Consider the following 115,343-nt stretch of genomic DNA (forward strand, 5'->3'; position numbering starts at 1 on the left):
TAATGTTTTACCTGGCACAGGGCGACCCTCTTTTTTGGCTTTATCTCGCCAATGATACAGGGTTTGGTAGGAGATCCCCTCACTGCGAGCCACTTCCGTGACCGTCATATTGTGGGGAGGTAATAATTTCTTTAAGACAGCGTCTTTACGTTCAGGTGAATATCGTTCCATTGAGCTCTCATTGACCGCCCCCTTTATTTAATTATTGGATGATTTTAAGGGGTGACAACAATCCTGACACAGGGGGGAGTGCATGCTTGTAAGAAGGGGTTCAGATTACTGTAGGGGTTGGCAAGATTAAGCACTGTCATGGAAGTGACCGTTGACGGCATGGATGCCGTCGTCGAGCCTATAGGGATATATTTACGGCGAGTCACTGGAATGACAGTGCTTAATCGCTGAAACAGAATGATGAACACTCTTTCTATGAGCAATTAATACAGCCTTGCATTTGTTCAATTCCTACTCTAAAAACAAAGATCTGTTACCGAAAAGCTGGATTCCCGCCCACAAGTATTGCGGGAATGACAGTGCTTAATCAATGTCGTCATTACAATACAAGCGCAAAGCAAGATGGGGCAACATATCACTCACCTTATGGCTCTCGTCTTGTGGATCAAACGCGCAGGCGGGTTTTCTTCTGTTATAATGCCCCCTCGATTTTTTGGAGGCGAGAATGGACGTATCTTCTTTACTAGACGGCCTGAATGATAAGCAGCGCGAGGCTGTCGCGGCACCGCAATCTAGCATGTTAGTGTTGGCGGGCGCGGGCAGTGGTAAAACTCGGGTGTTGACCCACCGCATTGCGTGGCTGATGCAGGTTGAACAGCAGAGTCCTTACTCGATTCTTGCGGTGACGTTTACCAATAAAGCTGCGGCTGAGATGCGCGAGCGAGTTGAAAAAGTCGCTGGCACCAATATGGGCCGCATGTGGATTGGGACTTTCCACGGCTTGGCGCATCGCTTGTTGCGCACTCACTTCCAAGATGCGGGTTTACCGCAAAGCTTCCAAATTCTTGATTCTGACGATCAAGTGCGCTTGATCAAACGTATTCTTAAAAGCTTGAATTTGGATGAGAAACAATATCCTCCACGCCAAGCTCAGGGTTATATCAATGGTAAAAAAGACCAAGGATTACGCCCTAAACATATCGATGCGGGCGGTTTTCCGCTTGAGCAGAATCTGCTAAAAATCTATCAGGTCTACCAAGAGTCTTGCGACCGCGCGGGTTTAGTCGATTTTGCCGAAATCCTATTACGTGCCCATGAGTTATGGCTCAATAAGCCGCACTTGTTGGCCCATTATCAAGACAGATTTAAGCATATTTTGGTGGACGAGTTCCAAGATACCAACGCGATCCAATATGCGTGGATCCGCGTGCTTGCTGGTCAAACTGCCAATGTGATGATAGTCGGTGATGACGACCAATCGATTTACGGTTGGCGTGGTGCTCAGGTTGAAAACCTACACCGATTCTTAAAAGATTTCCCGAGTGCGACTACGATTCGCCTCGAGCAAAACTATCGCTCTAAGGGCAATATTCTTAAAGCGTCCAACGCCTTAATCGCCAATAACCCAGAACGTATGGGCAAAGAGCTGTGGACAGATGAAGCCGATGGCGATCCGATTTCGCTCTATTGTGCCTTTAATGAAATGGATGAGGCGCGCTTTATCGTCGGTCGAATTAATGATTGGCACGAAAAGGGCGGCAACCTCAGTGATTGTGCGATTTTATATCGTTCTAACGCTCAATCGCGGGTATTGGAAGAAGCCTTATTACACAAAGGCTTAGCCTATCGCATCTACGGCGGTTTACGCTTCTTCGAACGCCAAGAAATTAAAGATGCCATGGGTTACCTGCGGCTGATTAATAACAAAGACGACGATGCGGCGTTTGAGCGTGTAGTTAACACGCCGCCCCGTGGCATTGGCGATCGTACTTTAGATATTTTGCGCTCCACCGCGCGCCAGCATGAGTTAACCCTGTGGCAGGCGAGTGTGCGTTTACTCGACGAGAAAGTGCTCGCGGGCCGCGCAGCAAATTCTGTGCGTGGTTTCATGGACTTAATCATGACACTGCGTGAAGACACCCAAGATATGGTGCTGTATCGCATGGCCGATACAGTGATCCAAGCGTCGGGCCTTAAGGCCATGTATGAAGCCGAAAAGGGCGAAAAAGCCCACGCTAGAATCGAAAACTTAGAAGAACTCGTCACTGCGGCGCGTACTTTCGAAATACCAGAAGAGCTGGAGGACATGGGCGAACTTAACGGTTTCCTATCCCACGCGGCGCTCGAAGCGGGCGAGGGCCAAGCCGATGCCTTTACCGATGCGGTGCAGCTAATGACGCTGCATTCTGCCAAAGGGTTAGAGTTCACTATGGTGTTTATGGCGGGTGTCGAAGAAGGGATTTTCCCGAGTAAAATGGCGCTCGAAGAGGGCGATAGACTCGATGAAGAACGCCGTCTCTGCTATGTGGGCATGACCCGCGCCATGGAAAAACTCTACATAACCTATGCCGAATCGCGGCGCATTTATGGCCGCGAAGATTACGCTCGGCCGTCGCGTTTTATCAAAGAGATCCCGCCGCAATATGTGGATGAAATCCGTCTTAAGGCGCAGGTTTCAACGCCGATGGCGAATAATCGTTTCAGCGCCCAAAAATCGGCTGCCACAAACGATACGGGTTTTAACGTCGGCCAACGAGTCAATCACCCTAAATTTGGTGAAGGTAAAGTGACCAACTTTGAGGGCAGCGGTGCCCAAGGGCGAGTACAAGTGAGCTTTACTGACTTTGGCAGCAAGTGGTTAGTGGTGGCTTACGCTCGGTTAGAGGCGCTTTAATACCAGCCCTGAACGCGATGAATGTCAGCTTTTTATGACACGCTTTCAGGGCGTAAATTCGCATCGGGAGAAGCATGGGTATATGATGCTAATCCTGAAACCGAGTGGAAACTTGAGGGTATTGGGAGTACCTAGTTAATGAATTTAAAGCAGAAGTGGGATGTGTATTCCCGTCTTACTCGAATCGACCGTCCCATAGGTACGCTATTGCTGATGTGGCCATGCTTGATGGCGCTGATGTTAGCGGCGGGTGGTATGCCCGATTTTAAGGTATTGATCATCTTTATTATTGGCGTGGTGATCATGCGTGCCTGTGGCTGCATTATTAACGACTATGCCGATCGCGATCTTGACTCTTTTGTGGAACGTACTAAATCTCGGCCGCTGGCCAGTGGTGAAATCAGCACTAAAGAAGCCTTGATATTGTTCGTCGTTTTAGGTTTATCTGCTTTTGGTTTAGTCTTATTACTCAATGGATTAGTGGTTAAATTATCCGTTGTTGGTATTATCCTCACGATCATTTATCCCTTCACTAAACGCATCACCAATATGCCGCAGATGTTTCTAGGCGTGGTGTGGAGTTGGTCTATCCCTATGGCTTACGCCGCGCAGACGGGTGAAGTACCCATCGAGGCTTGGTGGTTATTTGCGGCCAATTGGTTTTGGACTGTCGCCTACGATACCATGTATGCCATGGTCGATAGGGATGATGATTTAAAGGTGGGCATTAAATCCACTGCAATTTTGTTCGGTAAATATGACCGCCAAATCATAGGTTTATTTCAGCTTGCTGCGCTGGCTTGTTTTATCGCCGCCGGTTGGAGCGCCGATCGTGGTTTACTCTATGGCCTAGGTTTACTGACTTTTGTCGGCTTTAGTACTTACCAGCAAATGCTGATCTTTGATCGCGAACGAGCCCCTTGTTTTAAAGCGTTTCTCAATAACAATTGGGCTGGACTCGCATTATTTGTTGGGCTGGGCGCCGATTATTTAGTTTAGTGAGCATCATTTTTGTTGTGGAAGATCCTGATGGATCATCCACTGATTCTGTGGCGCTAATATTTGTTCTAAATCAATCTGGTGGATGTTGTCTTGGGAGATAACCTTGATAACTGGGCTCACTTTGTGGGGATAAGGCGCACCTTCGAGTGCGCGTATTGCGAGATCGATGGCAATCCGAGCCTGCAATACTGGTGAGTCGCTGACCGTCGCGAGTAACTGTTTTTTCTGCACTAATTCTATGGTCTGTGCATTCGAGTAGAACGCGATGACCTTTCCCGTTTTATTCCTACGCCCGTCTAAATAGCGCGCCGCGAAAGTGGCGGCAACTGCATTGGCGATCACATAATCTACACTTTGTTTAGTAAGCACTTTTCGCACTAAATCAGCTTGAATAAATAACTCCGTAGTGCCAAACCCTCCTTCAATTGTGTCGAACTCTTGTTTGGTTGCCGCCCGCCTAAATCCTTGTTCCGCCGCCATAACCCAAGAGGCGTCCTTAGGCCCTGGAAACCAAGCAACTTTAAGTTTCGCAGGCGCTTTATCGACAGGGTCTCGTTGCTGCGATGCAATATACTCAATCGCCGCCGCAGACATATCTTCAAAGCTGACTAAGGAGCGACTCGTGAGTTTGTCGGTCGCGATACCATTCACTAAATCAATAACAGGAATGCCCGCAGCAGAGAGTTGTTCGATATCCGCAATCAGTCCATCAGCCGTATTCGCAGCAATAATATAGGCTTGAGCTTTGAGGGCTTGGCAATCATAGAGTTGTTGTTTTTGTTGCTCAATATTGTCATATCCTCCAGCATCATAAATGCCGAGAGTTACACCTTGGCGTTCGGCTTCCTGCGATAACCCAAAGGCGACGCCCCACCAATATTGGTCTTTACCATGGGGAAGTAAGGCACAGATCCGCCATGGTTTATTGGCTTGAGTGAGTGGTGTGTATGCCGTTTTTTTGCCATCAGCAATCACATCGGCGGGATACCAAGTTGCCTGCACTGCAAAGGCGAAACTATAGAGGATTAAGGTGAGGCAAATCCTGAGGGAGTAAGCGAAGAATGCAGTAAAGTGCATAGGATCATCATGTTAAGTTAACAATAGATTAAGCATAGATGAATGATCCATAGTTGCTAAGTCGATGCTAAATAAAGCTGATTTATTCTTAATAACCAGTGCCATGAAGTGTTATGGCACTTTTATGATGGGCTGCAGAGTGGTTGAAATTGTAGGGTCGTCTTACATTAGCAGGCTTTACGCTTTGACTTGTTCACTGAATGCTTAAGTTTACATTTCACGCTTAAGGCTTAATTGCCACAGCTGGTTTTTGCCATAGTGCTTAGTCTATAGTCATTGGCTTATAGTGGTTTTTTATGATCAATTTCATGCTTAGGTAACAAGGAATCGTTATGTTTATTCCGTCAGGATTTGCACGGGTTAGCCCGTATATGATGATCGCTGATGCCGATAGTTTAGTGGTTTTTTTACAGCAAGCCTTTGATGCTAAAGCGCTACATATTTCCCGTCGGGCTGATGGCAAAATAGCTAATGCACAGATGCAAATCGGCGACTGTTTATTTATGTTGAGTGAGGCGAGTGAAGCTTTTACGCCTATGCCCGCATCCTATTATTTATATGTGGAAAATGCCGATAAAACGGTGGCTCAGGCACTCGCCGCTGCGGGTGAATTAGTGATGGAAGTGGCGAATATGCCCTATGGCGATCGCCAAGGTGGAGTGCGGGATCCCGTGGGCAATCTGTGGTGGATCTCCCAGCGTTTAGCCGCGGGGCCATATCAGGATTGAGCATCAAGTGAGAACAAGTCAAAGGAGGTGATGTATGCCGTGCCAGTTAACCCGATTATTTGGAATCGAATTACCAATTATTCAAGCGCCGATGGCGGGTGTTCAGGGCAGTGCCTTAGCGATTGCCGTGTCGCAAGCGGGGGCGTTGGGATCTTTGCCCTGCGCCATGTTATCCCTTGAAGCCTTAGATACCGCCTTGACACATATTCGCACCCAGACGGCTAAGCCCATCAATGTAAACTTCTTTTGTCATCACGAACCTGAACCGCAAGCAGCGAAACAAGCCGCATGGCTTAATCAACTCGCGCCTTATTTTTCTGAGTTGGGTGTCAATCCTGATAGCCAAACCGTGGGGGCACAACGCGCGCCATATACCAGCACCCAGGCTGAAGTGTTAGCTAAATTTAAACCTGAGGTGGTGAGTTTTCATTTTGGCTTACCGAATGAAGATTTGTTGCTGGAGATAAAGTCTTGGGGTTCAAAAATTATTTCGACAGCGACAACTGTAGAAGAAGCCCTATGGCTTGAAGCGCGTGGTGCGGATGCCATTATTGCGCAGGGTTTAGAGGCCGGAGGTCACAGGGGGCATTTTTTATCCGATGATTTAACCGAGCAATTAGGCACTTTTAGTCTATTGCCGCAAATCATTACCGCCGTTGATATTCCTGTTATTGCAGCGGGTGGCATAGTCGATGCCAAGACTGTGCGCGCCGCTATGGCGATGGGCGCTTCGGCGGTGCAAGTGGGGACGGCATATTTACTCTGTCCCGAATGCACCACCAGTGATATTCACCGCGCCGCCCTGCAAAGTGAGGCGGCGCAACATACGGCTCTGACTAACTTATTCACTGGTCGACCCGCCCGTGGAATTATGAATCGTTTTATGGCAGAGCTTGGCCCCATCAATAATGCCGCACCGGATTTTCCGCTCGCCTCAAGTGCCGTCGCAGTATTGCGAAGCGCCGCTGAACAACAAGGATTTGGTGATTTTAGCCCACTTTGGTGTGGCCAAAATGCAACCGGCTGTCAGGCGATTCCCGCCGCAGAGCTGACGAGGCAATTGGCGTTAGGTTTGATGGTCTAAGATATTGTTGAATAGGTTATTAATACTCATTGGTATGCTCATCAAGGCTTACATTTAATATGGCTAAATTAGCGGCTTGTTAGTTTATACTCGTCGTTTAAAGGTTGGTTGTTGGTGAGACTGCCGCTTCTTTTAAATTATGTTTTTCTGTACAAATGGCTGCAAATCACTCGCCCCATAGTCGTGGGTGCGAGTGTTCTATAGATTTAAGGAAAGCAATATGTTGTTACGTAAAATCATTGTTATGTGCCTTGCCGTTATGAGTTTTGCTACGTTTGCGGGCAATAAAGCCTATCAAGATATCGCACTTAAAACCTATCCAGATCAGCAGCAAGTGACTTTAGCCAGTGTTGCGGGTGACAAGCCGATATACCTAAAGTTTTGGGCAACCTGGTGCCAACCTTGTATGGAGCAAATGCCGCATTTTGAAGCCCTGCAGAAGAAATATCAGGACAAGATTAATATCGTCGCGGTGAACATCAATATTAATGAAGAGCAACCTAAGATTGCTGACGTTATCGCGCGTTTCGGGCTCACTATGCCCGTGTGGTTGGATAATGAAGGCGAGCTGGGTGTGGCTTTAGGTTTGGTCGGTACACCCTATAGTGTATTAATCAATCGTGCTGGTGATGTGGTTTACACTAGCCATGAGTCTGATGCCAATTTAGATAAATTTATCGATATGTTGGCGAATGGCCAAGAGTTGACTGCACAGATAACGGAGGCACCCAGTGCTGAACAAACAGCTAAGTTACTGAAACCTTGGGAACAAGGTGAGCATTTACTTTTTTTCACCGCAACATGGTGTGATTGGTATTTGGCTGATAGCCGCCCAGAAATGTCTAAAGAGTGTATTGCCGTTCAAAAAGGTTTAAATAATCTCGCGCAAAAAGTGCCTAATAAATCGTGGCACGGTGTGGTCAATCACTTGTGGACAGACAATAAAGCGCTCGAAGATTTTAAGCAGCTTTATCAAACTCAAGTCGATTTTAGTATCGATGAATTAGGTGTGTTATTTAATCATTTTAAAATCCGCAATATTCCTACTTTACTGTGGGTTAAGGATGGTAAAGTTATTCAGCGTATTACCGATTTTAGCCAGCCAGAGAAAGTAGTTGAGCAGCTTTCGGCTCAATAAGCTCATTCCAAATGTTAGGCCTTTGATAGATATCCAAAGGCTTTTTGTCTTCAAAGATTGAATAGATACACAGCTCAATATTCGGTGTTAAAGTCATTGCCCATGGGAAGCACTGCGCAATAAACTGATTCGTAGAACGAGTTGGTTAAGCGTTAACCTTGTTTGGTGTAATGCAGAGTGTTTTCCATTTTATCGTTGAATTTTATTGTGGGGGGTTTTAGCACTATGACGCCGATTTTCAGTAATGCCGCTATTGGTCGTAGTTTGTTGGTTTTGCTCTTGTGTGCTGGCGTATTCTTTTTTATCGATTTTTTAGTGCCCGCCTTAGCTGCATTGATTGTGTGTTTTTCAAGTTGGCCTCTCTATCAAAAACTATTGGCAAAATGCGGTGGTCGCTCGGCGTTGGCGGCAACCATTGCCCTATGTTGTATTGTGCTCGGGCTGATTATTCCGCTTGTGTTTGTATTTTCCTATGCGTTACAAGAGATTAGAACTTGGGTTGATTGGTTGGTGTTTACTAACCAACACGGTTCGCCCGTGCCCTTGTGGATCAAAGATTTACCTTGGATGGGTGAATGGTTAACCCTGCAATGGCAGCAGTTTATTGGTGAACCCCATGAATTAGGCCAAATTATCAGTGCCATTAGTGGCCAGAATTTGAGTGGCATTTCCCGTTGGGTGCTGCAATTGGGTTGGAATACTTTAGGGTTGTTATTGACCTTACTTTTTATGCTGATCACTTTGTTTTTCCTCTATAAAGATGGTCCGCAAGTGGCTAAACAGTTGGATATCGTGGGTGAGCGAGTGTTGCCTGCTCGCTGGCATAGTTTTTCCCGTGTGGTGCCTGCAACAGTCAGTTCTACCGTGATAGGTATGACGCTTATCGCAATTGGTGAGGGCATAGTGCTGGGGATTGCCTATTGGATTGCGGGAGTACCTTCGGCCGTGGCTTTTGGGGTGTTAACCGCCTTTATGGCCTTGGTTCCCGGCGGCGCGCCAACCATGTTTACCTTGATTTCACTCTATCTTGTCGGCACTGGCGATATGACGGCGGGTGTCGGCTTGTTTCTTTGGGGCAGCATAGAGCTGTTTATTGTCGATAAAACCTTAAGGCCTAATCTTGTCGGTGGGCCGATTAAATTGCCTTTCTTACCGACTTTTTTCGGTCTGATCGGCGGCGTAAAAACCATGGGTTTTGTCGGTTTGTTTGTTGGTCCTGTATTGATGGCCCTGCTGGTGGCCATTTGGCGTGAGTGGTTAAGGGAAGAGCCCGAAACGATACCATTGGATAAACAGGCGGATAGATAGTCGCTAAAGCATCATTTCTCTAAGGTATTTTTGCGCTCATCGGTGTAAAACCACCAAGGTTTAGGATCTTCACCTGCCATAAAACGGGTGATGGAGATAAACACATCGAGCATACAGGGGTCGTGTCTTTTGCCCGTTTTGTTACACAGGGTTCGATACAAGTCGTAGGGATTTTGCCCCAGCAGTTGCTCAGGCTTATCTATGCCAAGCAAACGTAAATCCGCCGCACAAGCTTTGCCAATATTTGGTAAATCAGTCAATTGCTTAACCTCAGCACGCACGACTTTTGCTGGATTCATACGGATTGCCTCGTTAAAACACACGCTGAAAAGTCATTACTGCTGGATAATCGCTTAGGCGAGATAATTGCCTTGGCGAAATAAGAGCCTGCAAATAACAGGCTCTTAAAAAAGCTATAAAATCTAGGCTTTAACCAGTGTTGTCAGATCCGCTGGGCGGTAGTAAACCGATTTTAGTACCTTACCTTGGCGAACCACTTTACCTGCCATTTCCACATCTTTAGCGCATTTCGCTATGATGAAATCACCTTGCTGACTACCGACAATTTCAACACCTTGCTTGGCATAGAAGGCTATGGTCTCGGCAAGTTCTTGCTCGTTACGGCACACTTTACTCATATTGCTCGAGTGGACTTCATCCCAGCAGCTAATAAAGTCGATTTCACGGTTTTGAGCCACGCAAAGCAACAAGTCAATCAGGTAACTGATTTCGAGTCTGTCGGTCATGGCCTGTGCGCCTAAATGCACCAAACGCCCCATTAACACGTATACAGAATCGACTATGGCATCGGCCTGTTCGATACGGCTATCGGCTTCTGCAAGTTCAGTTAACTCCTCAATAATCAGTGAAGTATGTAAGGTGTCGGCCTTGTCATCTAAAGAATCAACATCATTAACGGGCAAGTCGAAGGTGCTACGAAACTCACTGATATCACGATATAAGTGGTCATAAATAGGTTGAGTTAAGCGGGTGAGTTTCATCTGATTTGCCTTGAAATAAAGAGTTTGGCGGCAATTTTAAAGAAATGCGTCGCAGAATACAAAGATGGGGCAGAGATAAAAATACCCGCAGCCAAATAGGCGGCAGCGGGTTTCGGTAAATTTTGGCGGATGACCGAATGGAGAAATATATTGTGAGCCTGTGTTACTTGGTGATTATTGGCCGTATTTTGCAATCAGTTGATCAAGATAAGGGCCAACGTCTTTATCAGCCCAATCGAGATATCCCCGCACAAAACCGACAAGATTACCTTTAGCATCAAAAATATAACTGGCGGGTACGACATTCGCGGGAATGATTTGTTCTATGTTTTGCTCCGGGTCAAGCCAAGTGGCATAGCCGCTAAAGCCATGTTGGTTAAGAAAAGGGCGTACATCTTTAGATTCTTCATCGATAGAGATTGGAATGATGGCGATATTCTTCCCTTGATACTGCTGCTTAAGTTTTTGGAGTTCTGGAATTTCCCTTAAACAGGGGGCGCACCAGGTTGCCCAAAGATTAACTAAAACCAATTTTCCTTGGTGCTGTTTTAGGGTTTGGGTTTGTCCTGATTCATCAATAAAGGGAACTTCTGGTACGCCGCGTGCGTGCTGCATTTCTATAAAACCAGTCATCACAAGGGGCTTAGGGAGGGGCTCTCCCGTACTGTAGAGTTTATTGTCTAGTGAGTGGGCTGAGCTGCTATTAGAAAACAGACCCAAACACGCCAGTAGAACAAAGGGAAAATATTGTAATTTCATCTGGTTATCCTTTACTTCAAATAGTCGTTTGTGTTTTTCTACGGGTTACCAATGCGAGACACAACCCAACACCAAGCACTAATAACAGCAGTGGCCCAAACCAAAGTGCGAAGGTGGAGGCCTTAAATTCAGGTTGATAACGGATTTTTTGACCATAGCGTTGCACCATAAAATCGATAATCTCATCTTGGCTTTGCCCCTGTTCCAGCATCGAGAATATTTGTGCTTTGAGCTCGTGGGCGATTGGCGCCTGTGATTCAAATAGGCTTTGATTCGTCGCCATAGGGCAACGCAGCACTTTACTGATATCTATTGCCTGTTGCTGGTAGGAAAGGCTTGATATGGGCTGAGTTTGCGCTACGGATAAGCATGGGATACCTATCCCACATAAGGAGATAGGGAGCAGTAAGACTAAAAAGCGCAATATTGGATTCATTAGGCAAGTGTCTCCTGTGGTTTGTGATGGGATAGGTTAACTAAGGTTGTTAAATCAGCTTGATAGCTAAAATGGCGAGTAGGCCAAGCGGCAATCGCCCCACCTAGCATCATTAATATGGCGCCCAGCCAGATCCAACTCGCAAGGGGTTTATAGCTGATGCGGATAAGATATTCGCTGTCACTTAATTGCAGCCCCATGGACACATAAATATCCCGCCATAAACCGTGGTCGATACCCGCGTGGGACATTTCCATCCCATTGCTTTTAAAGGTTTGGCGTTGTGGTGTGATATAGCCTAAAACCCGTTCATCATTCGCGGCATCGCGGATACAGATATTGGCCTGAATGGCGGTAAAGCTGTTGGTTTCAACATTCTCAGTGCTTTCATACACTAAGATATAACTCGCCAAAGGCTTACCTTGACCAGGCCCCATTCGCAGTAGGGCTTCCTGTTCAAAAAAAGAGACGGATGTTGCACCAATAATAGTGATAGCCACCCCAAAGTGGGCGAATAGCATGGCGACAAACCCTTGTTTTGATGACTTAACGGGAGGATTTAAGCCGTGCTCACTGCGGTTTTGGGTTAATTGATGGGCATATACTCGTCTACCCAATCCCGAGGCTACCAATATCGTGAGCAATAAACACACCAGCAACCAAAGTGCTGCGGCAGTGCCAAGGAGTAAAAATAAGCTACTGCCCGAGGCGGCTTGTAAGCTTACCCAGCCTGCGACGGCTAATATCACTAGGCTAGGAATGAGCAGGGAAGTAATACGAGTCTTTGAGGCATTTTGCCATTGCGCTATTTGCCATTGCACTAAGGGCGCAATGCCCATTAACAGGACAAGCAAGAAAGTGAGGGGGACAAATATAGCGTTGAAATAAGGGGCCCCCACTGAAAGTGTACCTAAATCGAGCAGCTCATAGATCAAAGGGTAAAATGTACCGAGTAATACGGAAAACGCTGCTACGACTAAGATAACGATCCCGAGCAGTAACAGCGTTTCCTTACTGAAAAGCGCGAAAGTCACATCCTGTTTTAAATGATGGGCTTTGAGTGCAAAAATGAGTAACGCAGCCCCAACAAAAATCACTAATAAGCAGAGGATTGACATGCCACGGGTCGGATCGGCGGCAAAGGCATGTACTGATTGCACTATGCCGGAACGCACCAAAAAGCTGCCGAGTAAACTGAGTGAAAATGCCAATAAGCACAGCAGTAAAGTCGTCAGTTTAAAGCCATGAGTACGTTGAGTGAGAATGAGGGAATGCACTAATGCTGTTGCCACAAGCCAAGGAATAAAGGAGGCATTTTCGACAGGATCCCAAAACCACCAACCACCCCAACCCAGTTCGTTATAGGCCCACCAAGATCCAAAGGCATTGCCGCCCGTTAGAAACACCCACGCTAATAATACCCAAGGTCGTAAATAGCTAATTTGGCGAGTATTAAAACCACCACCGAGCAGTGATGCTAACGCTGCGGCAAAGCAAACCGTAAGGCCTACATAGCCAAGAAAGAGCATGGGGGGGTGCAGTATGAGTCCTATGTCTTGCAAAATGGGGTTAAGATCTCGCCCTTCAATCGGAATGTTAGGTAATAAGCGGGCAAAGGGATTAGAGGTAAAGAGTAAAAATAGGTTAAAACCAAGGATCACTAATGCCAAAATGGCCAACAGCCTCGCAAAATACAGGGCGTCTTGGTATTTATCGCTGGCCTTATCTTGAGTGCAATCCGCCATCTTTATGCGATAACTGATGATCGCGCCCCAAAGGGCAATCGCAAATATCCAAAACAGCATTGACCCTTCGTGGCTGCCCCAAACGGCGGCCACTTTATAACCCAAGGCTAATTGGCTATTCGAGTGGTTTGCGACATAAGCAACAGAAAAATCATCAGTCATAAAGCAATAAATTAAGCAAAGAAGTGAAGTAAATACTGAGGTAAATATGGCTCTAAAGAGTGTCGGGCTTAATCCCACCAGATAGGCATTATTCTGCTTAACACCAATTAAGGTCAGTGTTGCAGAAAATAATGCCAATACGCTACTGATGATCAGTAATATATGTCCAATTTCTGGAAGCATAGTTGTCATTTATTATGCCTTAGAATAATGTGGTCGCGGTAATATAGTGTTTACAGTTGGCTATTTTACCCGTGTGATTTTCACATGCTGATTTTTATTAAGTTCGCTCATCAACTTGAGTTGTTTTCTTGTAATTTTAAATTTACATATAAGACCTTGTTGGAAAAAGTCAGTTTAATCACGAGGTTTAATCACTGTTGATTTTAAGATTAGTCGAGTTTTGCATTTAATAATGTGATCTTATCCGTTATTAAATCATTCCTTTTTACGCTTGATATTTTTTTTGAAAAATCAAATGCATTTTTAGTTTTTTTTATAACTGAAATGTGCTTTTTAACTTCTAAAAAATAAATGACATTAAATTTGTAAGTTATTGTATTTAATTTATTTTAATTGATTTTATTCATCTTGATTTATCAGCGGGAATTTAGTGTGCTCTAGCTCTGATTTTTAATGGTTTTTTGCCTCCACCATGCTGTAACTGGTCAATTGTTTATGTCGTTCAGTGAGCAGTTAGGTTCAGTAGAAAATAAAAAACTAATGATAATTAGGAGTGAATGATGAAACGATGGAAATCCAAAATAGCACTCAGCGTGCTGTTTTGTTTAGGTACTATCGTCAGTGTGGCCGGAATAGCATCCGATGCTAAACCGGGCGAGGTAAAGCCTGGCTATGGTAATAAACAAATGAGTGCGGAAGCTCAGGGAATTATGGCTAATCCCGATCTAACACTAGAATCCCGTGGTGTAAGAACACTGCAGGATTATATTGTTCAGGAAAAAGAGTTGTTTGATTTTCTTTTTGAAAATCATCCGGTATTTAAATATGCCGAGCAAGGTCGTTTAAAAGGAACCTATAAGGTCAGTGACCGTGGTGAAGAATACTTACACGGTGGTGATAGCCAAAAATATAGCCAACATCAAGAGGGCAATCGCCCTATGGCATTGCAATATCGCCTCGGTGCCAAGTCGATTTTGGATTTCCCAAATAAGTTTGTTGGTCCTGAAAAATGTGGTGAGTGCCACGGTCCACAATATGAAAAGTGGAAACGTTCACGTCATTCAAAAACCTTACGTTTTCCGGGGAGTCATCCCGAAGTCGATAACGATTTAAACAAAACCATGTATGGCACTAAGGATACTTCTATCCTGCCAGACGGCATTACCCCTGATGCAATTTATGCGACGGTGGGAACACCAAGAACCAAATACGGCTTTATCGATAGCTACTTAGTACGCGGTACTTTCCATGTGAAAGACGGTTTACTCAAAGATGGTACTGGCACTATGGTCGCCGGTGGTAACCAATTCTCCCGTGGTTGGGCTGAATGGTTAACCCCTGAAATGGCGAAGAAAATTCAGAAAGTTATTCCTGAATTTCCAACTAAAATGGAAGATTTTGGCGCGAGTGGTTCACACCAATGGGGTATGAGCTCCTATGGTGCTAAATACGAGAAGGAATTCTTATTCCAACCTGCGAGTTCCTATTGCGAAATGTGCCACACCTTTAAGTTTGATTTTAAAACTAAAGATGAGTTTTTTGCAGCCCTTGGTAATCCTAAAGAGCTCCAAAAACATACAGTGTCACTCGGTATTACCTGTGAAGAGTGTCATGGCGCAGGTGGTCATTTAGACGGCGGTATCGGTGGTGGTATGCCTTCTAACTGTGAGCGTTGTCACCAGCGTTTTAACTTCGTAGAAGAACTTGCGCAAACCCCACAGGGTAAAGAAAAACTGGAATATGCCTTTAACGTGAAGATGAAATCTTCGTGCCCATCTTGTGGTACAGAAGGTTCGCAAATGTTTGCCTCGTCTCACTACGATAAGGGTATGCGTTGTTCTACCTGTCATGATCCACACGAAGTGACTGATGGTGATTGGAAATCCGGTATTACTAAACCAAAACTCATCAAAGAATGTACCGATTGCCATACGGCACAGGCTGAAATTGCGAGTAATACCAAAACCCACAGTAAACAAACTTGTCAAAGCTGTCATATGCCAAACATGGGTAGTTGTGAAAACTTCACCGCGATCCAGTTCCCTGATATGGCCGGTTTCGACAACGTTCGTAAGTCGCACATGTGGAAAATCGATGTTGATCCATTGCGTAAGACACTTAACCCACCTGAAGGTAAGTCTCGCGACTCATCCACTAAGGGCTGGACTGTGGCGAAGGACGAAAATGGCCATAACTACCTCGATCTCATGTGGACCTGTGCTCGTACTTCCGCTTCTGATCACGATGTAGTGGATAACAAAGGTTGCCATAGCCAATTCCAATCTAAGTTGGGTGAGGGTCTGCACTTTAAAGATCAACAGCAAATCTACGGCAAAGTTCAGAAGTGGCAAAAACCAGTGAAAGAAACCTATGCCAAAGTAGAAAAAGCCCTTATTAGCATCGATAAGTCGCCCAATATGGCGAAGTTATCGGTAGAAGATAAGACGCAAGTGCTGTTGTTGACCGATAAAGCTCAAGATGTCCTCAAGCTGATTAAAGCCGATGGTTCATGGGGTGTTCATGGTGCGCGTTACTCACAAAAACGCTTAGATGCCGCCTTGACCTATGTGACCCAAGCCCAAGCAATCATTGATGGTAATGCGCTGAGTGCGAAGAAAATATAGTTTAACTTGAGTCCTAGTTATCCCCGACACCTTTGGGTGTCGGGGAATATGAGAGCCTAATTATGCATAACATGCTTCGTCAAAGTGTAAGCCGAATATTGATGGTGTTGGCCTTAGGCGTGACTGCGATGCCAGTCATCGCCGGTGGTGGTTCAGAAATGTCTGAAGTGCCCTATAACGAAATCCAATTAAATCCCATTTCGATGATGGAAGCGGAAACCTTAGTCGGCAAACAAGGCGTTTATTTTTTCGACGTAAATACACTGGAGATATGGGCAGAAGGTTTTATCCCCGGAGCAGTTTTTTTCAATGTTCAGAATTGGAGAGAGTTACTTCCAAAGAATAAAGATGCAGTCATGGTGTTTTACTGCGCTAACCGCCTTTGCACCAGCAGCAATATGGCGGCGAGAGAAACCATGAAGCTAGGTTACACAGGTGTGCGTCATATGGCCGATGGTATTTATGGCTGGCGTATGTCAGGTCGAGTAACAGAAAAACCTTAGTAACACACAGGACCGATGTTTTATCGGTTTGGTTTGCAGGGCCAAAAGGCGAAACCCACAGGGTTAACATTGTAGAGAACATAAAATGAAAACACGTATGCCAACTTCTTTTATCCCCAAAAGCATCACAGTGGCGACCTGCGCCGCATTATTTGTTTCGGTAGCCAGTTTTGCCGGCACAAGTCTGAAAACCGATGCAGATAAAACCTCTTACAGCATTGGCGCTTCTATTGGTAATTACATTTCTGGTCAAGTCTACAACCAAGTTGAATTAGGCTCAGAGGTGAATGTCGACTTAGTCGTGCAAGGTTTTGTGGATGCGCTTAAAGATAAACAGCAATTAACCGACGAAGAAGTGCTGACCTACCTGAACCAAAGAGCAGAACAACTCAATGCCGCAAGAACTGTCGTTGCTGAAAAACAAATGGCAGAAACTAAAAAGGCAAGTGCGGCATATCTTGCTGAAAATCAAAAAAAGTCTGGCGTTAAAGTTACCGCCTCTGGTCTTCAATACGAAGTCTTAACCCAAGGTAAAGGTCATAAACCCAATCCAGAAGATGTGGTCACAGTGGACTATGTTGGCACTCTTATCGATGGGACTGAGTTTGAAAATACGGTTGGACGTAAAGAGCCCACTCGGTTTGCATTAATGTCGGTGATCCCCGCTTGGGAAGAGGGATTAAAGTTGATGCCTGTGGGGTCTAAATACCGTTTTGTGGTACCAGCAAGCCTTGCCTATGGCACTGAAGCCGTAGGTATTATCCCTCCTGAATCAGCACTTATCTTTGAAATTGAACTGAAAAATATTGAGAAACCCAGCGAAATGAAAGAGATGAAAAATAAAAAGATGATGCCTGCACACGGTTAATCTGGCTCCTAAAACGAGTTGTTTGGAGAGTGAAATGGAGACTGGAATGGTGAGCTTAGGACTAGGCACTGGCATCAGTTTACTGTTGTTTGTTGCTTATATTTACTGGCAGCACATGCGTCTAAACCTAGTAATGGGAATCGCACAGTTGCCAAACATGTCGAGCAAGGTGCCCTTTGCGATGGGAATCGTCCTAGTGCTGCTTACCCTTGCTATCTACAGTCAAACAGGCCGTTTTAGGGATTGGGATCAAGGTCGGATTGATGAAAATATTGATTATTTAGTGGCGGCCGAGATTACCAAAGCCAGTCGTTGGGCTCAGAGTGAGCCGCAAAACACCTTGGCACTTATGTCATTAGCTCAGGCTTACAATGCGGGAGGTTTGTACTCAGATGCGGTGCTGACCTTAGATAAATTACTCGAAATAGGGGGAGAAGATGCCGAAGTGTTAGGGGCAAAAGCTAACGCGCTTTATTACCGTGAGCTTCGGCAAATGACACCTGAAACCCAAGAGGTGATTGCCAAAGCATTAGCACTCTCTCCCTTTGAGCCTCAAACCCATATGTTACTCGCGGCAGATGCTTACTTGCATGCTCGTAACCAAGAGGCCATTGACCATTGGCAGCTCCTGCTCAAACACAATGGGGACAGTATCAACCGTGAAGCAATCGATAATGCGATTGCAAATGCACAAAGCAAAATGAATGAAAGATGAAACCCGTTTCTATCAACCCTCGCCGTAAAGATCTGTCCCTGCAAGGAATCTGGCGAGGCGTTGATATTTTAATAAAAGGATAAATAGGATGAAGAAATACTATGCATTGTTGCTGTTAGTGCCCTTGCTATTTGGCTGTAATAAAAGCGAGGCCACAGACCATGTTCATAAAGCCGAGATGATCCACGAGCATGACCGTTGCCATTTATGCGGCATGGTGATCACTAAATATCCCGGACCTAAAGGGCAAGTGCATCTCAAGGCTGAGAAAACGGTACCTAAGTTTTGTTCTAGCCGCGATATGTTTAACTTTGCATTACAGCCTGAAAATAAAAGACAAATTGATTACATGATGGTGCATGACGCGGGCACGACCGATTGGGATCAACCTGACGATGGCGCCTTTATTGATGCTCAAAATGCCTTCTATGTTTACGGTACGACTAAGAAAGCTGTGATGGGACCTGCCGTTGCCCCTTTTAGTACCAAAGCTGCCGCCGAAGCCTTTGCTAAGGAATACGGCGGCCGAGTGCTGAGATTTGATGACATTACCTTAGAACTGCTCGCGGGTGATAAATAAGGTTGTGATGATGAAGCCGCATCTATTGCTGATTGGGCTGCTGTGTTTTGCCTCTTTTGCTAGTTGGGCAGCACTCATTCGGGTAACAGATACAGATTCACTCACCCTTGCCCTTAACAAAGCCCAAGCAGGTGACACCTTAGCGCTAGCCACTGGGGTGTATGAAGGCTCCTTTAAGGTGACGAAATCCATTTCGCTAAAGGGGGAAATAGGCGCGACATTAGATGCACTGCGCCAAGGCAGTGCATTGGTCATTGAGGCACCTCAGGTAAGTATTGAAGGGCTAAATATCCGCCACTGGGGACGGGATCTGTATTACCGTGATGCCGCCATTTTACTCAAAAAAGGGGCGGATCATGTGCAGATTAAGGGAAACCGCTTGGTGGGTGATGGTTTTGGTATTTATGGCGAACAGCTAAACTCGCCCATCATCACGGACAATAGTATTAGTGGCAACGGTGCCATTCATGTGCTTGATCGGGGTGATGGCATTTATCTTAAGCATGTTAATTCGCCACAAATTGACCGAAATCAGCTGATTTTTGTCCGTGATGGTGTGTATTTAGAGTCCGTTACCCACAGCCGCATTTATGAAAATCAATTCACTAAGCTGCAATATGGTATTCACTATATGTATACCCAAGCCGACGAAGCGTGGCAAAACCAAGCGATTGCCGTCGATGGCGGTTATGCCCTAATGAATTCAACCCATATTTACCTGCACCACAACCGTGTGACTCAGGCGCGGGACTTTGGCATTTTGCTCAACATTACTGAGGCATCCCATGTGCAAGCCAATGTTGCGAGTCAAATCCATAACCCTAAGGGCACTGTGGAGCTTGGCAATGAAGGGAAAGGTATTTTTATTTACGCCGCTCAACATAACCGTATTCAAGATAACGAGTTTAGCCACAGCGATACTGGGATCAGTATGGCCATGGGCGGAGAGGAAAATCGCCTTTGGCATAATCGTATTATGGCCAATCAAACCCAAGTCAAATATGTCGGAGAAACTCAACTTGAATGGAGTTATCAGGGGCAGGGGAATTACTGGTCGGAATATCAAGGTTGGGATCTGAATGGCGATGGATTAGGGGATATTGTCCATAGGCCGAATGATAGTTTAGATAAACTGTTTTGGCTTTATCCTGAAGCCAAACTGTTGATGGAAAGCCCCGTTGTGTTGTTACTGCGCTGGGTGGAACGCCAATTTAAACCCCAAGTGACGAGCGGTATAAGTGATAGTTTTCCCCTAATGCAAAGTGGCGCGCACGTACTGATTGATGGAGGTTCGCGATGAATCATCAAACTTTGACCTGCTCAGCAAATAAGCCTATAGCGAGTGCTGATGTGGTTGTTAAAGCGACAAATATCAGTAAATGCTATGGCAAGTTTAAGGCTCTGGATGATGTGAGTTTTGAGGTGTTAGCGGGTCAAGTGATCGCACTCCTTGGGCATAATGGTGCGGGTAAATCTACATTACTCAAGCTTATTTTGGGATTACTTACCCCCACAAGTGGCCTGCTCCAAGTTCAAGGTCATAGTGTGAGCTCCCAACAAGTGCGGCAGAGTTTGTCTTTAGGCTATTTACCTGAAAATGTGAGTTTTTATGACAATATGACCGCCAATGAGCTGCTGCGATATTTCGCTAAGCTTAAGGACGTTGCCTTGCCTAAAGTGCATGAATTACTTGCTGAATTTGGTTTAGAGGCCGCTAAAGATAAGCGCTTGAGTACTTTTTCTAAGGGGATGCGGCAGCGCCTTGGGCTCGCTCAGGCAATATTGGCAGATCCTCAGATATTGTTACTTGATGAGCCGACTGTCGGTCTAGATCCCTTAGCATCGGCTTTTCTGTATCAAAAAATAGCCCAACTTAAGGCGAAAGGCTGCGCGATTATCATCAGTACCCATGAGTTAGGATTAGTTCAAGATCAAATGGATCGGGCTTTGATTTTAGGCCGAGGACGAATGTTAGCTTCGGGAAGCTTAACCTCCCTGAGGGCGGCGACTCAGTTGCCAAATCATATCTTGTTGCATTTTCTATCTAATACTCAAAGGCAAGCATTGCTCGCGGATCCCATTTTAGCGGCATGTGTTAAGGCAAATGCGGGGCAGGGACTCACACTAGCCGTGCCACAGGAGCAAAAGTCAGCCGTGTTAAATCACTTATTACAAAAAGTGCCCGCGGGGGATTTTTCTATTGAACCTCCTAGTTTGCAGAGTGTGTTTCATCATTACATGGAAAGTCTTTGCCCCCTTCAGTCGTCAAAAATGCCCACAAAGACTATTAACATAACAGATATAAATCAGGCGATTAATTTGGAATCAGTCCTATGAACCGTTCCGAGGTTTTGCACCATCGTTTAAGTGCTCTGAGCATAGTGAGCACCATAGCCGCCAAAGAGTTTAAGGATAATTTGCGTAATCGTTGGTTATGGATGATGGCGGGAATCTTGTTGTTGCTATCTCTGTGTGTGAGTTTTATGGGCAGCGCTGTGTCCGGCAACTTAGTGGTATTTGAGCCTGCCCAAATCCTTTCTGGGTTAGTCACTTTATCGGTATTTATGCTCCCTTTAGGTGCGATTTTGTTGAGTTATGACAGCTTTGTTGGTGAAAAAGAATCCGGCACTCTGTTGTTACTGCTGACCTATCCATTAGCACGTTGGCATCTCGTGTGCGGCAAGTTTTTAGGCCATGCCTGCGTGATGACCATTGCCTGCATTTTGGGCTTTGGTTTAACAGGATTAATACTGATATCACTGGGCGATACTCAGGCCCAGTTATCCATAGCTATCGGGTTTATCCATTTGATTATGAGCAGTATTTTACTGTCATTAGTGTTCGTGCTCTTGGGTTATTGGGTTAGCTTGTGTGTGCGAGAAAAAGCCAAGGCACTGGGGATATTACTCATTTTATGGTTTGTGCTTGTGCTGGTTTATGATCTGATTTTACTCAGTGCAGTGGTTGGAATGAGTGAGATGTTTAATCGTACCGTATTCAACCTACTGATTTTGTTGAACCCTACTGATCTGTTCCGTGCTTTAAATTTACTCGCGACCCCCTCGGATACACTCGCGGCTAAAAGTAGTCTCACTCTGCTTGCTCAAACTGGGCTGGGCTTACCCTTAATGTATGGTTTGCTGGGTGGCTGGATTGGTGCATTACTTTTGTGTTGTTCTTGGATCTTTAAATACCAAGAAATCTAGTTTAGCGACCTCTGTATTAGTCTAACTTTGTACTTATTAAACAATGACTAAACTGAGTATAGAGTCACACTCTTATATGTTGTTAAAAGGTAAAATTAACCATCTTGACTTGGTGATTGCATATCATCGTTTTCTTGGAAAGAAACAATGTCACATGATGATTGCATGTTGTTAGTGTAATCAAACTTTATCAGTATTGGCTGATCTTTCAGGCGTTTAACATGCATAAAATCACATCTTATTTAATGTTAGATGAACAGGCTAAGGAATTAGTCGATCATGTGAATGGGACAACCATCAGCCTGACTTTTTCCGAAACGGCCTTATTAGTTCTGCTGTTATCATCCACGAATGCCATTTTTACTAAGGAAGAATTGCTGCAGGTCGGCTGGCCTGAAAGGGTGGTTGCTCCTACCTCTTTAACGCAATGCATCAGTACCTTACGTAAAAAGCTCGAACCCTATACCGAAGTGCAGCTTAAAACCGTGGCACGCCGCGGGTATCAATTGCATATCTCTGAACAATCCCATGTAAAGATGCTGGCGATCAATGATGCGAATGCAATTCGTGATGCCTTAGTGGGGGTGTCGGTTTGGACTAAAGTTGCTGGTATTGCCCTCTTGTGCGCTATCTTGGCAATCGTTTGGTATGTGAGCGACCATCATGCGGTGGTTAAACAGGTGGCTAAATGGCATGCCGATAAATATATCAGCCTCAATATTGGTGGCACGCTGGGGACGGCGCGAACCTTCTATATTGGTGATGAGGATCGTTTACATCCTTCATGGTGGCAAAAACATTTAGCGCCAGAGGGAAATCACATCAATAACCTTAATTACTTCAGTGCATTTACCTCAACAGATGGCAAAAATTATTCGATGGCGATTTGCCCTGAGCTGGACGCCGATGCCTGCAGTGGTCACGGCATCATCAATATCACGGCGATAGATGCAAAACCCGCAGGATTAAATATGGCGGAGTTTATTCCGCTGAGCCAAATAATGGAGCAGCGCATTCGCTATAACCGTATTGTCCTCCCTGCGGATGATAAAGGAATGGGTGAGCTACTTGAGCATAATTACCATGCGGATATTTATTTTCCCGTGGCGGGCGAACTCTTAGTTCGTAACGATCTCAGTATGTCTCTGGTCTATGAAGGGCAAAATAAGGGTAAGTTTTATTCGACCTCCTGTATTACAGATCAAGATTGTTTAACGACACCGATTAAATACACTATCCGCGGTGAGTTTGAGCAGTACCAGACCACAATTGATGACCTTAAAGTCGATGTTTTTCACGTTAAAGTGTTACAAAAGGAACTGACAAAACCGGATGAAGTCAGCCATTCTGCTATGCAGTTCTACCGTGAAATTCGTAAGCATGATATCCGTGATGAAGATTTATTTTATTATCGTGTTTATCAAAATGAGCACACGGCAGTATGGATCATTCCTCAGATGGGACAAGTGCTTGCGTGGACTCAGTACACTCAGATCAAATTATAAAGTAGTCGTTAGCCAAACTTGATTAAGCCGACATAGCGTCGGCTTTTTTGTGCCTGCAGTTGAGCGCGGTCGTGATGATGCTAAGCTGCGTGTTTAAGCGTCTGGCTCAAATTGTTTGCATTAACTTTCTATCATAAAAATTGGCTTTGTTTTACTTCTTCATTCAGTGCCAGTTACACTGCCAAACTTAGCAATCACACTATAAATACAATAATAAAAGAAAGAGGAGTCATTCATGTCGGACCGTCTAATTCCCGTGCTGTTACTGTCTACTTCAGTACTGACGGGGCTCACTGCTTGCAGTGATAACACCACAGAAAACACTGTAAAAACCAGCGAAAACGCGCCAAAAAGTCAAGACGTTGCGGCTCAAATGCCGATTGGCATTAATGTCGCGGCTATGACGCCAACGGTAAAACCAGGGGATGATTTTTATACCTACGCCAATGGCGAGTGGATGAAAACGACAATGATCCCAGCCGATCGCTCCAGCACTGGCGCTTTCCTCGTTGCCTTTGAAGCAACCGAAAAGCATAAAACCAGTTTGATTGCCGATCTGGTGAAAGCGCAACATGCGGCGGGGAGCGACGAAGCGCGTATCGCCGATTTCTACAAGGCTTACACAGATACTGCCGCTATTGATGCCGCAGGAATGAAGCCTGCCGAGGCGGATATTGCCCGTTATGAGGCCATTGCGAGCAAGCAGGATTTATCTGCGGCGTTAGGCGGAAATCTGCGCGCCGATGTCGATCCTCTCAACGCGACTGACTTTTATAGCGAAAACCTATTTGGGATCTTCGTAACCCAAGGTTTAGCAACGCCGGGCGAAGTCTTACCTTACTTTTTACAGGGTGGTTTAGGCTTACCTGAGCGCGAATATTACCTGTCTGCCGATCCTAAAATGGTCGACATTCGCACCGCTTACCGCGCTTACATTGAAACCTTGCTTAAAGATGCGGGTGTGAGCGAGGCCGCTGTCCGTGCCGATCGTATTTTTGCCCTTGAAAACAAGATTGCCGCGGCCCACGCCAGCCGTGAAGCAAGCGAGGATTTTACTCAGTCTTCGGGGGTATGGAGCCGTGCTGACTTTGATGCCAAAGCACCGGGCATCGATTGGACTGCCTTTTTAGCGGCGGCTCAACTGGGCAATCAGCCTAAATTTGCGGCCTACCATGCAACGGCGATTACGGGACTTTCTGCGCTTGTGGCCTCTGAGCCTTTAGAAGCATGGAAAGATTGGCTCGTGTTTCACCATATCAACAGCCATGCTGATGTGTTGCCATCGGCTATTGACAACGCTTCGTTTGCTTTTAATGGCACTAAGCTTTCTGGCACGCCAGAGCAGCGCAGCCGCGATAAACGTGCCTTAGCGGCACTCGACCAATATTTAGGTGATGCCGTAGGCCATGCCTATGCCGAGCAATATTTCCCCGCTTCGGCCAAAGCAGAAGTCAGCACTATGGTGGATAACATAGTGGCCGCCTTCGGTCAGCGAGTGGAAAAACTCGATTGGATGGACCCTTCAACCAAGAAAGAAGCCCTAGCAAAAGTGGCCACTATGGCGGTGGGCGTGGGTTATCCCGATAAATGGCGCAATTACGACAGCTATGCAGTGACTGCGACCAATGCCTACGCCAATGCCATCAATGGCGAAAAAGTAGAGTACAGCCACCAGTTAGCCAAGATTGGCAAACCAATGGATAAAGGCGAGTGGTGGATGACCCCGCAAGTGGTGAATGCGGTGAACTTGCCGGTGCAGAATGCGCTTAACTTCCCTGCGGGTATTTTGCAACCGCCATTCTTTGATGCTAAGGCCGATGCGGCCTACAACTATGGCGCGATTGGCGCTGTGATTGGTCATGAAATCAGCCATAGTTTTGATAACAATGGTGCGGCCTTTGACTCGACTGGCGCTATGCGTAACTGGTGGACGCCCGCTGACTTTGCTCAATTTGATAAGCAAGGCGATGCGTTAGCGCAGCAGTTTGATGCTTATGCGCCTTTCCCTGATTTACACGTGAATGGCAAGTTGACCTTAGGTGAAAACATTGCCGACGTAGCAGGTTTAGCCGCCGCTTATGATGCTTACCATGCCTCGCTTAAAGGCAAAGATGCGCCTGTGATTGGAGGCTTTACGGGTGATCAACGCTTCTTTATCGGCTTTGCGCAAACCTGGGCCACTAAGATGCGTGACGAAGCCCTGCGTGCTCGGGTGGCAACCGATGGACATGCCCCCGGCATGTATCGCGCGCTGACCGTGCGTAACTTAGATGCTTGGTATACTGCATTCGATGTTAAGCCTGGCGACAAGCTGTATTTGGCTCCAGAAGATCGCGTTAAGATCTGGTAAGTTTACTGCGTTGATTTGAAAGGAAGGGGAACACTAACGTTCCCCTTTTTATTAACGATTTTGCAGTCGGTTGTAATCCAGCCACCCACTTTCTATCGGATGATTGTCGAAAAAGATCTGATTGAGTTCGTCACTAAAGGCCCAAAACTTCGGATCGGTACGGCGTACACCCACCATATCTAACAGTGCCTCATAGTCTTTTTCAGTTTGCATTTTCTCTACTGTCGCCACGACGTTAGGCAAGTCTTGTTCTTTCACTCGCCAAAATGCCTCAGGATAACTGCCCAATAAGCCATGCACTAAAGTGACGTCATCTTTAGCGGGTTCGCGGTTACTCGCCTCATTAAACAGGCTCGAAATATTCCGATGGGCGCTATTGCGAACTAAGGTAAATATCTCAGCTTTACCCGCTTTTTCAGGTTCGACCATGATCATGGTTAGTTCAGGTAACAGGGTCGCTTGTGTGCCTTTTAATCGATCTAATGTGTGTAAAAGTGCTTTGCTATGTATTTGCAAGCTACTATTTTCTATGTGATATCGATTGGGTTGAACCTTAGCAACCTTCTGCCCGAGTTTTTGATACAGCTCGCCCTTTAGATCGTCACTAAAGTAGAGTACGCCCGTAGGCTGATGAAAGGTGTTGATATCCCCTGCGATAAAGGCCGTGAGCTGAGTACCAGCCCCTTGATACCAATCACTCAACTGCTTGCGCCTTTCCTCCTGCGGCAACAGGGTCAGGAAATTCGATTCCCCCTCCATGCGTAAAAAATCCATGTATAAGCGAGTTAATAGCTGATGGCCGTAGTTACCATAAACATCGAAACCCGCGACCAATAAATAGTGGATACGCTCCAGTAAGGCATAATCGATAATCCAAGCCGTTTTGGGCGGTTCGCCGACTAAGCCTTTGACCACAGTGGCATTGTCGAAGTGGCGCAGCACTGTCAGGCTGGCATTATCATTGGTGTCGTCGCCATCCCAGAGCCCGTCTATGGTGAGGTGCTGGCCGTTTTTGAATTTCTCGTTCAAGAACTGATTACGCGCCCGCATATATTTGCCTTGCTTGGCGGCATATTTCACCCAAGTTACTGCTAATGCAGTGCTTTCTTCCTCTGCAGGCATACGTAGATTTTCAAGTTGGGAATGGTAAAAGGCGCTAAAGTCAGTGTCGTCCATATAATCTGGAGTCACAAAGTACACCCAGAATCTATCGTTAATGACATTGAGCGCCACCTGACCACGGCACACTGGGCCTTTGATAAAGCCCATAATGGTATCTTGGGCGCGGGTCAGCATAAATCGATAGCGCGCACTGGCAGGAATTTGAATAAAGGCTTCAAAGGGATTGGCCGCAACGCTCGGCTTGTAGCTCGGCAGTTGTGTGACTGAGTAATCCGCATCGATAAACCATTGTTGCCAGTTATTGAGCAAGCCGGTATTCAAAGCGTAGGGGATGTGGGTTTTATCGACTATGGTTGCCCGATAAGGCCGAAAGCGGTAATAGACTCGCTCCACCTTAGGATCGTCGAAGGGACGACGGGAGGCGATAATATCCAGCGCTTGCCCCGGCGGCGTCCGAGAACGCACTAACTCGAAGAATAAAGGCTGGGAGTTCGGTTGATTTAAAGACTCAAAATATAAGTGGAAGGCAAACAAATGCTCATAAATGTAACGTGCACTTAATTGGCTTTTTAAACTGTCGCCGTTTAAAAACTCCTCCCAGTGGGTTATTTCTGCAATAAATTCAGGTGTAAGCGCCTGTGCAAATGGCAGTGGTGCACCTTGCTCAAGCCAGTGCATCAACACTTGATGCTCATTCGCATTCAGTGCTGGCAAGCCATAAGGCATACCTGCAAGGGGCTGGCTTTGCTCGTATTTGTCCATTTCCTCTAGGCTGGCGCATTGCTGAACTCTGTCTAGGCTGAAATCAAAACGCTTATCTAAAATCTTGTCTTCGGGCAGAGGATGCATTTGCTTAAGCGTGAGCATTCTGGCTAATACCGAGGCTTGGGTATTGGCTTCTGGGGTTTGATCGCGCTCGTTTAGCATGGGGTAAAATCCGCGTTGACGCCAAGCTTCTGGGGTAAAGGCATCGACAAATAAGCGATTAGGTGTGGCAGCGACTAAACGTGTGCCTTGGTAAACCTTTTCCTTACTTGCCCCACGCTCTATACCTTCGCTCGAGGTCATTTTTAACTGACAGGGGGCATCGTAACAGGCATGACATACCACGCAGCGGCTATTGAGAATAGGCTCGACTTCTTTGTGCACAAACTCGGCTTGTTGAATAAATTGGTCGTTCAGCTGTGCATTTTCGACGCGTTTTTGCGGTGAGCTAGTGCCAAACAGGCTATTGAAATCGATTTGCGCTACGCTGGCACAACCTGTCGCTAACAGCACTGCGACCAACAACAACCTCTTCCATCCCCCTTTTATCGCGTCCATTCACCGCTCCTTCATTTGCCACATGCTATTTAGCAGAGTTAGGCTTTTTAGCCCACTGATAAGTATCACTTTAGCAGAAGAGTGTGTTGGATTTAAAATTTGCAGCCAGATGTTGTTCAAGGAGCTGACTTAAGTAGCCCTACAGACTTTTGGTCGCTGCTCGAAACTTGGGTAAGATAGCGGCTATAAAAGCGTAACTGTGATGGCTGTATTAATTGCTCCAGTATTGTTGTGGCAATAACAAAAGGATGAAGTATGACTGCTGATAACCGCTATTTTTACGAACCGAGCAAAGGCCATGGCCTTGCACACGATCCTTTAAATGCGATTGTGGGGCCTCGACCGATCGGCTGGATTTCATCGCGGAATACTCAGGGGCAACGTAATCTCGCACCTTACAGCTTTTTCAATTGTTTCAACTACAAACCGCCCATCATCGGCTTTGCCAGCACAGGCTGGAAAGACAGTGTTGCTAATATCGTCGAAACAGGGGAGTTTGTGTGGAACCTCACCACTCGCGGTTTAGCCGAGCAGATGAATCAAACCTCCGCCATGCTGCCACGCGGTCAAGATGAGTTTAGCTTTGCCGGACTCACGGCTAAAGCTGGCACCATTGTTAAGGCCGATTTGGTGGCTGAAAGCCCAGTAAACTTCGAATGCAAATTGTCCCAATGTATCCAGTTAACCGCCGCTAATGGCGACAAGATCGATACTTGGTTAGTGTTAGGAGAAGTGGTGGCCGTGCATATTGCTAAGCATTTACTCAATGCCGAGGGGATTTATCAAACTGCCCTTGCCGAGCCCGTATTACGTGCCGGCGGCCCATCGGCCTATTATGGGATCTCCGAAGATCTGCGTTTTGATCTACATAGACCACAAGTGTAGGGGGGGGGCTCAGGTGCCGCAGGGCTGTGGGTTTTCAAACTTCGTTTGAGTTTTAGGCATTAGTTTAACTTTTAACTTTTTAAATCAAAATCTAAGTCAAAGTCGTGGGGCTTCACCCCACACCCGACCAAGGAGGACTGCTCGTCCTATCCTCCTTGGATTCTCCATGACGCCCCTAGCGAAGTTACATGCATTAGTTACCTGTCTCATACTCCAATAAAAATCGCCTAACGGCTCAGATGGGACATCCCTGTCCCCCCGAGCCTGTGCCATCATCCATGATGTCGCCACGGCATTTTTATCTGCGTATTTCGACAACTTCGCAGGGGAAGTGTATCCCTTAATTTTGGTGTTGTTCGTTAGTTATTAAAAGCAAAAAGAGTTGTGGGTGTTTTGACTTTCGAGACGTCAATTTGGATCTCATTTGGGCGCAACAGACGCCGACCTTTATTTTTAACATCAGGTCGCAAGACTGCGAGCCATTAACGGTTGATACCCCGTTGTGAAAGGTGAATTATCGATTATCGTAAATGTAGTTTGAATAACATAGGACATTGGCTTTGCTAAACTCGAGGAGACATATGTGTCCTCGCTTTTGCGCACTTTTCGCTCTTTCCCGCTCCTTCGAGCAAAGGGGTGCTTGACGGTATCGATTGACTTATTATTCAAGAATAATACATTAGTCATTATATTTTTTTACACTTGGTTTCTGTTTGCTTCCTATTTACTACGGAACAATTAGTTAAAGAAGTTGTTGCAAATTTAACCAGCACCACCTAGAATCCGCGCACTTAAATCAACCATATTGGTTGATTTTGGGAATTACTAATGCCACAGTATGATCTAGCTACAGTGAAAGCTTTGGTTCATAACCAACGTAATATAATCATGCTAGGTAATAGCAGGAGAGATAGGATTAATCTTGGTTACGAGATGAGTGATGTACAAGCATGTATTAACATGCTTCAAGAAGATGGATTCCATAGGACACATGAATACGGTGACCATACCGTAGATTCCTATAAAATCAGTTATTTACTGAGCGGCCAAGAAATGGCTGACAACCTCTACATTAAGTTCTACATTGATAGAGAGCAACAAATAGTCGTAAAAGTGTTGTCTTTTCACATGGATAGGTGATAGCGGAGCAATTATGAAGAACTGCATTACATGTGGCTCTACTGAGACGCATGAAGTACAAGAAGAGTTGTTAATGCGTTACAAGAAGGTGCAACTGAAGGTTTTCAGTAAGTTCACTATTTGTGGAGCATGTGGAGAAGAGTTTGAATCATCTGATCAAGCAGATGCTAATGACCTTGTCATGAGAGAGGCTAAGAAGAAGCATGATGGCCTTCTTGGTAGAGAAGAACTAAGAAAGATCAGGCTGTCATTTAAGTTGACTCAACAAGAAGCTGCTATCGTATTTGGGGGGGGGATCAATTCGTTTTCTAAATATGAGCGTGGCGAAATATCACAAAGTGAGAGTTTAGACAAGCTCATCAGGCTTTGTTACTCAGACAGCTTTATTCTTAGGAAGCACCTTCAATTAATTAACAGAGTTGACTTATTTAGAATAAAAAATCCAGTATGCAAGGTATTAGATTTTGTTTCTGATGTTGAAGATATGTCTCTTCATTACTCTAAAAGAAACGCTGTAAATAATGCAACTCATAAGATATTGAACTCGGGCATAAGCCACTACGGGACTTAAAAATGAATCAAGAAGCAATCAGAGAAGCAATCGATAATTTAGAGCTTCTGAACATAAAACTTCGTGGTTCTTCTTTTCAAGTAAATGAGGAAATTGAAGGTGTTATCAGAGCTGATATGCAACAGCAAAGCATGCTACATATTGAAGGAGAAGTTATTGATGATGCGTTAGAATCTTCTAATGCTCAAAAGACTGCAAATATGCTCCAAGTCAAAATTACACTTGGAACAAGGTATATATTGAAAATAGATAATAGTTTGAAAGATAAAGTAAAAAAAGGACACGTGGAGACTTCCTCAGAGCCAACAGAGCTTGCGAAAATAGAGGCTACTTTTCTCTTAGAGTATTTAATTAAGGGAGAAATCAATGACTCATCAATTAAGGAATTCTGCGAGTTTAACTCTGTTCATAATTGTTGGTCATTTTGGAGAGAGCATGTTTTTAGTGTATGTCAGAAAGCTCACATTCCAGTTTTTAGCATTCCTTTTTTTAAGAGCACTAATAATAAATAGTATTACTAGTAAACTAGTTTCAACCTAGGCTTAAATCAGATACTTGATCAATTCCTTATCATTATTATATTAATATCCCACGACTTTGATCCAAACGAAGTTTGGAAAGCTTTAAAGTCGATATTCCTAGCATTCGCTAAAACTATAGAAATAATAAACCCCAGTAAACAGGGGTTTATTATTTGAGCCTATACTGGTAAAAATTTAATGAGCCATCCATTCTTAAACTTTCAGCAAGCATGACAGTAAAAAGAAGACTTTCAGGTTTCTGAGGAGTTTAGGGAGATTAAGCACTGGCATGTAAGTGACCGTTGACGGCATGGATGCCGTCGTCGAGCCCTCATGGACGAGTTTATGGCGTGTCACTGGAATGACAATGCTTAATGGCTTAATTTGATGCTAAATCAGTTGGTCAAATTAATCAGCTATTTGGTTAAGTGATTAAGCAACAGCCAGTTAGTTCAAAGCTGGATTCCCGCTTAACAGCATTGCGGGAATGACGCTGATGAGTGGCTGGCTTTAGAGACTACAAATCCATGCGTTATTTGATAAACGCGAATGCATCACCGTAGAGATGCGCTTCTTCTACACCAATCTCGCGGAAGATTTCCCGTGCTGCACCCACCATGTCGAAACGGCCGGCGATATAGATGTCGTAGCCATTTAAGCTGACAAAATCTTGTTTGATTTGCGCTAACAGATTAGCGGTTTTGCCTTGCCAATTAGAGGGAGCTTCTTCGATAACTGGCACGAAGTGTAACCAAGGGTGAGCGTCGTGCCACTCGCGGGCGATGGTTTCAAAATACATGGCATCTTGGGTGCGACAACCCCAATACAGCATAGTTTCAACCTGTTGGCCGAGGGCGATTTGGTGCTCGATGATACTTTTAATGTAAGAGAAACCTGTGCCGCCGGCGATTAACAGGCGAGGACGAATGCTTTCGTGACGCAGGTGGGCTTCGCCGCCTGGGGCTTCGATGTCGATAGTGCTGCCGTCAATAGCGCAGGCTTTCAGGCGCTCGACCACTTGCATTGGGTAGCTTTCACTTACAGCGGCGCCAATGTGTAATTCGATCAGCTCGGCGTTTGGCGCTGATGCGATAGAGAAGGGGCGTTTATCTTTTTCACCCATGACAACACATAAGTATTGCCCCGCTTGGAAATCGAAGGCGGTTTCAGGCCTTAACAATACTTGATATACGGCATCGTTAAATGGGTTAACTTTCTCTATCTTACAACGTATGGTTTTCATCAAACTTCCTTTGCACCTTTCTTCAACAGTATGTGTCTAGGTGTCGCTTTAGAGGCCTGTTATTGGCCTATTCTCTTGGCTAAAGCCGATACTTGAGTAATGGCTTAAGCTGAATTATAGGGTTGGGCTGTCGTCTATGCCTAACTCATCCCAGATTGAGTCGATCTTTTGTTTTACTTTTGGATCCATCACGATTGGCGTACCCCATTCGCGGTTAGTTTCACCTTCCCACTTATTGGTGGCATCGAGTCCCATTTTTGAGCCTAAGCCCGCAACGGGTGAAGCAAAATCGAGGTAGTCGATAGGGGTGTTTTCGATCATCACAGTATCGCGTTTAGGGTCCATGCGGGTGGTGATCGCCCAGATCACATCCTGCCAGTCACGGCAGTTCACATCTTCATCCACTATGACAATAAACTTAGTGTACATAAATTGGCGCAGGAAAGACCAAGCGCCCATCATCACCCGTTTGGCATGTCCCGGATATTGTTTGCGAATGGAGATCACTGCCATGCGGTACGAACAGCCCTCAGGCGGCAGATAAAAATCAACGATCTCAGGATATTGCTTACGCAAAATCGGCACAAACACTTCGTTTAATGCAACCCCCAGCATGGCGGGTTCATCCGGTGGACGGCCAGTGTAAGTGCTGTGGTAGATGGCATCTTTACGGTGAGTGATGTGGGTAACGGTAAATACTGGAAACTTATCGGTCTCGTTGTAGTAACCCGTGTGATCGCCGTAGGGCCCTTCTTCCGCCAGTTCCTCAGGATCGATATAGCCTTCGAGGATGATTTCACTGGTGGCGGGCACTTCTAAGTCACAGCTTAATGCCTTACAGACTTCGGTACGTTCACCGCGCAGTAAACCGGCAAAAGCGTATTCGCTCATGGAATCGGGGACTGGGGTGACGGCGCCTAGAATGGTCACAGGATCGGCGCCGAGTGCGACCACAACCGGATAACGCTCACCGGGGAATTGTTGTTTAAAATCAGCAAAATCTAACGCGCCGCCACGGTGGGACAACCAGCGCATGATCAGCTTGTTTTTACCCAGTAATTGTTGGCGATAAATGCCTAAATTCTGACGACTCTTGCGCGGGCCTTTGGTGATGGTTAAGCCCCAGGTCACCAGTGGCGCGACATCGCCCGGCCAGCAATGCTGAATAGGCAATTGAGTTAAATCGACCTCATCGCCGGTTTTGATGATTTGTTGGCAAGGCGGATTACGCACTGTCTTTGGCGGCATATTCAAGGCTTGCTTGAACATAGGGATCTTAGCGATCGCGTCTTTAAAACCCCGAGGTGGCTCAGGTTCTTTTAAAAAGGCTAACAGTTCGCCTACTTCGCGCAGGGCTAATGGGTCGTCTTTGCCGAGTGCCATAGCCACACGTTTTGGCGTACCAAACAGGTTTACCAACACGGGCATGTGATGATTTTTGGGATTTTCAAATAATAGCGCAGGGCCTTGAGCGCGTAATACGCGATCGGCGATCTCTGTCATTTCTAAATGAGGATCAACTGGGTAGCTAATGCGTTTGAGTTCGCCATTGGCTTCTAAGTGATCAATAAAGCTGCGTAAATCCTTAAAACTCATGTGGAAATAGCCTCTGCGGTGAAAATCCGTGTGGCGCGCACTATAGCATTTTTCTGTTTTAGGGTTAACCAATTCAGTGATCTTCAAGCTTAGGAAGCGTAAAATGGTTACCAGTAAGTCGCGATAGATCTCGCTTACGCCCTTTATTTCGAGGTTTATATGAATATTCCTGTATGGTTTGCTCAAGAAAAGTGTGTTCAAAGTCAATCACATGGCGCGCATAAGCGGTCGCTAAAGTGCTTGGTTTTATCGCTTGCCGTGGGGATCTCACTTTTGGGGGCGCTCAGTGTGCCGACTGTGGCTGTGGCCGGAAATAGAGGCTATTCGGATCAAGACGAACGCCACGGTCATCGTGATAGCCACAGTCGTGGCGATAGTCATTACAACAATCGTTATGACAATTATTACGACAACCGCCATGTGCGCAAAGATAATCGCCATTATCGTCCCTATTATCGACCTTATTACCCTTGGGGTTTAGGACTGGGTTTAGGGCTCGCTACGGGGTGGGGATCGGGTTGGAATGTCGGTTATGGTGTGAACACCCATTGGAACAATGATTGGGGTTGGAATACATCGCGTGACGCCTACGCTCGAAATTACTGGAACTCGCCCTATTCGGGCATAGGTTTGTCGATTCCTATGCGCTACGACGATGAACCAGTGGCCATTTCTGCACCTGTACGGGTAACAACCAGTATGCAGTATTCTGCGAGTGAAGGCCGTATGGTGTCGAGTATGCCTGTAAATATGGCCGGACAATCGACTGGACAACTGGTGTCGAAAACTAGTAACGGCACAGGCAAAACAGCTGCGACTCCGCGTCCACGCGCACCGCACAGTGTGTCTAGCTTGCCGAGCAATGCTAGGGTTGTGCAGCAGGATGGTCGTACACTTTACGAGTGGCAAGGCACGCTTTACGCCTACGACTGGAACAGTCAAACCTATCAAGAACAGTTAGTCAGATAGATTTACATTAGGTAAATGACTGAGAAATTGGAGCCCCTTAGTGGGCTCCAATTTATTTATTAGCTAGTTGTCGTTTTATAGCATAGCGGAGAAAAAGTTTGAAAACCGTTCAAAATCCATCTGTCCAAAATCAGCATAAGGGCGCCAGTACATTATGGGTGTTACTTGCCTTAGCACTCGGCACATTCGCTTTAGGCACCACAGAATTTGCTTCCATGACCTTAGTGCCTTATATCGCGAGTGATTTAGGGGTAGAGGTTGCCCATGTGAGTTATGCCATCAGTGCCTATGCGCTGGGGGTTGTGGTCGGTTCGCCAATTATCATGGTGCTAGCCGTTAGGGTCAGACGGCGAACACTCTTGATTGCCTTAGCCGCGTTAATGGCGGTGGCCAATGGCTTAAGTGCGTTAGCGCCATCGTTGAATTGGTTAATCTTTTTTCGTTTTCTCAGCGGCTTGCCCCACGGCGCTTATTTCGGCGTGGCTATGTTGCTCGCCGCCTCTTTAGTGCCGCCAGAAATGAAGGCCCGCGCCGTATCGCGGGTGATTATTGGCCTTACGCTGGCGACGATTATCGGTGTGCCGTTTGCGACTTGGATGGGGCAAACTGTGGGCTGGCGCTCGGGCATTGGCATAGTGGCGATTCTGGCGACCATTACCGCGATAATGGTGTATTTTTTAGCACCTAATCAAGCCGTGCCCGCTGATGCGAGTCCCAAAAAAGAGCTACAAACCCTGAAGAATCGTGAAGTCTGGTTGACGCTTGGCATCGCGGCCATTGGCTTTGGCGGTATCTTCTGTGTGTATACCTATCTGGCTGAAACCTTAATCCAAGTGACGCAAGTCGAGCCGTTTAAGATCCCGATCATGATGGCGGTATTTGGTATTGGCGCAACATTGGGCACCTTAGTTTGCGGCTGGGCGGCGGATAAGTCGGCCTTAGCGGCGGCGTTTTGGTCGTTAGTGTTAAGCACTGTGGTGTTGGCGATTTACCCGAGTTTGACCGGACATTACTGGGCGCTGATGCCCGTGGTATTTTTTGTCGGTTGTGGGTTAGGGCTCGCCACTATTGTGCAAGCCAGATTGATGGATGTGGCACCCGATGGGCAAGCCATGACAGGCGCTTTAGTGCAATGCGCCTTTAATCTTGCCAATGCAATTGGCCCTTGGGTGGGCAGTTTAGTGATACTGTCTGGACAAGGCATTGCCGCGACAGGTTATGCGGCGTCTTTGTTGTCATTGGGGGGACTGCTGATGTGGTGGCTGACCCACAGAGAAAGCCGTCGCGTCGTTACCCTAAACACAGCGAACTGCGCCGACTAGCGAGTGCTAAGGAAGAGACGCAGTGGTCATATTCTGCGTCTCGAATCCGCACATTTAGCCCCTTTGTATGGTGATATCGGCGATATAACCATGCTCTGTGGCAACTAAGGCTTGTTTGAGCATGCCAGCCGCTTCATCGGCGGACATAAAGCTTGAGGTATCTAAAGCCTTACCGCTACTGGGCCAAAAGCCTGTGTCCATGCCGCCGGGATACACGGCAATCAACTTCATTGGGCTTTGTTTAAGCTCTAATCGCACCGACTCGATAAATCCCCGCACCGCCCATTTTGCCGCGCAGTAAGTGGATTCGCCCGCCTTGGCGGCCAGTGCTGCGGTGGACATGACCACAACCACAGTGACTGCTTGATCTTTATAGCGTTTCACTAATTCCCGCACTAACAGAATCGTCGAGGTGACATTGTTATTGAGCAGGCTTTGGATATCGTTCACCCCTTGGGTTTCAATCGCACCAAAGTAGCCGCTGCCCGCACAGTGGATCACGGTTTTAGGGGCTTGCGTTAGGCCATCGAACAGGGCTTCGAGACTCGATTCACTGGCGAGATCGGCGGTGATCGCGGCGATCGTTTTGTTGGAGAAGGGCGTTAATGCATTGGCGACGGTTTGCAGACGCTCGGCATGGCGGCCTGTGAGTGTCAGTGCTTCATTCTCTTTGGCGTAGAGCGATGCGAGTGCCGCGCCTAAACCACTGCTGGCGCCGGTAATTAATATCATAGTGACCTCGGTTAATGCTGTCTTGGCTTGAAAACCGCAGCTTAAACTCAAGTGCGCTTCAATTCATGGGAAGGCGAGCGGTTAGATTAAGGTAAATAGCGGTTGATCGAATGCCACTTCATCGCCGTCTTTGGCCCAAATAGCGCTGACCACGCCATCGCGCTCGGCTTGGATGGGATTCATCATTCTCATCGCTTCGATAATGCAGATCACTTCACCTTGGCTCACTCGTTGACCGACTTTAACCAGCGGCACCTCATCGAGTTCTGCCGACGCGTAAAAAGTGCCGACCATAGGTGAGACTTGTACAAAACCTTCTGTACTTGGCGTAATGCCTGTTTGCGAATGGCTTGTTTGCTTTGCCTGTTCACTCAAAGGCGCGACTCGTGCTATGGCTGGCGTTTGCGATGACTGCATATTGGCTGGCATAGGGCTGTAGCGGGTGATGCGAATTGATTCTTCACCTTCTGTGATCGCCAGTTCTGCTATGTCAGATTCTTGTACTAACTCAATGAGTTTTTTAATTTTACGAAGATCCATTGCCATTTATCTGCCCTTGCAAAGCACGCTATTGAATGGGATTACTGTGGCTGGTTGAGCCGCTTAATGGCCGCCGCCAGTGCAAACTCATAACCCTGTGAACCAAAACCGCAAATCACGCCTATCGCCTTATCGGAAAAATAGGAATGGTGGCGAAAGGCTTCACGGGCGTGCACATTGGATAAATGCACTTCAAAGAACGGAATTGCCACGCCAAGCAGGGCATCACGCAGGGCGACGCTGGTATGGGTAAAGGCGGCGGGATTGATAATAATCATCTGGGCATCGGTTGCATGAATCGCATTGATTAGCTCAAATTCGGCGTTGGACTGAATATGTTCGAGCTCAACTCCCGCCTGTTGTGCTTGCAGGTTTAACTCCGCCACTATGTCGGCTAAGGTCTGATGACCGTAAACGCTGGGCTCGCGGCGGCCTAAGAGGTTGAGATTGGGGCCATTGACGAGCAAAATTTTGTGACTCATTGCGCTTTCCTTTACGACATGCCTTGGGATTAATGCTGGGATTAAAGTTGGAATAAATTTAATTCAGTTTTCTACATAGGCCACTAACTTAACCTGTTCAAATCGATTTTGCATTATCCGTTAGTCGATTGTGTGCGAGCTGAGCATGTACGAGCCGATTATACCTTTGACATCTTGTGCCATTGTTGGTTGGGTTCAATTGCGGTTATTTCTCTGGTACTGAGTTAGCAATTGCCTAAGTTGGCTGTCAGTTGAGTTAATTGTCATCTAAGTTAACTGTCTCCTAAGTTAATAGTCACTCTTCTGTTGGCGCATGGCCTTAGTGGCACCTTTTTGTTTCTTGGTCTCTAATCGCCGCGTTTGGCTGCCTTTAGTGGCGCGGGTGGGGATGCGTTTTTTCTGCACTTCACCGACACTGGCAACCAAGGCGATAAATTGCTCCAACGCCGTTTGGCGGTTGGCATCTTGGCTGCGACTCGCTTGGCATTTGATAATGATTTTGCCGCTTTTAGTGATGCGGTGATCCGCCTTGTTGAGCAAGCGTTCTTGGTAAAACTCGGGTAATGATGAGCTTTTAATATCGAAAATCAGCTGCGCAGCGGTGGACACTTTATTTAAGTGCTGGCCGCCTGCACCACTCGAACGGATAAATTGCCACTCGATTTCATTTTCCTGAAGTTCCACACGGTTTGAGATTTTTATCATGGCAAACTTAGGCATTTTTCAGCATGGATTGAGAAGCCATCAATAATGACTTATGGCTTTCCAATAGATTTGTTATCATCGGGCGCATTCTTTGCCGCTGCATTGGCTAAAGCCATTGCCTGCAAAAGTGTTCTCGATTCGGAGTGCCTCTATGTTATGCCAAATCCCCGATATTGCTAAGGGTGTTATCAGTCTTTTTGCCAGTGGCCGACTATCCTCCACCGATTATCGGACCCGTTTACAGCCAGCGATTAAGAGTTATCGTAAGGATTGGGGCCAAGTTTGCCTGTATATTGAGGCGGATGTGTTACTCGAAGGCTGGGAATTTGAGTCGCTGACCGGTAGTGGTGAAGTCCAGTTACCGAATTTTGAAGCCTTAGTGTTTGTGGGCGGCCCTGATTGGGTGGGAAATGCGGTGCGCTTACTCGGGCCTTTTATGCAGGGCGAAGTGGCTTGGTTTCCACTCGAACAGAAAGCCAAAGCGATTGCTTGGATCACTAAGCGTTCGAATATTTAATGGTCTAATTTAGGCCATATTTACAAGGAATTAAGTATGTCATTATTGAAATCGCGCTCTTTTTCTTCACTGACAGTTTCTAAGGTCAGTGCGATTGCGTTAGTGTTGGCATTTACCGCTGGACTGAGTGCCTGCGCGCCAGAAGTGGGCAGTGATGCTTGGTGTAAACAGATGAAAAATAAGCCGTCTGGCGATTGGACTGCTAACGAAGCCGCTGATTATGCTAAGCACTGTGTATTTAAATAAGTGCTGTGCATTTAAATAAGCACTGAGTGTTTAAGTCAGCGTTAGCCTTTAGAGATCACAGCTTGAAAGACTTTGCTTGCGAGCTGTGAACTTATGTTTATCATACGGGTCAGATGTTCCGTTATCCTTTATTTGCTATAGGTGATATTTGAATTCTACCGCTAAGCCATTTTTTACTCGAATGGTGACCCTACTGATAGCCATTATCGTGCTGCAATTTGCTGGCGCGAATATGGGTGCGCATCAGTTACATGCGGGCAATGGTGCGGAAGAAGCTGAGAATCATCCCCATCTGCAATTTAGCGCTCAAGTGACCACTTTGGCCCAATGTGTCGATTGCGTTTGTCCAAGCGAGCAAGCCTTAGGCTTTGCGGACTCCACGGGTGTCACCAGTAATCACACGGGAGAAAACCAAAGCAGCGGATTTCATTCCCACTTAGTGAAAACCACTGAAATACAAGATTTTGACCTATGCCTCGACTGCCAATGCCATGGCGGTCATGTGGCGTTGTTATCTCAGGCAGTGAGTCAGCCTGTACAGGCGTTAGAAAGCGTCTATCTGCCTACCGATGTATCCTATTTTCCGCCTGAAAATTTACCTAAATACCGCCCTCCTATCGCTTAATTCTCTAATATTCGGCTTATTTCTCGGCCTAGGACGATTGATTCATCTGATTGGATCTCATTCTATTTTGCCGCGTGATAAGCCCGTTATGTTCATCCCCCAAAAGATACGCTTGAACTGATGCTCGCAGCGTTAACTGTTGGAGCCGTCATTGGCTTTTTAGCCGCGCACTGTATTGCTTGGCGGGATGATTCGATCGGCGCTTATTTGCCATGCCCAGAACGATATGATTGCTTTGCATTGAGCTATTTAAATGAAGCTCACATCTAGCCGTTTCGCTTTGGGCGCAAAAGTCAGCCGATCCACATTCGATATTGTTAGGATTTGCGATGAAAAAAACGATTCTCGCCCGTACGTTAGTTTGTCTGTTTAGATCGGGCTTGTTTAGCTGCGGATTAGTATTGGCCGCCGGATTGGTAGCCTTTGCCCTCGCGGCAGAAAATGACTCTCTTGAAGTCAATGTCCTTGAAGTCAAGGTCCTTGAAACCAAAGCCTCTGAAGCTAATGCCCCTGAAATCAAAGCCGCTGAAGTTGAGGCATTTAAGGCGCAATCACTGGGCTTACCCGCCAAAGAAACCGACACGGCACATGTCAACTTTGGCCTATGGTTGCCTGAGTTACTCACACAGTTCAATCAGTTACCTGAAGTTCAGGCACAGCTTGTAAGGCAGCAACAGGCCAAACTGGCCATTCAGGCGGCAGATCGCGCTGTGTATAACCCAGAACTTGGGCTTAATTATCAAAATGCTGATACAGATGCTTATAGCTTAGGGCTGAGCCAAACCCTCGATTGGGGCGACAAGCGCGGCGTGGCGACGCAGCGTGCCGAGCTTGAAGCGCAAATCCTTTTAGCGGACATAGGGTTAGAGCGTAGCCAAATGTTAGCCGAACGCTTGCTGGCCTTGGCAGAACAGGCGCAAAGCCGTAAGGCGCTGACCTTTGCCGAGCAGCAATTAAGGTTCACCAAGGCGCAGCTCAATATTGCTGAGCAGCGATTGGCGGCGGGGGACTTATCCAACGTCGAGCTGCAATTGATACAACTCGAAGCCGCCTCTAATACTGCCGACTACGCCTTAGCCGAGCAGGTGGCCTTAGTGGCCGATGGCAAAGTAATTGAATTACTTGGGGATAATAATTTCGCTTTTAGTGAATTTATCAAGGAGATCCATTTCTTTGTGACTCAGGCTAAGCAAGCGCCAGCGGCCGAGTTGGGCACTTCTAAATCAGCCTTGCCAGCCCTGGCGAGTGCTTATCAGCAAGTGCTGCTCGCCAGAGTTAATGTCATGCAAGTCAAAGCGGAAGCTTCAGCTGACCCGACTATTAGCCTAGGCGCTGAAAAGGAGGGCACGGACAATAAGCTCGGTGTCGGCGTGTCGATTCCTCTACAAGTTCGCAATAACTACAGTGAGTTACAAGCCGTAGCCGATAAGGGCATCGCTATCGCGGAGCAAGGCTATCTTGCCCGTGAGCGAGTGCTTACCGCTAAGCAGAAACAATTCCTCTATGCGTTACCGCGTTTACTTGAACGTTACCAAGACTGGCGTGAGTTAGTGCAAGTGTCAGGTGCTAAAGCCGCTAAATCCTTAAGCCAACAATGGCAGGCGGGGGATGTGAGTACGAGTGAGTACTTACAGAGCCGTCGTCAGTTAGCCGCCAGTTATTTGGTGGGCTTAAACCTAGAAACGGCTATCTATCAAAGTTGGTTAACTTGGATGGGCGAAAGCGGCCAGCTTATGCCTTTTATCGAAAAGCTCAACTCAGTCCCTTCGATAACATCTAATACCACCGCACGCACAGTAAACCCATGAGGTCACAATAATGAATTCAAATACTCACCACGAAAATATCCTTCAACTGGATGCTGTAACGACGCCTGAAAAGCGTCGGTTTAACCTATCAAAAATCGCGCTCGCATTATTCGTGCTGAGCACGCTGGCATTTCTCGCTCAGCCTGTATTGGCTGGCGGTGATCACGCACCCATCGCTAAGGCAAGCGGCGATTCGGTAACGCAAACGGCGCCGGCGGATGAACACGGCGAACAGGCGCTGAAATTGACCGAAGCGCAGCAAGCCTTGGCGGGGATTAGCTTGTTACCTTTGTCGAGCGATAGCTTGAACCTAGCCAATTTGAATCTCGATATTAGGGCGACGGCGACCTTAGTGGTGGATCGCGATCGAACCGCGACCCTTGCGCCGCAGCTCGATGTGCGTGTGTTGGCGCGCCATGTGGTGCCGGGACAAGAAGTGAAAAAAGGTGAGCCTTTACTTACCTTGGGTGGCTCAGCCGTTGCGCAGGCACAGGCGGACTACATTAATGCCGCTGCCGAATGGAGTCGAGTCAAACGCATGAGTGAAGGTGCGGTTAGCGTCAGTCGGCGGATGCAGGCGCAGGTGGATGCCGAACTTAAACGGGCGATTTTAGAGGCAATTAAGATGACGCCTGCGCAAATTCGTGCACTGGAATCGACGCCAGAAGCCATAGGCAGTTATCAACTCTTAGCGCCAATTGACGGCCGAGTGCAGCAGGATATCGCCATGCTAGGTCAAGTGTTTAGCGCGGGCACGCCCTTAATGCAACTGACCGATGAATCCTATTTATGGGTCGAGGCGCAGTTAACCCCAACTCAAACTACGCATATCCAGGTTGGCAGTTCAGCTTTAGTGCAAGTAGGGGATAAGACGTTGGCAGGTAAGATAATCGGTCGCTCCCATGAACTCGACAGCGTAACGCGCACCGAGCAAGTGCTGGTGAGTATGCCCAATCCTGATCATGTGTTGCATGCGGGGCAATTTGCTGAATTGTACTTTGCTGGCTCTACTACCGATCCAAACGGCAGTGGCATAGTGCTGCCCGATGCGGCGCTGACCCGTGGCGGCGATGGCGACTGGCAGATTTTTATTCAAGATGAGGATGGCTTCGAGTCCATTGAGGTAGAAGTGGTGCAGCGTCAACGTGGCCTGAGTCTAGTGCGTGGACCTGAGCTTGAAAAAGCCCAACAGGCACAGCTCAAGGTTGTGGTGGCTGGCGCGTTCTTCTTGGCATCCGAGCAGGCGAAAGCGGGCTTTGATATTCACGCCCACTAATATGAGCGCCCTCATTTTGGAGATTTTCTATGTTGCAAAAGTTAATCGAAGCCGCGATTAAAAATCGGCTGTTAGTGGTATTGGCTCTGCTCGCCGTGATTGTGGGCTGTGTGGCCATGCTGCCTAAGTTGAATCTCGATGCCTTTCCTGATGTGACTAACGTGCAAGTGACCATCAATACTGCGGCCGAAGGCTTAGCCGCTGAAGAGGTGGAAAAACTCATCAGTTATCCGGTGGAATCGGCCATGTACGCCTTGCCAGCGGTGACTGAGGTGCGCTCGTTATCGCGCACTGGCTTGTCGATTGTGACTGTGGTATTTGCCGAGGGGACGGATATTTACTTCGCCCGTCAGCAAGTGTTTGAACAGTTGCAGGCGGCGCGGGAGATGATCCCAAGCGGCGTCGGAGTGCCTGAAATCGGCCCCAATACTTCGGGATTAGGGCAGATTTATCAGTATATTCTGCGTGCAGAACCTGACTCTGGCATTAATGCCGCCGAATTGCGTAGCTTAAATGATTATCTGGTGAAGTTGATATTGATGCCCGTGGGCGGCGTGACTGAAGTCTTGTCTTTTGGTGGCGATGTGCGCCAATACCAAGTGCAGGTCGACCCGAATAAACTGCGTGCCTATGGCTTGTCTATGGCGCAGGTGACCGAAGCGCTAGAGAGCAATAACCGCAACGCTGGCGGTTGGTTTATGGACCAAGGCCAAGAGCAACTTGTGGTGCGCGGCTATGGCATGTTGCCCGCAGGAGACGCGGGATTAGCGGCGATCGCGCAGATCCCTCTGACCGAAGCCAGCGGTACGCCAGTGCGTATTGGCGATATCGCTCAGGTGGATTTCGGCAGCGAGATCCGTGTCGGGGCTGTGACTATGACGCGCCGCGATGAATCGGGCCAAGTGCAAAATCTCGGTGAAGTGGTGGCTGGTGTCGTGCTCAAACGCATGGGGGCAAACACTAAGGCGACGATTGACGATATTGGTGCGCGGGTGAGCCTTATCGAGCAGGCCTTGCCCGATGGCGTGTCCTTTGAGGTGTTTTACGACCAAGCGGATCTGGTCGATAAGGCTGTGACCACAGTGCGCGATGCGCTGCTAATGGCCTTTGTGTTTATCGTGGTGATCTTGGCGTTGTTCCTCGTCAATATCCGCGCGACCTTGCTGGTGCTGCTGTCGATTCCTGTGTCTATCGGGCTCGCACTTATGGTGATGTCCTATTATGGCTTGTCGGCAAACCTGATGTCGCTCGGCGGCTTAGCAGTTGCGATTGGTATGTTAGTCGATGGCTCTGTGGTGATGGTAGAGAATATTTTCAAACACTTAACCCAACCGGATCGCCGCCATTTACCTGAGGCGAGGGCGCGTGCCGATGGTGAGGACGATCCCTATCACAGTGAGGAGGATGGCGCTAAAGCCAGTGGGGATGTCAGCGAATCGAATATGGTTATTCGGATCATGCTCGCGGCAAAAGAGGTGTGTAGTCCAATCTTCTTCGCCACCGCCATTATTATCGTCGTATTTGCACCGTTATTTGCCCTCGAAGGGGTTGAAGGCAAGCTGTTCCAGCCGATGGCGGTCAGTATTATTTTGGCAATGATGTCGGCCTTGCTGGTGGCGCTGATTGCCGTGCCAGCCCTTGCCGTGTATCTGTTCAAGCGCGGTGTGCTGCTTAAACAAAGTGTGATTTTAGCGCCACTGGATGCTGCTTATCGCAAGTTACTGACGGCAACGCTTGCTAGGCCAAAGGTGGTGATGCTCAGCGCTTTGGTGATGTTCGGCTTGAGTCTATTATTGCTACCAAGGCTGGGTACCGAATTTGTGCCTGAACTGGAGGAAGGCACGATCAACTTGAGGGTGACGCTGGCACCGACGGCGAGTTTAGGCACTTCGCTCCAAGTCGCACCTAAGCTTGAGGCTATTTTGCTAGCATTTCCCGAGGTGGAATATGCCCTGAGCCGCATTGGTGCGCCTGAACTGGGCGGCGATCCCGAGCCTGTGAGTAATATTGAAGTCTATATTGGCTTAAAACCGATAGCAGAGTGGCAGTCGGCAAGCTCGCGCTTGGAACTGCAACGCTTGATGGAGGAAAAGCTCAGTGTGTTCCCCGGACTCTTGTTGACCTTTTCGCAGCCGATTGCGACTCGGGTAGATGAATTACTTTCGGGGGTAAAAGCCCAGCTAGCGATTAAAATCTTCGGCCCTGATTTAGCTGTATTATCACAGAAAGGCCAAGCACTTACCGATCTCGTTGCGAAAATCCCCGGCGCCGTGGATGTGTCGCTTGAGCAAGTGAGCGGTGAGGCACAATTAGTCGTGCGCCCCAAACGCGAGCTATTGGCGCGTTACGGCATCAGTGTCGATCAAGTGATGAGCCTCGTCAGCCAAGGCATTGGCGGCGCGAGTGCAGGGCAAGTGATCGATGGCAATGCCAGATACGACATCAATGTGCGACTCGCGGCCGAGTTTCGCCAAAGCCCTGATGCGATTAAAGACTTATTACTCAGTGGTACAAATGGCGCCACAGTGCGCTTAGGGGAAGTCGCCAGCGTCGAAGTGGAAATGGCGCCGCCGAATATTCGCCGTGACGATGTGCAGCGCCGTGTTGTGGTGCAGGCCAACGTGGCGGGACGCGATATGGGCTCGGTTGTAAAAGATATTTATGCCCTAGTGCCAAAGGCGGATTTGCCAGCGGGATATACAGTGATCATTGGCGGCCAGTATGAAAATCAGCAGCGAGCGCAGCAAAGGTTGATGCTAGTGGTACCGATTTCTATCGCTTTGATTGCCTTGTTGTTGTACTTCTCCTTTGGTTCATTCAAGCAAGTGTTGCTCATCATGGCGAACGTGCCCTTAGCTTTGATTGGCGGCATAGTGGCCCTGTATGTCAGTGGTACTTATTTATCTGTGCCTAGCTCTATTGGCTTTATCACTCTATTTGGGGTAGCGGTGCTCAACGGTGTGGTGCTGGTGGATTCGATTAATCAGCGCAGGCAAAGCGGCGAAGCACTCTATGATTGTGTTTATGAGGGCACAGTGGGGCGTTTGCGCCCGGTATTGATGACGGCACTGACCTCGGCCTTAGGTTTGATCCCGATTTTATTGTCATCGGGTGTTGGCAGTGAGATCCAAAAGCCCTTGGCAGTGGTGATTATCGGTGGCTTGTTTAGCTCGACGGCGCTGACCTTACTCGTCTTGCCGACCTTGTATCGCTGGTTATATCGCGGCGATAAGCGCATTGATGAGCTTGATTCGCTACAGATTAGCCACAGGTAAGCCGTCATCGTGGGCAATAACTTGTTATGTTTCGGGTTATTGCCTTCGTTGTAGACAGGGTTATCACATTGACTAAAACTCTAAAAATCAGTGAGCTAAAGAGTGATAGATGGGCTAGTCTTAGAGTCGACATTAAGGACATTCATTTCTGGAGAACATTATGATCGCGGTAATTTTTGAAGTCATCCCGACAAAGGAAGGGAAGGAAGAGTATCTGCACGTGGCGGCTGAAATGCGCCAATATTTAGAAGGTCGTACGGGGCTGATCTCGATCGAACGTTTTCAGAGCTTAACCGACGATGGCAAAGTACTGAGCCTGTCGTTCTGGGAGGACCAAGCCTCTATTACCCAATGGCGCAATCAGATGGCCCACAGTATTGCCGAGCAAACGGGTATAGTGCCTTGTTTGTTTAACTCTTATCGCATTCGGGTGGCAGAAGTCGTGCAAGATTACAGTGAAACTGTGCATGTTGAAGCTGAGTAATCACTTATCTCGCTGATGTAAAAACAAAACCCATCTCTAGAGATGGGTTTTTTATGCGTGACACTTAAGTTTGAGATTATTTTTCTTGTTGAGCTTTCAATAGATCGCGGATTTCAGACAGCAACTCTTCTTCTTTGGTCGGTGCTGGTGGCGCTTTAGGCGCATCTTCTTCCTTGCGTTTTAGGGTGTTAATGGCTTTTAAACCCATAAAAATGGCGAAGGCGATAATCGTAAAGTCGATAATAGTTTGAATGAATTTGCCATAGGCAATGACCACAGAAGGCGCATCGCCTTGAGCTGCTTGTAGCACTATGCTCAAATCACTAAAATTCACACCACCTAGGATGATACCAATCGGTGGCATGATGACATCGGCCACGAAGGACGAGACGATTTTGCCGAATGCGGCACCTATGATAATACCAACGGCCATGTCGATCACATTGCCACGGGACGCAAAAGCCTTGAACTCTTTAATTAAGCTCATTAGGTTTCCTCCAAAATTGAGATTAAATGTTAAATTTTATTGTGCAAACTGTATCAGGAAAACCTAAGGTCTTTTGCAGCCTGTTACCTTGCCAAGCTTATAGGGGCTTATGGATTAAGGCAATTCTGACATAGAGGATTTATCCTCAAGGCAATGATTTACACTTTACAAAGTAACAATTGTTACTGTTTTGGGTGTTCGATTTATTCATCTAGATCGGCATGGCCGATAAAATCAGGGACTTCTAAGACTTGCGATCCCCAACGTTTAAATAGGGAGCTATAGATGAATTCGATAAAGACGCGGTATTTTCGCGGTAGATACGCCCGCTGTGGATAGCTAAGCACTACCTTAGTTTGCACCATTGGATAGTCATCTAGTAGCGGGATTAAATCGCCTTTTTCTAATGCGACTTGGGCTATGATGGATGGCACTGCTGTGATCCCAAGCCCCGCTATGGCGGCCTCGCGAGCGAGGGTGACATTGTTTACCGTCAGTTGAGTCTTGGGCTCGGCGACAATCCAAGTTTTGCCATCGAATAATTTCCACGCACCTTCAATATGCGCCGACTGCAAGCGAATCGCTTTATGTTTGGCTAAGTCCTGTGGCACTTTGGGTGTTCCATGGGCAGCTAAATAAGCTGGGCTTGCCATAAGCGATTTATGGGCGTTGACTAAGGCATAGCTTTGCAAGCGAGTGTCGCCAGAATCGGCAATTTGAAATAACAGATCTATGCCTTCTTCTATCACATCAACCTTTCGATTGGTGAGTTCAGCCTCTATGGTGATTTCGGGATAAAGCGTTAAAAACTGCGCGAAAATCGGCCCTAAAAACAATTGGCCTAATTCAATTGGGCAGACAATTTTTAGATTGCCTTTAATCAATTGCTGTTGGGCGCTGAGCTGATTTTCGGCGCTCTGCAGATCGCTGAGGATCTTATTGATCCTGTTGTAATAACTCGATCCTGCTTCGGTGAGTTTTAGGGCTCTCGTGGTGCGAAAAAGTAGTTGTGTGCCGGTATCGGCTTCGAGCTCGGCTATCTTGCGACTGACGGTTGCCTTAGTGAGCCCAAGGGCTTTAGCTGCGCCAGTAAAGCTACCTTGCTCGACCACTTGAGCGAAAATTTGTACGCGATTGAGATCCATCATTGTTACACCTGTGAAACAGTGGATTGATTTTTTACTGACTAATAAATTTAGTGAGACAGTAGTACACTAGATAGCACTAATCAAGGAGTCATTCATGTCCAAAAGTAAACTCATTATCGCCGTTCCACTGTTACTCGCTGCAGTTGCGGGAGGCGGTTATTACTGGTGGACACAGGTACGTTTTATCGAAACCACGGATAACGCTTATGTTGAGGCCGATATTTCCCATATCAGCGTGAAAGTGCCCGGTTACGTTGTGTTAAGCGATGTAACCGATAACCAGCATGTGCAAAAGGGTGAGTTATTAGCTCAGCTAGAAGATAACCAATTTAGTGCCAAAGTGAGTCAAGCTGAAGCCTCACAGGCGAGTGCGAAGGCGGACTTGCAAACCTTAGCCGCAAAGGTGGAGTTGCAACGGGCGTTAATCACTCAAGCCAGCGCAGGCGTGGTAGCGGCAAAGGCCGATAAAATACGGGCACAACAACAATTGAGCCGTTCGAAAAAGCTCAAAGTCAGTAATTACAGCTCCCAAGATGATGTCGACCAACTACAGGCCGGATTTGATTCTGCCGCCGCCCGTCTCGATGAAGCTCAAGCCGTGCTAGTGGCAAAGCAACGGGAGTTAGCAGTTTTTAATGCCCAATTAGATCAGGCGGGCTCAGTAGTAGAGCAGGCCGATGCGACCTTAGAACTGGCGAAAATTCAATTAAATGATACCCGCGTGACCGCACCTTTTTCAGGGGTGATTGGTAAACGTGGCGCTATGGTGGGGCAGTATGTGCAACCCGGCCAAGCACTCTACAGTTTGGTTCCGGATGGGGCAGTGTGGATCACGGCGAACTTTAAAGAGACCCAGATCCAACATATGCAACCAGGACAGTCGGTGCAGGTCAGTCTCGATGCGTTTCCCGACAAAACCTTTATAGGTGTTATCGATAGTCTGTCACCGGCGTCCGGAGCCAAATTCAGTCTACTGCCTGCGGAAAACGCCACAGGTAACTTCACTAAAATCGTCCAGCGTATTCCCGTGCGTATTCGCTTAGATTTATCTGACGAAGAAGCACACATGCTACCGGGCTTAAGTGCAGTCGTGAAAGTGGATACGGCATCTGAGTCATCAACATCGGCAATCGCTGCAAATACAGGTCGTTAGTATGAGCGCAACTGGCTCTATCACTGCGTCTGCCGATATGGAGGCGCAGGGCATCAGTGTACCTAGAAAGCCTACTGATTATGAGCGTGGCAGTCGCCGTTCATGGATTGCGGTATTTGGTGGTTTGATCGGCGCCTTTATGGCGATCCTCGATATTCAAATCACCAATGCATCGATGAAGGAGATTCAAGGCAGTCTTGGGGCAACGCTCGAAGAAGGCAGCTGGATTTCAACTGCGTATCTGGTTGCTGAGATGATCGCGATCCCGCTCTCTGGCTGGCTCAGCACGGGATTGTCGGTCAGGCGTTATCTGTTATGGACCACGGCTGCTTTTATCTTTGCTTCTGTGCTTTGTTCAATCGCGTGGAACTTAGAGGCCATGATCGCCTTTCGGGCGCTACAGGGTTTCTTTGGTGGCGCACTAATTCCGCTGGCCTTTAGGCTTATCCTTGAGTTTTTACCCGATAACAAACGTGCCGTCGGCATGGCGTTATTTGGCGTGACGGCGACTTTTGCGCCTTCAATCGGCCCGACCTTAGGCGGTTGGTTGACCGAGCAATTTAGCTGGCATTATCTGTTTTATATCAATGTGCCACCGGGTTTGTTAGTCATGGCGATGTTGGCCTACGGTTTAGAGAAGCAGTCGGTCGTTTGGGATAAACTAAAGAATATCGATTTGGCGGGCATAGTCACTATGGCGCTGGGGATGGGTTGCCTTGAAGTGGTGCTCGAAGAAGGTAACCGCAAGGACTGGTTTGGTTCAGAACTCATTCGTAATCTGGCCATTATTGCCGTCGTGAATCTGGTGTTATTTGTTTGGATCCAGTTAAGGCGTAAAGAGCCGTTAGTGAATTTGCGCCTGCTCGGTAAGCGTGATTTTGTGCTCTCTACCGTGGCGTATTTTTTACTGGGCATGGCATTATTCGGTGCTATTTATTTGATCCCGCTTTATCTATCACAAGTCCATGATTACACACCGTTAGAAATTGGTGGTGTGATTATGTGGATGGGATTTCCGCAGCTATTGGTCTTGCCTTTAGTGCCGAAATTGATGGAGCGCTTCGATAGTCGTTATCTCGCTGCTTTTGGCTTTTTAATGTTCGCCATTAGTTATTACATGAATAGCCAGATGACCGCAGATTATGCCGGACCGCAGATGATCGCTTCGCAAGTAGTACGGGCATTAGGTCAGCCTTTTATTCTGGTGCCAATTGGAATGCTTGCGACCATGCATTTAAAACCCCATGAAAATGCCTCGGCATCGACGGTATTAAACGTGATGCGTAACTTAGGTGGTGCTTTTGGTATCGCGCTGGTGGCGACCCTGACTGACACTTTGTCGCGCGGGCATTTGGCTCAGATTAAGGAATCTTTACCCGCAGTGAGCACGCAAGCACAGGATTATTTAACCCAAAGCGCAAGTATGTTGCAGGCGGGAGGTTCTGATCCCTATACCGCCGCCGCGCAGGCGAAAGCCTTGCTGGGCAAAACCATGAGTCAGCAAGCTTATATTCAGGCCTATAACGATGTGTTTTACATCATGGGCGCTCTGCTACTCATCGCCGTATTCGCTGTGCTGCTGATCCGTAAACCGACAGGGCCTGTGGCCCACGATGCCATGGTTGAGTAATAACGTTTTTCGTTATCCTGTTGTCGCCATAGATTTCCCCAGATCTATTGGTTTGCGCAACAGCTTTGCGCCTTAGTCCTCGCGGATTAAGGCGCTTTTTTATGGTCTTTATGCTGTGGTAGACTCAAAGTTCTTTTTCGATGATTTGCAGAGGGATATCGTTTGCAGTGGCAAAATCTTACATTTAATCAATTAAATGCCAATAGGCTATATGACATATTGAAGCTAAGAGTCGATGTGTTTGTGGTAGAGCAGGCCTGTGCGTATCCAGAGCTTGACGATAAGGATAGGCATCCAGAAACCCAGCATTTGATCGGTTTATCGCCAGACGGGGAACTGCTTGCCTACGCGCGTATTTTGCCGCCGGGATTGAGTTATCCAGAGGCGAGTATCGGCCGTGTGGTGGTATCGCCAGCGGGTCGAGGCAAAGGGCTAGCCATGCCTTTAATGCAGCACGCCATTGAATCTGCACTGACGACTTGGCCCGATGCGGGGATCCAAATCGGTGCTCAAGATTACCTCAAAGCTTTCTATCAAAAACTCGGCTTTGTCGCCTGCTCTGAGATGTATTTAGAAGATGGTATTCCCCATTTAGATATGCGCTACCAATCAGCATAAGCGGCTATCAATATGAGTTATCTACATCAATTATCAACATAAGCGATCAACAAAAGCTAGGCACATAAACATTCAACATTAAGCCAATAAGGAACTGAGATGTCGACTTCAACGGACTATAAAATCAATCAACAGCAAATTGCCTGCGTGGCGAGTTTTCTGGCTAAAGAGGGCAAAACCGAAGCGTTGATCGCGGCGCTCGCGAGCCTTATTCCTGATACGCGCCGCGAAGCGGGTTGTATTCGTTACGAACTCAATGTGAGCCGTGATGAACCACGCCGTGTGACGTTTGTAGAGAAGTTTGTCGATATTGCCGCCTTTGATGAGCACTGCGCTAAAGATGCAATTCAACACTATTTCCACCAAGTTATGCCCGAATTAGTCGAGTCATACCATGTGGAAACCTATCATCAAGTGATTGTTTAAGTTTTTACCGTTATATCGCTTAATAAAGCTATATCGTCAGCAGAAGGTATTAATTTACATTGGTTTTGCAGTTTATAGCATTGTATCAGGAGATTTTATTGGTTAGCTTATTTCTTTACGCTGCAACAACAAATTGTCAAACAATAATTAACTCATGGATGTATACAATGCTAAAAAAATGGACAATGACACTTATCCCCCTTGCGCTTCTCGGTTTAAGCGGTTGTGCATCGACAAGTGATGCTGACTCTAACTCGACCGTGGTTAACACTTCCGAAAAGAAGGTCGCCAAGGAGTGTAACAAAGTCACATCTACTGGTTCCAATATAGGACGTTGCAAGAAATAACATCTCGCACCTTTAGTCTATAAGCATGCCTCTACTTTAGCTGCGCACAAAGCTAGCTTGTTTCGTGTAACTGGATAAGTCACTTCTAAGCGTCTTGTCCGATATCAGCTGAAGCTTATTTACTCCTAAAATGCCTGATGCACCCTATCGGGCGTTTTTTATTTTAAGGTCAAATACGGCGGCGCTACTTAAGCGCCGCGGGAATAAAGTCATCTGTGATGATCCTCGATTGCTTAGGCGGCATCGCGTTATCGCAGCAACATGCAGTTAATTCGGCTACGCTAATGAATGCTGCCCAGCCGGATTATCTTTCTACTTTAGTAGTGATTTTACCCTTAGGCACAGAGCGAATGGACGCGGTATTTGGCGGGCAATTTCAGTTGCCGGATCAAATGGTTTTTTTCCAAGAAATGCATACCTTATTGGATCATTTTGAATTAGAACAGACGATATTTAGATCAGACCATGCCTCTAATTACCTAGTGCTCAAGTGCATATTAGGTAAGGATAAGGCAAAGTTGCTGGCTTAAGTTGCATTTGTCATCAATGTACCGAGTAGTTATCTACGACAAGAATGACAACCTAGACTTTGATTGTATGACTTCACTGGGATTAATAAAGCTGCCTTGCTACTTTGCTTAATTGAACCCATTTTAACTTCATCGCAGAGTGAGTTTTATATCCATTTCGATCTAAAAAGCCGAGTGGTTTATCACTCGGCTTTTAATATATCTTAGATATCGCTTTATTTAGTGAAAAACACTAATGTCCAAGGGACTACGTATGCTTGGAGTACTGTGATCACGCCAATGAAAGTACAGAAAAATAGACTGTGCTTTAGCGTAAAGCGGAAAAGATCTGACTCTTTACCAGCCAATCCCGTTGCAGCGCAAGCAACGGCAATAGATTGTGGCGAAATCATTTTGCCCGTTACTCCTCCCGTAGTGTTTGCGGCGACTAATAACTCCGGTGTTACACCTATTTGGTTTGCTGTATTGGCTTGCAGCGCGCCAAATAGGGCATTTGATGAGGTGTCTGAACCTGTTAAAAACACACCTAACCAACCTAAGAATGGTGAGAAGAAGGGGAATGCTACGCCAGTACCTGCGAGCACGAGTGCTAAGGTTGAAGATAGACCTGAATAGTTAGCGACAAAGGCAAATGCTAATACTAATCCAATCGACAATATCGGGAATTTTAATTCAATTAAAGTGTCTTTAAAGGATGTCAGTGCATTACTTACTGACATTTTAAGGACCACAATTGAGATCATTGCTGCGATTAAAATGGCTGTTCCAACAGCGCCTAATAAATTAAGTTTATATATTGCTGCATAAGGGGTTTCCTTAGCGACAATAGGTGCACTTTTGATAACGAGATTATGTAAGTAAGGTACTTCAATACTGATAGTGGCAAAACTTAATGCCAGTTGTACATCTTTAAGACTCCACAGGGTTACAATCGCCGTTAGAATAATAAAGGGAGACCATGCTTTAAATATCTGGCTATTAGAAAAAGTAGATTTAGGGGTAGTAACTCTTTGTTTCATTCCTGAGAAAGTGAATATTTCTTTTGGTTGCCAGACTTTTAAAAATAACGTTAAACAAATTAGACTGACTAACGCCGAAGTAATATCGGGTAATTCGGGGCCGATAAAGTTTGAGGTCAAAAATTGGGTTATCGCAAATGAAACGCCTGCTACTAATGTTGCGGGCCAAGTTTGACGTATTCCCCTGATGCCATCCATCATGGCGATGAGCCAGAAGGGGACAATAATCGATAATATTGGCAACTGACGGCCAGCGAGTTGTCCAATATGGAATGGATCTAGTGATGAAACCTGACCCGCTACGATAATTGGGATACCCATAGCTCCAAAGGCGACGGGTGCCGTATTTGCGATTAAGCAAAGTCCTGCTGCATACAATGGATTGAATCCAAGCCCGACAAGTAACGCAGCTGTAATAGCAACAGGTGCACCAAAACCCGCAGCACCTTCGAGGAAGGCTCCAAATGAAAAGCCAACCAATAGCATTTGTAATCGTTGATCTTCCGTGACTGAGATGACTGACGAGCGAATAACCTCAAATTGACCTGTTTTAACGGTGATTTTATATAAAAATACTGCGGTAATAATAATCCAAGCAATTGGCCATAGCCCATAACTAAAACCATATATAGCAGAAGCAAGCGCGATACTAATAGGCATTTTGTAGGCGAGTATCGCGACTGCTAAGGCAATTAATAAGGTTAATGCCCCAGCGATATAGCCTTTAAGTTTTAACACAGTTAAGGCTAGGAAGAAAAACACAATAGGCAGTAAAGCAACCATTGCGGTTAGCCACAAGCTACCGAGTGGCGTGTATGTTTGGGTCCAGGTCATAGGGAGGTTTCCGCATTGTTATAATATGTTGATAAATCGTGTCGCAGCCGCAACATAGCAGATACTAGTGTTTAGTGATGTAGGATCAATCTTAAATGTTGTAATAAGTGATATGCGTCACGAGATGTGTGGATAAATGATGACGGGGAAATACCTAAATAATAATCAAGTAAAATATTGATTGTTTTAGCTATATTCACCAAACATCTAATTTAGGTTGTATTAATATTTGTTGTGTTATCAAGATTATTTTTTGTGAGTTGTGAAATTAACTAAAGTATTGTGATTTTATGAAAAACTAGGCTGTACTTTTTTAGTTTTTGGTAGTGTTTATAACAGATGGTTTATAAATATTTGTTTATATTTATATATAGAAATTAATAGCAATCAATGCAATGCAACTAATAATGCAGTTATCTTATTGTGGCCTGAATTGAGCTATAGATGTTGCCATACTCTTGTCTATGAGTTTGCTTGGCTGGAAATTTACCTTGCTATATGTGGCTGCGAGTATGACAGTAGGTTGAGATTTTTAATTTTGCAGCACAGTTCGTTGAGGAAGTAACATGAAACAAGTCAAAGTATTAGGCAGTGGTTGCGCTAAATGTAGCAAAACCGCTGAGATGATTGCGGACATATCAGAAGAAATGGGTGTGGATGTTATTGTAAAAAAGGACACAGATCCTCAAAGCCTATTGAAATTTAAAGTGATGAAAACTCCAGCGGTAGTGATCGATGGTGAGCTCGTACATAGCGGCTCAGTACCGACGCGCGATGAAGTTGAGGGGTGGTTAAGGGACTAGAGCTCGCTGAATAGTTGCACGGATTATGCTCGTTAGAAAGCGCTTAAGCTAAAAATGCACACCATTGTCATCCTGAATCCTTGGCAATGGTGGTGTAATATCATCAGTATACGATTAATGATCGTTAAATATAATGTGTTTAAAAACAATGCATTGATTCTTTGTGTAGTCATTTTATTATGGGGTTTTATTGGCTACGGTTTAGTCGGCATTGCATTATCTGGGCGAGTTTATTAAGTCTATGTCGTAGGAGATTGTTTGCAGATTTCGACTTCTTTTATCAGTATCACTGCTATGATTTTGATTCAGTGACCTCGTCAAGTTGCGGGATGAGTGCCAATGCAAAAGTGGCTTAGGGTATTAACACGTTTCTACAGTTGGTTATTTTTTACTGCACGTCTGTTTCGTTTAGGGCTTTTTCTAACGCTAAGTTTATTCGCTTTGCCTTTGTTTGCTGCTCAAACATCTCCCGAATTAACCCAAGTATTAACGCCCGCTACGGATTGGAAAAACTCCGCTTATATCACCCAAGCATTTAGTGAAGTCGCCCTACAAAATGAGTATGACCTTGCTAAACATAGCGTGCGTAAGTGGCGCATACCGGTACGAGTGTTTATTGAGCATCAAGTGGGTGATAAGGCGCTGCACACTCAATTAGTGTTGATGCACTTAACACACTTAGGCCAGATCACCGGCCTCGATATTCAACGGGTCGATACGCTCTCAGAGGCGAATCTGCACTTAGTGTTTACCCGTCAATCCCTATGGGCAAGTGAGGTGATGCGCTTAATGGGACCTAGCTCGGCGAAAAATGTCCATGGCTCTGTGTGTATGGCAAAGTTTGCTCTCAATTCACGGCAAGAGATTGAACGTGCTTGGATTATTATTCCTGTAGATCAAGCCAAAATGCACGGTAAGTTAGTGGCTTGCGTAGTGGAAGAGATTACCCAAGTGCTTGGTTTACCCAATGATTCAGAGAAAGTATTTCCCTCCATTTTTAACGACAAAACCCCGCAGGACTTACTTACCGGACTCGATTTCATTTTGCTTAAATTACTCTATAGCCCAAGTATTAGCGCTGGAATGACGGCGGCAGAAGTCAAACAGCCTTTGCAGATCTTGCTCGAACAATGGCTGCGCGATGGCACTATTGCTAACGCTGGCAAAACGGTACGTCAAGGTCAGTTGTACCCATTGTTAGGTTATTGATGACTAAGCATTACAGCTAAAGTTGACATTGCTCGCACGTGACTAATTAATCCTTTTTGTTTTAGGAATAAGGGCATAGTCTATCTTTATATGAGATAAACACCTTGGAGGGACACCATGCGAATGACATTGCAGTTTTTAGGGGCGACAGAGGAAGTGACAGGTTCGTGTCATTTACTCTCGGTTGATCATGAACACTTATTGCTCGACTGTGGTTTGATCCAAGGCGGTAAATCTGATGAGTTGCGTAATCATGATCCCTTCGCATTTGATCCTGAGTCTATTTCTGCTGTCGTGCTTAGCCATGCCCATATCGATCATTCTGGGCGTTTACCACTCTTAGTCAAAGCGGGTTTTGATGGGCCTATCTACACCCATAAAGCCACGGCAGAGCTGTGCGCTATCATGCTCAAAGATGCGGCTATGCTGCAGACCCGCGATACCGAAAGAGTCAATAAAAAGCGTGCTAAACATGATCTTGAACCCCTAGAACCGCTATTCACCGTTGAAGATGCTGAACTCGCGATAACTCAATTTGTACCATTGGAATATGGTCAAGTGACTCGCGTTATTCCCCATGTGGATATTTGCCTCTCAGATGCAGGGCATATTTTAGGTTCCGCCTTAGTCGAGTTGTGGTTAGGTGAGGGCAAATCCCAGAAGAAAATCGTCTTCAGTGGCGATCTTGGCCGTGCAGGTATGCCGATTTTACGTAATCCTACCTTAGTGGATACGGCAGATTTAGTCTTAATGGAAAGCACCTATGGCAATCGTTTTCACCGCAGTTGGACGGATACCTTAGCCGAATTGAAAGCCATTTTTGCTAAGACAGTCAACGAGAGCCAAGGCAATATATTGCTCCCTGCTTTTTCGGTTGGACGAGCACAGGAGTTATTATATCTATTTCATTTATATGCTAAAGAATGGGATCTCGGCCGTTGGAAAATCTGCCTAGATAGTCCGATGGCAATTGAGGCGACCCGCGTTTACGTTAATAATTATCCGCTGATGGATGAGGACTTTAAACGCTTTACCCGCCAACATCCTGGGCAGCATCCGCTGTTGTCAAATGTCGAATTTATCCAAACGACCGAAGAGTCGATAGCGCTGAACGACGTGCATAAGGGATTGATCATTATTGCGGGGAGTGGCATGTGTAACGGTGGTCGTATTCGTAGCCACTTAGAGCATAATCTATGGCGTCCAGAATGTGATGTGATTATTTGTGGTTATCAAGCGCTTGGAACACCAGGGCGCGCCCTCGTCGATGGCGCTGAAGAACTGTCTATTCATGGTAACAGCATTAAAGTCGCGGCTAAGTTACACACAGTGGGTGGACTTTCAGCCCATGCGGATCAAGCAGAGTTATTACGTTGGTATCACCATTTTGAAGGCCAGCCGCCGTTAATTTTAGTCCATGGAGAACCCGAGGCGCAGCATGGATTAGTCGATGTGATTAACCAAGATCCTCAGACTAAACCAAAGGCTATAGCAATCGCGACTCAGGGTGACCGATTGGATTTAAATGCGCTGCCGCAGTTAGTGTGGAAGCCTTAAAAGATTTGAAAGTGCAAGTTCAAAAGTTGGGTGGAAATGCCATTATCTTCTACACGTGTGGCAAAGCGAGCTCGCGATGAGTTGTATTTTGAATGTAATGGTGAAGGTTTTTCTATCGAAGATTAGCGTTTAGTTTTATAAAAAAGCTCACATAGTTGTGAGCTTTTTTATTTTAAATCAAGCAGGTTACTGTATTAGTCAGAGTTGTTGTCAAATTCAGTATCATCGAGTAACTCAAAGGTCGGGACGACATTCGGTACGTCTTTAAATAAGCGAGTGAAATGGCGCTGTACACCTTTCAAATCGATTCCTGCTAAACCTGATGCAAAACCAAACCAAGCATAAAGGCCACTAAAGTTATCAAACATAGGCGGTAGATATTTAGGCGTAGTCAGAATGCCCTCTTGGCAAGCTTGGTATAACACGGGGATATCTTCGATCGCCAATTTACCGAGGAATAGCATAGGGATGAGTTCAGGAAGGCCTGAGGTGATGGCGCTGCGGATAAAGTTAATGTTTTCCACATAACCACGCACATAGGAAATATCCTTAGTGAAGAAACTGCCGCCTTCCACCATGCCCCCACGGAAAACCCTTTGAGTGACACGGTAACTGTCTGTCGCACTTAGATTCAATCCTCTGAAATAATTGAATACCTCTATAAAGTCAGCACCATTTTCAGCCATATCGACCGCGGCAACACGGTCACTAATTCGCCGAGCCCGTCCTGGATTTGAGCTTAGCGTCAGCATTTCCAGTAAAACGGCTAGACCTTCTTGGGTTGCTGCTACGCGCGGAGAACCGACACTGAGCCAAGTGGCGTGGGGTTGAGCTCGGCCGTTTAGCGTTGTGCCGACATGCACCCAACCTTCGTGAACTTCATATACATTAAGATCCGATTCGCTGAACATTGCTTTGCTATTGAGCTTAACAGTGTCGCCACCGACTGCAGCGTCAGAGACGATACCGTCACTAAGGCGTACACGCATATCATCGCTATGAAAGTACTTTTCTAAACGTTGGCTGAGCACGTTAACCGCTTCTGGCGCGCTAATAATTTTAGGGTGGTGTTTATTCATGTGCCTCGCCGCGGGCAGCGAGAAAATGTAGCTGAGTTTATCGCCTAACTGGCGCAAGGTATGGCGATCGCCATGCAGTTTATGGCTAGCACTGCCGTACAATTCTTGGCTGAGCTTACCAAAGGTTGGCGTGCCTCTGTTCCCCAACATATCGATGACAAGGCGATACTGATCGACGTTTGCCACTAATATTTTGCCGAGTTTGTCTCGTTTACCCAAACGTCTATGGATGTCCTGCTTTAGGGAGGCTAGCTCAGCTTGGGTTTTAACAGGATCAAAAGGTAAAGCAATGTTTTGATAGAACTCTTGCTTGATAGCCGGAAGTACCGTGCCCTTATTGGATAGAAAACGCTCTTCCATTTCCCGCGGCCATTTAATGGCATCTAAGATTTTTATTGGCGTTTGAATGCGAATTAATTCATCGGAAAAACGGCGTAGATCTTGTTGATATTGGGCTAACGACTCAGACATTCCCGTATATCCTGCAGGTAATTTCAGCGAGAGAGATGTGGCTAATCATAGCCTTAAACCTCATTTATTCATATTGATTCGCAGGCTAGCTGAGAAATATACCGATTAAATAAATTAGCTGTTATCGATTTTGTGAATCATTTTGGTGCACTTGTTACAATTCTAGCGCTATGTCTATGGGACATAAATAAGTAACCATCTGTTTAATAATATTTTATTGATATGACATTAAAGCTGCTTTGTTCTTGATATAGAAATAGATTGATTGGAGCAAAGCATGACAGCGATGAGTTATTTGAGTGTGTTAAGGCTGAATGCTTGTTAATCAAAACTCAAGCCGACAAGAGTGGTAAAAATGACTGTGATGACGCGATTTTAAATCTGGAGGTTAGTGAGCTAAAGCAGAGTCACACCCAGCATTATTGGCTGGGTGAGATATTCGATTTTAGTGGGCCAAAACTCAGTGAGTTCGAAACAAATGATCACCGACTGAGATCATCATCCCATCATTTTGACCACTAGATAGCGAGATAGAATTGGCTAGAAAAAATCGTCATCTCCTAATGCACGTTTTAACTCCGCCCGCTCGAGGTAGTCTTCTAAACGCTTTTTGACTTCGCGTCTATGCTGCATTGCCTCGGCGGCTTTGCTGTTTCTTGGTGTGGTCATTGCCTCAAGTTCAGTATCGTTGGGCACGACTTCAGTAATATGAGCCATAACGAATTCCTCTTGTTGTTCCTAACGACTTTCTAACTAAAAAGAGTATGGTAGAAAAGCAAATAATTTTGTGAGTTAGGGTGAAAAATTCTTCCCGTGAGTCGGATGATTCAGCTTACCGCTGTTTTGCGTAGGCACTAGACTGCAATTGAATATTTGATTAATTTAGTTTTTGCTTATTTTGTGATTAAGAGCACGGTATCGTCATAGATATATTCGCGTTAATTCCGAGTTAAATAGTAGGATAAACTTGAATTTAGTCATAATTACAACAACACTTGTACCTGTGTTTGTTGTTAATCGTTTGCTAGGGAATTGGCTTACATGGACAAGGATCAGTTTTCTAAATCACTCCCCCCATCTAATAATATCTACTTTAGCGTGCTGAGCTCTAGCTGGCTGATGATAGTGGCTGCCTTACTTTTCATGGGGATCTCTTGGTATGTGCTTGAGCACTATCTTAGGGATAGAGGTGAAGAGCGTTTCGAAAATAGCGTTCAAGAATTAACAGAAGCCGTGAATCGCAGAATGCTTGCCTATGAGCAAGTCTTACGTGGTGGCGTTGGCTTATTATTATCCTCGAGTAATGTGACACGTCAGGAATGGCAAACTTATGTCATCAATGCTCATTTATCTGAGTATTACCCAGGTTTTCAAGGTTTTGGCTATGCTCAGTTACTTCAACCTGAAGCATTAAGTGCGCACATCCAACAAGTTCAAGCTGAAGGTTTTAAAGACTATAAAGTTTACCCAGAAGGAACGCGTGATCAGTATTGCGTGATTGTGTACTTAGAACCCTTTGATTGGCGTAATCAAAGAGCCTTGGGTTATGACATGTGCTCCGAGTCTAATCGATATAAAGCCATCACTCGCGCTATTACCACTGGACTGCCGACAGTTTCTGGCAAAGTCGTATTAGTTCAAGATACTTCTGATGATGCGAAAGCGGGCTTTTTAATGTATTTACCGCTTTATCAAGGCACCACAACAACAGAGGCTGAGCGTAAACAGCACGTGTTTGGACTTGTGTATGCAGCGTTTAGGATGGATGACCTCATGCAAGGGATTATGGGGGAGCGATTCTCAGGCTTGAAACTTGCCATTTATGAAAGTCCGCAGGCAAGCGCTGACAGTCTAATGTTTACCAGCAGCAAAGTGGCCCCGAATGAGCAGGATGTGTTTTATCACTCACAGACTGACTTAGTTGGAGGGCAGTTGTGGCGCTTAGACATTTCATCACAATCGCGTTTTATCTCGAGAGCGGAACAGACCCAAGGTATGTGGCTCCAATTTATCGGTTGTGGTTTTATTTTGGCATTGTTTTACTCAGTGTTAATTATGGCGCGTAATCGATATAAGGAGTCTTTACTGACTTCAGAGTTAATTGCTAACGAAAAACGCTTTAGATTAGTAATTGAAGCCTCTCCAAGTGCGCTATTTATGGTGGATAAATCTGGATTTATTACTTTAGTGAATACCCATGCTGAACGTTTGTTCGGCTATACCAGAGACGAGTTACTCGGTCGTTCCATCAATATGTTATTGCCCGAAACCCTAAGGGATGCTCATCAGCAGCACATGAGTAACTATTTAGTGCAGCCTATTGCGAAAAATATGTCGATGCGGGATGACCTGTTTGGCTGTTGTAAAGATGGCAGTCGACTCGCAATTGAAGTGGGGTTGACGCCTATTCATTTTAGTAATGGCATTTCTATTCTCGCGACAATTAACAATGTCTCTGAACGTAAGCGCATTGAAGTTCAGCGTGCAGAACATATGCTTGAGCTTGAGCGTATTAATCAAGAATTAGACAGGTTTGCCTATATTGCTTCCCATGATTTGAAATCCCCCTTACGTGGTATCGAGCAGCTAACCTCTTGGTTATCTGAGGATTTAGTCGATAACACTAATGAAAATGTACAGAAATACCTAGGGCTTATCCAAAGTCGTATTCATCGAATGGTGTTATTACTCGATGGACTATTGATGTTTTCTCGGATTGGTCGTGTCGATACCGAAACCACTGAAGTGAAAAGTCGGCAACTGGTTGAAGACATGTTTGCGCTCGTCGCGCCGCCACAGGGATTTGAATTAGTCCTAAAAGGTGAATTTCCGAATTTTTATACCGTAAGACCATTGTTGGAATTAGTTATACGAAATTTAATCAGTAACGCCATAAAACACCATGACTTAGGTACAGGTGTGATTACGGTTTCATGTGATGCGGTTGATCAGCAGTATCGATTCAGTGTGATAGATGATGGTCCGGGGATATCAAGCTCATATCATGAAAAAGTCTTCGAGATGTTTCAAACACTTAAACCAAGGGATGAAGTTGAAGGCAGTGGTTTAGGATTATCACTTGTGAGAAAAACGGTTGAAAGTTTAGGTGGAGAGATTCAGCTCAAATCGCAGGGCCGAGGTTGTTGTTTTTGCTTTAGTTGGCCTAAGAAAATAGTGAAAAAGGAGCTTCTATGAGCGCAGAAAATCACTATCAACAGGTCACCATTTTATTGGTTGATGACGATGACGTGGATTACATGGCCGTGCAGCGGGCGATGAGACAATTGAGGTTACTCAATCCCTTAGTGCGTGCTCGGGATGGGATCGAAGCATTAACTATTCTAACGAGTTTAGACACGATCAAAGGTCCGTATCTTATTTTGCTGGATCTTAATATGCCAAGAATGAATGGATTTGAGTTCCTTGAGCGAATACGTTCAGATCCTTCTCTTTCTTCGTCTGTCGTTTTTATGCTCACCACGTCGAGTACCGATGAAGATAGGATGAAAGCCTATAGCCATCATGTGGCTGGTTACATGGTTAAAACTGATATGAAAGACGGTTTTAACAATATTTTTAATATGCTTGAAGGTTACTGGCGAATAGTGGAGCTCCCATCCGCATAAGGTGAGTATATGGATTTACTACTGATAGATGATGATGAAGTTGATAGAACTGCGATCATCCGAGCACTCAGACAGTCAAAGTTGACTTTTAATGTGGTCGAAGCAAATTGTGCATTTGATGGTTTAAATCTCGCATTAGAACGTCATTTTGACGGTATTCTATTGGATTATTTATTACCCGATGCTAATGGCTTAGAAGTGTTGATCAAGCTCAATGCCATGACGCAAGATCAGACCGTAGTCGTTATGCTGAGTCGCTATGAAGATGAGAAACTGGCTCAGCGCTGTATTGAACTAGGGGCACAGGACTTCTTGCTTAAAGATGAGGTCAACTCGCGGATACTAACCCGTGCAATTCGTTATGCGAAACAAAGATCTTCAATGGCGTTGGCGTTACGTAATAGTCACCAAAAACTAAAAGAGCTAGCTGAACACGATTCGTTGACTAAGCTGGTTAATCGCTATGGTTTTGAACTTTGTCTTAATCGAGCGATAGCAAGGGCCAAACGTTGTCACGACTATTTAGCCGTTATCTTGCTCGATTTAGATGATTTTAAAGCGATCAATGACACTCTAGGCCATCAGACGGGGGATATTCTTTTAGTTAAAGTAGCCGCTCGATTAAGTGAAGTACTACGAGATGGCGACATTATTGCCCGTTTAGGTGGGGACGAATTTGTCGTGTTAGTCACTGATAATGATTATAAATATTTCCCTATGATTGTGGCTAATCGATTGCTCAAAGTGTTTGAGGACGTATTTTGTCTCGGTGATAACGATGTGCTTATTGGTGCTAGTATCGGTGTGGCTTTTTATAATGAAGCGGCTTCGAATAGTTCTGAGCTGATGAAATGTGCCGATATTGCCATGTATCGCGCTAAAAAAATGGGCCGAAACCAGATTCAGTTCTACTCAGAAGCTTTAGATAAAGAGGTGCGTTACCGTAATCATATCGAGTCGAGTTTGCGTATTGCCTTAAAAAGAAATGAATTTAAGGTTCATTATCAAGCGCAAGTGAATGCGAAAACCCATCAGTTGGTGGGGATGGAAGCCCTTATCCGATGGCAGCATCCTGTAGATGGCATTATCGCCCCAGATCAATTTTTACCCATAGCCGAAGAAATTGGATTAATGGAGGACATTGATGATTGGGTGCTTGAACAAGCTTGTACTCAGGCACAGGTGTGGCTAACCCAATTACAGCCGACAGGGAGAGAATTCACCATTGCCGTTAACCTGTCTGCATCGCAAATTGGAAATGAGAACCTGTTTGATAAAATAGCGAGTACGCTGACTAAGACAGGACTTCCTGCTGTAGCATTAGAGCTTGAAATTACTGAAAATTGCCTTATTGAAGATCCCCATGAACATGCCAAAATGCTCGATAGAATCGCAGAGTTAGGGGTGCGTTTTGCCCTCGATGATTTTGGGACGGGTTTTTCGTCCTTAGAACATATCAAATTATTTCCCATTAGCGTGCTGAAAATCGATAAAAGCTTTGTCGCTTCCTATGATAAGGATGATAAAGACACTCGTTTGCTCGCTGCATTACTTAACTTCGCCCATGGGTTTAATGTCATATCAGTAGCTGAGGGCGTTGAAACAATTGAGCAGGCTGAGTTTTGTACTTCTCGCCATTGTACTGTATTACAAGGTTATTTGTTTTCTCGCCCCTTAGATGCAACGGAGTTTGAGGCTAAGTATATTCTGCCGCTGTTAACTTAAACCGAGTTTCGAGTGTGATAGGTCTTGAAGTATTTCATTAGCATAATGATTTCGTCTGGTGAGGAATATTTTCTTGCTTTACACTGAGCAATAGACAAATATCAGCCCCTTTTTCTGTCGCTGTGCTTTTGGTGCCGCAGAACGGTTTATTCACTCATGCTTAAGTTGGTCACTCAGCAATGAAAATAGGTATTTTATCCCAATTCCCCCAGTTGTATTCAACACAACGCTTAGTCGCGGCTTGCCAAAGTCGTGGACATGAAGCGGTCGTGATCAATACGCTGAATTGCTACATGAATATTAATTCTATTAAACCTAGCATTCATTATGAAGGTACTGAATTAGTTGGGTTTGATGCCATCATTCCGCGTATTCATGCTAGCGTGACTTTTTATGGTTGTGCCGTTGTTCGTCAGTTTGAAATGATGGGCGTATATGCCGCGAATGATTCAATCTCCATTGCGCGTTCGCGGGACAAATTGCGGGCACTGCAACTACTTTCCCGCAAAGGGATTGGCATGCCAGTGACGGGTTTTGCCAATAAGCCAAATGATATCCCAGATCTCATCAATATGGTGGGCGGCGCTCCGTTAGTCATTAAATTACTCGAAGGCACTCAAGGGATTGGTGTCGTACTCGCTGAAACTAAAACGGCTGCTGAGAGCGTGATTGAAGCATTCTTGGGGCTCAAAGCGAATATCTTAGTGCAGGAATACATTAAAGAATCCAATGGTAGTGATATTCGTTGTTTTGTTGTCGGTGACAAGGTTGTTGCTTCGATGAAGCGTCAAGGTCCCGAGGGCGATTTCCGCTCTAATCTGCATTTAGGGGGTTGTGGTGAGGTGGTAAAAATCACCTCTGTTGAGCGTAAAATGGCTATTGCCGCTGTGAAGGCGATGGGATTGGTTGTCGCGGGAGTAGATATTTTACGTTCTAACCGTGGCCCACTGATCCTTGAGGTTAATTCGGCGCCAGGCATTGAAGGGATTGAGCAAACAACAGGGATTTCAGTGACTGAGCCTATTGTTGAATATATTGAGAAAATGGTTGCGGCCCGTAAAACAAACCGGTCAATTATTGCCTAGTAGGTGATGGTGATAAAACGACGCCACTTTTTAAGGTGGCGTTTTTTATGTTTAGAGCTTATAGATCAAAACTGTAGGAATATCCGAGTACTAGTTTGGCATCATCATCGGTGAGATCGGTATCTGAGACCATAAATGACACTGTGCCTATGCTGGTATCTGCGCTGAGAGTCACGTTATAGTCGGCATAATTATCTTCGCCAAACCAAGATTGGACGACATCACCGTTTGAGTAACCATAGTGCACTGATAAATTCAGCTTTTCAGTGAGAGGAACGGATACCGTCGCGGCAAGATAACTGAGATCTTTATTATCTAAAGGATCGGCGGCCAGATCGTCACCGGCATTGATGACTTGGGAGTAAGCAAGTTCGAGCCATTTCCACGTGACAGCAGCATGGAGCTCACCAAAATCAATACTGCCCGGCGCGTCTGGATAGGCGTAGTAGAGATAGCCAAAGTCGTAGCTGATGTCTTCGGTAATACTGCCGCCATAACCTGCATATAGATCAAGCTCGTAGCTAGTATCATCACCAAAATCCACATTCGATGCCCAAGTTCCCGCATAAAATCCAGAATCGTGGCTGTAGTCAAGGCCACCTTGGATTGCGACCGCATCTTTAGTTTGGGTCGCACCGCGCCATAGATAATTAGAGGTACCGCCAATGTTGCCTGATACGGCTGCAAAGGCGTTGCCTGCCAGTAACATTCCCGTCGATAAGGCCAAAACGCTGTACAGTGATTTCTTCATGCTCATCCCCTCGATTGACTTATTTATCGATTCACCATTGGCACACTCAAAGTCAGCTGTGGTCATTAGTGCATCTTGGTTTTTTTCTAAGGAAGGATTTGCTAATCACATGCCACTATTACAATGCCATGTAAAACAAGGTATTAGAACTTTCAATGTTAATGAAATGTTTTTATTTGCCAGTTTGTGGGGCAGAGGCGCACTTTTGTTGTGCACAAAATATTCAGTGCTTCACTGGGATTGGGCAAAAAAAACGCCTCACAATGGAGGCGTTGTATTGAATTTTATAACTTAGTTTACGCTGTCACGTAGGGTTTTACCCGCTTTAAACTTAGGCACTGTCGCTTCAGCAATTTGAATTTCTTTACCCGTTTGTGGGTTACGGCCAGTGCGAGCGGCACGAGTCGCTGTTTCAAAAGAACCGAAACCTACGATGGAGATTTTGTCACCATTTTTCATTGATTCGGTAATAGCTGCTTCAAAAGACTTCAATGCGCGTGCTGCTTCTACTTTCGTTAGATCGGCATTTTCTGCAATTTTGGCGATTAGTTCAGTTTTGTTCATTTTTATTGTCTCTTCTTTCCGTAGATTTATTTGAAATAAGCGTGCCTAACATGCCATAAGGTTTAACACTTGGAAAGCCTTTTGCGTCAAGCGTGCAGCAGGATGTTCAGTAAAGCGCAGAATATTTACTCAGTTCGTGACTTAAGTTTTATTCTGGTTTTATTCTTCTAACAGTTGATAGAGTAATTTTTTAACAAGTTTGGGTTCAAAGGGTTTGTCACATAAGGCATTTACACCCGCTTGGGACACATTGCTGAGGTGGGTATCGTTGGCTTCGGAAGACACCATCAAGATGGGAATGTGCGATTGTTGGCTTTCATTGCGGATAAATTGTGTCAAAGCTAGCCCATCTACACTCGGCATATTGTAATCAGTGATCACTAAGTCGAACATATTGTGTTTCATTAACGCTATGGCTTGCGCGCCATCCTCGGCCTCGGTAATTAGCTTCATCCCTAAGTTACCAATCGTGCGTTTAATGACGTTTCTTGCCATACGGCTATCATCGACCACTAATACACGCACATCTTGTACATCGAAATTACTCAGGTCGAGTTCATCGTGGCTGAGTAAATCAATCGTGGCATTCAATGCTGTACCTAAATGGTCGGCACTGAAGGGTTTAGGTAGAATCGCTACTACACCCGATTGGCGGAATATTTCAAGTTGTTCACGGCGGCACTCACTCGAGACCAGCATAAATTGGATATCTTTGCAGTCAGCGTTGGCCCTTAAGTAGCCCAAGAGATCGATGGCAGTGCCATCATCGAAATGCATGGCGCTCGCAATAAGGTCAGGTTTATGGCGAGCAATAATATCTTTAGCCGCTTCTATGTTTTCTGCGGTTTGAATGCTGAGAATGCCTTCTTGTTGTAAGCGCTGAATAATAATTCGACGCTGTGTCTCTGAAGGTTCTACCAAAAGAATGGAAAGTTCGCTGGGCGATAAATGGCTCATAGTCTACTTCAAGTTAAAAGTCGTAAGTATTTTACTGGGTCGCTAAGCTACGCTGTTGATAACAGCTTAGCAGCAAAGTCCATTACTGAGTTTGGCGGGTCAAATAGTGTCTCGTGACCTTAGAAAATGCGATCCAATACTGCACGAGTAAAATAACAATAATGCTCACTGTGAGTGGCAACATAGGAATGTTGTGGCCAGAAACAACCACTTTTACATCCTCAGGGGTAATGCGATAGGCAATAATTGCTGTAATCCCCAGAGCCGAGAATCCTAAGGTTTGCATGCCAATATAAATCTTCAACACTAAGCTAGACCATGGCGCCCGTATGAGTATGCCAACGAGAACGGGGAGGACACCTAGGGTGAATACATCTAGGGATTGAGTCATCACAGTACGCCAAAGTGCAGCAATGCTGAAGAGGCAATATAACGTGATCAGTAGTATAAGACGTTTAGGCATAGATTGAAGTGCACACCAGTAGCAAAGAAGATGAGCAAGTGTAGGAAATGCCCTAATCCGAGTCCAGTATAACCGTAATATCGTGTAGAATATGCCTTTTTGCTAGAGGCTCTAATAGGTGACGTTTATGACAGAAGTTGAGTTTTGGGGTTTAGTCACGCGAACGGAAGCGGCGCAATCACAGGAGTCTTTGACTCAAGCACTGAAGCAGAAACTTGCCGAATTGAGTAATGAAGAGTTAAAAGCTTTCGATAAAATCTTTGGTCAGCAGATGCGCCGTAGTTATCTGTGGTCTGTTTGGGGGGCGGCTTACATTATTACGGGCTGTGATTCTGAATATGCTTTTGCCGAGTTTAGGTGTTTTTTGATTTCACTCGGTAAAGAAATTTTCGAAGGTGTGGTTAATCAGCCTGACACCCTAGCACGTTTAGCCGCTTGGCCAGAGCGAGATGCCTATGCTTACCCTTTTGTAGATGAATACGACCTTATCGCAGGGCAATTATACGAAGATAGAACCAGTGAGGAACTGCCCTTTATGCCATCGGGCAAGGCGACGCCCGCGGGTAAAAAATTTAGCACTAAGCCCAAGGATTTAAAGCGGCAATACCCTGAGCTGAGTGCCCGTTTTCCATTTTAGTCTTGGCAATACCTTATGAGCGTAAGCAAGCGTTGGTAGTGACATCGAAGGTCATGCCGTATTTAGGGCAGATGTCGCTCATAAACTCATGTTCTTGCGCGGTTAATTGTTGACTAAAATCTTGCTTAAGCTGCTCAGTCATTTGATGTTCAGCCGCATTTTGCATCTGAGCCAATTTGCTCAAATGAGTGTTAACTGCCTGTTGCTGGCTGATGGTCAATGGCGCAGCTTGGCTTGAAATACTTACGCTAGTTCCGATTGTCAGCAGTGCCAATAAAGCGAGTTTTGGTGAATATGGGTTGAATAGATAAGCCGTTTTTAGGTTCATAGGTAAGCTCCAAGTTAAAAATTACGTTTAACACGTTAGTTCTAAATCGTGCATCCTTAGACGGTAAAGAAAACGAGTTGTACTGTGAGGAGCGGAGTTTATTGTATAAATATTGAACCTATGCTGAATGGTTAGTTAGTGCTCATTCTTCATTTCTTCGCATTGAAATCCTTGCTTACGAGTATCGAACTGGCACATAGATCCACATTCCCAAGGCACATTGTCGTAGAAGGCAGATTGTTCGCGTGCAAAATCGCGGCAAGTATTATAGCTGTCAAAGTTATCGGTTTTTTTATACTTTCCTGAATCATAGCCATGGTTGTAGATAAAGGCTGACCAAGTTTTAGGGCCAGTATTTTTGTCACTCGGGGAGATAAACCAAATCGCACTTACGACGCAGGTAAACAGGATAAGAATGAACACAGGTACAACAGGGAATTTCATTTTTTATTAAGTGGGCAATGTAAACAATAGCGGAAGGATAACGCTTTTTTTGTCGTTATGCGCGTGAAATGTTCACAAATTGATAACTATGCACTTACTTGGTGCAATTCCGATACAAAAAGATACGTATTGGTTGTGGTGGTTAAATAATATTTACTTAATTATACAAAAGCTTACGGCACATTTGCTGTACTTATATCAGTTTTGCGTTAAGCTCTAGTTCAGGTTAGATTTTGTACTGTAGTTCTCAAGAAAGTTATTTAGGCCTTGGAGGCAAACATGAAAATTCAGTCCCTTTTACTCGCAGGTGTATTAAGTTGCAGTGCGGCTTGGGCGGCCGATGAAGCGCCTGTGGATCCCGTCACCGAAGATGGTGTGGTTAAAATTGTTTGGCAAAGTCCTAAAGATTATCGCGATATAAAATCATCAGGGGAGCTCCAATCCCGTTATGAGAAGCGCTTATTTGAGACCTTAACTGAAAACATCAATAAAGAAGCCGCGAAGATTTTAAAGCCAAATCAAAAGCTTGAAATGACCATTACCGATGTTGATCTGGCGGGTGATATGCGTCCAACATTTGGTGCGACCGCCAATGATTTACGCATTATCAAAGACATTTATCCGCCGCGTATGACTTTTTCTTATCAAGTCATGGAAAACGATAAAGTGATTATCGCGGGCGATGAAAAACTGTCGAATATGGGGTTCATGGATGGGATCCAATCTTTAAATGATAAACCTTTTATGTATGAAACCAAAATGTTAACCGAGTGGTTAAAGAAGACGATTGCCCCACAACTTTAATGACTCATATCGGTTGCTAATGCTGAGGATTTAAGTTGTTTAGCTATGCCGTTAGTGCCTGAGTGCCGATAATTAGATGATTTTCTAACAGGTAAAATCCGTTATTTGCGGATTTTGCCTGTTTTTTTGCCCTAGCGCTTAAGGTAGATAGACTATGTTCATGGGCGTTAAAGGTGAGTGCTGGTGGTAAAATGCCTACACACAGACTGATCAATTGATGGTAACAGGCTTCACCTTTTCTATCGTCGGCGAGCATTTCTTGGGCCTGCCAGTGCTCGGCGCTATAAAACAAATGCTTATGGGTTTCAAAATCCGCTAGAATTCGCTGGCAACGGCTGATCATATGCTCACAGGTGCTGATAATTACAAAGTCATCGCCGCCGACATGGCCAACAAAGCAATTGTCGCTTTTATACTTCAGTAACAGATTCGCCACTTCACAAATCACTTCATCGCCACGGCAAAATCCATAAATATCGTTATAGGGCTTAAAGTTACACAGATCAAAATAGGCTAGATAAAAATGTTTCTTTTGGATCTTAAGGCGTTTTAATTCCTCTTGAATGGGCACATTACCCGGCAAGTCTGTAAGAGGATTCGCATGGCGCGCCATCTTAATTCTGTGCTCTGTGATCCTTTGTAGCAAATCCTTGGTATGGCCTATGCCGAGTAGTTTACCACGGCGAAGGATAATGAACTGTTGCGCTACCGTATTAGCACTCTCTGAGGTCAGTAATTGACTTACGGTGGATAACGGTTCGTTGGCCTCAATCTGGATGACTTGCGGGTCCATTACTTCACTCACAGCATGATTTTCATGTAAGGCGCGACCATAGGGTGTGCTGAAGAGTTCAAGTAAGGTCGCGCGGCTGATAATACCGAGTGGCAACTGGTTATCGACCACTACAACCGCCTGTAATGCAGGTTGCGAGATAAAGGTGTCACTTAAAAATTTGAGTTTAAGTGTGGGCACTACGGTTATGGCGCTCGTGCACAGGCTCTCGGCCGATTCGCTGTATCTAGGTTGAATTTGAGTATTGCTTGGCACTAAGGTCGCTTTCATCGCGCGGCAGGGGAGTACTTCTGGACGACCGAGTAAGTAGCCTTGGCAATAGACGATACCCAGTTGTTTGAGTACGGCTAATTCCTCTTGCGTTTCAATTCCTTCGGCTATCACTTTGCAGGTTAAACTTTGGCATAACTCCACAATCGAGCGGACAAATTCCTGTTTGACGGGAGTCGAATCAATCTGATGGATAAAGTGACGGTCGATTTTGACATAGTCGGGTGACAATTCTGACCAGAGTCTCAGACCCGAATAACCTGCACCTAAGTCATCGATCGCTGTTAAAAAACCTTGGCTACGATAGTGATTCAAGCAGGATTTGAGTAAATCGATATCATCGGCGGGATATTGCTCTGAAAGTTCAATCACAACCTGTGATGGCGCTATGCCGAGTTGTTGCAGCAGTTGTAAGGTCATGCCCTTGGGGTGGGCAGGATCTAATAATGCCTTGGGCGAGATATTGATAAACAGCTTGCCTTGAAACTGACGCAACTTAAATTGCTCGAGTGAAATACGGCGACAAAGGGTTTCTAGCTCGCTTAATTTACCTTGATGTTCGGCGGTCTGAAATAGCGGGACTGGGGAGTATAACGGGCTGTGTTCAGGGCCACGGCTTAACGCCTCAAAACCATGAATTTTATGTTCTAATATATTGAAAATTGGCTGAAATAAGGGACTGATTGCCGCTTTAGAGATTATTTTATCGAGCTCTTTAGCCAGATCTAAACTTGTCATTACGTCAGCCCCTTCGTCTATGTGAGCGGAGTCTATGACTTAGAAATGACAAAATGATGACAGTTTTGGGGAAGCTTAGTGCTATCTATCTGTGTTGGTGGGCTTGATTAGATATACCATGGAAAGAGCTGAAATCTAAGGTGAGTTCCAGCTCCTAATCTCGGTTTAGCTTTGCTTCTTAAAGGCCTGCAATGTTTGCAGTAATGCGCCTAACTGACGCACATAGGTTTCGAGTTCTTTAGGATCGAGCGTTTGATGTCCTTCCATGCGAGTTAAGTCATCGACCAACTCTTGCACATAGGGCAGAAAGCGATTACTCGAAGCGATAAAACCTTGTTCTGCCGTGAATATGCTGGTGAAGTTTCCATGGCCAGCTTTCTTTAGTTCATCTAACTTAGCGTCGGCGTCTATGGCTTGGCGATAGGCGATTTGAAGATTTTCTTTCAGTTGCTCTATAACCTTGGTATGTGGCATAACAGCGTCTCATTGCAAAATTTGCAGGAATTATAAGGGGCAAAGGATATGGCAACAAGCCAATGGCGACTAATTGCATCAATCAGTTTTCTGGCGTTAGCGGGTTTGAGCGCAAAAGTGGTGGGTGCAGAAACCGATAAACCACCATTTTATCAAGTGCAATGGCAAGGCAAGAGTGCGTATTTACTGGGTTCGATTCATATTGGACGTGCCGACTTTTATCCTTTACCCACCCAAATTGAAATCGCGTTGGGTAAAGCTAAGGGCTTAGTTGTAGAAGTCGATATCAATAAAGTCGATAGCACAGCCTTACTGCAACAATACGGCCGCGCCGATAAAACTAAGGGTTTAGATTGGCAGAGCCGAGATAAGCAAACGGTCGAGAGCATGACGCCCTATTGCGCGGCCACGGCAAATGTTTGCCAGTCGATTCAATCTTTCGCACCTTGGCTGCAGGCTACTCAAGTTAACTTGTTGCGTTATAACAACTTAGGTTATAGCACGGATTATGGCGTTGATATGCAGTTGATGGCTCGATATGCGACTTTGCCTGTGTATCCGTTGGAAACCGCCGAGTCACAATTTCAATTGTTAGCGTCTTTTAATAGCCAAGAGCAGTGGTCTATGGTGCGTGAGGCGATTAGCGCATCGGATGCGGAGCTTTTATCGTTAATAACGGCTTGGCGTTCAGGTAATGAAACTGAGCTTGATTCCATAATGCAGGAGCAAATGGGCGGCGAGGGCGACACTAAAATGCTAGAGAAAATCCTCTGGCAGCGAAACCATGTGATGGCCGATGGCATTATAAAATTAATGGGCTCGACTGACGTGACTTCACCTTTGTTTGTGGTGGTTGGCGCTGGCCATGTGGTGGGGGATAAAAGCGTGGTGCAATTGCTAGAGCAAGCAGGCGCCAAAGTGAGCGCCTGCTGGAAACAGACTTGTCAGTAATCGTTTAGGCAGCGCGTTTGTAACGACGCGCGTTCACACTGCAAAGCTTTGCCCTAAAAAGTGCACATATCGGCCGAGGGAAATATAGGGTTCGCGTTGCGAGTACTCCAGCTCCATTTGTAGCAGCTTGTGATAGTCGAAATCCGCGGGCTGACTCTTTTTCAAATAGTCGTGGATTACACGCACGCCAGACTGGCTGATGAGTGACATTTGCCATTCGCTAAACCAATCTTTAACTTCTTGAATATAAAGTGGATGAGTAGGAGTTAGTCGCACTTTCTTCTTCACTTTTAAATCAGCGGCGACGTAATCGAAATTGCCCGACACTAAAGCATGAAAGCGCATGGCTTCTTTGTTGTAAAACATCAAAGAGAATAATCCGCCGGGTTTTAGCATAGTAAGTAAACCCGCTACGGTGGGCTTCGCATCCGTTAACCATTCGACGACTGCATGACACAGTATGATATCGAAATAGCCATGGTTATCGACCGATAATGCTTGGATAGGCGCATGGATAAGCTGGATAGCTAATGGTTCAGGGGAGGCATCAATTTGTTCTTTGGCTTGAGCCAGCATCTCAGCAGAGATATCGCAGAGTACAACTTCGTGGCCGAGGCGCGCTAATCTTTGGCTAAAATAACCAAAACCACCGCCCGCATCTAATACTCTGAGTTTTTTATCCCCCAGTTTTGCCAGCGCGGGGACGAGGTCGCGCCATAGCACTGCGGCACGTATTTCGCCCTTGGGCGTACCATAGATGTTTTTCGCAAACTTTTGCGCGAGCTTATCAAAATTCTTATCTTGCACGTGATAACTAGGTTAAGGAGAGTGGAACGATAGTGTGGCACAGTCGTAAATTTTTCGCACTCTGGAGATGTTATTGCCGAGTTGAGATGGATAAATTTGCATCGTTAATTCTTAATGTATTGATTTTATTAGTAGTAATTATTCCTACTAAACTTAGGGATACACAGAACTCAGTGCTCTGGGTTATAATCACGCCGTTTTCGCCAAACCTGACTCTATATACCCAAGCGACCTGAAGATACGAGTTTCAGAGCGCCTAGGGTGCTTCAATTCAAGGCGCATCAATGACAGAATGTCGGCCACCTTTTGAATTGATGCAACACGGAAGTGAAGTGCCCTAGGCGCTCCGTCCCGGCGGGTTTTAACGCACTTTATGCTGTGTTGGTTATTTTGAACTTAGTCCACTAGGTCCGCAAATAACCGCCTTGCCTAAAGTGCGTTAAATTCCCGTTGAATCCTGCATTTTCAGGTTGTTTGGGTATAGTTGTCCATTCGGAGAGTCAGCATCAGCCCTTATTAAGACGCAGCACTGCCTGTTTTACACTCGTTATCAGCTTGATTGATCAGACGTTACTCGTCTGTGCGGGGTAATTTATGGCAATGTATTTTTGTGCCAAGGGATAGTTAATTAAAAGGTACTCAGACTTGAATAATGCATATTGTGTTGAATTGAACGCGATGCCGTCGCTGTTTTCTCTTTATCGCAAGATCTTCTTTGGCCGTAAGCCAGGTTGGGATCAACAGCCGTTGCCCCAAATCAAGGTGACCGCGCCGCATGTGACTGTGTCTGAAGCTAAAGTAAGCCAATATGCGCAGGTGTGTGGTTTTCAATTTGACGGTAAAGTTCTACCGCCAACCTATCTCTACGTGATGGCATTTCGCCTGCATGCGGTGATTTTTACCCACGATGGGATCACTTTCCCACTGCTTGGCATGATCCACCTTAAGAATCGTATTCAAGTGTATCGGCCTGTGACGGTTGACGAGACTTTCTCCCTTGAGTGCGCTTTGACCACGAGCCGCGAGACGGATTCTGGCTTAGAGTTTGAATTTGTGTCTAAGGCGTTTGTCGGTGAAGAACTCGTCTGGGAATCATTATCCACCTATTTATATCGTATCGATGTTGCTGGGCGTCGCGTTCGCCCACCTAAAGCCATTGATATGGCATGGGAAACACCACAAAGCTGGAGTTTGAGTGAAGATTTAGGTCGTCGTTATGCTAAGGCATCTGGCGACTATAACTTGATCCATCTGCATCCCGTGCTTTCAAAGCGTTTTGGCTTTGATCGAGTGCTCGCCCATGGCATGTGGTCTAAGGCCCGTTGTTTAGCAGAGTTGATGCCAAGTATTGGCGATCGTCCATTCACTGTGGATGTGACCTTTAAGCTGCCACTCTTGATGCCTGCCGATGTTGGATTTGGCTATGAGCAGAATGCTAATAATATGGTATTTGAATTACGTGACAGCAAAGGCCGTCGCCCCCATTTAAGTGGCGATGTGCAGTTTTAAGCCGCACTCAATAATACATACAACAACGGCGCCTTCTGGCGCCGTTGTTGTTTATGGTTGTTGCTTTTGAGAAACAAAAATCAAGGTACGCTGTGACCCATAGATGCCTGCCAGATACAGAACCATTGCTGGCGTCGAGCTGGATCTCATTTGAGGCAACGGCACTCTTGAGCCGCTCGGACGCAGGGCAGATTATTTGATGCAGATTAAGGAATCGCTCATTAACCCTTTCGACGGCTATATATCTTAAAGCCAATCACCTAATATCCGCCCTATTCAATGAGTGTTGTGCTTAGCAACCCCTCATACTAAACCAAAGCGTATTTGAAAGGGAGAAATCGACGCATGCTGACAGATATGGATATTTCGAATCGCGCTAGCCTAAAAGACATTAATGAACTGGGCGCCGACTTAGGTCTATTACCCGAAGAGATGATGCAATTTGGTCACACTAAAGCCAAGGTCGAGCTCAGTGTGTTGCAGCGTTTGGCTGGGCAGCGCAAAGGCAAATTGATTATCGTCACCGCAGTCACGCCTACGCCCCACGGTGAAGGTAAAACAGTGACGAGCATTGGCTTAACGCAATCGTTAAATGCCATAGGCAAAAAGGCCTGTGCCTGTATTCGCCAGCCCAGCATGGGGCCTGTATTTGGGGTAAAAGGTGGCGCTGCGGGTGGCGGTTATGCGCAAGTGGTACCCATGCAGGAGATGAATTTACATCTCACGGGTGATATTCATGCCGTGAGCAGTGCCCACAATTTAGGGGCTGCAGCGATTGCGGCGCGGCTATTTCATGAAGCGCGCTTAGGTAAGGCGGAATTTGAGGCGCAATCTGGGCAAGCGTTTTTGGATATCGATCCCAGAGAGATCCGTTGGCACCGAGTGGTCGATCACAACGATCGCTGTCTTAGGCAAATCCAGGTGGGCTTAGGCGATAATAATGGCCCAGAGTACGCCTCCAGTTTTGATATCACCGCCGCCTCTGAGTTAATGGCGATTTTAGCCTTAAGTCATAATTTGGCAGATATGCGGGCGCGAATAGGTCGTCTAGTGCTGGCATTAAATACCCAAGGGCAAGTGATCACAGCCGAAGACTTAGGTGTCGCTGGTGCGATGACGGCCATCATGGCGGATGCGATAAAGCCGACGTTAATGCAGACTTTAAATGGTTCACCTTGCCTTATCCATGCGGGACCCTTTGCCAATATTGCCCACGGTAATTCATCCATTATTGCTGATGATATCGCCCTCCGATTGGCGGATTTTGTGGTGACTGAAGCTGGTTTTGGATCAGATATGGGCTTTGAAAAGTTCTGTAATATCAAGGTGCGTCAATCGGGTCAGGTGCCGGCCGCCGCTGTGCTGGTCACCACCTTAAAAGCGCTGAAGGCCAATAGTGGTTTGGTGTCTGAGTCAGATATCAATCTACCAGATCAGGCTCGACTCGAAGCGGGCTTTGCAAATTTAAACTGGCATATCAACAATGTGGCTCGCTATGGTATTCCTGTGGTGGTTGCCATTAACCGTTTCGCCACTGATACTGATGCCGAGTTGCAATGGCTAACTGAAGCCGTCAACGCGAGCAGCGCCTTTGGCTGTGAGGTCAGCGATGCTTTTAGCCAAGGGGAGGCTGGCGCTGTCGCCTTAGCGCAGACTGTGGTTCGCGCCGCTGAAACCGAGAGTCAGTTCAAGCTGTTATATTCAGATGAAGCCTCATTGGAGGCTAAGTTATCCACCTTAGCCGAGGTGGGGTATGGTGCAGCGGGCGTTAGCCTTTCTATCGAGGCCAAACAACAGGCGCAGCAGCTGACCGTATTAGGTTATGGACATTTGCCCCTGTGTATGGCCAAAACGCCGTTATCAATTAGTCACGATCCTAGCTTAAAGGACGTTCCTCAGGACTTTGAGATCCCAGTGCGGGGTTTAGTCTTGCATGCTGGTGCGGGGTTTATCACCGCCTTGGTGGGGAATGTGATGACTATGCCAGGACTAGGGCTGAAACCGGGTTACTTAAAAATTGATATTGATGCGCAAGGTGAGATAGTCGGCTTAGGCTAACACTTGATGCAGAGATTTATAGGCCAGAGATAAAAATAAGGGCGAGCTCATTGCAACGCCCTTCTTCTCTCGTTTAACGCTGGTTTAAAGCGGTGATTTCGTGGTTTGATAGATATGCACATCACGCTGTGGGAAGGGAATACTGATCCCTTCGGCGTCAAAGCGCATTTTCACTTCGCGGGTAATGTCCCAATATACTTCCCAGTAATCTTCCGGTTTTGCCCAAGGGCGAACGATAAAGTCGACCGAAGATTCGCTCAATAGATGTAGTTTAATCGTCGGTTCTGGCAATGGTTGTACCTTAGGATGCGCTTCGACGATGGACTTGAGAATCGCTTCAGCCTGTTCGATGCTATCGCTATAACTGATCCCAAAGGTCATATCGACTCGACGTTGATGCTCAGCTGTGATGTTGTTAATTGTGTCACCCCAAATCTTATTATTAGGAATAATAAGACGTTGGTTATCCATGGTTTTAATCGTAGTGGAGACCAGACTCATGTGACTGACGCGTCCGGTGACGCCAGCGGCGTTGATCAAATCGCCCACATCATAGGGACGGTAAATTAAGATCATCATGCCTGAGGCGAAATTCGACAGGGTATCTTGCAGGGCAAAACCAATAATAACACCCGCGATACCAAAGCCTGCGAGCAAGGGACCAAGTTCGATCCCAAGCTGTGAAAGGGCAATTAACAGCCCGATAGTAAAGACGGCTTTACCTGATAGCGAGGTGAAGAAGTCTTGTAATAACTTACTTAAATTCAACTTAGAATTGCTAACGGTATTTTTCACTATCTGTTTGGCTAACTTGCCGGCGAGACCCGCAATAAACAAGATCAAACAGAAAACAAATAACTTAAACACGACGGTTGGGCCGTGATTAATCGCTTGTTCTTGTGCCGTATTTAGCCACTGCTCAATGAGCCTTGATGCCACATCAAAGTTCAACACATCTTGAGTAATATCACCTGAAACACTAAAGAGTGTCTTTTTCAGCGCGGCGGTATCATGGCCTAAGGCGTCGAGTAGGCTGATGTCGATATTCAAGCTCTGACTATTCTGTGCTAAGCGTTCCTTTAGCATCATTACGTGGCTGGTTTGTGCCGAAGTGACATCTTTACCTGCATTAGTTGCGGTATCGATTGCTGCTTGTAGTTGCTGCTGGGTATAAGTCACTAAACTTTCTAGCGTATCGGCACGAGCAACTAAAATTTGCATCAGTGATTTTTGTGCTTCGCTAATATCTTGGCCAACTTGTTCGAGCCAAGTGAGCGTCTCGAGTTGTTGCTTGTAATAGGTGTCTTTTTCTAATTCGCGCTTTGATATTTCCAGCAGAGTCGCATCATCTGTGCTCGAACCTAATTGCTGTTCCAATTTACTAATGTTGTCATCGATATAAGCATCAATTTGTTGGATGTAGTTAAGTTGTCCTTGGATTAATGGCTGCAGAAAAGCCTTGTCGATTGGCGTTGCTTCGAGCAGATCTTTAATCTTATTACGTAACTGTAAGGTTTTGTTTTGAATTCGATATTCAACAATTGTCTTCAATTCGCCTTTGGCATTTTTTAGTTTACGTATATCCGTATCGATAGCCTGTTGCAGCATTGCCAGTTCTGCCTTGAGCGTTACAGGAGTGCTTAATGGGCTTTCGGTTGCAGCGACAGGTTCAGTTTGCGCTTGGGATGAAAGGCTGAGTAGTGGTATTAGCAGGGCAAACACGAGAGCGAGGTAGCGGTGCATAGGAGTGATCTTAAGTAGAAATATGTCTGAGTATGATAGATGTTGCCGGATCTACTGTAAAATATCTGCGAGTGAAATAGCCCTTGGAATTAAACTTTTTAGGGAAGGGTTGATTTGAGCTTAACCTTGAGTGCGGTGCTTTATCTGCTTTTTCCGACATTTTGGGTATTTACAGGCCGAACTCTAGTCGGTATCTGGTAAACTTGCGCATCGTTATTTAGGAATCGTGTTTTCATGTTGTGTTCCCATTGTAATCAGTACATCAAGGTCAGTGACATTAGCCAGCAAAGAGGCAAAGGTTTCGACGCTCAAGTGCGTTGTCCCCATTGTGCGGCTTGGTTAGGCCGCAGTCCAACATTGGCTAAACTCAAGTTATTAGGATTTTATTTGAGTGTGTTTACGGCGGGATACAGTTACTTTGATGCCTCTGTGCGGTATTTTGCGATCCCTGTAATGATTTTTTCGTTGATGTTGTTGTTTGTGAGCCATTTTATGGATCAAGTCATCACCATTGAAGCGCCCGAGCAAGTCGATGATAGCGATCAAAGACAGAAGTATCGTTAGGCTAATAAGTGGATTCGTTATGGATAGGAAAATCGGCGGTAAATTTTCCAGAGACGAACATCATTTGAGCGCCTTTAGCAGGCGCTCAAAATGCAATTAAGAGGGTTTAAGGGGTGAACTTCAGCCGCGCTTAATGAGTCTTTGTTTACTGCACGACTTGTTCTTGACTCGTTAAGGAGTGCTCAACGTAATAAATACCACCAAATATCACCGCGCTGAAGATGACTATCCCTAAGATAAGCCCTAAGTTTTCACGAAAAAATGCTAGCATAATAGTTGCCTTTAGGTGGATAAAACGGAGCCATATCGAGCTTGATTTCGTCATTGTGCTCGCAGACATAAAAACTAAATACACTATAGTTACACTCACTTAAGCTAATCTTAAATGCGTTTTTTTACCTGAGTTCTCACAAGATCCTACCGCTATTGAAACAAGAAGTTATTGGTAAGACTGGGTACCTCAAATATCTTGTAACCTTTTGCAAAGCGATTACCTTATTGCAACTTGCTATGGCACTGACATAGACTTATGCAACTTTTTAACTATGGGGACGACTGAGTGAGACTTAAAAGTCACATTAGACGCACAATTTCGATATGGCTTGCTGCCGTACTGATATTGCTGTCTCTTGCTGCCTCAGCCCATAGTGTGACCCATCTTGATGATGGCGCTAAGACTCACTGTACTCTGTGCTTCCATCAGCACCAACTCAACAAGATTTTATTGACCGATCCGCTGACGCTGAATTTAGCTATACAGCATTTCGATGTGGTCGAATTTATTTTACCTTCCTCTATTTTTGAACACGTCAGTGTTTATCGCAGTCGTGCGCCTCCCTTCGCTCTCTAAATCAACTTAAAATTTTAACTTATTGTATTTCTTGATGACTTTATATCGGTCGTCGAGTGCTAGTTGTATTTTGGAGATATCATGACTGTTTTAAATACCCGAATTTCTTTGGTGGCTTTGGCGTGTGCGCTCGTTTCGCCTAGCTTATTTGCAGAAGACTCGAGCTTGACCAACCCTAATATCAGTGGTGTGCTAAATGGATATTATCAGACGGGAGAGCGCCCATTAGCCGAGAGTCCAGATGGCTTTGGTTTAGGTGAAACTGAACTGGCGATGAGTGCCAATATCGATGATATGTTTTACGGTAAAATCACCGCAGTAGTTGAAATGCATGACGGTGAGACTGAACTGAATCTGGAAGAAGCCTTTATTCAAACCATGGCGATGCCAGCGGGTTTTTCTATCCGTAGTGGCCGTTTCTTATCGGACATTGGTTACCTCAATAACCAACATTTACATACTGATTCCTTCACCGACCGTCCTGTGGTTTACCGTGCATTCTTAGGGGGACATTATTTTGATGACGGTATACGTTTTAACTACGTAGCGCCGACGGACTTGTATTGGACCATGGGCGTTGAAGCCTTTAAAGGCGATAGTTTACATGCTGCCGATGAGCATGGTGAGCGTGAGTTTAAGAAGGTCGGTGTTTATACCTTGTACTCAAAAATAGGTGGCGACATAGGCGATAATAGCTCATGGCAAGCGGGGTTGAGTTACTTGCGCAACGAAAATGGCCAAGTGACTGCCCATGAAGAAGGGGAACATGAAGATGAGCATGCTCATGGTGATGAGCACGAAGGTCATAGCCATGCCGCATCTTACACAGGTAAAAATACCTATGGTGCTGATTTTGTGTATAAGTGGGCGCCTAACGGTAACTACAAATATCAAAATCTCACAGTGAGCGGTGAGTACTACCGCGTGAGCGATTTTACACCTATCGATTTACATCCTGAGGATGCACCGAGCCAAGATTACCACCAAGGTTGGTATCTGAGCAGTGTGTATCAATTCACGCCGAGCTGGTCAGCGGGTGTGCGTTATGGTGAAGCTGATACGCAAGAGCTCCATGGCGATCATTTTCATGGGCAAAAGTTGAAGGAATCTGAGGTGAGTTTGGCTTGGCATTCTAGCCACTTCTCGACGGTTCGTTTCCAGTATACCAATCAAAAGGGTACTAACTTCGATGGAATAGAAGACGATAACATCTTCACTATTCAATATATTATGTCTCTGGGGGCTCACGGTGCGCATCAATTCTAATTTAGCTAAATTGGCCGCTGTGGCCTTATCTGTCACTTATACTGGTTTGGCCCATGCCGAGCTGAATGTGTTTGCCTGTGAACCTGAATACGCGGCATTGACCAAGGAGCTTGCTCCAACGGCTAGCATCTATTCGGCAACGACGGCATTACAAGACCCTCACCAAGTGCAGGCGCGTCCGAGTTTGATCGCTAAAATGCGTCAGGCGGATCTTGTGGTGTGCGCAGGTGCCGATCTTGAAGTGGGTTGGTTGCCTATGCTGCAGATGAAGTCGGCAAACGCAAAAGTGCGCTCGACCGAGCAAGGCTTATTTTTCGCCGCCGATCAAATCGAGACCTTAGATAAACTGGCCAGTGTCGATCGCAGCATGGGGGATGTGCATGCTCAAGGCAATCCACATATTCATTTTGACCCGACGCGACTGTTAAAAGTCGCCACGGCATTGAGTGCTAAGCTGACTCAGTTAGATCCTGCTGGTGCGGCCGATTATCAAAAGTCACTGGCAGATTTTACCACTCGCTGGCAAGCCGCAGTCCCGCGTTGGGAAGAGCAAGCTAAGGGATTACAAGGTAAAAAAGTGATCGCTTACCACTCAAGCTTCAGATACTTATTCAACTGGATTGGTATCGAGCAAGTGGCAGATTTAGAGCCTAAACCGGGTTTAGCTCCGACTAGTGGCCACTTAGCGAGTCTGCTGACGCGCGCCGAACAAGGGGATATTCTGGCGGTGGTCGTGGCATCCTATCAGGATGAACGCGGTGCAAAATGGCTGGGTGAAAAAGCGAACTTGCCCGTGGTGATGTTGCCTATGTCTGTGGGTGGTAATGATAAGATCCAAGATTTATTTGGCCTGTATGACAGCGTGATTTCCCTCTTAAATGGAGTGAAATAAACCTATGTTTGATCTTGAGCTGATGTCGATTCTGTTACCTGCATTGGCAGCGGGGATCTTAGTGTTGTCGACGCATATTGTACTTGGGAGACAAGTGCTTAAGCGTGGCATCATTTTTATCGATTTAGCGATAGCGCAAGTTGCCGCTTTAGGCGCGATTGTCGCTCACATGGATCACAGATTAGAAGATATCCCTTTTTCTAATGTGTGGATGCCCGCTGTATTTGCCCTTGCGGGTGCAGGTTTTATCGCTTGGTTAGCTAAGCGGATGGCGGGTGAGTTAGAGGCTATGATTGGCTGCTTTTATGTCTTGTCTGCGGTGGCCGCAATGCTGTTGTTGGCAAACGACCCACATGGCGCCGAGTTGTTAAAGCAATTGATGTCAGGTCAGATCCTGTGGGTGAGTTGGTCACAACTGATTTTGCCGGCCGTGGTGTATTCACTGGTGTTATTAGCGATATTCCTGCGCCCCCAGATGTTGGACGGGGCAGGATTTTATCTGCTATTTGCGCTAGTGATTACCTTATCGGTTGAATTAGTAGGTGTTTATCTGGTGTTCAGTACCTTGATATTGCCAGCTTTAGCGTTGAACAAGTACCGTGGTAAAGGTCGGCTATTTTACGCTTACCTCGTCGGTTTACTGGGCTATGTTTTGGGCTTAGTTCTGTCGGCGACCTTAGATCTCCCTAGTGGTGCGGCAATTGTCGCGACTTTGGCCGTGAGTGCCTTAGTTATCCGCTTTGTGTTAAGTAAAGTCTCACCTCAGGCAACTGAGTCTGAAATCCTACCCAAGCACCACGCTTAGTTCGATATTAATCTTAAAGCCCATCGATACACTGGAGGTTCAGTATATCGATGGGCTTTTTTTGCTTGTTTGTTAGCAAGTCAGCTTACAGATGTAAACAATATATTGAGTCCCAAAGCCATGGTGGCTATACTGTCGCCACTTTTACAGTCGGAGTAAATCGTGCTTTTAATCGTCAGATCAATGTTGTTGGCGGTATCCTTGTTGCTTGCCTTTATTTTTGGTGGCTTAGTGTGTTTATTAAGGCCTCGCCATCGCGACAATGTACATATGTTCGCCAAGATCTTCTCATCGGTTGCACCAATCCTTGGGATTAAAGTGATTGTTCGCCGGCACGAAGATGTGCAGGACGGCCCGTATATTTTCTTAGCAAATCATCAGAATAACTTTGATCTCTTTACTCACACGACAGCAGTTCCTAAAGGTACAGTGAGTTTAGGCAAGAAGAGTTTGGCGTGGATGCCACTATTCGGTCAAATCTATTGGTTGTCAGGTAATATTCTTATCGACCGTAAAAACCGTCACAGTGCCTTTGATACTATGGCTAAAACGGTTGAAAAAATTAAGCAGAAGAATCTATCCGTATGGATTTTTCCTGAAGGTACACGTTCGCGTGGTCGTGGTCTGTTACCTTTTAAAGCGGGAGCTTTCCATACTGCAATCGCGGCGGGAGTGCCAGTGGTGCCAGTGGTTGCTTCGTGTCAGAGCCATATTAAGTTAAATCGCTGGAATAACGGTGTCGTCATCATCGATATGATGGCACCTGTGCCGACCGCAGGTTTAGATAAAGCCGATGTGAAAAACTTCTCTGCGCAAATTCATGCCAGCATGTCGGCGAGATTTGCTGAGATAAATCAAGAAGCGGCAGCACTTATGGGTAAAACTCTCGCGAGTGATGACGTATAATGCCAATTTGAGCCAGATTTACCTTAACGGAGACAAATCCATGTCTATTGAAAGTCAGTTAAAAGCCCAACTTGCAGAGAATCGTGACATAGTGCAAGCCCTGCTTGACGATGGCTCAGAGCCTGATGCGGAATATGTTATTGAGCATCACTTTTCATCGACCAATTTTGACCGTCTTGAAAAAGCGGCTGTGGATGCCTTCAAATTAGGTTTTGAGGTGAATGATGCCGAAGAAATGGAACTGGAGGATGGTTCAATAATCTTCTGTTTCGATGCTGTCGCACACCACAAACTGGATGTTGAATTACTGGACAAAGCGGCCGAGCAATTGCTGCAATTAGCGGGAAAGCAGAAAGTGGAATATGACGGTTGGGGTACCTATTTCGTCGGCGATGAAATGGATGACGAAGAAGATGAAGACGAAGAAGATGATGGTTTTCCTCATTAATTCGTTGGCGGATCTCGAGTTTAATCTTCACTTGTTTTAAATAAAAATGCCCATCATTGATGGGCATTTTTATTGGGTATACTTAGGATTTACTTGTTTTACTCGTATGTAAAACACTGCAGTTACGGCCTTTTTGTTTCGCTTCGTACAGGGCTTTATCGGAGCAGGAGATCCAGCTAGAACTGCTGGTAATATGGGAGCCAATTTCACATACGCCTAAACTTACCGTCACAGTAATCTTAAGGCTTTCATACACTATGACGGATGCGGCGATTTTCTCCCTGAGTCGCTCGGTAAAGTTCATCGCATCTGCGCCGCTGGTTTTAGGCAATACGACCGCAAATTCTTCGCCGCCATAACGTCCTGCACAGTCGGTATCACGTAAGGATTGGCTGAGTAAGTGCGCAATATGCTGAATGACTTTATCACCCGCCACATGACCATAGCTGTCGTTGATATGTTTAAAGTTATCGATGTCTATCATGACTAAACTTGCCATACCTGAGTAGCGGGCATACAAGTCGTACTCGTGGTCTAAGCACTCTTGCCAATGACGACGATTATGCAACTGAGTTAGACCATCGGTTTGGCTAAGGCGTTCGAGTTGCTCGTTGGCAGCTTTAAGTTGCAATTTGTTGATGGCGATATCTGTCACGTCATAAATAATCACACTGATATGGGTCACTTGTCCCGTGAGCGATGCCAGCGGCAGCAGGGTCACGTTCTGGTACATATAGTCTGCACGGCCTGTAATCGGGCGATAGTTTTTAAATTGGAAAACGTATGGACGTTGTTCCCAGCTGATAAAAGCACGGTTTTTAAGCATGAAAACCGATTCCATTTTCTGCTTTAACCAAGTGGCAGGCAGATCGGGGAAGCGGGTAAACAGGTTTTGACCTTTGATCGAATTAGGGGAAACACCGCTGTGATTCTCCATAAAACCGTTCCACAGCTGGATATTGTAATGGCGATCTAATACCACTAATCCCACCTCTATGGTTTGTACCATATCGATGAGCCAGTGTAGTTCGTTCATTGCGCTTTGGTCATTTGACATAGGATAAAATCCAACTGGTTAATCGAGTAAATAGCCGAGTTTATAGCTAAGTGTGGGGATAGAATCCTCGGTGAAGAGCAGTAGCAAATCGCATTGAATATTATGATCTTCAATCCGATAGTTGATCTCCATTGCCAAAGTTCGGTGCCATTTCTCTGAATTATCATGGATCAGATCGTTAACCGTGCAGTGCCGTCCCAGCACGACAGGGTGAGCCTGACTAAATTTCATGTCGAGCTGTTCAGAAATGCCGTTAAGGAAAGCGCCTATCAGCACGTTTCCAGTATCGATCAGGACTTCTATCTCAGTATTTTTGTCTTCTGGATTAGCTAATCCCATCAGCTTGGCCATGTCTTTAAAGCTGGAATCATGGAACAAAAGCAGGGCCTCTCCCGCAATACCCGCCCCGATAAAACCTTGGCAGAGCGCGGATACAGTTGAGCTTTCTTCCGTGGCTTTGAGCGCCATGGTTAACTCACTGACTTCAAGCACGTTCACATTAGGGATAGGTAGTAACACGAATACATCGAGTAACTTAGCTAACAGATCGGCGGCGCGTCCCATGGCAACGTTGGCTATTTCTTGGCAAGCGTCGCGCATGTCGACTTTGATCATCGGGACTTCGTCGGTGAGATCTTTCTGCGTCAGCGTTAAGATGCCGTAATCTTGCAAAATGTTGCTGATGGCATCGGCGCTCACCGGTTTTTGAATAAAATCTAACGCACCCAAGGCTTTGACTCGCTCGTGAGCTTTGATTTGAATATCGCCGGATACCACAATAATCAGCGCGGGTAAGTCCTGTTGCTGTACGGTTTGCAGTACTTCATAACCGTCCATTACAGGCATGTTGAGATCGAGAAACACCACTTCGCCTTTTCCTGCGCGGATGGCATCAAGGCCTTCGGCACCATTGGTCGCATAAGTTATTTCCACATCCCACTCTTTGGGGAGTGTGCGGGCCATTTGCTTACGTGCCATGGCGGAATCGTCACAGATGAGTACAGATATTGACATGCTGACTAGTGATCCTTATTTGCCCATTTATTGAAGATAACACTTATTTTTTAGGTCTGACTGACGAATTGCGTTCTTCGGGCAAGTCTGATTAATATCTTTTATATGTAACTTATAGATATCATTGATAAATTTATATTTTCTGATGGCATTAAAATTTGAATCATTGTTGAATCAAATCATGCAGAATCTTAAATCGAACTAGCTAATGTTGAGTAAATAACAAGGATATAGTGACTAAAAAAGGACTATAGAATCCATATATGGCTGCCCAATCATCCTTCGCTGCAGGTAGCATTGCGATACTGGTGTCGATTATTAGTAGTTAAATAGCTAGCGGTTAAATACGCTTAATTATTGAGCTTGCTAAGGCTATCTAATCGAAAAATACATTAGGATTACTGCACGTAGTGATGACAGCCTAACATAAGTTGCCTTCAATCCATGATGGAATTGGCAATATTTTGACTCAAGTCAAAAAACAGGCTCATGTTATATCTTTTAGTGAATTATGCCAAACGTGTTAACATTTATTCTGGACTGACCAGTAACGGAATATTTCATGAGTGGCCAAAGTGTACAAGTTAAAATCGATGATGGCATCGCCTATGTGTTGCTTAATCGTCCTGAAAAAATGAATGCTATTAACTATTTAATGTTTAGTGAGCTTGACTGCGCGATTAAAAGTATTAAATCCAATCGTGCGGTGCGAGCCGTGATCCTCTCGGGAGCGGGTGGGCATTTTAGCTCTGGGCTCGATGTCAAAAGCGTCATGTCGGCACCGATGCAGGCAGTTAAGTTACTGTTTAAGGGCTTACCAGGGAATGCGAATTTGGCACAGCGGGTGTCACTAGGTTGGCAAACCTTGCCTGTGCCAGTGATTGCCGTGCTTGAGGGCTGTTGCTATGGCGGCGGTATGCAGATCGCTTTAGGCGCAGATGTGCGTATTGCTAGCCACGACAGTAAGTTATCTATCATGGAAGCGAAATGGGGACTTGTGCCAGATATGGCGGGGTTAGTCTCATTAAGGCAAATTATGCCTAAGGATCAAGCCATGTTACTTAGCCTGACGGCAAAAGTGCTGGAGAGTCATGAAGCGCTGGCCTTAGGACTCGTGACACAAGTGAGTGAGACGCCCATGGAAGCGGCGCAACAACTGGCGCGGCAACTGATGCAAACCTCACCGGATGCGGCTGCGGCCATCAAACTTAGTATTAATCGCAGTTGGACTGCTTCTATTCGTAGCCTGCTGTGCCGCGAGTCTATTAGTCAGATTCGGTTATTGTTAGGCAAAAATAGCAAGATAGCGGCGACGCGTCAGTTGAAAGATCCGCAGAAACCCTATCGGGATCGCCAATCGGGTTGGTAATACTATTTTGTCTGAATTAGCTTAAATCGCCGTTTTTACTGCGCGCCGCTCATTCGGGCTGAAAAGCCTTTAATCGCATTTAAGCAATTTTGCCATGCGCTCTCGTTATCTAAATTGAGCGCTAGGGTAGTTTGGCGATAGTTAGGGCTTTCTAAGGTCACCGCGAGTTTTTTGCGATTGTCGGCCGTCTCCAATGAGGCTGGGTGACCGTCTGGCGATTGAATATCTAAAATGGGCAGCGTAAGTTTTGCTAGTTGTTCTGCGAGTGCTTGATTACGCTGTTCGTCCTCACGATAGGGATTAATGACGATCAGCACATCAGGATCGGCAATCTTCTTCTGGCTTAATAGGCTAATCAATAATCCTGCACTTTGGTCGGCGGTGATCAAAATACGTTTTCCCGCATAATCTGCACCGACGGCATCTAACTGCGACATGCTTTTGACGAGAAAATCTTCCTGCTCTTGCAGATGCTTGCTGTTATCTTCGGGCTTGATTTTAGGGCTTGGTTTGTTGGACGGTGAGCTTAATTGCGCGGCGCCAGGCGAGGTCACTTCAGTGGCGGCGGTAGCAAAGTTAGCTGCGGGCATTTCAGTTGGCGGAGTTAAACTTAAGCTGGCCCAACCGGCAGGATTGATATTGCGGCGTACAAACGCCATCAATCCCGGCGCGTCTGCGGTACCATTGGTGGCGGGCAGGATTATCGCCGCACCGAGTTTCTTTTTACCTTCCCATGGTCGCACTAACAAATCGTAGGGCTGATTATCAATCGTGATTTGTTTAATTTCATTTGTGGGTAGATAGCTGTTATTCGACTTTTTGGCACTGATTTCGGCTGGCGCGGATGTTGGCGGAGTTGTTGTCGTGTCTGCCGCGTGGGTAGCGATGGTTGTGATGCCGAGAATGAGGCAAAAGAGGAGTGAAAGAATGCGCGGCATAGAATTGATAACCACCTGTGTAGTCTCATAAATTCATCAGTGTTTGAGTATAACCTGAACAATTACCAAAAAGTGAATTTTCCTCGCCAAAGAATTGCACTTGTCATTTAGTATAAAAAGCCACAGGGCATAAAAAAGCCCAACGCTGAGGCTGGGCTAATTGATTGAAACCTGCTGTTCCGCTTGGGTTTATACGTGGCTGACGAGCACCATACGGATCGCATCGAGTTGTAACTGGCTGGCATCCAAATAAGTGTTTAACTCTTGCATCTGATTACGCAGGTATTCCAATTCTTCCTCACGGATATTGGGGTTCACAGCCTTAAGTGACTCTAAACGATCAAGCTCTGCGCTCAGTTGCTGAGTCATTTTCTCTCTGGCTTGGGCGACCATTTCATCGACAACCACTTGAGCATATTCTTCACCCTTAGCAAATAACGGATGCAAAATAGGCTGAGATGCCGTGACTAACTTGCCGCCAATGTGACGATTCACCGCGCTTAATTGCTTATCGAAACTGGCGTAATCCACTTTTGCCGATAGGTCGTTACCGTTTTTATCCAGCAGCACGCGAATGGGGGTAGGCGGTAAATAACGGTACAGCTGGCTCGACTTAGGTGCTGAAGCATCGGCCATGTAGATGAGTTCTAAGAATAAGGTACCTGCTGGCAGGGCTTTATTCTTCAGAATTGCGACGCTGGTGGTGCCAGTTTCTGAACCTGTGATCAGATCTAGCCCCGTTTGCACCAGTGGATGCTCTTGGGTGATCAGCGCAATATCATCGCGAGATAACGCTGTGTCACGGTCGAAGGTCACAGTCACGCCATCTTCTGGCAAGCCAGGGTAGGTTGGGAACATCATGTGTTCGCTTGGACGCAGAATGATCGAGTTTTCACCCTTATCTTCTTGATCGACACCGATAATATCCCACAGACGGATCACTGAACCGATCAAATGGGTATCACCATCATTCTGGGCGAGGCGCTGGACGATAGCCATTGCCTTCTCGCCGCCGTGTGAGTTGATTTCCAGCAGCTTGTCGCGGCCTTGCTCCATGGCGTGCTTGAGTTCTTTATAACGGCTCTGGGTGTGATTGAGCAGGTTTGTCAGCTCATCGCTGTCATCACCCACAAGCACGTTTAGCAGATCTTCGGCAAATTCACTGTAAAGCACATGACCACTCGGACAAGTGAGTTCAAAGGCGTTCAGCCCTTGGTGATACCACTGCATCAAACGTTCTTGGGCGGTATCTTCAAGGTATGGCAAGTGAATTTGGATATCATTTTTCTGGCCGATACGGTCTAAACGACCGATTCGCTGTTCCAATAGATCGGGGTTTAGCGGCAGATCGAACAGCACTAAGTGGCTGGCAAACTGGAAGTTACGGCCTTCAGAGCCAATTTCAGAACAGATCAGCGCCTGTGCGCCGCCTTCCTCTTGGGCAAAGTAAGCGCCGGCTTTATCGCGCTCGATAATCGACATGCCTTCGTGGAATACCGTTGCTTGAATCCCTTCGCGGGTACGCAGGGCTTCTTCTAGGCTAAGGGCCGTTTCCGCTTGGCTGGCGATGATCAGCACTTTTTTGCTGCGGTGGGATTTTAAGAACTCGATTAACCAATCCACACGGGGATCGAACTTCCACCAACTGGCGCTGTTATCTTCAAATTCTTGATACAGTTTTTCAGGGCTCAGGGCTTGCGCCGCTTTGGCCTCTAATGACTTGTGTCCGCCCATCATGCCGCTGACGCGTGCGGCTGTTTGATATTGATCTGGCATGGCGTGTGGGTAAGCGTTAAAGAAACGCTTTGGAAAGCCTTTTACTGAGGCGCGGCTGTTACGGTATAACACGCGGCCAGTACCGTGACGGTCAAGTAATTCTTGCAGTAATTCGCTACGGGCGGCCTGTTGTACTTCGGCATCAATACCGTCGGCTTGGATTAAACGAATACTTGGGCTGATATCTTTCTCGCTCAGTAATTCGGTCAAGCTGTTGATGGCGGCATCGGGTAATTTAGCGTTACCAGCCAAGGCTTCGGCGGCAATGGCGACGTCTTTATAACTGTCTTCTTCAGCTAAGAAAGCATCGTAATCGTAGAAACGATCCGGATCGAGCAGACGCAAACGGGCGAAGTGACTCTCATGGCCGAGTTGATCGGGTGTTGCGGTTAACAGCAAAACGCCTGGGATGACTTCGCTTAATGCTTCAACCACTTGATAGGCGCGGCTTGGCGCTTCTTCGGTCCATTCTAAGTGGTGCGCTTCGTCAACGACTAACAGATCCCAATCGGCATCTAGGGCTTGATCAAGACGTTTTTTCTTACGCAGTAATTCGAGTGAACAAATCACTAACTGTTCTGTGTAGAAAGGATTGTCGTGATCGGCATAGGCTTCTACACAACGGTCTTCATCGAATACCGAAAAGCGCAGATTAAAGCGGCGCAGCATTTCCACTAACCACTGATGGCGCAGAGTATCGGGCACGATAATCAGAATGCGTTCGGCGCGGCCAGTAAGCAGTTGTTGGTGAATAATCAGACCCGCTTCAATAGTTTTACCTAAACCCACTTCGTCGGCTAACAGTACACGCGGTGCATAGCGACGGCCGACTTCATGGGCAATCCACATTTGATGCGGAATAAGTCCAACACGTGGACCTTGCAGACCCAGCAAATCCGATGAGGCCAGTTTGTGGCGCAACATTTGGCATTGATAACGCACACCAAAACGGTCGAGGCGATCGATTTGGCCAGCAAATAAACGGTCTTGGGGTTTGTTGAAACGAATATTGTGGTTCAGCAGGGTTTCACGCAGTGTCGCTTGCTCGCCTGTCTCACTGTGAATGCCGTGATAGATCACTATCCCGTCTTTCTCGGTCAATTCACTGACCGCAAGGCTCCAGCCTTCATGGCTTTCAACCGAATCGCCGGGATTGTATATAACGCGTGTCAGAGGGGCTTCTGCTCGGGAGAACATGCGGTTCTCACCCGTGGCAGGGAATAATACAGTGACCATACGGCCTTCTACTTGAACCACAGTTCCTAAACCAAGCTCTGACTCGGTATCACTTATCCAACGTTGACCTAAGGCGAACGGCATCTTAAATTCTCATTTCTAGGCGGACTCTAACAAAGGGCGCGTATGTTATACCAATACTCGTGATATTTAAATCGCCCTCTCACCCGTTAGAGCCTAATTCCCAGAGTGCTAGATTACAAATTGTACAAGCGACAAAATTGTCGTGGCAGTACATGAAACTGTCACGCTAATGTCACATCCGCGGTTATACACTGCTTCGAGTCTGTAAGGTAAACAATGGTTGCTGTATTGTTATCTTGTGAGTTTGGTGCCAATATCAACTTAAGGTTTAAGTGCGAGTAAAGTGCTATCAACTTGAACCTTATGATCATTCTTTGCCATATGCTTAGCCAGTAATAGGAGCCGTGTAACTTTTATTGAGACTCAAAAGTGTGTTTAAACTTTAATGAAGCACTCTGGAGGCGCCATGGAACAAGACGACAGAAAGTTGTTTGTACTGGATACCAATGTGTTACTACATGAACCTTTGGCGATCTATTCGTTTAAAGAGCACGATGTGGTCATTCCGATGACAGTGCTAGAAGAGTTGGACCAGATTAAAGATCGAAAGAGTGATGTGAGTCGTGATGCTCGGGTTGCTATCAGGGCATTGGAAGATACCCTAGGCGGTGAAACTACTCCTGAGCAGATTATCAATGGCGTCCCTTTACCCAGCCGAGAGGGTCATGCCGATGCCGTCGGTTCGCTCTCAATTTTCCCTGATCACCTTGTCGATTTTACCTTAGGCGCACTGCCAGGAGATGGAAACGACAATCGCATTATCAATACCGCGCTACATCTACAAAACCTACATCATCCCCGTACCGTTGTCTTAGTCACCAAAGATATCAATATGCGCCTTAAAGCCAAAGGTGCGGGTATTCAATTGGTTGAAGATTATCGAACTGACCAGTTGATCGATGATATCCGCTTCCTCAGTAAAGGCTTTTACCAGTTTGAAGGTAATTTTTGGGAGCACTTGAACAAGGTCTCCACCGAGCGCCACGGTAGACATACAGTGCATGAAGTACCGCTCAAAGACCTCGAAAATGATAATTTCTATATCAACCAATATCTTATCGACACAGAGTCTGATTTTTGCGGTCGTGTTATCGAGCGCACAGGCACCCATTTACACATTTTAGATTTAGGCCGTGAGCGGGTGAAAAACCTCGAAGCATGGGGTGTTAAACCTAAAAACGTCTATCAAGGCATGGCATTGCAGGCGCTGCTCGATCCCGATATAGATCTGGTGATCTTAACTGGCCCTGCGGGTTGCGGTAAAACCTTGCTGGCCATGGCGGCGGCGTTGGAACTGGTGGTCGAGCGTAATCGCTACGACAAAGTGATTGTCACCCGTAACACCCCAGAAATCGCCGAATCTATCGGCTTCTTGCCCGGCACGGAAGAGGAGAAGATGATGCCGTGGCTGGCCGCGATTACCGATACGCTCGAAGTACTGCATAAGAATGATGTGAATCCCACGGGCAGCATGAACTACATCATGGAGAAGGCTAACATTCAGTTTAAGTCGATAAACTTTATGCGCGGGCGGTCGATCCAAAACTCCATAGTGTTATTAGATGAATGCCAAAACCTCACTGCTTCGCAGATCAAAACCATGATCACCCGTATGGGCGAAGGCACAAAACTGATTTGTTGCGGTAACTTAGCGCAAATCGACTCTAATTACTTAACTGCTGTTACCTCAGGTTTAACCTATATTGTCGAACGTTTTAAAGACTTTGAAGGCAGTGCCAACGTGTATCTGAATGGCGTGGTGCGTTCACGCTTAGCGGAATACGCCGAAGAGCATCTGTAAAGCAGGTCAGTTTAATTTTGGGTAATGACTAAGGCCTCTGATATGGAGGCCTTAATTTTATGGAGTAGTAGATTTTTAATCGACTTATCAGTGGTATGAGTAGGCTTTATCTAACAATTATTTTATGTGATTGGCAGTTCCTTCCTGCTACTATATGGAGCTCATAGTTTTTGCCGCCGTAGGCTGAAATTAAGCGCTGCAATCAAGGGTAGTGGATGAAATCGAGTGAGCCGGATCTCCAACTAAAATCGCCGATCCAGAAGAACTACAACCGTGCCGTTTTTTATACGTACATCGGCGTTATCGTCATGTCTTTGTTGACCGCATGGATGTTTTTTGACCGCCAAAAAGCACAGCAGATGGAGCAGCGTGAAGAGCAGGTTCAGCGCCATGTATTGCAAATCGATCTGCTACTTGAGTCGAGCATTAGAGCGGTAAAAAGCTTACGCAACGTTGCTGTGGATCATTTACGTTTGGGCGAACTCGTGCGTAAAGAACGCTTACCCCAATACGGTAAATTCAACGAAAGCGGCCAGTATTTTACCTTAGAACCTAGCTACGCCCAGAGCGGTGAGCCTTTTACCAACATGGGTAGGATTACTGGTGCGGGTTCCCTCGACGGCCGCGACGACAAGTTCTATCAAGAGCTTGAGATGTTGTTTGAGCTGTCACTGTCATTCCCCGTCGCCAAAGAAGCCGCCCCGAAAGCCTCGGCGATTTATTACCTGTCGAAACGTAGGATCATGTCCTACTTCCCTTGGTCGAATGACGATCAACGTTTTAGGGACGAATTACTCAACAAGAAACAGTTCCAATACGCCACCCCAGCAATGAATCCGCAGCGCAGTGTATTTTGGAGTGAAGCCTATGTTGATTCCACGGGCAAAGGCTTATTGACCACTTTAGGTGTGCCCATTTATTTGGATGATGAGTTCATTGGCTCAATCAACTTAGACATGACGCTTGCCTCGTTAGCGCGGCAAATTCGGGTTTACTTTAAGATGCCGGGCACAGTGATTTTGCTCGACCAACAGAACAATATTTTATCCCACAGCGATTTTGATAGCTCAGATATCAATCGGGTCTATCACATCAGCCAACGTATTCCCTCTGAGCTGCATTCTTTACCTGAGTCGGAATTGTTCGATGCCCACGACGGCATCATTCGTAACGGCTATTACATCCACTCGGTTGCCCTGCATAACGCGCCTTGGCGTTTACTGTATTTACAGGATGAAGACGACCTATTCCAAGACTCGTGGGAAAAACTGCAGCTGACCTTTATTTTAGTGGTTATCGCCCTGTCTGTGTTGGTGACCATAGTGCATTGGCAGACGCGTCGATCTTTTGTGAGCCCTGCCTCGCGACTACTGTCGCACCTTGAGGGCTGCTCGCAAGAGCCGCGTAAGCCACCGGAGAAAATCACCCGCGGCTGGGAACCTTGGTTCTTGCTGGTGAGTCGGATTTTTGAGGAAAACAAACAATATACCCACCATTTAGCGGAGCAGAATAAGCGGCTCGATAAGCTAGTGGCGCGGCGTACTGAACGCTTAAAAGACACCACAGAGCGGCGTGAGCGTGAATATGCGCTGCTGCGATCTTTGCTTGACTCGATCCCAGAAGCCATTGTCTTTAAAGATAAAGAAGGCAACTATTTAGGTTGTAACAAGGCGGCTGAGCGCATGCTGGGTTACACAGAGAGCGAGATGATAGGTTTATCATCTGAGGATCTGACCTCGCCAGAAATGGGCATTCGTATCCGCGCCGAAGACGAACAAGTCTTAAAAGATCGCACGCCGCTGCGCTACCAAGAAAAGGTCGAGCTTGCGGGCAAACCTGTGCTGCTCGATACCCTCAAACTGCCTTTCTACAATCGCCGCGGCGAACTGCAGGGATTGATTGCCGTGTGGCGTGATGTGACGCGGGAATACGAATCCGCCGAACAATTACGCCTGTCCGAAGAGCGTTATCACTTAGCTATGGATGCGGTGGAAGATGGCCTGTGGGACTGGTATTTAGACTCTGAACAGATCATTTGTAACCCAGCCTATTATTCTATGCTGGGTTATAAAACCAATGAATTCCCAGCTTTAGTATCGACGATTGATGAATTATCCCACCCCGACGATCGTATTCGCGTCGAGGAATACCGTGCTCAGTATCTTGCTGATCCCGTCGGTGCTTTCGAAATTGAATTCCGTATGTTAGGTAAAAATGGCGGCTATCACTGGGTGTTATCCCGTGGCCGTGTGGTGGAGTTCACCGCCGAAGGTCAGCCCAAACGTATGCTTGGTACCCATAAGGATATTACCCGCCATAAGAGTAACGAAGTGGCGTTGCTTGAAGCCAAGCAAGACGCCGAACTCGCTAACCTCTACAAGAGTGAATTCTTGGCCAACATGAGCCATGAGATCCGCACACCGATGAATGCCATTATCGGTATGTTGCAGTTGGCACAGCGCACTTCGTTAACGGCGCAGCAGAAAGATTACCTCGAAAAAGCCGGTTTCTCGGCGCAATCGCTGCTGAGGATCATCAACGATATTCTCGACTTCTCTAAAATTGAGGCGGGTAAGTTGGAGCTTGAGCGGGTGCCGTTCCCGCTGGATAAAGTGCTCGATCACGCTCTGGATCTCAATGCGCTCAAGGCACAAGAACAAGGCGTCGAATTACTCTTATATGCCCCCGTGACGGCGGGACTCATTCTTAAGGGCGATCCGCTGCGCTTAGGCCAAGTGCTGATTAACTTGCTATCGAATGCGGTGAAATTTACCCAATCTGGCGAGATTGAGCTCGGCTGTGAAGATGTCGGCGAGCGGGATCATCGGATTACCTTGAAGTTCTGGGTGCGCGATACGGGTATCGGCATAGGTAAAGATCAACAGGATAAGCTGTTTGATGCCTTCGCCCAAGCCGACGGTTCGACCACTCGTAAATACGGTGGCACTGGCTTAGGTTTGTCGATCAGTAAGCATCTGGTGTCTATGATGGGCGGCAAGATGCAAGTGCAGAGTGAGCTTGGGGTCGGTAGTACTTTTAGCTTTACCATCAGTTTTGAAATTGCCGAAGCCGCTAAGATTGAGCCTTTGGTCGTGCCGGAAAAACTCAATAGTCTACGCACCTTAGTCGTTGACGATAACCCGACGGCACTGCAAATCTATTCGACCTTGATGCGAGATTTCCACTTCGACGTCGATACTGCCGCCAGCGGCGCAGAAGCGCTTTATAAACTGTCGCGGGCACCAATCGATCTGTTATTGCTCGACTGGATGATGCCAGAAATGGACGGTAGCGATGTGGTCAGCGCCATAGATACTATGGTTGCCGAAGGCCGCTTAGCGAAACGGCCTGTGATTATCATGATGACGGCCTATGCGGCAGAGCCCTTGCAGCATGAAGTCGATAGTGCCAATGTGTTTGCCGTACTGCAAAAACCGTTTAAGGCATCGAGTCTGTTCGATGAGATCATTGCCGCCTTTGCCGATGAACCGAGATTGAATGTGGTTCAGCCTATGGTTGAAGTTCAAGTTGAGGAAGGGGAGCACACAGGTTTAGTGCTGCTGGTGGAGGATAACTTTATCAACCAGCAAGTGGCCACTGAGCTCCTTAAGAGCGCTGGCTACGAAGTGGTGCTGGCCGACAATGGTCAAGTGGCGCTGGATACCATCGACTCGCGGCCGTTTGATGCCGTGTTGATGGATATTCAAATGCCAGTGATGGACGGGTTAACGGCCGCAAGGGCATTGCGTGAGCGTTTTAGTGCCGATGAACTGCCTATCATTGCCATGACAGCCCATGCCATGTCGGGCGACAGGGAAAAGAGTTTAGCAGCAGGGATGAATGCCCACATCACTAAACCCATAGTGCTCAACGAATTATTTGAAACATTAAATCACTGGATCAAACACAAGAACCAGCATCAGAATCGTTAATTTATTTGCTCGGGGCCAGTGATGGCCTCGCATTATTTACTTTAAATCAATCGCTTGAGATAAGCAGTTATCAAAGATGCCAATGACTTATAAGGTAAATAACGCAGCCAGCCGAATCAGGAGGAAAGATGAAACCCCAAAGTGTAGCCTTAGCCTTATTTATAACGCTGTTAGGATTTTCCACCGTTACGGTCGCGGCAGCGGCGCCTAGCGCCAAGATCATTAAGCAGGGCCAAGAGGCGAAAGGGTTTCTTAATCTCTATTACGAGGAGTCTGAGGGAGAGTTATATCTTGAGGTCAATCGTTTAAATCAACCTTTTATCTTAGTTACTAGCCTGCCACAGGGCGTAGGCTCAAACGACATTGGTCTCGATCGCGGCCAACTGGGTCAGACCCGTATGGTGCAGTTTGAGCGCCAAGGTCCCTATGTTTTACTCAAGCAACTCAATACTCAATATCGTGCGAATACCTCTGATGCCGCCGAGCAAAGAGCGGTTGAAGAAGCCTTTGCCGATTCTGTGTTATGGCAAGGCAAAGTGATTGAGGGCAAGCCAGATTTGGTAGCGATCAACGATCTGGTGCTCAATGATTTACACGGCGTGTCTTCCGTATTGCAACAAACAGAGCAGGGCAATTATCAGCTCGATTTGAGCCGTTCTGTCATCTTACCCAAAGGGATTAAATCCTTTGAGAAAAACGCCGATGTGGATGTGCAACTGACGTTCAAAGGCGATGTTGCTGGCGCGCAGGTCGCACAGGTAACACCCGATGGCACCTTAATGTCGGTGCGGATGCGTTATTCCTTTGTTGAGCTGCCTGATACCGACTATCAGCCGCGGGCTTATCATCCTATGAGTGGTTATTTGTCCGATGAGTATCGCGATTATGCCACGCCCTTTAACCAACCTTTAGTGCAGCGTTTTATCCTACGTCACCGTTTACAGAAAGTGCATCCAGGCCCTGCGCCAAGCGAAGTCGTTAAACCTATTACTTATTATCTCGATTCTGGCGTGCCAGAACCTATACGGTCGGCGTTGCTCGATGGCGCGCGCTGGTGGGAGACGGCTTTTACTCGCGCCGGATTTATCAACGGCTTTAAAGTTGAGTTATTACCGGCAGATGCCGATCCGCAGGATATTCGCTACAACATGATCCAATGGGTGCACAGGGCGACGCGGGGTTGGTCCTATGGCGCCGCGCTGACCGATCCACGCACCGGTGAAATCATTAAGGGTCAAGTCACGCTCGGCAGTTTGCGTGTGCGTCAGGATTACTTGATTGCCAAAGGCTTAACCGCAGGCTGGCAGGATAGAGTGGCGGCCGAGAAAGCGGCGACAGCCTTGTCGCTGGCGCGTATTCGCCAACTGGCTGCCCATGAAGTCGGCCATACCTTAGGGCTAGATCATAACTTTGCCGCTTCGACCAATCAGGATGCCTCTGTGATGGATTATCCCCATCCGAAAATCCAGCTAAAGGGTAATGATATTGATATTTCAGCACCTTACACTACAGGTGTTGGTCCTTGGGATGATTTTACTATTGCCTATGGTTATAGCGATCAAGGTGATGCCCGTACCCAACAAGCACTGCAAGTCGACTTGCTGGCCGATGTAGCCAAACGTGGCTTACGTTATATCGGTGAGGCCGATTCCCGCCAAAAGGATGCGAGTCAGGCCTATGCCAGTTTGTGGGATAGTGGTGACGATCCGATCGATCAGCTGGGTAAGTTAAATAAAATTCGCACTAAGGCGATTGCGGATTTCTCCAGTGCGGCCTTGTTACCCAATGAGCCACTGGGCGAGCTAGCCGATGCCTTTGCACCAATTTATTTGCTGACGCGTTATCAAATCGATGCGGTCGCTAAGTTTATTGGCGGCACTGACTATAACTATCAATCTATTGGTGAAGGCAGCCGCTGGAGCTATATTGCGCCGCAGTTGCAGTTAACGGGCTTAGACGCGCTACTTAACACACTCGATGCGGCGAGTTTAACTGTGCCGCAAACCTTGCTCGACAGTTTAGTGCCAAAGGCGGGGAATTATCATGTCACGCGGGAATCCTTCGATTCAGGTCTAGGTGCTATTAACGATCCTCTTGGTATGGCTGAAGTGTTTAGCCGTCATACCGTGAGCTTGCTATTGATGCCTAAACGCTTGAATCGTGTCAGCCAAGCATCCATGGCCGATAGCGAGCAGTTATCGGTGACGACATTATTGGATAAGTTATTCGCGGCGACCTTGTATCAAGAGGACAAGCTCGCGCTGGTCGAAGGCGTATGGATGCGAGTGAACGCTGTGGTGATTGATGAAGTGCTGGCAACGCTGCACGATCCTCAAACCTCACCAGAAGTGAGGGCTGCGATTAACGATCGCGCTCAGTTTGTCATTAAGCAATTGAAAGCGAAGTCGAATCGAGCGAATGTGAGTCTTGCGGCGCACTATACTTGGTTGCAACAGGGTCTTACTGCGGGTTTGACCGATGCTAAGGTTAAGCTTATTCCTAAGCCGTTAACCTTACCGCCGGGATCACCGATTTAATCCGATGAACATAGGCGCCATTAGGCGCCTATTTCTTTTGGATTTTTCGGATAAAAGTGATCGGCTTTACGCTCTAGATGAGTAAAGCGGCGGGTGTTTTTGTAGGGCAGTTTCATAAAGCCCGATACGCCGTGACCTTGGATTTTTCCGACATGATGCAAGATGCGATCGAGGCTCGCGCGAAACGCCGCTTGCTTACGCGGATTGAGCAGTTTCAAGTAACTGTGAATTTTTAAGTGATTCGGCAGCGCCTCAAAAATGATGCAGCCTGTGTGGTGAATTTGGTTGATGCGGGCTAATTCTTCCATGATTTCATGGGGTAATTCGAGGTTCTCATCGGGATCTTTACCGTCTTCAAAATAAGAATGTAAGCGCGACTTATCTTCTAAGGTGGGTACGTCACCGACTTCGAAGGGCAACTGCAGTGCGGCACTGGCGACAAAAGGCTCGCTGGTGTCAGCTCGTTCGATATGCAGTGTGTCTTTGGCGTTAAAGAAGCAGGCTTTAAACACCCCTATACGTTTAATTCCCCGTGCTAAGTCCACCATATTGTTGACCGCTATGATCAAGGCACTTTTTTGTTTTGCATCGTAAATAGCAAGATTGGAGTCGATAAACACGCCGGTTTCCTGCCAATGAATAGCCAGACCACCCACGATCGGATATTGCGCTAAACGACCCACTGCGGCGATAAAGCCTTTTTCGGTATCGCCCATGCCCGCGAGGAAGTTGCGGTAATATTTTTCGAGCTGAATATCATCCATCTTAGCGATGGGATCTTGGGCGTTGTGTTCCTTTAAAAAGGATTTGCGCGAACTGTAGCTGACGGTTTCAACATCTTTGTCGCGGGATTGTACCCAAACAGGAATTTCACCCTGTAAATCAGCTTTGGGCAGTTCAGGTAAATGTAATCTGTGGCTGTGGCGCATACTTTTTAAAAAGTAATCGCCAGCAATGTTGCGCTGCTGCGGATCAGTGCTTAGCATGCCTTCTAAGGTACGGGCTAATTCTATCGGTAAGCCAATGCTGGTGGGCGAGATCACCTGTGCACCGAAGCGGCTTGCTTGCCCAGAGGCGAGGGCATACAGAGTCGCGGCAACTCCTTGCTCGTCAAAGCGCGGGCTGGAGAGTGCTCCATTGAGTTGCTCTTCGCCGATAAAGTACACATCACCCATGCGGGCGTTGGTATGTTGTTGATCGCTCGACATTAACGCCATCACATTGTCTTCGACAGGCTTGTTATATTCATCCCGCTGCGCAAATACCGCTGAGCCCCAATCGATTAACGATAAGTGTTGTTGTTCAATATCGTAAACCAGATTAGAAGGTTTGATATCGCCGTGCACTAAAGGCTTGCCCGTGCGCAGGTAATACAAGATATCGGCGAGTTGGCGGGCGATGCTCATGACCATAGCGGTAGGTAAGGCGCCCATGCGGCGGCAAAGTTGGTCGAGATCTTCCCCTTTTGCCCGTTCCATCACGAGTATTCCCTGCTTACCTACTCGCTCAAATTTGATCGCCCCTGGCACATTAGGGTGCTTGAGTAAGGAGAGCATAAAGGCTTCTTCTTCGAGCCGATCTTGAATATGTTGCGGCAAATTAATCCGTGAAAACTTAAACACATGGGCATCGCCAGCTTGATTGATACCCGCAAACACGAAACCGTAGGCGCCTTTGCCGACCAATTCGATATCGGTATAACCTAATTTGCTCAGCTGTTGTTTACAGAGGCGGATCCACGCCTTGTGTTTACGGGCATCATTGGCTTTGAGCAAGTAAATGGATTGCTCTTCAGAAATATAAAAATGCTGCAGCTGAGGTGTTTGCAAATTGTGCTCCTTGTTTTGTTCATTTAACCAGTAAGCGGGGGAGATAATCAAATAGCGGGTGGCTTTATTTTAGTATTTTGAATGGCATTGATGTTCAGCGTCAGGCGCGGCTTACCTATACGATCATTTCGTCACTGACTTTGACTTACATCAAATTAAATCCTCGCGACTATAGGTAATCTTTGGGACATTAGATGGAATCAATTTTTGTTAATTAACCCACAGACAAAGTGCAGCTAAGGAGGGCGTATGCCCACCCAATATAAGGCCTTGTTGATCGAACTTTTGGAATATCCGCGTAAGCGTATTTTACAGTCAATGGAAGTGACCCATTGCCCGCATGCGGTATTTTTTAATGATAGAGACGAGCAATGTTTAACGTGTCATCAGGGCATGGAATGTATCTGGATGAACCAGAATGACGAGCTGGTGGCTGTGAACGAAAAATCGATTGCCGAGTTAAAACAGCAGTTGTTGATCGCCGTGGACTTTATCGACTCATCTTTAAGCCCACATCATTTATCACGCCGTCAATGCCAATGCGATAACTGTGTTTGGCTGCGTAAAGTGCAAGCCACGTTAGATCAGTAAGTTAGTCTTTACATTGCTGAGTTTGCCGAATGGCAGGAGGCTTTGCATCCACTTTAAAATGTCATTAGAGTAAGGACAACATTAGCGAATAGAGATAAACCCATGGAACCCGGTTTTTGGCATGAAAAGTGGCAGCAGCAACAGATAGGTTTTCATCAGCAAGACATCAATCCTTTCCTCGTTAAGTATTGGCAGCAGCTTGCATTACCCGCAGATACTAAGGTTTTTGTGCCCTTATGTGGAAAGTCGCTAGACATGTGTTTCCTCGCAGAACAGGGGCATCAGGTCATAGGTTGTGAGTTAAATGAATTGGCAGTGCAGCAATTTTTTAGCGATAACCAACTCGAGATGACGCAAACTGCCGTGGGTGAACACCAGCATTATCAAACTGAACAGATCAGCTTGTATCAAGGCGATATTTTCACCCTACCTAAGACTATCACCCAAGCGGTGACGGCTTTTTACGATCGCGCGGCTTTGATCGCATGGCCAGAAAGTATGCGTGCACAATATGCCAAGCAGTTAGCGAGCTTATTACCTAGCGGCAGTGTCGGTTTATTAGTGACTTTAGATTATCCGCAAGAATCCCTTATCGGCCCGCCTTTTGCTGTATCCCCTACTTGGGTAGATCAGCATCTGAGTGAGGATTTTGATATTGAAGTATTAGCGTCGCAAGATGTGTTGGCCGACAATCCACGTTTTATTAAGAAAGCAGTGCCTTGGCTTAATGAAGCGGCTTATTTGTTGAAACGTAAGTAGGCTTGACTCGGAAGTTGGATCTGTAACCCCATTGAATTATTCGCGGCTTTCGAGCTTGGAGTTCAGTGGGGCTTGTCATTAAAACATCATATCTAAAGTCTAAACTGGCAAGATTATTTAAGACGAAGTGGCGGATAGAAGGCTTTGTTGTCGCGGGACTTTTTTGGATTGAGTTTGCTTGAGCTGGATTAAGTTTGCTTGAGTCAGCGTGTATTTAACTTGTCTGAAGTTTGTTGGTGAGTGAGTTACCCTTTACCACGCTATTCGTGATGAATTCTATGCGACTTCGTAATAATTAGGCTCAAGCTCTAGTTGATTCTGAATGATCTGCACTGCCATTCTGGCGCATTTACCACATTGATCGGCAACACCTAAGCGCTTTTTTACGTCAGCAAGCGAGCTATCGCCCTGGCTTACTGCATTTTTAATTTGCGTATCAGTGATCGCATGGCAAAGACAAACGTACATATATTAGTCTCCAATCGAATTGCGCTAATTCTAAATGAAAACGCTTATCAAATGCAATCATGTTTTTTTGGGTGATTTTCATACTTTAATGCTTTTGTTACATGGCGCACGTTTTATCGTCTATGCTAGGTGTGTTTTAGCACTAAAAAGCTAGGCAGTTTTAGAAGTAGGTTTAGGAATACAGAGTCAGGGTGATGATGCCTCACGGATGGATAACTCATGGATGAATAACGAAGAATTAATCAAAGATCCATAAGGTTTCATGAGAACTAATCTACCAGTTACACAGCGAGAATATGATTATCCAGCGGATTGGATTTTATTGTCGACTACGGATACTCAAAGTCATATCACTTACGCCAATCAATCTTTCTGTACCGTTGCCGGTTACGACCTCGATGCCATGCTAGGCAAGCCTCACAACATGGTGCGTCATCCAGATATGCCTCCGCAAGCGTTTGAAGATCTGTGGCGATGTATCAAAAAAGGCGAGCCTTGGAAAGGGATAGTGAAAAACCGCTGCGCCAATGGCGATCACTATTGGGTCGATGCCTATGTCTCACCGATTTCAGTTAATGGCAAAGTCGTCGAGTTTCAATCTGTACGCACTAAACCCACACGCGATCAGGTTAAGCGTGCAGAAATAGCCTATGCGGAGTTGAACAAAAAGGGCAGCGTCAGTGCGTTAAAACGTACCTTGGATATGCCAGTTAAATTGCTGTTACTCGCATTGGTTGCCATGCTACCTATGCTTTACCTTGCTCTGCAAATTGGCTTAATGGGCTTTATTGCCCTAGCGATAAGTGTCCTAGTATTGCTGGTGGGCGGTAATCTGGTGCTGAATCGCTATTACGCGATAGTGGCTAAGGCAAAGCATATCTACGATAATCCGCTGATGGCTCATATCTATAGTGGTAACTGTGACGATCTTGGCGCGATTGATTTAGCACTGCAAATGCAGAATTCAGAGCTTAAGTCGATTCTTGGGCGTGCATCGGATTCCTGTTATAACGTGTCAGAACAGGCCAAAATATCTGCCGCTAAGGGCAAACAAATCCAGAGTACCAGTCAGGCTCAACTATCTGAAATAGAACAAGTTGCTACAGCTATGCAGGAAATGACCGCCACATTAGGCGATATGTCCTCCAATTGTGCCGATGCGGCGAGTGCCACGCAAATGGCATCCGCTGAAACCATCAATGGTGATAAAACGGTGTCGAGTACTATTCGCTCGATTCAAGCTATGGCGGAGCAACTGCAACAAACGTCAAAGGTCATTACTGAGTTAGAAGCCCACAGTAAAGATATTGGCACAGTGCTCGATGTGATTCAGAGTATTGCGGGTCAGACGAATTTGCTGGCATTGAATGCGGCAATTGAAGCGGCTCGAGCGGGTGAGCAAGGTCGTGGCTTCGCTGTCGTTGCCGATGAAGTACGGGCGCTGGCACAGCGTACTCACGATGCCACCAAAGAAATCCACAGTATGATTAATCTGTTGCAGCAGGGGACGAATAAAGCTGTTATCAGTATGCAGCAAGGAGTGGTTGCCGCTTCTGAATGTATTTCAACGGCGGATTTAGCAGGTACGGCATTACGTACGATTCGTGAGGCCATTTCGACTATTACCGATATGACGCACCATATTGCCAGCGCGGTTGAAGAGCAATCGAGTGTGGCAAATGAGATGAATCGCAGCGTGGTGAATGTGTCACAATTTACCCATTCTAGCCATCAACTCGGCAGTGAAATGGTCGGCTTGAATGACGAAGTGACTCGCGAGATGGATTCTCACTCGGTATTAGTCGAGCAATTCTTAAAGCGCAGCTTTAGGATTTAACTGACTAAAATTTAAGATAAAAAAGGCAATAGTCTGACTATTGCCTTTTCTTTTACTGATTTCTAACTCAATTTCTTATCTTTGATCTAATAACCTTTACTAAAGTCGACTCGATTCTGCAGTGGCTCACCCATGATGTAGCGGCGATAGTTTTGGCTAAAGATATCGACGATTTGTGCAGGATGGCTTGGCGCCGAAATATGCGGCGTGATCACGACATTTTCCCGTTCCCAAATAGGATGGCTATTGGGCAAAGGTTCCTGAGCAAATACATCGAGGATCGCTTGCTGACTAGGATTAGCGATAAGTTGGATATTGAGTGCATCGAGATCGAGTGCATCACCGCGGCCAACATTAAACAGCACTGCATCAGTTTTTAACATGGCTAACATGTCAGCATTGAGAAGATTGTACGTTGCAGGAGTGCTTGGCAGTAGATTTGCAACCACATCGGCCTGTGTCAACACTTGGCCTAAATTGGCCATCGCTTCTATGGCATCAAAACCTTCAACGGTATTACCACTTCGATTGATCCCTGTGACATGCATGCCAAAGTGCTTTGCCGTCTTCGCGAGATGCTGGGCAATTGAGCCTGTACCGAGTAAGAGTAATCGCATTCCCTGTAGGCTTGAATGGCGCTGCTGGGGTTGAATCAGCCACTGTTTTTGTCCTTGTTGCTGGCGATAAAAATGATGGTCGCGGATATGCGCGAGTAAATAGCTGAATAAATACTCGCTCATCAGCGGGCCGAAAATGCCTTTAATATTGGTGAGTTGATAGTCTTTTCTGCCCCTTGGGCTTATCAGGGCATCTATGCCAGCAAAGCTTGATTGTAGCCATTGCAGATTTTTAGCATGGGGCAATAGGGGGGCGGCGAGTTTCGGTTCGGCTAACCAAATATCTGCATCAATTATGCCCGCTGGATTATCATCGAGTATCTCTAAATCAGGGAGTTTCTGCGCCTCAATCAAATCGCGGTACTGTTGATTTGCCTTTGTTAGCAAGAGTAACTTGTGCCCCATGGCGTCTCCCTTTATGCTTGGTTATTGTTATTTTTCAATACGCTGTCGCGGCCACTCAGATGGATTGCGCTGCATCTTTTTAGGTTAAGTCTATGTTTGATCAATTAGTCGCCATTATTGCCCAGTTAGGTAATATGCTTCGCCCTTGGGCTTTCGATATTGCTACCGCTATGGTGGTGTGTCTTATTTTGGTTTTTTCAGCGGATGTAAATCGTATCTTAAGGCGTCATTTGTTGGGGCATTCTTTTGTGCTGCGGACATTTGTTTTTATTATTGTGAATGCCTTTGGCTATGGCCTATTGATCGTGAAAGCCACGCCTTGGGTGGCAAGACACATAGTGGCTATGCCATCCCATTGGATGTTTCTGTTAATTGTGGCCATGTTTATTTTTATCGGTTATTGGGCTCAGCGAAATAGCCAAGCTTAATATCGTTATTATTTTTGCCGTTACTCAAAGTAGCCAGAGTAATTGGCCATTGCCTTTTGAGTTAAGGCTTGCATGGCGCGATCGGGGTAATTGCTGAACACGCCATCGACACCTATCTGCTTAAGCGCATGAATATCATCAATATGATCGACAGTATAAACATAAACCTTGGCACCTCGGTTATGGGCGTCGTCTACTAGCGCTTGGCTGATAAAACTCACATCTAAATGCAATGAATAGGCATTCAGTTCGCTTACCACGGCAGCCCCTTCGAGTGGAATACTGGCAAGCAGTGGTGCGACTAACGCATCCGGCAACACCTGTTTAAGTTCATGCAGATAGGGGTGATTAAAGGAAGAGATCAGTAACTGCTCCTTCGTAAACCCAAGCTGACTCATAGCCTTTGGGTATAAGTCGATTAACGGCGTGACGGTATTAATGCCTTTTAACTCTATATTGACTATGCAGCGCCCCGCAATCAGCTCAAGTACTTGCCATAGCGTCGGAATGGATTCACCTTTCACATTGATGCTTGCTAGATAGTCCGTGCTCACTAAGTGAATGACGCCCGTGCCCGAGCTTTTATTATCGAGCCTTCGGTCGTGGAACACGACTAACTCACCTTCGACATTATGCACATCGAGCTCGACGGCCTGAGCCCCTAATTCTAACGCCTTAGCCATGGCGGCTAAGGTATTTTCGGCCTGATAACCGCTGGCGCCGCGGTGAGCAAAAATAAGCATGTTCTGCGATCCTATTAGCTTCTAATAATGCCTTGTTGCTCGCGATTTTGACCATTCTTAATATGGATTTCCATCTGCGGGTAGGCGAGTTCGAGATTGTTTTCTTTGAGTTTTTTAGTCACTCGTTTATGTAAATCATGGCGCAGTGGCCAGCGTGCCGACATATCTTTCGCATAGGCGCGCACTTCATAATCTTGGGTATGTTTACCAAAGCCGGCAAACCAGACTTCAGGTTCTGGGCTGGCAAGTGCATCTTCACACTCTTGCACCGCTTGATACAGGGTCGCTTCAACTTTGGCTGGGTCTGAATCCCGCGCCACCGACACATAAACAATGACCCGAGTAATAGGATCTGACAAGGACCAGTTGATCAGTTGCTCTGTGATAAAGGCCTTGTTCGGGATGATAATTTCCTTTCTATCCCAATCAATAATGGTGGTCGCCCTAATTTGGATTTTACTGACTGTCCCTGTTAAGTCACGAATTGTCACTGTGTCGCCAATCCGCACGGGTTTCTCAAACAAAATGATCAGACCCGAAATAAAGTTGGCGAAAATTTCTTGTAAACCAAAACCTAAACCGAGCGACAGTGCGGCAATCAGCCATTGCAACTTAGACCATTCCATCCCGAGATTAGAGAAGCCGATTAATAGTCCGAGGAAAACCACCAGATAACGACTGACGGTTGTGATCGCAAAACCCGTTCCGGGCGAGAGATCAAGCCTTTGCAGGATCATTAGCTCAAGTAGGCCGGGTAAATTGGTGGCAATCATTAACGAGAAACCCACCACTATCAGCCCAAACATCAGTGATTTCATGGTAATGGGCAATTGTTGCTCTAAGCCATTCACACTGGTATTGGTCGTCCACAGTGTAATGCCATCGAGGAAAGAAAACAGCGCCGTATGGGTTTGAGTCCACAGACCAATCAAACTGGCTAAAAAGGCCAATAATAAGAGTGAACGCACTAGGCCAAGGGATTGGCTCGAAATGGTTTCGAGATCGACCACGGGTTCTTCGTAGGTATCGAGCCCATCGACGGAAGGGTGATGTGTTTCGCCTTTTTCCCTTTGTGCTAAGCGCTCTGCACGTTTTGCCTTCGCGCGATCGAAGGCGATACGGCGGCGTTCGATTAACATCCATCGTTTGATCAATTGGTATAAGAGCAAGAAACCCAGACCCAGCACGATCGATAATTGCAGTTGTAACAGCATTTGGAAAGCGGTGAAGTAGTAACCCCTAAAGGCTAACACTGCGCTTAAAAGCGGCACAGAAATCAGCAAGGTCCAGAGCATTTTTTGAATGAGTTTTTTGTTTTTACCGTCTTTCTTGGCATCTGAGTTTTTACGGCTGAGGATTAAAATATCTTTGTATAACAAGAATAAAACGATACAGAAAATAATGAATGCGCCGCGGCCTATGCTATTACGCACCAGTGATGTGTCGAGCACTTCGGTAAAGCCCATCAGACCCAATAATGGGCTAGCAATCAGCACAAAGTGTCTGAGCCGTGATTGTCCCGCTTGGATGAGTTTTGAGGGGCGTTTGAAATGGCCCACGAGTACGCCTTTGTCGAGCGTCAGAATAAAGATAAAGCGATATAAGAGATACACTAAACCAATCGCCAGTATGCCCATACCCACTGCTTGCACAAAATTGCGATCGGAATGATAGAAAATCAATCCCGCCATGATCACTGGGAAAGGTTTTATCAACGCATAGCTGATACTGCAGGCGAGCGCTTTGAGAGTGTAAATGAATTTATCTTGGGTCACATTGCCCACATAAGTGGTGTAATGATTTAGCAAGCGATTGAATTTAGGAGTGATCAAGTCTTGTACGACTAAACACAGTACCAGCAATATGATCCACCAAGACCAATAATCGTTTTGTTCATCCCAGGCTTTTCCCAGTTCATCCCACTGTGCTTGTTGCACAAGCCAAACCGTGCTGCGCTCAAGATCCGTAAGCCATAACTTACTGATACTTGCAGCGTTAGGCACCCAGAATAAATGTTCGTTAAGGGTATTTTTGAGGGTGAGATTCTGTTGACTCAGTTGTTGGTAATTGACCTTCAGCTTGCCTAATTCACTTAAGTATTGGTCATAGCTTTGCATCAACTGCGAGATCAAACTCTGTTGCGAGTGTAAGAGCTTAATCTGCTGCTCATTGTATAAGCCGGGTTGTTCTAATTCTTGCTCATTGAGGGCTTGTTGCTGCTCTAAATGGTATCTGTCTAAGCGCGCATCGGCGATCAGCGTTTGCAGTTTTTCGTGATTCGGTGGTTTAGGCAGTGATTGCAACATCTGCAAAAAGCGCTCACCAAAGGCGGAGTTCATTTTGACCCAAGTGATCTGCTCTTGGATGTTTGCCAGTTGTTTAGCTTGGGATTGATATTGGGTTTCTGCCTGTTCCTGCTGTTCGACCACATTATTGATCTGCAAAGTTAACGTTTGCAGCTTTTGGCCGTAAATCTGGTTAGTGTCGGCAATATTACGGGTGATAGGATCGATGACTTTTTCGGTATTAACTAAGTTTTTGGCTAGGGTGGCATCCGTTTGTTGCTGACGTTGTTTATTGATTGCCTTATTGATGGTTTCGATCAAGGCTTCTTGCTGCACCAGTTGTTGGCGGACTAGCTGTAATTGTAATTGCGTCAGTTCAATGCGTTTTTGGCTGCTGGCAAGTTCTGCTTCATCGGTGGCAAGGCTTTGTTCAAAGAAGAGTCGTTGAGTTTGCTGTAACTCTCCCGTAGGGGTATCTAGCGGGGCGAGTTCTGCTTTTTTGTTTTGGGCGACTGTTTGCCTCGCGCTGGCGATAACGGTAGGTAAGTCATTGTGACGTAGTAATAAATCGTTAACTTGTCGGCCAAGGGTGGATTCGCTTTCTTTAAGTTCAGACAAGCGAATATAGGCCATGGAAGCCTGCTGGCTGAGGTCAGTACCTTTTTCTAGTGATAAAGGCTTATAGGCGTCTTTCAGCGCTTGGTTAGTGCGCTTCTTATGTTGCTCAAAATCAATCTGCGCTTGTTGGAAACTGGCTGCGTTGGCGGCGAGTTTTTCTATGTTAATTTTTAGTTCGTTAATTTGTTCATCAATGCTGAGATTTTGTTGCTGATCTTGCTTGTTCATGCCAAGACGTTTGTCCAACTGCAAAGGCGAATTGGCAAGTGCGGAAAATGTGAAAAAAGCAATAATGAACAATAAAATACGTGGCATATAGGCTAAAGACATTTAGGGGCGAAAGACGCTCCATATTAGCCAAATTGCGTTGAGATTGGTATGTTTCAGGCGTTCTTTTTTCGCCGCTGTGATTGGTGCGATTGATGGGTTTCGAAGATGGCGGTCGCGACTATGATAGTGCCACCAATTAGGGTGTTGAGATTGAGCTCTTCACCTAAAATGATCAGCGCTAACATGGCACCATAAAAGGGCTGTAAGCAAGAGACTAGCCCAACCGTTTTGGCGCTGAGTTGCCTCAGTGCGGAAGTAAATAGCGCATGTGGCGCTGCGGTAAAGACGACGCCGAGTAAAATAATTAATCCCCACACTTCTAATGAGATGCTGTTCAGTTCCGTTTGGTGCCACGGCATTAGGAACACGACGGCGACCAAGGTTTGGTAGAACATAGCATGTGGGCCGCTGTACTGGGAAAAGTAGCGTTTGTGCAATAAGTTACGGGCAGTGAACAAGATGGCGGACACTATGCCGATGGCAATGCCCAGCGTAGTGTCGTTACCTAAATTGGCTTCAGGGATCAGTAATATCACCCCTATCAGCACTAACACGCCGCTGATCATATCGTGTAATTTTATCTTATTACCTGTCAGCAACGGCTCGGTAATCACTGTCATCACCGGATAGGTGAAAAACGCAATCATGCCAATGGCGACCGACGATAATTGCATGGCCGCAAAATAAGTCACCCAATGCAGGCTGACGATAACCCCAAGCCCGATTGCGACTAGATAATCTTGTTTGCTTGCCAGCGTTAAACGTTTGCGGCTGAATTTGACTAGCAAACCTAACACAGTGGCTGCGACGATACAGCGTAGAAAGGTGATGTCGAGGGCACTGAGCGGGATTAATTTAGAAAACAAAGCTGTGCCGCCAAATAGCAGCACAGCCAGATGCAATTCAATTAATCCCGAAGGTTTAGCAGAACTCAAGAAAGCTTAATCCGCTTGCTTAACGTCTTTCAGGTTAGCGAAGGCTTGTCCCATACGAGTCACTGCTTCGGCTTCGACACCTTCAGCAAAGGTCGCGATAGCATCTTTAGCAAACAACATCACTACAGTACTGCCTAACTTGAAGCGACCCATTTCCTCACCTTTGTCTAAGGTGATGGCATCTGGGCCTTGGGTTGGATATTCCCAAGTGAAGACTTGCTTACCTGTCGGCGGCGTGACTGTGCCAGCCCATACAGTTTCAATACTGGCAACAATCGTTGCGCCAACCAATACCATGGCCAATGGACCTAATTCGGTTTCAAAAATCGCCACAACGCGTTCGTTACGGGCAAATAGACCGGGTACGTGTCTCGCCGTTAACGGATTCACCGAAAACAGTTCGCCAGGTACATAGGTCATTTTTGATAACGTGCCTTTAATCGGCATGTGGATACGGTGATAGTCTTTAGGCGCCAGATAGATAGTCGCAAAATCACCGCCTTCGAAGCGTTTAGCATCTTCGGCTTGATCGCCAAGCAGGGTTAACGATGAATAGTGATGACCCTTAGCTTGGAAGATGCGACCGTTTTTGATTGGGCCTAACTGACTTACCGCACCATCGACGGGATGCACCATGATATCGGCGTCCATATCTAACGGACGAATACCGGGTTTGAGGGCGCGGGTAAAAAAAGCATTAAAGCTTTTATAGGCTTCAGGCTCACTCTGCGCCGCTTCGCTCATATCAATTTTATATTGCTTGATAAACCACTTGATGGCGGCC

General features: G+C 46.2%; 101 protein-coding genes and 1 pseudogene (1 of these 102 running past the window's edge). 61 read left to right on the forward strand and 41 right to left on the reverse strand.

The features are described 5' to 3' along the window. The coding region (locus tag L5M18_RS02720) for a transposase (RefSeq protein ID WP_263190459.1) at window positions 1-171 on the reverse strand (171 nt) is incomplete at its 3' end. 505 nt (window positions 172-676) lie between these two features. Between L5M18_RS02720 and uvrD the strand changes: the two genes are divergently transcribed. Beyond that, the gene (uvrD, locus tag L5M18_RS02725; protein WP_263195892.1) at window positions 677-2,845 is read left to right on the forward strand and encodes a DNA helicase II; all 2,169 of its coding nucleotides are present in this window, start codon (window positions 677-679) and stop codon (window positions 2,843-2,845) included. 138 nt (window positions 2,846-2,983) lie between these two features. After that, complete coding sequence (ubiA, locus tag L5M18_RS02730; protein WP_263148572.1) at window positions 2,984-3,844, forward strand: 4-hydroxybenzoate octaprenyltransferase; 861 nt, start codon at window positions 2,984-2,986, stop codon at window positions 3,842-3,844. A gap of 6 nt (window positions 3,845-3,850) precedes the next feature. Here ubiA and torT read toward each other — a convergent pair whose 3' ends face one another. Next, on the reverse strand, window positions 3,851-4,924 hold the full coding sequence (gene torT, locus L5M18_RS02735; protein WP_263195893.1) for a TMAO reductase system periplasmic protein TorT: 1,074 nt from the start codon (window positions 4,922-4,924) through the stop codon (window positions 3,851-3,853). A gap of 332 nt (window positions 4,925-5,256) precedes the next feature. On the opposite strand from torT, the gene L5M18_RS02740 reads away from it, so the two are divergent. The 4 genes from L5M18_RS02740 (at window position 5,257) to L5M18_RS02755 (ending at window position 9,182) form a co-directional block, all read left to right on the forward strand. Next, the gene (locus tag L5M18_RS02740; protein WP_131524224.1) at window positions 5,257-5,652 is read left to right on the forward strand and encodes a VOC family protein; all 396 of its coding nucleotides are present in this window, start codon (window positions 5,257-5,259) and stop codon (window positions 5,650-5,652) included. A gap of 34 nt (window positions 5,653-5,686) precedes the next feature. Then, window positions 5,687-6,736: an NAD(P)H-dependent flavin oxidoreductase gene (locus L5M18_RS02745; RefSeq protein WP_263195894.1), complete on the forward strand. Its 1,050-nt coding sequence runs from the start codon at window positions 5,687-5,689 to the stop codon at window positions 6,734-6,736. Window positions 6,737-6,956: 220 nt separating this feature from the next. Continuing rightward, window positions 6,957-7,874 (forward strand): TlpA family protein disulfide reductase, encoded by a 918-nt coding sequence (locus L5M18_RS02750; RefSeq protein ID WP_263195895.1) that lies wholly within the window; start codon window positions 6,957-6,959, stop codon window positions 7,872-7,874. A 225-nt stretch (window positions 7,875-8,099) separates the two neighbouring features. Next, the gene (locus L5M18_RS02755) at window positions 8,100-9,182 is read left to right on the forward strand and encodes an AI-2E family transporter (RefSeq protein ID WP_113939224.1); all 1,083 of its coding nucleotides are present in this window, start codon (window positions 8,100-8,102) and stop codon (window positions 9,180-9,182) included. 11 nt (window positions 9,183-9,193) lie between these two features. Here the strand turns inward: L5M18_RS02755 and L5M18_RS02760 are convergent, their stop codons facing one another. From L5M18_RS02760 to L5M18_RS02780, 5 genes are all read right to left on the reverse strand, one after another. After that, window positions 9,194-9,481, reverse strand: a complete 288-nt coding sequence (locus L5M18_RS02760) for a helix-hairpin-helix domain-containing protein (protein ID WP_263195896.1) — start codon at window positions 9,479-9,481, stop codon at window positions 9,194-9,196. 123 nt (window positions 9,482-9,604) lie between these two features. Further along, window positions 9,605-10,183 carry a nucleoside triphosphate pyrophosphohydrolase family protein gene (locus L5M18_RS02765; protein WP_105250355.1) on the reverse strand — a complete coding sequence of 193 codons (579 nt, stop codon included), beginning with the start codon at window positions 10,181-10,183 and terminating at the stop codon, window positions 9,605-9,607. A 174-nt stretch (window positions 10,184-10,357) separates the two neighbouring features. Beyond that, window positions 10,358-10,942 carry a TlpA family protein disulfide reductase gene (locus L5M18_RS02770; RefSeq protein ID WP_263195897.1) on the reverse strand — a complete coding sequence of 195 codons (585 nt, stop codon included), beginning with the start codon at window positions 10,940-10,942 and terminating at the stop codon, window positions 10,358-10,360. Window positions 10,943-10,958: 16 nt separating this feature from the next. Beyond that, window positions 10,959-11,378 (reverse strand): cytochrome c-type biogenesis protein CcmH, encoded by a 420-nt coding sequence (locus L5M18_RS02775; RefSeq protein WP_263195898.1) that lies wholly within the window; start codon window positions 11,376-11,378, stop codon window positions 10,959-10,961. After that, window positions 11,378-13,477, reverse strand: a complete 2,100-nt coding sequence (locus tag L5M18_RS02780) for a heme lyase CcmF/NrfE family subunit (protein ID WP_263195899.1) — start codon at window positions 13,475-13,477, stop codon at window positions 11,378-11,380. The genes L5M18_RS02775 and L5M18_RS02780 overlap by 1 nt, the downstream gene beginning before the upstream one ends. Window positions 13,478-14,028: 551 nt before the next feature. Between L5M18_RS02780 and sirA the strand changes: the two genes are divergently transcribed. The 10 genes from sirA (at window position 14,029) to L5M18_RS02830 (ending at window position 25,819) form a co-directional block, all read left to right on the forward strand. Beyond that, the gene (gene sirA, locus L5M18_RS02785; RefSeq protein WP_113939219.1) at window positions 14,029-16,092 is read left to right on the forward strand and encodes a dissimilatory sulfite reductase SirA; all 2,064 of its coding nucleotides are present in this window, start codon (window positions 14,029-14,031) and stop codon (window positions 16,090-16,092) included. Between the two features lie 62 nt (window positions 16,093-16,154). Further along, entirely contained in the window at window positions 16,155-16,595 is a 441-nt protein-coding gene (locus L5M18_RS02790; protein ID WP_028761786.1) for a rhodanese-like domain-containing protein, read from the forward strand. An 85-nt stretch (window positions 16,596-16,680) separates the two neighbouring features. Then, on the forward strand, window positions 16,681-17,463 hold the full coding sequence (locus L5M18_RS02795; protein ID WP_263195900.1) for an FKBP-type peptidyl-prolyl cis-trans isomerase: 783 nt from the start codon (window positions 16,681-16,683) through the stop codon (window positions 17,461-17,463). 34 nt (window positions 17,464-17,497) lie between these two features. Beyond that, window positions 17,498-18,178 (forward strand): tetratricopeptide repeat protein, encoded by a 681-nt coding sequence (locus L5M18_RS02800; RefSeq protein ID WP_263195901.1) that lies wholly within the window; start codon window positions 17,498-17,500, stop codon window positions 18,176-18,178. An 88-nt stretch (window positions 18,179-18,266) separates the two neighbouring features. Beyond that, window positions 18,267-18,758 carry a nitrous oxide reductase accessory protein NosL gene (locus L5M18_RS02805; protein ID WP_219253156.1) on the forward strand — a complete coding sequence of 164 codons (492 nt, stop codon included), beginning with the start codon at window positions 18,267-18,269 and terminating at the stop codon, window positions 18,756-18,758. Window positions 18,759-18,768: 10 nt separating this feature from the next. Then, entirely contained in the window at window positions 18,769-20,058 is a 1,290-nt protein-coding gene (nosD, locus tag L5M18_RS02810) for a nitrous oxide reductase family maturation protein NosD (RefSeq protein ID WP_411569190.1), read from the forward strand. Continuing rightward, window positions 20,055-21,095, forward strand: a complete 1,041-nt coding sequence (locus L5M18_RS02815; RefSeq protein WP_263195903.1) for an ABC transporter ATP-binding protein — start codon at window positions 20,055-20,057, stop codon at window positions 21,093-21,095. The genes nosD and L5M18_RS02815 overlap by 4 nt, the downstream gene beginning before the upstream one ends. Then, window positions 21,092-21,964, forward strand: a complete 873-nt coding sequence (locus L5M18_RS02820; protein WP_131524238.1) for an ABC transporter permease — start codon at window positions 21,092-21,094, stop codon at window positions 21,962-21,964. The genes L5M18_RS02815 and L5M18_RS02820 overlap by 4 nt, the downstream gene beginning before the upstream one ends. Before the next feature lie 221 nt (window positions 21,965-22,185). Continuing rightward, window positions 22,186-23,469 carry a transcriptional regulator gene (locus L5M18_RS02825; RefSeq protein WP_173496241.1) on the forward strand — a complete coding sequence of 428 codons (1,284 nt, stop codon included), beginning with the start codon at window positions 22,186-22,188 and terminating at the stop codon, window positions 23,467-23,469. A gap of 235 nt (window positions 23,470-23,704) precedes the next feature. Continuing rightward, entirely contained in the window at window positions 23,705-25,819 is a 2,115-nt protein-coding gene (locus L5M18_RS02830; RefSeq protein WP_263195904.1) for a M13 family metallopeptidase, read from the forward strand. A 51-nt stretch (window positions 25,820-25,870) separates the two neighbouring features. Here the strand turns inward: L5M18_RS02830 and L5M18_RS02835 are convergent, their stop codons facing one another. Continuing rightward, a complete protein-coding gene (locus tag L5M18_RS02835) occupies window positions 25,871-28,264 on the reverse strand; it encodes a fatty acid cis/trans isomerase (RefSeq protein ID WP_263195905.1) in 2,394 nt (797 codons plus the stop codon). A 255-nt stretch (window positions 28,265-28,519) separates the two neighbouring features. Here L5M18_RS02835 and L5M18_RS02840 point away from each other — a divergent pair, with 255 nt between their 5' ends. The 4 genes from L5M18_RS02840 to L5M18_RS02850 all read left to right on the forward strand — a co-directional run bounded on the left by L5M18_RS02840 (window position 28,520) and on the right by L5M18_RS02850 (window position 31,372). Further along, window positions 28,520-29,149, forward strand: coding sequence for a flavin reductase family protein (locus L5M18_RS02840; protein ID WP_113939209.1), 630 nt, complete (start codon window positions 28,520-28,522; stop codon window positions 29,147-29,149). 828 nt (window positions 29,150-29,977) lie between these two features. Continuing rightward, window positions 29,978-30,289: a type II toxin-antitoxin system MqsR family toxin gene (locus tag L5M18_RS23465; RefSeq protein WP_394474184.1), complete on the forward strand. Its 312-nt coding sequence runs from the start codon at window positions 29,978-29,980 to the stop codon at window positions 30,287-30,289. A 13-nt stretch (window positions 30,290-30,302) separates the two neighbouring features. After that, the gene (locus tag L5M18_RS02845; RefSeq protein ID WP_263184549.1) at window positions 30,303-30,860 is read left to right on the forward strand and encodes a type II toxin-antitoxin system MqsA family antitoxin; all 558 of its coding nucleotides are present in this window, start codon (window positions 30,303-30,305) and stop codon (window positions 30,858-30,860) included. A gap of 2 nt (window positions 30,861-30,862) precedes the next feature. Beyond that, window positions 30,863-31,372: a hypothetical protein gene (locus L5M18_RS02850; protein ID WP_263184545.1), complete on the forward strand. Its 510-nt coding sequence runs from the start codon at window positions 30,863-30,865 to the stop codon at window positions 31,370-31,372. A gap of 541 nt (window positions 31,373-31,913) precedes the next feature. On the opposite strand, the gene fre is transcribed toward L5M18_RS02850, so the two are convergent. Together fre and ubiD are read right to left on the reverse strand one after the other, a co-directional pair. Further along, complete coding sequence (gene fre, locus L5M18_RS02855) at window positions 31,914-32,624, reverse strand: NAD(P)H-flavin reductase (protein ID WP_263195906.1); 711 nt, start codon at window positions 32,622-32,624, stop codon at window positions 31,914-31,916. Between the two features lie 114 nt (window positions 32,625-32,738). Further along, a complete protein-coding gene (gene ubiD, locus L5M18_RS02860) occupies window positions 32,739-34,220 on the reverse strand; it encodes a 4-hydroxy-3-polyprenylbenzoate decarboxylase (protein WP_263184543.1) in 1,482 nt (493 codons plus the stop codon). Window positions 34,221-34,379: 159 nt separating this feature from the next. Between ubiD and L5M18_RS02865 the strand changes: the two genes are divergently transcribed. Together L5M18_RS02865 and L5M18_RS02870 are read left to right on the forward strand one after the other, a co-directional pair. Next, complete coding sequence (locus L5M18_RS02865) at window positions 34,380-35,189, forward strand: hypothetical protein (protein ID WP_263195907.1); 810 nt, start codon at window positions 34,380-34,382, stop codon at window positions 35,187-35,189. Window positions 35,190-35,287: 98 nt separating this feature from the next. Next, entirely contained in the window at window positions 35,288-36,511 is a 1,224-nt protein-coding gene (locus L5M18_RS02870; RefSeq protein ID WP_263195908.1) for an MFS transporter, read from the forward strand. A gap of 54 nt (window positions 36,512-36,565) precedes the next feature. Here L5M18_RS02870 and L5M18_RS02875 read toward each other — a convergent pair whose 3' ends face one another. The 4 genes from L5M18_RS02875 to arfB all read right to left on the reverse strand — a co-directional run bounded on the left by L5M18_RS02875 (window position 36,566) and on the right by arfB (window position 38,985). Next, window positions 36,566-37,243, reverse strand: coding sequence for an SDR family NAD(P)-dependent oxidoreductase (locus tag L5M18_RS02875; protein ID WP_263195909.1), 678 nt, complete (start codon window positions 37,241-37,243; stop codon window positions 36,566-36,568). 81 nt (window positions 37,244-37,324) lie between these two features. Then, window positions 37,325-37,789: an acetyl-CoA carboxylase biotin carboxyl carrier protein gene (gene accB / locus L5M18_RS02880; RefSeq protein ID WP_263195910.1), complete on the reverse strand. Its 465-nt coding sequence runs from the start codon at window positions 37,787-37,789 to the stop codon at window positions 37,325-37,327. Window positions 37,790-37,824: 35 nt separating this feature from the next. Beyond that, complete coding sequence (gene aroQ, locus L5M18_RS02885; RefSeq protein WP_198571985.1) at window positions 37,825-38,265, reverse strand: type II 3-dehydroquinate dehydratase; 441 nt, start codon at window positions 38,263-38,265, stop codon at window positions 37,825-37,827. Window positions 38,266-38,553: 288 nt separating this feature from the next. Then, a complete protein-coding gene (gene arfB / locus L5M18_RS02890; protein WP_011787977.1) occupies window positions 38,554-38,985 on the reverse strand; it encodes an alternative ribosome rescue aminoacyl-tRNA hydrolase ArfB in 432 nt (143 codons plus the stop codon). Window positions 38,986-39,121: 136 nt separating this feature from the next. Here arfB and L5M18_RS02895 point away from each other — a divergent pair, with 136 nt between their 5' ends. The 7 genes from L5M18_RS02895 to L5M18_RS02925 all read left to right on the forward strand — a co-directional run bounded on the left by L5M18_RS02895 (window position 39,122) and on the right by L5M18_RS02925 (window position 47,201). Continuing rightward, a complete protein-coding gene (locus L5M18_RS02895) occupies window positions 39,122-39,487 on the forward strand; it encodes an STAS/SEC14 domain-containing protein (RefSeq protein WP_105250333.1) in 366 nt (121 codons plus the stop codon). Window positions 39,488-39,523: 36 nt separating this feature from the next. Next, window positions 39,524-39,733 carry a DUF3012 domain-containing protein gene (locus tag L5M18_RS02900; RefSeq protein WP_113939200.1) on the forward strand — a complete coding sequence of 70 codons (210 nt, stop codon included), beginning with the start codon at window positions 39,524-39,526 and terminating at the stop codon, window positions 39,731-39,733. Window positions 39,734-39,914: 181 nt separating this feature from the next. Continuing rightward, the gene (locus L5M18_RS02905; RefSeq protein ID WP_131524257.1) at window positions 39,915-40,358 is read left to right on the forward strand and encodes a hypothetical protein; all 444 of its coding nucleotides are present in this window, start codon (window positions 39,915-39,917) and stop codon (window positions 40,356-40,358) included. 329 nt (window positions 40,359-40,687) lie between these two features. Further along, window positions 40,688-42,166 carry a TolC family protein gene (locus tag L5M18_RS02910; RefSeq protein ID WP_263195911.1) on the forward strand — a complete coding sequence of 493 codons (1,479 nt, stop codon included), beginning with the start codon at window positions 40,688-40,690 and terminating at the stop codon, window positions 42,164-42,166. 10 nt (window positions 42,167-42,176) lie between these two features. Further along, window positions 42,177-43,442, forward strand: coding sequence for an efflux RND transporter periplasmic adaptor subunit (locus L5M18_RS02915; RefSeq protein WP_263195912.1), 1,266 nt, complete (start codon window positions 42,177-42,179; stop codon window positions 43,440-43,442). A 29-nt stretch (window positions 43,443-43,471) separates the two neighbouring features. Continuing rightward, window positions 43,472-46,717 (forward strand): efflux RND transporter permease subunit, encoded by a 3,246-nt coding sequence (locus tag L5M18_RS02920; protein WP_263195913.1) that lies wholly within the window; start codon window positions 43,472-43,474, stop codon window positions 46,715-46,717. A 160-nt stretch (window positions 46,718-46,877) separates the two neighbouring features. After that, window positions 46,878-47,201: an antibiotic biosynthesis monooxygenase family protein gene (locus L5M18_RS02925; RefSeq protein ID WP_113939195.1), complete on the forward strand. Its 324-nt coding sequence runs from the start codon at window positions 46,878-46,880 to the stop codon at window positions 47,199-47,201. 76 nt (window positions 47,202-47,277) lie between these two features. On the opposite strand, the gene mscL is transcribed toward L5M18_RS02925, so the two are convergent. Continuing rightward, a complete protein-coding gene (gene mscL, locus L5M18_RS02930) occupies window positions 47,278-47,688 on the reverse strand; it encodes a large-conductance mechanosensitive channel protein MscL (protein WP_105250328.1) in 411 nt (136 codons plus the stop codon). Window positions 47,689-47,891: 203 nt separating this feature from the next. Continuing rightward, a complete protein-coding gene (locus L5M18_RS02935) occupies window positions 47,892-48,836 on the reverse strand; it encodes a LysR family transcriptional regulator (protein WP_168827308.1) in 945 nt (314 codons plus the stop codon). A 94-nt stretch (window positions 48,837-48,930) separates the two neighbouring features. Here L5M18_RS02935 and L5M18_RS02940 point away from each other — a divergent pair, with 94 nt between their 5' ends. The 5 genes and pseudogenes from L5M18_RS02940 to L5M18_RS02960 form a co-directional block, all read left to right on the forward strand. Next, window positions 48,931-49,989, forward strand: coding sequence for an HlyD family secretion protein (locus tag L5M18_RS02940; RefSeq protein WP_263195914.1), 1,059 nt, complete (start codon window positions 48,931-48,933; stop codon window positions 49,987-49,989). A gap of 1 nt (window position 49,990) precedes the next feature. Next, entirely contained in the window at window positions 49,991-51,619 is a 1,629-nt protein-coding gene (locus L5M18_RS02945) for a DHA2 family efflux MFS transporter permease subunit (RefSeq protein ID WP_263195915.1), read from the forward strand. Window positions 51,620-51,781: 162 nt separating this feature from the next. After that, window positions 51,782-52,237: a GNAT family N-acetyltransferase gene (locus tag L5M18_RS02950; RefSeq protein WP_131524255.1), complete on the forward strand. Its 456-nt coding sequence runs from the start codon at window positions 51,782-51,784 to the stop codon at window positions 52,235-52,237. Between the two features lie 99 nt (window positions 52,238-52,336). Further along, window positions 52,337-52,663 (forward strand): putative quinol monooxygenase, encoded by a 327-nt coding sequence (locus tag L5M18_RS02955; RefSeq protein WP_263145443.1) that lies wholly within the window; start codon window positions 52,337-52,339, stop codon window positions 52,661-52,663. A 535-nt stretch (window positions 52,664-53,198) separates the two neighbouring features. Further along, window positions 53,199-53,540, forward strand: a pseudogene (locus L5M18_RS02960) (radical SAM protein); the annotation flags it as partial. A gap of 215 nt (window positions 53,541-53,755) precedes the next feature. Here L5M18_RS02960 and L5M18_RS02965 read toward each other — a convergent pair. Beyond that, on the reverse strand, window positions 53,756-55,393 hold the full coding sequence (locus tag L5M18_RS02965; RefSeq protein WP_113939189.1) for a lactate permease LctP family transporter: 1,638 nt from the start codon (window positions 55,391-55,393) through the stop codon (window positions 53,756-53,758). Between the two features lie 566 nt (window positions 55,394-55,959). On the opposite strand from L5M18_RS02965, the gene L5M18_RS02970 reads away from it, so the two are divergent. From L5M18_RS02970 to L5M18_RS02980, 3 genes are all read left to right on the forward strand, one after another. After that, window positions 55,960-56,196, forward strand: coding sequence for a thioredoxin family protein (locus L5M18_RS02970; RefSeq protein WP_113939188.1), 237 nt, complete (start codon window positions 55,960-55,962; stop codon window positions 56,194-56,196). Window positions 56,197-56,535: 339 nt separating this feature from the next. Continuing rightward, complete coding sequence (locus L5M18_RS02975) at window positions 56,536-57,405, forward strand: DUF2927 domain-containing protein (RefSeq protein ID WP_263145450.1); 870 nt, start codon at window positions 56,536-56,538, stop codon at window positions 57,403-57,405. Between the two features lie 117 nt (window positions 57,406-57,522). Then, complete coding sequence (locus tag L5M18_RS02980; RefSeq protein ID WP_105250321.1) at window positions 57,523-58,962, forward strand: MBL fold metallo-hydrolase RNA specificity domain-containing protein; 1,440 nt, start codon at window positions 57,523-57,525, stop codon at window positions 58,960-58,962. A gap of 194 nt (window positions 58,963-59,156) precedes the next feature. On the opposite strand, the gene L5M18_RS02985 is transcribed toward L5M18_RS02980, so the two are convergent. Next, window positions 59,157-60,512 (reverse strand): flavohemoglobin expression-modulating QEGLA motif protein, encoded by a 1,356-nt coding sequence (locus L5M18_RS02985; protein ID WP_105250320.1) that lies wholly within the window; start codon window positions 60,510-60,512, stop codon window positions 59,157-59,159. Window positions 60,513-61,052: 540 nt separating this feature from the next. Next, the gene (locus L5M18_RS02990; RefSeq protein WP_006079984.1) at window positions 61,053-61,229 is read right to left on the reverse strand and encodes a PA3496 family putative envelope integrity protein; all 177 of its coding nucleotides are present in this window, start codon (window positions 61,227-61,229) and stop codon (window positions 61,053-61,055) included. A gap of 324 nt (window positions 61,230-61,553) precedes the next feature. Between L5M18_RS02990 and L5M18_RS02995 the strand changes: the two genes are divergently transcribed. The 4 genes from L5M18_RS02995 to rimK all read left to right on the forward strand — a co-directional run bounded on the left by L5M18_RS02995 (window position 61,554) and on the right by rimK (window position 66,948). Then, entirely contained in the window at window positions 61,554-63,707 is a 2,154-nt protein-coding gene (locus tag L5M18_RS02995; RefSeq protein WP_263195916.1) for a CHASE domain-containing protein, read from the forward strand. Then, entirely contained in the window at window positions 63,704-64,138 is a 435-nt protein-coding gene (locus L5M18_RS03000; protein ID WP_263195917.1) for a response regulator, read from the forward strand. The genes L5M18_RS02995 and L5M18_RS03000 overlap by 4 nt, the downstream gene beginning before the upstream one ends. Window positions 64,139-64,147: 9 nt before the next feature. Further along, window positions 64,148-65,863, forward strand: coding sequence for a putative bifunctional diguanylate cyclase/phosphodiesterase (locus L5M18_RS03005; protein WP_263195918.1), 1,716 nt, complete (start codon window positions 64,148-64,150; stop codon window positions 65,861-65,863). Window positions 65,864-66,042: 179 nt separating this feature from the next. Next, entirely contained in the window at window positions 66,043-66,948 is a 906-nt protein-coding gene (gene rimK, locus L5M18_RS03010) for a 30S ribosomal protein S6--L-glutamate ligase (RefSeq protein ID WP_113939182.1), read from the forward strand. Between the two features lie 58 nt (window positions 66,949-67,006). Here the strand turns inward: rimK and L5M18_RS03015 are convergent, their stop codons facing one another. From L5M18_RS03015 to L5M18_RS03030, 4 genes are all read right to left on the reverse strand, one after another. Next, window positions 67,007-67,699: a TorF family putative porin gene (locus tag L5M18_RS03015; RefSeq protein WP_263171819.1), complete on the reverse strand. Its 693-nt coding sequence runs from the start codon at window positions 67,697-67,699 to the stop codon at window positions 67,007-67,009. 291 nt (window positions 67,700-67,990) lie between these two features. Next, window positions 67,991-68,263, reverse strand: a complete 273-nt coding sequence (locus tag L5M18_RS03020; RefSeq protein ID WP_006079990.1) for an HU family DNA-binding protein — start codon at window positions 68,261-68,263, stop codon at window positions 67,991-67,993. A 159-nt stretch (window positions 68,264-68,422) separates the two neighbouring features. Then, the gene (locus tag L5M18_RS03025; protein WP_105250312.1) at window positions 68,423-69,220 is read right to left on the reverse strand and encodes a response regulator; all 798 of its coding nucleotides are present in this window, start codon (window positions 69,218-69,220) and stop codon (window positions 68,423-68,425) included. 82 nt (window positions 69,221-69,302) lie between these two features. After that, window positions 69,303-69,683 carry a hypothetical protein gene (locus tag L5M18_RS03030; RefSeq protein WP_105250311.1) on the reverse strand — a complete coding sequence of 127 codons (381 nt, stop codon included), beginning with the start codon at window positions 69,681-69,683 and terminating at the stop codon, window positions 69,303-69,305. 127 nt (window positions 69,684-69,810) lie between these two features. Here L5M18_RS03030 and L5M18_RS03035 point away from each other — a divergent pair, with 127 nt between their 5' ends. Next, a complete protein-coding gene (locus tag L5M18_RS03035; protein ID WP_105250310.1) occupies window positions 69,811-70,320 on the forward strand; it encodes a DUF4240 domain-containing protein in 510 nt (169 codons plus the stop codon). A gap of 13 nt (window positions 70,321-70,333) precedes the next feature. On the opposite strand, the gene L5M18_RS03040 is transcribed toward L5M18_RS03035, so the two are convergent. After that, window positions 70,334-70,648, reverse strand: coding sequence for a hypothetical protein (locus tag L5M18_RS03040; protein WP_263195919.1), 315 nt, complete (start codon window positions 70,646-70,648; stop codon window positions 70,334-70,336). A gap of 135 nt (window positions 70,649-70,783) precedes the next feature. Continuing rightward, entirely contained in the window at window positions 70,784-71,092 is a 309-nt protein-coding gene (locus L5M18_RS03045; protein WP_105250308.1) for a hypothetical protein, read from the reverse strand. 279 nt (window positions 71,093-71,371) lie between these two features. Here L5M18_RS03045 and L5M18_RS03050 point away from each other — a divergent pair, with 279 nt between their 5' ends. Further along, the gene (locus tag L5M18_RS03050) at window positions 71,372-71,896 is read left to right on the forward strand and encodes a DUF3016 domain-containing protein (RefSeq protein WP_131523944.1); all 525 of its coding nucleotides are present in this window, start codon (window positions 71,372-71,374) and stop codon (window positions 71,894-71,896) included. Between the two features lie 43 nt (window positions 71,897-71,939). Here L5M18_RS03050 and L5M18_RS03055 read toward each other — a convergent pair whose 3' ends face one another. Together L5M18_RS03055 and L5M18_RS03060 are read right to left on the reverse strand one after the other, a co-directional pair. Continuing rightward, window positions 71,940-73,697 carry a GGDEF domain-containing protein gene (locus L5M18_RS03055; protein WP_263195920.1) on the reverse strand — a complete coding sequence of 586 codons (1,758 nt, stop codon included), beginning with the start codon at window positions 73,695-73,697 and terminating at the stop codon, window positions 71,940-71,942. Window positions 73,698-73,862: 165 nt separating this feature from the next. Then, entirely contained in the window at window positions 73,863-74,171 is a 309-nt protein-coding gene (locus L5M18_RS03060) for a prephenate dehydrogenase (RefSeq protein ID WP_263178306.1), read from the reverse strand. Window positions 74,172-74,219: 48 nt separating this feature from the next. On the opposite strand from L5M18_RS03060, the gene L5M18_RS03065 reads away from it, so the two are divergent. Beyond that, window positions 74,220-75,122, forward strand: coding sequence for a TraB/GumN family protein (locus tag L5M18_RS03065; protein WP_263195921.1), 903 nt, complete (start codon window positions 74,220-74,222; stop codon window positions 75,120-75,122). Window positions 75,123-75,155: 33 nt separating this feature from the next. Here the strand turns inward: L5M18_RS03065 and L5M18_RS03070 are convergent, their stop codons facing one another. Continuing rightward, window positions 75,156-75,929, reverse strand: a complete 774-nt coding sequence (locus L5M18_RS03070; protein WP_198571971.1) for a methyltransferase domain-containing protein — start codon at window positions 75,927-75,929, stop codon at window positions 75,156-75,158. Between the two features lie 678 nt (window positions 75,930-76,607). On the opposite strand from L5M18_RS03070, the gene L5M18_RS03075 reads away from it, so the two are divergent. Next, a complete protein-coding gene (locus L5M18_RS03075) occupies window positions 76,608-77,438 on the forward strand; it encodes a MaoC/PaaZ C-terminal domain-containing protein (protein ID WP_081729006.1) in 831 nt (276 codons plus the stop codon). A 345-nt stretch (window positions 77,439-77,783) separates the two neighbouring features. Further along, window positions 77,784-79,496, forward strand: a complete 1,713-nt coding sequence (locus tag L5M18_RS03080) for a formate--tetrahydrofolate ligase (RefSeq protein WP_263195922.1) — start codon at window positions 77,784-77,786, stop codon at window positions 79,494-79,496. 84 nt (window positions 79,497-79,580) lie between these two features. Here the strand turns inward: L5M18_RS03080 and L5M18_RS03085 are convergent, their stop codons facing one another. Beyond that, a complete protein-coding gene (locus tag L5M18_RS03085; protein ID WP_263195923.1) occupies window positions 79,581-81,239 on the reverse strand; it encodes a mechanosensitive ion channel family protein in 1,659 nt (552 codons plus the stop codon). Window positions 81,240-81,473: 234 nt separating this feature from the next. Between L5M18_RS03085 and L5M18_RS03090 the strand changes: the two genes are divergently transcribed. Beyond that, window positions 81,474-81,803, forward strand: a complete 330-nt coding sequence (locus L5M18_RS03090) for a hypothetical protein (RefSeq protein ID WP_113939169.1) — start codon at window positions 81,474-81,476, stop codon at window positions 81,801-81,803. A 145-nt stretch (window positions 81,804-81,948) separates the two neighbouring features. Here L5M18_RS03090 and L5M18_RS03095 read toward each other — a convergent pair whose 3' ends face one another. After that, window positions 81,949-82,074 (reverse strand): hypothetical protein, encoded by a 126-nt coding sequence (locus tag L5M18_RS03095; RefSeq protein WP_105250299.1) that lies wholly within the window; start codon window positions 82,072-82,074, stop codon window positions 81,949-81,951. Between the two features lie 288 nt (window positions 82,075-82,362). Between L5M18_RS03095 and L5M18_RS03100 the strand changes: the two genes are divergently transcribed. The 6 genes from L5M18_RS03100 to rraB all read left to right on the forward strand — a co-directional run bounded on the left by L5M18_RS03100 (window position 82,363) and on the right by rraB (window position 86,970). Beyond that, window positions 82,363-82,653 carry an ABC-type zinc uptake system zinc chaperone gene (locus tag L5M18_RS03100; protein WP_263195924.1) on the forward strand — a complete coding sequence of 97 codons (291 nt, stop codon included), beginning with the start codon at window positions 82,363-82,365 and terminating at the stop codon, window positions 82,651-82,653. 81 nt (window positions 82,654-82,734) lie between these two features. Continuing rightward, window positions 82,735-83,919 (forward strand): hypothetical protein, encoded by a 1,185-nt coding sequence (locus L5M18_RS03105; RefSeq protein ID WP_263195925.1) that lies wholly within the window; start codon window positions 82,735-82,737, stop codon window positions 83,917-83,919. Next, window positions 83,903-84,811 carry a metal ABC transporter solute-binding protein, Zn/Mn family gene (locus tag L5M18_RS03110; RefSeq protein ID WP_263195926.1) on the forward strand — a complete coding sequence of 303 codons (909 nt, stop codon included), beginning with the start codon at window positions 83,903-83,905 and terminating at the stop codon, window positions 84,809-84,811. The genes L5M18_RS03105 and L5M18_RS03110 overlap by 17 nt, the downstream gene beginning before the upstream one ends. Window positions 84,812-84,815: 4 nt before the next feature. After that, complete coding sequence (locus tag L5M18_RS03115) at window positions 84,816-85,616, forward strand: metal ABC transporter permease (protein WP_168827353.1); 801 nt, start codon at window positions 84,816-84,818, stop codon at window positions 85,614-85,616. Between the two features lie 162 nt (window positions 85,617-85,778). Beyond that, window positions 85,779-86,522, forward strand: a complete 744-nt coding sequence (locus tag L5M18_RS03120) for a 1-acylglycerol-3-phosphate O-acyltransferase (RefSeq protein ID WP_105250295.1) — start codon at window positions 85,779-85,781, stop codon at window positions 86,520-86,522. Window positions 86,523-86,562: 40 nt separating this feature from the next. Further along, window positions 86,563-86,970: a ribonuclease E inhibitor RraB gene (gene rraB / locus L5M18_RS03125; RefSeq protein WP_263195927.1), complete on the forward strand. Its 408-nt coding sequence runs from the start codon at window positions 86,563-86,565 to the stop codon at window positions 86,968-86,970. 82 nt (window positions 86,971-87,052) lie between these two features. Here the strand turns inward: rraB and L5M18_RS03130 are convergent, their stop codons facing one another. Both L5M18_RS03130 and L5M18_RS03135 read right to left on the reverse strand, forming a co-directional pair. After that, the gene (locus tag L5M18_RS03130; RefSeq protein ID WP_113939163.1) at window positions 87,053-88,027 is read right to left on the reverse strand and encodes a sensor domain-containing diguanylate cyclase; all 975 of its coding nucleotides are present in this window, start codon (window positions 88,025-88,027) and stop codon (window positions 87,053-87,055) included. A gap of 18 nt (window positions 88,028-88,045) precedes the next feature. Continuing rightward, window positions 88,046-89,041, reverse strand: coding sequence for a response regulator (locus L5M18_RS03135; protein WP_028759518.1), 996 nt, complete (start codon window positions 89,039-89,041; stop codon window positions 88,046-88,048). Between the two features lie 562 nt (window positions 89,042-89,603). Between L5M18_RS03135 and L5M18_RS03140 the strand changes: the two genes are divergently transcribed. After that, window positions 89,604-90,410 carry a crotonase/enoyl-CoA hydratase family protein gene (locus tag L5M18_RS03140; RefSeq protein WP_263145490.1) on the forward strand — a complete coding sequence of 269 codons (807 nt, stop codon included), beginning with the start codon at window positions 89,604-89,606 and terminating at the stop codon, window positions 90,408-90,410. Window positions 90,411-90,445: 35 nt separating this feature from the next. Here L5M18_RS03140 and L5M18_RS03145 read toward each other — a convergent pair whose 3' ends face one another. Together L5M18_RS03145 and rapA are read right to left on the reverse strand one after the other, a co-directional pair. Beyond that, a complete protein-coding gene (locus L5M18_RS03145) occupies window positions 90,446-91,348 on the reverse strand; it encodes an alpha/beta hydrolase family protein (RefSeq protein ID WP_263195958.1) in 903 nt (300 codons plus the stop codon). A gap of 189 nt (window positions 91,349-91,537) precedes the next feature. After that, the gene (gene rapA / locus L5M18_RS03150; RefSeq protein ID WP_263195928.1) at window positions 91,538-94,444 is read right to left on the reverse strand and encodes an RNA polymerase-associated protein RapA; all 2,907 of its coding nucleotides are present in this window, start codon (window positions 94,442-94,444) and stop codon (window positions 91,538-91,540) included. A gap of 406 nt (window positions 94,445-94,850) precedes the next feature. Between rapA and L5M18_RS03155 the strand changes: the two genes are divergently transcribed. The 3 genes from L5M18_RS03155 to L5M18_RS03165 all read left to right on the forward strand — a co-directional run bounded on the left by L5M18_RS03155 (window position 94,851) and on the right by L5M18_RS03165 (window position 102,714). Next, window positions 94,851-96,245, forward strand: a complete 1,395-nt coding sequence (locus L5M18_RS03155) for a PhoH family protein (protein ID WP_263195929.1) — start codon at window positions 94,851-94,853, stop codon at window positions 96,243-96,245. Window positions 96,246-96,460: 215 nt separating this feature from the next. After that, the gene (locus L5M18_RS03160; RefSeq protein WP_173496262.1) at window positions 96,461-100,177 is read left to right on the forward strand and encodes a response regulator; all 3,717 of its coding nucleotides are present in this window, start codon (window positions 96,461-96,463) and stop codon (window positions 100,175-100,177) included. 128 nt (window positions 100,178-100,305) lie between these two features. Beyond that, window positions 100,306-102,714 (forward strand): zinc-dependent metalloprotease, encoded by a 2,409-nt coding sequence (locus L5M18_RS03165; RefSeq protein WP_263195930.1) that lies wholly within the window; start codon window positions 100,306-100,308, stop codon window positions 102,712-102,714. A gap of 20 nt (window positions 102,715-102,734) precedes the next feature. Here L5M18_RS03165 and L5M18_RS03170 read toward each other — a convergent pair whose 3' ends face one another. Continuing rightward, complete coding sequence (locus L5M18_RS03170) at window positions 102,735-104,543, reverse strand: protein kinase domain-containing protein (RefSeq protein ID WP_173496264.1); 1,809 nt, start codon at window positions 104,541-104,543, stop codon at window positions 102,735-102,737. A 249-nt stretch (window positions 104,544-104,792) separates the two neighbouring features. Between L5M18_RS03170 and L5M18_RS03175 the strand changes: the two genes are divergently transcribed. Then, entirely contained in the window at window positions 104,793-105,134 is a 342-nt protein-coding gene (locus L5M18_RS03175; RefSeq protein WP_105250285.1) for a hypothetical protein, read from the forward strand. A 102-nt stretch (window positions 105,135-105,236) separates the two neighbouring features. Beyond that, window positions 105,237-105,893 carry a thiopurine S-methyltransferase gene (locus L5M18_RS03180; protein WP_263167860.1) on the forward strand — a complete coding sequence of 219 codons (657 nt, stop codon included), beginning with the start codon at window positions 105,237-105,239 and terminating at the stop codon, window positions 105,891-105,893. Between the two features lie 276 nt (window positions 105,894-106,169). Here the strand turns inward: L5M18_RS03180 and L5M18_RS03185 are convergent, their stop codons facing one another. Then, a complete protein-coding gene (locus tag L5M18_RS03185) occupies window positions 106,170-106,361 on the reverse strand; it encodes a bacterioferritin-associated ferredoxin (protein WP_076498521.1) in 192 nt (63 codons plus the stop codon). Window positions 106,362-106,623: 262 nt separating this feature from the next. On the opposite strand from L5M18_RS03185, the gene L5M18_RS03190 reads away from it, so the two are divergent. Beyond that, window positions 106,624-108,198 carry a PAS domain-containing methyl-accepting chemotaxis protein gene (locus tag L5M18_RS03190; RefSeq protein WP_263195931.1) on the forward strand — a complete coding sequence of 525 codons (1,575 nt, stop codon included), beginning with the start codon at window positions 106,624-106,626 and terminating at the stop codon, window positions 108,196-108,198. 86 nt (window positions 108,199-108,284) lie between these two features. Here L5M18_RS03190 and L5M18_RS03195 read toward each other — a convergent pair whose 3' ends face one another. Then, window positions 108,285-109,220 (reverse strand): D-2-hydroxyacid dehydrogenase, encoded by a 936-nt coding sequence (locus L5M18_RS03195; RefSeq protein ID WP_263195932.1) that lies wholly within the window; start codon window positions 109,218-109,220, stop codon window positions 108,285-108,287. Between the two features lie 92 nt (window positions 109,221-109,312). On the opposite strand from L5M18_RS03195, the gene L5M18_RS03200 reads away from it, so the two are divergent. After that, on the forward strand, window positions 109,313-109,648 hold the full coding sequence (locus L5M18_RS03200) for a DUF3392 domain-containing protein (RefSeq protein WP_113939153.1): 336 nt from the start codon (window positions 109,313-109,315) through the stop codon (window positions 109,646-109,648). A gap of 20 nt (window positions 109,649-109,668) precedes the next feature. Here L5M18_RS03200 and L5M18_RS03205 read toward each other — a convergent pair whose 3' ends face one another. The 4 genes from L5M18_RS03205 to asd form a co-directional block, all read right to left on the reverse strand. Then, window positions 109,669-110,391, reverse strand: a complete 723-nt coding sequence (locus L5M18_RS03205) for a glycerophosphodiester phosphodiesterase (RefSeq protein ID WP_263195933.1) — start codon at window positions 110,389-110,391, stop codon at window positions 109,669-109,671. Between the two features lie 14 nt (window positions 110,392-110,405). Further along, window positions 110,406-113,609 carry a mechanosensitive ion channel domain-containing protein gene (locus tag L5M18_RS03210; RefSeq protein ID WP_105253001.1) on the reverse strand — a complete coding sequence of 1,068 codons (3,204 nt, stop codon included), beginning with the start codon at window positions 113,607-113,609 and terminating at the stop codon, window positions 110,406-110,408. 68 nt (window positions 113,610-113,677) lie between these two features. Next, a complete protein-coding gene (locus tag L5M18_RS03215; protein WP_263195934.1) occupies window positions 113,678-114,559 on the reverse strand; it encodes a DMT family transporter in 882 nt (293 codons plus the stop codon). A gap of 6 nt (window positions 114,560-114,565) precedes the next feature. Further along, window positions 114,566-115,343: the 3' portion of an archaetidylserine decarboxylase gene (asd, locus tag L5M18_RS03220; RefSeq protein ID WP_028761759.1), read on the reverse strand. Its footprint extends 101 nt past the window's final position; only the last 778 of its 879 coding nucleotides appear in the window; its start codon lies beyond the right edge, outside the window; it ends in the stop codon at window positions 114,566-114,568.

Origin of the sequence: Shewanella sp. SM20, assembly GCF_025654545.1 — a bacterium.
GTDB classification, from domain to species: domain Bacteria; phylum Pseudomonadota; class Gammaproteobacteria; order Enterobacterales; family Shewanellaceae; genus Shewanella; species Shewanella oncorhynchi.

Bases quoted from the DNA above. Each gene is read 5' to 3' on its own strand.
- uvrD (WP_263195892.1), top strand. From the start codon at position 677: ATGGACGTATCTTCTTTACTAGACGGCCTGAATGATAAGCAGCGCGAG.
- ubiA (WP_263148572.1), top strand. From the start codon at position 2,984: ATGAATTTAAAGCAGAAGTGGGATGTGTATTCCCGTCTTACTCGAATC.
- torT (WP_263195893.1), bottom strand. From the start codon at position 4,924: ATGCACTTTACTGCATTCTTCGCTTACTCCCTCAGGATTTGCCTCACC.
- L5M18_RS02740 (WP_131524224.1), top strand. From the start codon at position 5,257: ATGTTTATTCCGTCAGGATTTGCACGGGTTAGCCCGTATATGATGATC.
- L5M18_RS02745 (WP_263195894.1), top strand. From the start codon at position 5,687: ATGCCGTGCCAGTTAACCCGATTATTTGGAATCGAATTACCAATTATT.
- L5M18_RS02750 (WP_263195895.1), top strand. From the start codon at position 6,957: ATGTTGTTACGTAAAATCATTGTTATGTGCCTTGCCGTTATGAGTTTT.
- L5M18_RS02755 (WP_113939224.1), top strand. From the start codon at position 8,100: ATGACGCCGATTTTCAGTAATGCCGCTATTGGTCGTAGTTTGTTGGTT.
- L5M18_RS02760 (WP_263195896.1), bottom strand. From the start codon at position 9,481: ATGAATCCAGCAAAAGTCGTGCGTGCTGAGGTTAAGCAATTGACTGAT.
- L5M18_RS02765 (WP_105250355.1), bottom strand. From the start codon at position 10,183: ATGAAACTCACCCGCTTAACTCAACCTATTTATGACCACTTATATCGT.
- L5M18_RS02770 (WP_263195897.1), bottom strand. From the start codon at position 10,942: ATGAAATTACAATATTTTCCCTTTGTTCTACTGGCGTGTTTGGGTCTG.
- L5M18_RS02775 (WP_263195898.1), bottom strand. From the start codon at position 11,378: ATGAATCCAATATTGCGCTTTTTAGTCTTACTGCTCCCTATCTCCTTA.
- L5M18_RS02780 (WP_263195899.1), bottom strand. From the start codon at position 13,477: ATGACAACTATGCTTCCAGAAATTGGACATATATTACTGATCATCAGT.
- sirA (WP_113939219.1), top strand. From the start codon at position 14,029: ATGAAACGATGGAAATCCAAAATAGCACTCAGCGTGCTGTTTTGTTTA.
- L5M18_RS02790 (WP_028761786.1), top strand. From the start codon at position 16,155: ATGCATAACATGCTTCGTCAAAGTGTAAGCCGAATATTGATGGTGTTG.
- L5M18_RS02795 (WP_263195900.1), top strand. From the start codon at position 16,681: ATGAAAACACGTATGCCAACTTCTTTTATCCCCAAAAGCATCACAGTG.
- L5M18_RS02800 (WP_263195901.1), top strand. From the start codon at position 17,498: ATGGAGACTGGAATGGTGAGCTTAGGACTAGGCACTGGCATCAGTTTA.
- L5M18_RS02805 (WP_219253156.1), top strand. From the start codon at position 18,267: ATGAAGAAATACTATGCATTGTTGCTGTTAGTGCCCTTGCTATTTGGC.
- nosD (WP_411569190.1), top strand. From the start codon at position 18,769: ATGAAGCCGCATCTATTGCTGATTGGGCTGCTGTGTTTTGCCTCTTTT.
- L5M18_RS02815 (WP_263195903.1), top strand. From the start codon at position 20,055: ATGAATCATCAAACTTTGACCTGCTCAGCAAATAAGCCTATAGCGAGT.
- L5M18_RS02820 (WP_131524238.1), top strand. From the start codon at position 21,092: ATGAACCGTTCCGAGGTTTTGCACCATCGTTTAAGTGCTCTGAGCATA.
- L5M18_RS02825 (WP_173496241.1), top strand. From the start codon at position 22,186: ATGCATAAAATCACATCTTATTTAATGTTAGATGAACAGGCTAAGGAA.
- L5M18_RS02830 (WP_263195904.1), top strand. From the start codon at position 23,705: ATGTCGGACCGTCTAATTCCCGTGCTGTTACTGTCTACTTCAGTACTG.
- L5M18_RS02835 (WP_263195905.1), bottom strand. From the start codon at position 28,264: ATGGACGCGATAAAAGGGGGATGGAAGAGGTTGTTGTTGGTCGCAGTG.
- L5M18_RS02840 (WP_113939209.1), top strand. From the start codon at position 28,520: ATGACTGCTGATAACCGCTATTTTTACGAACCGAGCAAAGGCCATGGC.
- L5M18_RS23465 (WP_394474184.1), top strand. From the start codon at position 29,978: ATGCCACAGTATGATCTAGCTACAGTGAAAGCTTTGGTTCATAACCAA.
- L5M18_RS02845 (WP_263184549.1), top strand. From the start codon at position 30,303: ATGAAGAACTGCATTACATGTGGCTCTACTGAGACGCATGAAGTACAA.
- L5M18_RS02850 (WP_263184545.1), top strand. From the start codon at position 30,863: ATGAATCAAGAAGCAATCAGAGAAGCAATCGATAATTTAGAGCTTCTG.
- fre (WP_263195906.1), bottom strand. From the start codon at position 32,624: ATGAAAACCATACGTTGTAAGATAGAGAAAGTTAACCCATTTAACGAT.
- ubiD (WP_263184543.1), bottom strand. From the start codon at position 34,220: ATGAGTTTTAAGGATTTACGCAGCTTTATTGATCACTTAGAAGCCAAT.
- L5M18_RS02865 (WP_263195907.1), top strand. From the start codon at position 34,380: ATGAATATTCCTGTATGGTTTGCTCAAGAAAAGTGTGTTCAAAGTCAA.
- L5M18_RS02875 (WP_263195909.1), bottom strand. From the start codon at position 37,243: ATGATATTAATTACCGGCGCCAGCAGTGGTTTAGGCGCGGCACTCGCA.
- accB (WP_263195910.1), bottom strand. From the start codon at position 37,789: ATGGCAATGGATCTTCGTAAAATTAAAAAACTCATTGAGTTAGTACAA.
- aroQ (WP_198571985.1), bottom strand. From the start codon at position 38,265: ATGAGTCACAAAATTTTGCTCGTCAATGGCCCCAATCTCAACCTCTTA.
- arfB (WP_011787977.1), bottom strand. From the start codon at position 38,985: ATGCCTAAGTTTGCCATGATAAAAATCTCAAACCGTGTGGAACTTCAG.
- L5M18_RS02895 (WP_105250333.1), top strand. From the start codon at position 39,122: ATGTTATGCCAAATCCCCGATATTGCTAAGGGTGTTATCAGTCTTTTT.
- L5M18_RS02900 (WP_113939200.1), top strand. From the start codon at position 39,524: ATGTCATTATTGAAATCGCGCTCTTTTTCTTCACTGACAGTTTCTAAG.
- L5M18_RS02905 (WP_131524257.1), top strand. From the start codon at position 39,915: ATGGTGACCCTACTGATAGCCATTATCGTGCTGCAATTTGCTGGCGCG.
- L5M18_RS02910 (WP_263195911.1), top strand. From the start codon at position 40,688: ATGAAAAAAACGATTCTCGCCCGTACGTTAGTTTGTCTGTTTAGATCG.
- L5M18_RS02915 (WP_263195912.1), top strand. From the start codon at position 42,177: ATGAATTCAAATACTCACCACGAAAATATCCTTCAACTGGATGCTGTA.
- L5M18_RS02920 (WP_263195913.1), top strand. From the start codon at position 43,472: ATGTTGCAAAAGTTAATCGAAGCCGCGATTAAAAATCGGCTGTTAGTG.
- L5M18_RS02925 (WP_113939195.1), top strand. From the start codon at position 46,878: ATGATCGCGGTAATTTTTGAAGTCATCCCGACAAAGGAAGGGAAGGAA.
- mscL (WP_105250328.1), bottom strand. From the start codon at position 47,688: ATGAGCTTAATTAAAGAGTTCAAGGCTTTTGCGTCCCGTGGCAATGTG.
- L5M18_RS02935 (WP_168827308.1), bottom strand. From the start codon at position 48,836: ATGATGGATCTCAATCGCGTACAAATTTTCGCTCAAGTGGTCGAGCAA.
- L5M18_RS02940 (WP_263195914.1), top strand. From the start codon at position 48,931: ATGTCCAAAAGTAAACTCATTATCGCCGTTCCACTGTTACTCGCTGCA.
- L5M18_RS02945 (WP_263195915.1), top strand. From the start codon at position 49,991: ATGAGCGCAACTGGCTCTATCACTGCGTCTGCCGATATGGAGGCGCAG.
- L5M18_RS02955 (WP_263145443.1), top strand. From the start codon at position 52,337: ATGTCGACTTCAACGGACTATAAAATCAATCAACAGCAAATTGCCTGC.
- L5M18_RS02965 (WP_113939189.1), bottom strand. From the start codon at position 55,393: ATGACCTGGACCCAAACATACACGCCACTCGGTAGCTTGTGGCTAACC.
- L5M18_RS02970 (WP_113939188.1), top strand. From the start codon at position 55,960: ATGAAACAAGTCAAAGTATTAGGCAGTGGTTGCGCTAAATGTAGCAAA.
- L5M18_RS02975 (WP_263145450.1), top strand. From the start codon at position 56,536: ATGCAAAAGTGGCTTAGGGTATTAACACGTTTCTACAGTTGGTTATTT.
- L5M18_RS02980 (WP_105250321.1), top strand. From the start codon at position 57,523: ATGCGAATGACATTGCAGTTTTTAGGGGCGACAGAGGAAGTGACAGGT.
- L5M18_RS02985 (WP_105250320.1), bottom strand. From the start codon at position 60,512: ATGTCTGAGTCGTTAGCCCAATATCAACAAGATCTACGCCGTTTTTCC.
- L5M18_RS02990 (WP_006079984.1), bottom strand. From the start codon at position 61,229: ATGGCTCATATTACTGAAGTCGTGCCCAACGATACTGAACTTGAGGCA.
- L5M18_RS02995 (WP_263195916.1), top strand. From the start codon at position 61,554: ATGGACAAGGATCAGTTTTCTAAATCACTCCCCCCATCTAATAATATC.
- L5M18_RS03000 (WP_263195917.1), top strand. From the start codon at position 63,704: ATGAGCGCAGAAAATCACTATCAACAGGTCACCATTTTATTGGTTGAT.
- L5M18_RS03005 (WP_263195918.1), top strand. From the start codon at position 64,148: ATGGATTTACTACTGATAGATGATGATGAAGTTGATAGAACTGCGATC.
- rimK (WP_113939182.1), top strand. From the start codon at position 66,043: ATGAAAATAGGTATTTTATCCCAATTCCCCCAGTTGTATTCAACACAA.
- L5M18_RS03015 (WP_263171819.1), bottom strand. From the start codon at position 67,699: ATGAAGAAATCACTGTACAGCGTTTTGGCCTTATCGACGGGAATGTTA.
- L5M18_RS03020 (WP_006079990.1), bottom strand. From the start codon at position 68,263: ATGAACAAAACTGAACTAATCGCCAAAATTGCAGAAAATGCCGATCTA.
- L5M18_RS03025 (WP_105250312.1), bottom strand. From the start codon at position 69,220: ATGAGCCATTTATCGCCCAGCGAACTTTCCATTCTTTTGGTAGAACCT.
- L5M18_RS03030 (WP_105250311.1), bottom strand. From the start codon at position 69,683: ATGCCTAAACGTCTTATACTACTGATCACGTTATATTGCCTCTTCAGC.
- L5M18_RS03035 (WP_105250310.1), top strand. From the start codon at position 69,811: ATGACAGAAGTTGAGTTTTGGGGTTTAGTCACGCGAACGGAAGCGGCG.
- L5M18_RS03040 (WP_263195919.1), bottom strand. From the start codon at position 70,648: ATGAACCTAAAAACGGCTTATCTATTCAACCCATATTCACCAAAACTC.
- L5M18_RS03045 (WP_105250308.1), bottom strand. From the start codon at position 71,092: ATGAAATTCCCTGTTGTACCTGTGTTCATTCTTATCCTGTTTACCTGC.
- L5M18_RS03050 (WP_131523944.1), top strand. From the start codon at position 71,372: ATGAAAATTCAGTCCCTTTTACTCGCAGGTGTATTAAGTTGCAGTGCG.
- L5M18_RS03055 (WP_263195920.1), bottom strand. From the start codon at position 73,697: ATGACAAGTTTAGATCTGGCTAAAGAGCTCGATAAAATAATCTCTAAA.
- L5M18_RS03060 (WP_263178306.1), bottom strand. From the start codon at position 74,171: ATGCCACATACCAAGGTTATAGAGCAACTGAAAGAAAATCTTCAAATC.
- L5M18_RS03065 (WP_263195921.1), top strand. From the start codon at position 74,220: ATGGCAACAAGCCAATGGCGACTAATTGCATCAATCAGTTTTCTGGCG.
- L5M18_RS03075 (WP_081729006.1), top strand. From the start codon at position 76,608: ATGCCGTCGCTGTTTTCTCTTTATCGCAAGATCTTCTTTGGCCGTAAG.
- L5M18_RS03080 (WP_263195922.1), top strand. From the start codon at position 77,784: ATGCTGACAGATATGGATATTTCGAATCGCGCTAGCCTAAAAGACATT.
- L5M18_RS03085 (WP_263195923.1), bottom strand. From the start codon at position 81,239: ATGCACCGCTACCTCGCTCTCGTGTTTGCCCTGCTAATACCACTACTC.
- L5M18_RS03090 (WP_113939169.1), top strand. From the start codon at position 81,474: ATGTTGTGTTCCCATTGTAATCAGTACATCAAGGTCAGTGACATTAGC.
- L5M18_RS03095 (WP_105250299.1), bottom strand. From the start codon at position 82,074: ATGCTAGCATTTTTTCGTGAAAACTTAGGGCTTATCTTAGGGATAGTC.
- L5M18_RS03105 (WP_263195925.1), top strand. From the start codon at position 82,735: ATGACTGTTTTAAATACCCGAATTTCTTTGGTGGCTTTGGCGTGTGCG.
- L5M18_RS03115 (WP_168827353.1), top strand. From the start codon at position 84,816: ATGTTTGATCTTGAGCTGATGTCGATTCTGTTACCTGCATTGGCAGCG.
- rraB (WP_263195927.1), top strand. From the start codon at position 86,563: ATGTCTATTGAAAGTCAGTTAAAAGCCCAACTTGCAGAGAATCGTGAC.
- L5M18_RS03130 (WP_113939163.1), bottom strand. From the start codon at position 88,027: ATGTCAAATGACCAAAGCGCAATGAACGAACTACACTGGCTCATCGAT.
- L5M18_RS03135 (WP_028759518.1), bottom strand. From the start codon at position 89,041: ATGTCAATATCTGTACTCATCTGTGACGATTCCGCCATGGCACGTAAG.
- L5M18_RS03140 (WP_263145490.1), top strand. From the start codon at position 89,604: ATGAGTGGCCAAAGTGTACAAGTTAAAATCGATGATGGCATCGCCTAT.
- L5M18_RS03145 (WP_263195958.1), bottom strand. From the start codon at position 91,348: ATGCCGCGCATTCTTTCACTCCTCTTTTGCCTCATTCTCGGCATCACA.
- rapA (WP_263195928.1), bottom strand. From the start codon at position 94,444: ATGCCGTTCGCCTTAGGTCAACGTTGGATAAGTGATACCGAGTCAGAG.
- L5M18_RS03155 (WP_263195929.1), top strand. From the start codon at position 94,851: ATGGAACAAGACGACAGAAAGTTGTTTGTACTGGATACCAATGTGTTA.
- L5M18_RS03160 (WP_173496262.1), top strand. From the start codon at position 96,461: ATGAAATCGAGTGAGCCGGATCTCCAACTAAAATCGCCGATCCAGAAG.
- L5M18_RS03165 (WP_263195930.1), top strand. From the start codon at position 100,306: ATGAAACCCCAAAGTGTAGCCTTAGCCTTATTTATAACGCTGTTAGGA.
- L5M18_RS03175 (WP_105250285.1), top strand. From the start codon at position 104,793: ATGCCCACCCAATATAAGGCCTTGTTGATCGAACTTTTGGAATATCCG.
- L5M18_RS03180 (WP_263167860.1), top strand. From the start codon at position 105,237: ATGGAACCCGGTTTTTGGCATGAAAAGTGGCAGCAGCAACAGATAGGT.
- L5M18_RS03185 (WP_076498521.1), bottom strand. From the start codon at position 106,361: ATGTACGTTTGTCTTTGCCATGCGATCACTGATACGCAAATTAAAAAT.
- L5M18_RS03190 (WP_263195931.1), top strand. From the start codon at position 106,624: ATGAGAACTAATCTACCAGTTACACAGCGAGAATATGATTATCCAGCG.
- L5M18_RS03195 (WP_263195932.1), bottom strand. From the start codon at position 109,220: ATGGGGCACAAGTTACTCTTGCTAACAAAGGCAAATCAACAGTACCGC.
- L5M18_RS03200 (WP_113939153.1), top strand. From the start codon at position 109,313: ATGTTTGATCAATTAGTCGCCATTATTGCCCAGTTAGGTAATATGCTT.
- L5M18_RS03205 (WP_263195933.1), bottom strand. From the start codon at position 110,391: ATGCTTATTTTTGCTCACCGCGGCGCCAGCGGTTATCAGGCCGAAAAT.
- L5M18_RS03210 (WP_105253001.1), bottom strand. From the start codon at position 113,609: ATGCCACGTATTTTATTGTTCATTATTGCTTTTTTCACATTTTCCGCA.